The 115,343-nt window shown below is 43.1% G+C and carries 93 protein-coding genes (2 of these 93 running past the window's edge); 39 read left to right on the top strand and 54 right to left on the bottom strand.

Features of this window, described 5'->3' with window-relative positions; genetic code table 11:
* Positions 1 to 750 carry the beginning of an OmpP1/FadL family transporter gene (locus NEE14_RS00915; RefSeq protein ID WP_251968075.1) on the bottom strand. The gene continues 846 nt to the left of window position 1, outside the view, so the window shows 750 of its 1,596 coding nt (coding positions 1-750); it begins with the start codon at positions 748 to 750; the stop codon falls past the left edge of the window.
* Positions 751 to 777: 27 nt separating this feature from the next.
* Positions 778 to 2,118: a hypothetical protein gene (locus NEE14_RS00910; RefSeq protein WP_251968074.1), complete on the bottom strand. Its 1,341-nt coding sequence runs from the start codon at positions 2,116 to 2,118 to the stop codon at positions 778 to 780.
* 393 nt (positions 2,119 to 2,511) lie between these two features.
* Between NEE14_RS00910 and NEE14_RS00905 the strand changes: the two genes are divergently transcribed.
* A complete protein-coding gene (locus NEE14_RS00905) occupies positions 2,512 to 4,167 on the top strand; it encodes an IS1182 family transposase (RefSeq protein WP_338578715.1) in 1,656 nt (551 codons plus the stop codon).
* Positions 4,168 to 4,270: 103 nt separating this feature from the next.
* Here NEE14_RS00905 and NEE14_RS00900 read toward each other — a convergent pair whose 3' ends face one another.
* The 4 genes from NEE14_RS00900 to panC form a co-directional block, all read right to left on the bottom strand.
* Positions 4,271 to 6,319: a M13 family metallopeptidase gene (locus NEE14_RS00900; RefSeq protein ID WP_251968300.1), complete on the bottom strand. Its 2,049-nt coding sequence runs from the start codon at positions 6,317 to 6,319 to the stop codon at positions 4,271 to 4,273.
* A gap of 30 nt (positions 6,320 to 6,349) precedes the next feature.
* Positions 6,350 to 6,859, bottom strand: coding sequence for an NUDIX hydrolase (locus NEE14_RS00895; RefSeq protein WP_251968350.1), 510 nt, complete (start codon positions 6,857 to 6,859; stop codon positions 6,350 to 6,352).
* A 202-nt stretch (positions 6,860 to 7,061) separates the two neighbouring features.
* Positions 7,062 to 7,412: an aspartate 1-decarboxylase gene (gene panD / locus NEE14_RS00890; protein WP_251968301.1), complete on the bottom strand. Its 351-nt coding sequence runs from the start codon at positions 7,410 to 7,412 to the stop codon at positions 7,062 to 7,064.
* 15 nt (positions 7,413 to 7,427) lie between these two features.
* Complete coding sequence (panC, locus tag NEE14_RS00885; RefSeq protein ID WP_251968302.1) at positions 7,428 to 8,267, bottom strand: pantoate--beta-alanine ligase; 840 nt, start codon at positions 8,265 to 8,267, stop codon at positions 7,428 to 7,430.
* A 99-nt stretch (positions 8,268 to 8,366) separates the two neighbouring features.
* On the opposite strand from panC, the gene NEE14_RS00880 reads away from it, so the two are divergent.
* Together NEE14_RS00880 and NEE14_RS00875 are read left to right on the top strand one after the other, a co-directional pair.
* Complete coding sequence (locus NEE14_RS00880; RefSeq protein ID WP_251968303.1) at positions 8,367 to 9,185, top strand: glycogen/starch synthase; 819 nt, start codon at positions 8,367 to 8,369, stop codon at positions 9,183 to 9,185.
* 9 nt (positions 9,186 to 9,194) lie between these two features.
* A complete protein-coding gene (locus NEE14_RS00875) occupies positions 9,195 to 10,577 on the top strand; it encodes a DUF4270 domain-containing protein (protein ID WP_251968304.1) in 1,383 nt (460 codons plus the stop codon).
* A 64-nt stretch (positions 10,578 to 10,641) separates the two neighbouring features.
* On the opposite strand, the gene fmt is transcribed toward NEE14_RS00875, so the two are convergent.
* The 4 genes from fmt to NEE14_RS00855 are packed head-to-tail and all read right to left on the bottom strand — an operon-like array spanning position 10,642 to position 15,386.
* Positions 10,642 to 11,616, bottom strand: a complete 975-nt coding sequence (fmt, locus tag NEE14_RS00870) for a methionyl-tRNA formyltransferase (protein ID WP_251968305.1) — start codon at positions 11,614 to 11,616, stop codon at positions 10,642 to 10,644.
* Between the two features lie 5 nt (positions 11,617 to 11,621).
* Positions 11,622 to 13,412, bottom strand: coding sequence for a chloride channel protein (locus NEE14_RS00865; protein ID WP_251968306.1), 1,791 nt, complete (start codon positions 13,410 to 13,412; stop codon positions 11,622 to 11,624).
* Between the two features lie 4 nt (positions 13,413 to 13,416).
* Complete coding sequence (locus tag NEE14_RS00860; protein ID WP_251968307.1) at positions 13,417 to 14,820, bottom strand: sugar transferase; 1,404 nt, start codon at positions 14,818 to 14,820, stop codon at positions 13,417 to 13,419.
* A gap of 5 nt (positions 14,821 to 14,825) precedes the next feature.
* A complete protein-coding gene (locus NEE14_RS00855) occupies positions 14,826 to 15,386 on the bottom strand; it encodes an L-threonylcarbamoyladenylate synthase (protein WP_251968351.1) in 561 nt (186 codons plus the stop codon).
* Between the two features lie 312 nt (positions 15,387 to 15,698).
* Here NEE14_RS00855 and recJ point away from each other — a divergent pair, with 312 nt between their 5' ends.
* Positions 15,699 to 17,426: a single-stranded-DNA-specific exonuclease RecJ gene (recJ, locus tag NEE14_RS00850; protein ID WP_251968308.1), complete on the top strand. Its 1,728-nt coding sequence runs from the start codon at positions 15,699 to 15,701 to the stop codon at positions 17,424 to 17,426.
* Between the two features lie 20 nt (positions 17,427 to 17,446).
* The gene (locus NEE14_RS00845; protein ID WP_251968309.1) at positions 17,447 to 19,375 is read left to right on the top strand and encodes a RecQ family ATP-dependent DNA helicase; all 1,929 of its coding nucleotides are present in this window, start codon (positions 17,447 to 17,449) and stop codon (positions 19,373 to 19,375) included.
* A gap of 141 nt (positions 19,376 to 19,516) precedes the next feature.
* Here the strand turns inward: NEE14_RS00845 and NEE14_RS00840 are convergent, their stop codons facing one another.
* From NEE14_RS00840 to NEE14_RS00805, 8 genes are all read right to left on the bottom strand, one after another.
* On the bottom strand, positions 19,517 to 20,422 hold the full coding sequence (locus NEE14_RS00840; RefSeq protein WP_251968310.1) for a ThuA domain-containing protein: 906 nt from the start codon (positions 20,420 to 20,422) through the stop codon (positions 19,517 to 19,519).
* 103 nt (positions 20,423 to 20,525) lie between these two features.
* Positions 20,526 to 22,517, bottom strand: coding sequence for a glucosamine-6-phosphate deaminase (locus tag NEE14_RS00835; RefSeq protein WP_251968311.1), 1,992 nt, complete (start codon positions 22,515 to 22,517; stop codon positions 20,526 to 20,528).
* Between the two features lie 107 nt (positions 22,518 to 22,624).
* Positions 22,625 to 23,518, bottom strand: coding sequence for a helix-turn-helix domain-containing protein (locus tag NEE14_RS00830; protein ID WP_251968312.1), 894 nt, complete (start codon positions 23,516 to 23,518; stop codon positions 22,625 to 22,627).
* Between the two features lie 10 nt (positions 23,519 to 23,528).
* Positions 23,529 to 24,503, bottom strand: coding sequence for a calcium/sodium antiporter (locus NEE14_RS00825; protein WP_251968313.1), 975 nt, complete (start codon positions 24,501 to 24,503; stop codon positions 23,529 to 23,531).
* Between the two features lie 28 nt (positions 24,504 to 24,531).
* Positions 24,532 to 26,742, bottom strand: a complete 2,211-nt coding sequence (locus tag NEE14_RS00820; protein WP_251968314.1) for a GH92 family glycosyl hydrolase — start codon at positions 26,740 to 26,742, stop codon at positions 24,532 to 24,534.
* 55 nt (positions 26,743 to 26,797) lie between these two features.
* Positions 26,798 to 27,382 carry an HU family DNA-binding protein gene (locus NEE14_RS00815; RefSeq protein WP_251968315.1) on the bottom strand — a complete coding sequence of 195 codons (585 nt, stop codon included), beginning with the start codon at positions 27,380 to 27,382 and terminating at the stop codon, positions 26,798 to 26,800.
* Between the two features lie 345 nt (positions 27,383 to 27,727).
* Positions 27,728 to 28,552, bottom strand: coding sequence for a twin-arginine translocase subunit TatC (tatC, locus tag NEE14_RS00810; protein ID WP_251968316.1), 825 nt, complete (start codon positions 28,550 to 28,552; stop codon positions 27,728 to 27,730).
* A gap of 5 nt (positions 28,553 to 28,557) precedes the next feature.
* Positions 28,558 to 28,761 (bottom strand): Sec-independent protein translocase subunit TatA/TatB, encoded by a 204-nt coding sequence (locus NEE14_RS00805; protein WP_251968317.1) that lies wholly within the window; start codon positions 28,759 to 28,761, stop codon positions 28,558 to 28,560.
* A 143-nt stretch (positions 28,762 to 28,904) separates the two neighbouring features.
* On the opposite strand from NEE14_RS00805, the gene fabD reads away from it, so the two are divergent.
* The 4 genes from fabD (at position 28,905) to NEE14_RS00785 (ending at position 32,253) form a co-directional block, all read left to right on the top strand.
* Positions 28,905 to 29,786: an ACP S-malonyltransferase gene (fabD, locus tag NEE14_RS00800; protein ID WP_251968318.1), complete on the top strand. Its 882-nt coding sequence runs from the start codon at positions 28,905 to 28,907 to the stop codon at positions 29,784 to 29,786.
* 104 nt (positions 29,787 to 29,890) lie between these two features.
* Positions 29,891 to 30,514: a recombination mediator RecR gene (gene recR / locus NEE14_RS00795; RefSeq protein WP_251968319.1), complete on the top strand. Its 624-nt coding sequence runs from the start codon at positions 29,891 to 29,893 to the stop codon at positions 30,512 to 30,514.
* Positions 30,515 to 30,530: 16 nt separating this feature from the next.
* The gene (locus NEE14_RS00790) at positions 30,531 to 31,703 is read left to right on the top strand and encodes a glycosyltransferase family 2 protein (protein ID WP_251968320.1); all 1,173 of its coding nucleotides are present in this window, start codon (positions 30,531 to 30,533) and stop codon (positions 31,701 to 31,703) included.
* A gap of 7 nt (positions 31,704 to 31,710) precedes the next feature.
* The gene (locus NEE14_RS00785) at positions 31,711 to 32,253 is read left to right on the top strand and encodes a GNAT family N-acetyltransferase (RefSeq protein ID WP_251968321.1); all 543 of its coding nucleotides are present in this window, start codon (positions 31,711 to 31,713) and stop codon (positions 32,251 to 32,253) included.
* Here the strand turns inward: NEE14_RS00785 and NEE14_RS00780 are convergent.
* The 3 genes from NEE14_RS00780 to NEE14_RS00770 form a co-directional block, all read right to left on the bottom strand.
* Positions 32,250 to 32,849: a YqgE/AlgH family protein gene (locus NEE14_RS00780; RefSeq protein WP_251968322.1), complete on the bottom strand. Its 600-nt coding sequence runs from the start codon at positions 32,847 to 32,849 to the stop codon at positions 32,250 to 32,252. The genes NEE14_RS00785 and NEE14_RS00780 overlap by 4 nt on opposite strands.
* A 116-nt stretch (positions 32,850 to 32,965) precedes the next feature.
* Entirely contained in the window at positions 32,966 to 34,186 is a 1,221-nt protein-coding gene (locus tag NEE14_RS00775; RefSeq protein ID WP_251968323.1) for a hypothetical protein, read from the bottom strand.
* Positions 34,187 to 34,319: 133 nt separating this feature from the next.
* Positions 34,320 to 38,816 (bottom strand): translocation/assembly module TamB domain-containing protein, encoded by a 4,497-nt coding sequence (locus NEE14_RS00770; RefSeq protein WP_251968324.1) that lies wholly within the window; start codon positions 38,814 to 38,816, stop codon positions 34,320 to 34,322.
* A gap of 111 nt (positions 38,817 to 38,927) precedes the next feature.
* Here NEE14_RS00770 and tsaD point away from each other — a divergent pair, with 111 nt between their 5' ends.
* Together tsaD and NEE14_RS00760 are read left to right on the top strand one after the other, a co-directional pair.
* Entirely contained in the window at positions 38,928 to 39,947 is a 1,020-nt protein-coding gene (gene tsaD, locus NEE14_RS00765) for a tRNA (adenosine(37)-N6)-threonylcarbamoyltransferase complex transferase subunit TsaD (RefSeq protein WP_251968325.1), read from the top strand.
* Complete coding sequence (locus NEE14_RS00760; protein WP_251968326.1) at positions 39,944 to 40,423, top strand: CinA family protein; 480 nt, start codon at positions 39,944 to 39,946, stop codon at positions 40,421 to 40,423. Before tsaD ends, NEE14_RS00760 begins: the two co-directional genes overlap by 4 nt.
* 111 nt (positions 40,424 to 40,534) lie before the next feature.
* On the opposite strand, the gene NEE14_RS00755 is transcribed toward NEE14_RS00760, so the two are convergent.
* The 3 genes from NEE14_RS00755 to NEE14_RS00745 form a co-directional block, all read right to left on the bottom strand.
* The gene (locus NEE14_RS00755) at positions 40,535 to 41,539 is read right to left on the bottom strand and encodes a M28 family metallopeptidase (RefSeq protein WP_251968327.1); all 1,005 of its coding nucleotides are present in this window, start codon (positions 41,537 to 41,539) and stop codon (positions 40,535 to 40,537) included.
* A gap of 193 nt (positions 41,540 to 41,732) precedes the next feature.
* Positions 41,733 to 41,894 carry a hypothetical protein gene (locus NEE14_RS00750; protein ID WP_251968328.1) on the bottom strand — a complete coding sequence of 54 codons (162 nt, stop codon included), beginning with the start codon at positions 41,892 to 41,894 and terminating at the stop codon, positions 41,733 to 41,735.
* A gap of 298 nt (positions 41,895 to 42,192) precedes the next feature.
* Positions 42,193 to 42,708, bottom strand: coding sequence for a pyridoxamine 5'-phosphate oxidase family protein (locus NEE14_RS00745; protein WP_251968329.1), 516 nt, complete (start codon positions 42,706 to 42,708; stop codon positions 42,193 to 42,195).
* A gap of 201 nt (positions 42,709 to 42,909) precedes the next feature.
* On the opposite strand from NEE14_RS00745, the gene NEE14_RS00740 reads away from it, so the two are divergent.
* A complete protein-coding gene (locus tag NEE14_RS00740) occupies positions 42,910 to 43,893 on the top strand; it encodes an alpha/beta hydrolase (protein ID WP_251968330.1) in 984 nt (327 codons plus the stop codon).
* A 102-nt stretch (positions 43,894 to 43,995) separates the two neighbouring features.
* Positions 43,996 to 46,602, top strand: coding sequence for a xylan 1,4-beta-xylosidase (gene xyl3A / locus NEE14_RS00735; protein WP_251968331.1), 2,607 nt, complete (start codon positions 43,996 to 43,998; stop codon positions 46,600 to 46,602).
* A 97-nt stretch (positions 46,603 to 46,699) separates the two neighbouring features.
* Here xyl3A and nadD read toward each other — a convergent pair whose 3' ends face one another.
* The 5 genes from nadD to NEE14_RS00710 form a co-directional block, all read right to left on the bottom strand.
* On the bottom strand, positions 46,700 to 47,302 hold the full coding sequence (gene nadD / locus NEE14_RS00730) for a nicotinate (nicotinamide) nucleotide adenylyltransferase (RefSeq protein WP_251968332.1): 603 nt from the start codon (positions 47,300 to 47,302) through the stop codon (positions 46,700 to 46,702).
* A 154-nt stretch (positions 47,303 to 47,456) separates the two neighbouring features.
* Entirely contained in the window at positions 47,457 to 48,026 is a 570-nt protein-coding gene (gmk, locus tag NEE14_RS00725; RefSeq protein ID WP_251968333.1) for a guanylate kinase, read from the bottom strand.
* Positions 48,027 to 48,044: 18 nt separating this feature from the next.
* A complete protein-coding gene (locus NEE14_RS00720) occupies positions 48,045 to 48,920 on the bottom strand; it encodes a YicC/YloC family endoribonuclease (protein ID WP_251968334.1) in 876 nt (291 codons plus the stop codon).
* A 74-nt stretch (positions 48,921 to 48,994) separates the two neighbouring features.
* Positions 48,995 to 49,957: a lytic transglycosylase domain-containing protein gene (locus tag NEE14_RS00715; RefSeq protein WP_251968335.1), complete on the bottom strand. Its 963-nt coding sequence runs from the start codon at positions 49,955 to 49,957 to the stop codon at positions 48,995 to 48,997.
* Between the two features lie 22 nt (positions 49,958 to 49,979).
* A complete protein-coding gene (locus NEE14_RS00710) occupies positions 49,980 to 51,317 on the bottom strand; it encodes a gliding motility-associated C-terminal domain-containing protein (RefSeq protein WP_251968336.1) in 1,338 nt (445 codons plus the stop codon).
* Positions 51,318 to 51,558: 241 nt separating this feature from the next.
* On the opposite strand from NEE14_RS00710, the gene NEE14_RS00705 reads away from it, so the two are divergent.
* Together NEE14_RS00705 and NEE14_RS00700 are read left to right on the top strand one after the other, a co-directional pair.
* A complete protein-coding gene (locus NEE14_RS00705; RefSeq protein WP_251968337.1) occupies positions 51,559 to 53,352 on the top strand; it encodes a PBP1 and LysM peptidoglycan-binding domain-containing protein in 1,794 nt (597 codons plus the stop codon).
* 10 nt (positions 53,353 to 53,362) lie between these two features.
* Complete coding sequence (locus NEE14_RS00700) at positions 53,363 to 54,028, top strand: porin family protein (RefSeq protein WP_251968338.1); 666 nt, start codon at positions 53,363 to 53,365, stop codon at positions 54,026 to 54,028.
* A gap of 16 nt (positions 54,029 to 54,044) precedes the next feature.
* Here the strand turns inward: NEE14_RS00700 and trmD are convergent, their stop codons facing one another.
* Entirely contained in the window at positions 54,045 to 54,722 is a 678-nt protein-coding gene (gene trmD, locus NEE14_RS00695; RefSeq protein WP_251968339.1) for a tRNA (guanosine(37)-N1)-methyltransferase TrmD, read from the bottom strand.
* An 850-nt stretch (positions 54,723 to 55,572) separates the two neighbouring features.
* Here trmD and NEE14_RS00690 point away from each other — a divergent pair.
* A complete protein-coding gene (locus NEE14_RS00690) occupies positions 55,573 to 56,109 on the top strand; it encodes a DUF308 domain-containing protein (protein WP_251968340.1) in 537 nt (178 codons plus the stop codon).
* 11 nt (positions 56,110 to 56,120) lie between these two features.
* On the opposite strand, the gene NEE14_RS00685 is transcribed toward NEE14_RS00690, so the two are convergent.
* Positions 56,121 to 57,005 carry a helix-turn-helix domain-containing protein gene (locus NEE14_RS00685; RefSeq protein ID WP_251968341.1) on the bottom strand — a complete coding sequence of 295 codons (885 nt, stop codon included), beginning with the start codon at positions 57,003 to 57,005 and terminating at the stop codon, positions 56,121 to 56,123.
* Positions 57,006 to 57,443: 438 nt separating this feature from the next.
* Here NEE14_RS00685 and NEE14_RS00680 point away from each other — a divergent pair, with 438 nt between their 5' ends.
* The 4 genes from NEE14_RS00680 (at position 57,444) to NEE14_RS00665 (ending at position 60,464) form a co-directional block, all read left to right on the top strand.
* Positions 57,444 to 58,028: a 50S ribosomal protein L25/general stress protein Ctc gene (locus NEE14_RS00680; RefSeq protein ID WP_251968342.1), complete on the top strand. Its 585-nt coding sequence runs from the start codon at positions 57,444 to 57,446 to the stop codon at positions 58,026 to 58,028.
* A 119-nt stretch (positions 58,029 to 58,147) separates the two neighbouring features.
* A complete protein-coding gene (gene pth, locus NEE14_RS00675; RefSeq protein WP_251968343.1) occupies positions 58,148 to 58,711 on the top strand; it encodes an aminoacyl-tRNA hydrolase in 564 nt (187 codons plus the stop codon).
* 6 nt (positions 58,712 to 58,717) lie between these two features.
* Entirely contained in the window at positions 58,718 to 59,155 is a 438-nt protein-coding gene (locus NEE14_RS00670; protein ID WP_022456427.1) for an RNA-binding S4 domain-containing protein, read from the top strand.
* Between the two features lie 49 nt (positions 59,156 to 59,204).
* The gene (locus NEE14_RS00665; RefSeq protein WP_251968344.1) at positions 59,205 to 60,464 is read left to right on the top strand and encodes a DUF3843 family protein; all 1,260 of its coding nucleotides are present in this window, start codon (positions 59,205 to 59,207) and stop codon (positions 60,462 to 60,464) included.
* Between the two features lie 98 nt (positions 60,465 to 60,562).
* Here the strand turns inward: NEE14_RS00665 and NEE14_RS00660 are convergent, their stop codons facing one another.
* Positions 60,563 to 61,885, bottom strand: coding sequence for an MATE family efflux transporter (locus NEE14_RS00660; RefSeq protein WP_251968345.1), 1,323 nt, complete (start codon positions 61,883 to 61,885; stop codon positions 60,563 to 60,565).
* Between the two features lie 118 nt (positions 61,886 to 62,003).
* Between NEE14_RS00660 and NEE14_RS00655 the strand changes: the two genes are divergently transcribed.
* The 3 genes from NEE14_RS00655 (at position 62,004) to NEE14_RS00645 (ending at position 65,583) form a co-directional block, all read left to right on the top strand.
* The gene (locus NEE14_RS00655; RefSeq protein WP_251968346.1) at positions 62,004 to 63,008 is read left to right on the top strand and encodes a gliding motility protein GldB; all 1,005 of its coding nucleotides are present in this window, start codon (positions 62,004 to 62,006) and stop codon (positions 63,006 to 63,008) included.
* 166 nt (positions 63,009 to 63,174) lie between these two features.
* The gene (locus NEE14_RS00650; protein ID WP_251968347.1) at positions 63,175 to 63,669 is read left to right on the top strand and encodes a hypothetical protein; all 495 of its coding nucleotides are present in this window, start codon (positions 63,175 to 63,177) and stop codon (positions 63,667 to 63,669) included.
* A gap of 228 nt (positions 63,670 to 63,897) precedes the next feature.
* Entirely contained in the window at positions 63,898 to 65,583 is a 1,686-nt protein-coding gene (locus NEE14_RS00645) for a sialidase family protein (RefSeq protein WP_251968348.1), read from the top strand.
* Between the two features lie 133 nt (positions 65,584 to 65,716).
* On the opposite strand, the gene NEE14_RS00640 is transcribed toward NEE14_RS00645, so the two are convergent.
* From NEE14_RS00640 to NEE14_RS00615, 6 genes are all read right to left on the bottom strand, one after another.
* Positions 65,717 to 66,727: a DUF4249 domain-containing protein gene (locus NEE14_RS00640; protein ID WP_251968349.1), complete on the bottom strand. Its 1,011-nt coding sequence runs from the start codon at positions 66,725 to 66,727 to the stop codon at positions 65,717 to 65,719.
* 3 nt (positions 66,728 to 66,730) lie between these two features.
* Positions 66,731 to 67,942: a TonB-dependent receptor plug domain-containing protein gene (locus NEE14_RS00635; protein ID WP_251968352.1), complete on the bottom strand. Its 1,212-nt coding sequence runs from the start codon at positions 67,940 to 67,942 to the stop codon at positions 66,731 to 66,733.
* Between the two features lie 44 nt (positions 67,943 to 67,986).
* Complete coding sequence (locus tag NEE14_RS00630) at positions 67,987 to 68,967, bottom strand: IS982-like element IS1187 family transposase (protein WP_032536584.1); 981 nt, start codon at positions 68,965 to 68,967, stop codon at positions 67,987 to 67,989.
* Between the two features lie 10 nt (positions 68,968 to 68,977).
* Positions 68,978 to 70,429 (bottom strand): TonB-dependent receptor, encoded by a 1,452-nt coding sequence (locus tag NEE14_RS00625; protein ID WP_422394663.1) that lies wholly within the window; start codon positions 70,427 to 70,429, stop codon positions 68,978 to 68,980.
* Between the two features lie 3 nt (positions 70,430 to 70,432).
* Positions 70,433 to 71,308, bottom strand: coding sequence for a FecR family protein (locus NEE14_RS00620; protein ID WP_251968719.1), 876 nt, complete (start codon positions 71,306 to 71,308; stop codon positions 70,433 to 70,435).
* Between the two features lie 118 nt (positions 71,309 to 71,426).
* Complete coding sequence (locus NEE14_RS00615; protein WP_251968718.1) at positions 71,427 to 72,719, bottom strand: hemolysin family protein; 1,293 nt, start codon at positions 72,717 to 72,719, stop codon at positions 71,427 to 71,429.
* Between the two features lie 272 nt (positions 72,720 to 72,991).
* Between NEE14_RS00615 and pheS the strand changes: the two genes are divergently transcribed.
* The 3 genes from pheS (at position 72,992) to NEE14_RS00600 (ending at position 75,749) form a co-directional block, all read left to right on the top strand.
* Positions 72,992 to 74,011 (top strand): phenylalanine--tRNA ligase subunit alpha, encoded by a 1,020-nt coding sequence (gene pheS / locus NEE14_RS00610; protein WP_251968717.1) that lies wholly within the window; start codon positions 72,992 to 72,994, stop codon positions 74,009 to 74,011.
* Between the two features lie 215 nt (positions 74,012 to 74,226).
* Positions 74,227 to 74,865, top strand: a complete 639-nt coding sequence (gene nth / locus NEE14_RS00605) for an endonuclease III (RefSeq protein WP_251968716.1) — start codon at positions 74,227 to 74,229, stop codon at positions 74,863 to 74,865.
* Positions 74,862 to 75,749: a hypothetical protein gene (locus NEE14_RS00600; protein ID WP_251968715.1), complete on the top strand. Its 888-nt coding sequence runs from the start codon at positions 74,862 to 74,864 to the stop codon at positions 75,747 to 75,749. Before nth ends, NEE14_RS00600 begins: the two co-directional genes overlap by 4 nt.
* Here the strand turns inward: NEE14_RS00600 and NEE14_RS00595 are convergent.
* From NEE14_RS00595 to NEE14_RS00585, 3 genes are all read right to left on the bottom strand, one after another.
* A complete protein-coding gene (locus NEE14_RS00595; protein WP_251968714.1) occupies positions 75,746 to 76,504 on the bottom strand; it encodes an MBL fold metallo-hydrolase in 759 nt (252 codons plus the stop codon). The genes NEE14_RS00600 and NEE14_RS00595 overlap by 4 nt on opposite strands.
* On the bottom strand, positions 76,504 to 77,514 hold the full coding sequence (gene murB, locus NEE14_RS00590; RefSeq protein ID WP_251968713.1) for a UDP-N-acetylmuramate dehydrogenase: 1,011 nt from the start codon (positions 77,512 to 77,514) through the stop codon (positions 76,504 to 76,506). The genes NEE14_RS00595 and murB overlap by 1 nt, the downstream gene beginning before the upstream one ends.
* 226 nt (positions 77,515 to 77,740) lie before the next feature.
* Positions 77,741 to 78,787, bottom strand: coding sequence for an SPOR domain-containing protein (locus NEE14_RS00585; RefSeq protein WP_251968712.1), 1,047 nt, complete (start codon positions 78,785 to 78,787; stop codon positions 77,741 to 77,743).
* 85 nt (positions 78,788 to 78,872) lie between these two features.
* Here NEE14_RS00585 and cbiB point away from each other — a divergent pair, with 85 nt between their 5' ends.
* The 6 genes from cbiB to cobC are packed head-to-tail and all read left to right on the top strand — an operon-like array spanning position 78,873 to position 83,302.
* A complete protein-coding gene (gene cbiB / locus NEE14_RS00580) occupies positions 78,873 to 79,820 on the top strand; it encodes an adenosylcobinamide-phosphate synthase CbiB (protein WP_251968711.1) in 948 nt (315 codons plus the stop codon).
* Positions 79,821 to 79,835: 15 nt separating this feature from the next.
* Positions 79,836 to 80,441 (top strand): S4 domain-containing protein, encoded by a 606-nt coding sequence (locus NEE14_RS00575; protein WP_251968710.1) that lies wholly within the window; start codon positions 79,836 to 79,838, stop codon positions 80,439 to 80,441.
* The gene (locus tag NEE14_RS00570; protein WP_251968709.1) at positions 80,441 to 80,956 is read left to right on the top strand and encodes a bifunctional adenosylcobinamide kinase/adenosylcobinamide-phosphate guanylyltransferase; all 516 of its coding nucleotides are present in this window, start codon (positions 80,441 to 80,443) and stop codon (positions 80,954 to 80,956) included. The genes NEE14_RS00575 and NEE14_RS00570 overlap by 1 nt, the downstream gene beginning before the upstream one ends.
* Positions 80,957 to 80,962: 6 nt before the next feature.
* Complete coding sequence (gene cobT, locus NEE14_RS00565) at positions 80,963 to 82,000, top strand: nicotinate-nucleotide--dimethylbenzimidazole phosphoribosyltransferase (protein ID WP_251968708.1); 1,038 nt, start codon at positions 80,963 to 80,965, stop codon at positions 81,998 to 82,000.
* Positions 82,001 to 82,002: 2 nt separating this feature from the next.
* Positions 82,003 to 82,752 (top strand): adenosylcobinamide-GDP ribazoletransferase, encoded by a 750-nt coding sequence (locus NEE14_RS00560; protein WP_251968707.1) that lies wholly within the window; start codon positions 82,003 to 82,005, stop codon positions 82,750 to 82,752.
* A 19-nt stretch (positions 82,753 to 82,771) separates the two neighbouring features.
* Positions 82,772 to 83,302: an alpha-ribazole phosphatase family protein gene (gene cobC, locus NEE14_RS00555; RefSeq protein ID WP_251968706.1), complete on the top strand. Its 531-nt coding sequence runs from the start codon at positions 82,772 to 82,774 to the stop codon at positions 83,300 to 83,302.
* Positions 83,303 to 83,632: 330 nt separating this feature from the next.
* Here cobC and NEE14_RS00550 read toward each other — a convergent pair whose 3' ends face one another.
* From NEE14_RS00550 to NEE14_RS00525, 6 genes are all read right to left on the bottom strand, one after another.
* Positions 83,633 to 89,446: a T9SS type A sorting domain-containing protein gene (locus NEE14_RS00550; RefSeq protein ID WP_251968705.1), complete on the bottom strand. Its 5,814-nt coding sequence runs from the start codon at positions 89,444 to 89,446 to the stop codon at positions 83,633 to 83,635.
* A gap of 2 nt (positions 89,447 to 89,448) precedes the next feature.
* Positions 89,449 to 91,023: a fimbrial protein gene (locus NEE14_RS00545; protein WP_251968704.1), complete on the bottom strand. Its 1,575-nt coding sequence runs from the start codon at positions 91,021 to 91,023 to the stop codon at positions 89,449 to 89,451.
* A 177-nt stretch (positions 91,024 to 91,200) separates the two neighbouring features.
* Entirely contained in the window at positions 91,201 to 92,352 is a 1,152-nt protein-coding gene (locus NEE14_RS00540) for a FimB/Mfa2 family fimbrial subunit (RefSeq protein WP_251968720.1), read from the bottom strand.
* Positions 92,353 to 92,474: 122 nt separating this feature from the next.
* Positions 92,475 to 94,511 (bottom strand): fimbria major subunit, encoded by a 2,037-nt coding sequence (locus NEE14_RS00535; protein WP_251968703.1) that lies wholly within the window; start codon positions 94,509 to 94,511, stop codon positions 92,475 to 92,477.
* A 272-nt stretch (positions 94,512 to 94,783) separates the two neighbouring features.
* Positions 94,784 to 95,194, bottom strand: coding sequence for an HU family DNA-binding protein (locus tag NEE14_RS00530; protein WP_251968702.1), 411 nt, complete (start codon positions 95,192 to 95,194; stop codon positions 94,784 to 94,786).
* A 27-nt stretch (positions 95,195 to 95,221) separates the two neighbouring features.
* Positions 95,222 to 96,649 (bottom strand): DUF3868 domain-containing protein, encoded by a 1,428-nt coding sequence (locus NEE14_RS00525; RefSeq protein WP_251968701.1) that lies wholly within the window; start codon positions 96,647 to 96,649, stop codon positions 95,222 to 95,224.
* A gap of 282 nt (positions 96,650 to 96,931) precedes the next feature.
* On the opposite strand from NEE14_RS00525, the gene NEE14_RS00520 reads away from it, so the two are divergent.
* From NEE14_RS00520 to mobV, 5 genes are all read left to right on the top strand, one after another.
* Positions 96,932 to 98,167 (top strand): site-specific integrase, encoded by a 1,236-nt coding sequence (locus tag NEE14_RS00520; protein ID WP_016564205.1) that lies wholly within the window; start codon positions 96,932 to 96,934, stop codon positions 98,165 to 98,167.
* Between the two features lie 18 nt (positions 98,168 to 98,185).
* Positions 98,186 to 98,575 (top strand): hypothetical protein, encoded by a 390-nt coding sequence (locus tag NEE14_RS00515; RefSeq protein ID WP_016564204.1) that lies wholly within the window; start codon positions 98,186 to 98,188, stop codon positions 98,573 to 98,575.
* Positions 98,576 to 98,885: 310 nt separating this feature from the next.
* Positions 98,886 to 100,127, top strand: coding sequence for a primase-helicase family protein (locus NEE14_RS00510; RefSeq protein ID WP_016564203.1), 1,242 nt, complete (start codon positions 98,886 to 98,888; stop codon positions 100,125 to 100,127).
* Positions 100,128 to 100,381: 254 nt separating this feature from the next.
* Entirely contained in the window at positions 100,382 to 101,350 is a 969-nt protein-coding gene (locus tag NEE14_RS00505) for a toprim domain-containing protein (protein ID WP_016564201.1), read from the top strand.
* A 193-nt stretch (positions 101,351 to 101,543) separates the two neighbouring features.
* Positions 101,544 to 102,911: a MobV family relaxase gene (gene mobV / locus NEE14_RS00500; protein WP_251966315.1), complete on the top strand. Its 1,368-nt coding sequence runs from the start codon at positions 101,544 to 101,546 to the stop codon at positions 102,909 to 102,911.
* Positions 102,912 to 103,000: 89 nt separating this feature from the next.
* On the opposite strand, the gene NEE14_RS00495 is transcribed toward mobV, so the two are convergent.
* Positions 103,001 to 104,227 carry an MFS transporter gene (locus NEE14_RS00495; protein WP_016564142.1) on the bottom strand — a complete coding sequence of 409 codons (1,227 nt, stop codon included), beginning with the start codon at positions 104,225 to 104,227 and terminating at the stop codon, positions 103,001 to 103,003.
* 608 nt (positions 104,228 to 104,835) lie between these two features.
* Entirely contained in the window at positions 104,836 to 105,429 is a 594-nt protein-coding gene (locus NEE14_RS00490; protein WP_251966314.1) for a DUF3575 domain-containing protein, read from the bottom strand.
* A 560-nt stretch (positions 105,430 to 105,989) separates the two neighbouring features.
* Here NEE14_RS00490 and NEE14_RS00485 point away from each other — a divergent pair.
* Both NEE14_RS00485 and recQ read left to right on the top strand, forming a co-directional pair.
* Complete coding sequence (locus tag NEE14_RS00485; RefSeq protein WP_251966313.1) at positions 105,990 to 107,627, top strand: ABC-F family ATP-binding cassette domain-containing protein; 1,638 nt, start codon at positions 105,990 to 105,992, stop codon at positions 107,625 to 107,627.
* 49 nt (positions 107,628 to 107,676) lie between these two features.
* Positions 107,677 to 109,521: a DNA helicase RecQ gene (gene recQ / locus NEE14_RS00480; RefSeq protein ID WP_251966312.1), complete on the top strand. Its 1,845-nt coding sequence runs from the start codon at positions 107,677 to 107,679 to the stop codon at positions 109,519 to 109,521.
* A gap of 66 nt (positions 109,522 to 109,587) precedes the next feature.
* Here the strand turns inward: recQ and NEE14_RS00475 are convergent, their stop codons facing one another.
* The 5 genes from NEE14_RS00475 to NEE14_RS00455 all read right to left on the bottom strand — a co-directional run.
* Positions 109,588 to 110,481, bottom strand: coding sequence for an Abi family protein (locus tag NEE14_RS00475; protein ID WP_251966311.1), 894 nt, complete (start codon positions 110,479 to 110,481; stop codon positions 109,588 to 109,590).
* Between the two features lie 259 nt (positions 110,482 to 110,740).
* A complete protein-coding gene (locus NEE14_RS00470) occupies positions 110,741 to 111,619 on the bottom strand; it encodes a carbon-nitrogen hydrolase (protein WP_251966310.1) in 879 nt (292 codons plus the stop codon).
* An 8-nt stretch (positions 111,620 to 111,627) separates the two neighbouring features.
* Positions 111,628 to 112,659: an agmatine deiminase family protein gene (locus NEE14_RS00465; protein WP_251966309.1), complete on the bottom strand. Its 1,032-nt coding sequence runs from the start codon at positions 112,657 to 112,659 to the stop codon at positions 111,628 to 111,630.
* Positions 112,660 to 112,741: 82 nt separating this feature from the next.
* A complete protein-coding gene (locus NEE14_RS00460; protein ID WP_251966308.1) occupies positions 112,742 to 115,159 on the bottom strand; it encodes a TonB-dependent receptor domain-containing protein in 2,418 nt (805 codons plus the stop codon).
* A gap of 37 nt (positions 115,160 to 115,196) precedes the next feature.
* Positions 115,197 to 115,343, bottom strand: the 3' portion of a protein-coding gene (locus tag NEE14_RS00455) for a M48 family metallopeptidase (RefSeq protein ID WP_251966307.1). The gene runs 828 nt beyond the window's last position; 147 of the gene's 975 nt are visible here — the last part of the coding sequence; the start codon falls outside the window, past its right edge; its stop codon occupies positions 115,197 to 115,199.

Genomic DNA, 115,343 nt, shown 5'->3' with positions numbered 1-115,343 from the left:
CAGCAAGAAGTCTGATATATTCGTTCCAAAAGCCAAAGCGTACTGATCAACAGCTCCTGACTCCTGTACATGCATTTCTGTATTTGAACGTGTATAAGGAATACCAGCTGTACTACGTAAAGATGATTCGTACTGTTTTCCATTATAATTTAAGAAACCAGCATCATTTGATAAGACAGACAACCAGTCGCCTACTGATTCATAAGGATCATACGTAATATTGCCATTCCCATCTTTACGAAAATCAATATCATTGGGAGTCAATCTTCCTTTATTGGCACGAGCAGCCACATAATCTGCCAAAGAAGCACCCATATCACCACTTCCGCGCAAGGAATAATTCCGAGTATAATTTTTCAACCTATTATATGAAAAGCCCACATTCCAACTTAATAATCCAGAATCATTTCCTGTTGGGAAATAGCCTACATAAGCAATATTATCAAAATTAAATTTGGTTTTATCAGCAGTCGTACTATTTCCCAGCCAGTTTGTCTTTGCTGAAGCCATAGTCACATCGGCCGTTACAACTACTTCCGAACTACGATAAACAGCTAAACCTGCCGGATTACTATTCAAAACAGATATATCACCGCCCAAAGCGCCAAAAGCACCGCCCATACTCATACTACGGGCTGTACCATTCAAATCACCATTCGGTACATACTTGTAAGCATCTGTAAGACCTTGAGAAAAAGCAGCACCAGTACTTAGTACCAGTGCTGATGCTATTGTCAATACTTTTTTCATTACTCCTAAATCAAAATCAACCTTAAATTATCTACCTCTTCCACTTGAACGGCCACCACCGCTAAAACCGCCTCCACTTGAACGACCTCCGCCCATGCTGCCGCTGCTAAATGAGCCACTTGAACGGCCACTTCCATAGTTGGACGGCGCGCTGAAACTTCTCGTTGTACGATTTGACTGCGAATTTATCTGGCTGTTGAAAGTACCACTACTACGGCCTGTAGAATAACTACTGCGACCCGTAGAATAGCTGCTGCGACCAGAAGATGCCGCCGAATTACTGCTTATGCGTGTACGAGCTGAAGATGAAGTAATTCCACTACTGCGACCACTTCCTCGCGTGATTGAAGAAGATCCAATTGTACTTGAAGAAGATCCACGACCAACGCTCGAACGACCACTTGAACGGCCGCTGGCTGCATAACTCTTCAATGAAGTTGAATTCCCTGAAGAATAACGGCCGGAACTACGACCAGAAGATGAGGAAGTCACATATCCCGCATTACGGCCAGAAGAATAACGGCCAGAACTTCTCAGACTATTACTACTGCTTGCCGTATAACCACTCGAACGACCATTTCGGCCATAAGAAGAACGACCATTATCATATCTGTGATAATATGTCGGAGCATAAGCGAAATAATGATGATAAGGATAATATCCTCCATAATATCCGTAATAGCCCCATCCCCATGACGGACCCCACCATGGATCATACCAAGGACTATAGTAACCGGCATACCAGCCGCCCCAGCCCCAATAATACGGACGATACCACCAGGATGAATAATAACCCCAAGGATTGTAGAACCAAGGATCATACCAACCCCATGAATACCAAGGTGAACCAAAGTTGAAATTTACAGAAACATTGGTTGTCCCATTCGCATAATCCGTGTCATAATCATAAGCATAATAACCGTCTTCCAAGTATAAATCTACCTGATCCGCTCCCACAATCGAAATCTTACTCGGAGAGTGATAACGGATAATACGCTCACTGTATTCCAAATCTGAACGACGTTCTGGTTCTACTGTCACTTGCGTTTTCTCGGGTTCCTGCGCAGTATCTTCCTCTACAGCATATGTATCTTCATCATATCCTGAATAACGACGATTGTACTCATCAACATCTCGTTCTTCAGCAGTATCAGAACGAGTATAGCTACTTGGCAAAACCGTCTCTGTCGGCTCAGCATCCAGATCATCGCTCTTCACTTCTTCTTCCTTTATGTTTTTTTCTTCCGAAGCCTTTTCTTTCGAATGGCTCGAAGAATAATAAACATCATCGAAGAATTGCTCCTGCCCTGTTGCATTTAATGCCAACAGAAGCATCACCATCAAGGATGTTAATTTTTTAGGTTTCATATTTTTCTCCTCCTAATTTATTGCCTGTTACTCTTTTGACTCAACCTATCTTGTTTCGTTTAATCAAACAAAGTCTTTTTGAGCTTATTATATATTTGCAAGCTTCGTTTGCGAAACAGACCTTTTATTCTAGTTACAAATATAACTATTTGTCTATTAGGTCATATCAAAACTCACAACTTTAACATTCATTTTAGACCATTTCTATCTCTCTCATAAGAATAGATGCAACAACATGATTTTTTGCTGCAAAGAGTAGATATTTTCGTCAACAAAAAAGAAGGTGTGTCAAAAAGCACACCTTCTTTTTTAGCACAAAGCCCCGACTTTCACAAGCTGGGGCTTTGTTATTACCTAAAGATTTTGTATCTTTAAGCATAAAGATTTACACATATGACAAAGATACATTTTCGTCCATACACTCCCAACCAAACGGTACTTTTTCCGCAAAGAATCGATGAAGATATTGCAGAAAACGATCCTGTACGCATGGTTGACGCTTTGGTTGAAAGCCTGAATCTTGAAGGTTTCAGGAAGTTATACAAAGAATACGGCCGTAGTCCTTACCATCCCAAGATGATGCTAAAGGTTATCTTGTATGCCTATATGAACAATATATACTCCTGCCGGAAAATAGAAAAGCATCTTCGTCGTGATATCCATTACATATGGTTAGCCGGTTATGAGAAACCGGACTTCATTACTATCAACCGTTTCCGTAACCGGGTGAAGAAGGAAATTAACGAAGTGTTTACCCAAACCGTACTTCTGCTTTCATCCAAAGGTTTCATCAGTCTGAATGTGGAATATATTGACGGAACAAAGATTGAGTCCAAGGCCAACAAATATACTTTTGTATGGCGGAAGAGCGTTGAGCGAAACCGTGAACGACTGATGAAGAAAATCAGTGTTTTGTTAAGCCAAATAGATGACGTCATCGCTCAGGAAAAAGCTTCGGAAAACAACGAGGAAATTGAGTTTTCCCCTTCCATGCTGACAGAAATGGCAGGAGAATTACGCAATGCCCTTGAACAGGCTTCAGAACCATCCACGAAAGAGCAGAAATCTGCACTGAGAAAGAAACGCAGGCAGCTGAAAGAACTGGAAGCACATAGAGATAAGCTTCAGGAATACAATAACCATCTGGACAATCTTCAGGACCGCAACTCTTATTCCAAGACAGACAAAGAGGCCACCTTTATGAGAATGAAGGAGGATGCCATGCGCAACGGTCAGACAAAACCCGGATATAATCTTCAGATTGCTACGGAAAATCAATTCATTATCGATTATTCTCTTTTCCCGAATCCGACTGACACCTTGACGATGATTCCCTTCCTGAAGTCCTTTGCCGACAGATACGGCCAGTTGGCTCATACGGTGGTTGCTGATTCCGGTTACGGATCAGAAGAGAATTACCACTTTATGTCGGAAAACGGGATGGAAGCATACGTCAAATACAATTATTTCCACATGGAGCAGCGGCCAAGATTTAAACCGAATCCTTTTAAAGCCGAAAACTTTTTCTACAATGAAGAACAGGATTACTGTGTCTGTCCAATGGGACAAAAGATGCAGAGGGCAGGCACCAGGCATACGAAAACCGAATCCGGATATGTAGTCGAATATGCCAGGTATAGGGCTGTCAGATGCGAAGGATGTCCGTTAAGATGTCTGTGTTTTAAAGCTAAAGGAAACAGGACGATAGAACTGAATCACCGACTCTGGATATACAAACAGAAAGCCCGGGAACTTCTCTGTTCCGAAGAAGGGCTGAAACACAGAGGGCAAAGGTGCATAGAACCGGAAGCTGTATTTGGACAGATAAAATTCAACATGAACTACAAGCGCTTCCGTCATTTTGGAAAGGACAAGGTTCTCATGGACTTTTCCTTCCTGGCCATCGCCTTCAATATAAAAAAGATGTGTACCAAGATGAATAAAGAGGGTATAAATTGGCCAATTAAACACCTTTACGGCCTTATTACCGCTCATTTAAGCTATTGGGAACAAAATAATCGAGATTATCTTCAGAATATCGCTGCCTGAAAAAGTTAACTACGCTCTTATCGTTGATAAAGAAAAGAGGGTGAATCGCGTATTACGACACACCCTCTTTCATATTTTCTAATTACTTATTGACAGACAAAGATTACCAGATATTAACCCGGTCTGCAGGCTGCATATACATAGCATCACCCTCTTTGATTCCAAAAGCCTCATAGAATGCGTCTATATTCTTCAAGGCTGCATTCACACGCCATTTACCTAATGAATGCGGATCCATCTTCGTCAGACGAACAATTTCTTCATCCCGGATATTCTGTGCCCATAAAGTTGCGTAACCTAAATAGAAACGCTGTTCGCCCGTAAAGCCATCGATCACAGCAGGAGTCTGTCCTTGAAGGCTGTTCAGATAAGCCTGATGAGAAATCAGCAAACCGCCCTGGTCAGCAATGTTTTCTCCTAACGTATAACTACCATTAGCATGCATCGTATCCAATACAAGAATATTGTCATATTGAGCGACCAGCTTATTAGCCCGTTCTGTAAATCGAGTAGCGTCGTCGGCTGTCCACCAGTCTGTCAGATTACCTTCCTTATCATAATTACGCCCCTGGTCATCAAATCCGTGTGTCATCTCATGTCCAATAACGACTCCAATAGCCCCATAGTTGATAGCATCATCGGCTTCCGGATCGAAGAACGGAGGCTGAAGAATAGCAGCCGGGAAACAGATTTCGTTAGTAGTCGGATTGTAGTATGCGTTGATAGTCTGCGGAGTCATATACCAGCGAGACTTATCTACCGGTTTGCCGGCATCAGCCAACATATAATCCATTTCAAAGATAGAAGAACGTCTAACATTTGCCCAATAAGAGTCCTGCTTAATTTCTAAAGCGGAATAATCTCTCCATTTGTCAGGATAACCAATCTTCACTGTAAAAGCAGCCAGTTTTTCCTGAGCTTTCAGCTTTGTCGAATCACCCATCCACTCCAAGTTATTAATCCGTTCACCTAAAGCCTTCTGAAGATTACCCACTAATGTCAGCATCTTTTCTTTCGAGCTGGCAGGGAAATATTTAGCCACATACATCTGACCAACAGCTTCTCCCAATACGCCATTTACAGTCGACAAAGCACGTTTCCAACGTTGTTCCAACTCCTGCTTTCCTGACATTGTTTTTCCATAGAAATCAAAGTTGGCATTTACAAAATTGTCACTCAAATAAGGAGCAGCAGCTCTCAATAAATTAAATGCCAAATAGCACTTCTGATCGTCTAAAGAAACTGTTTTTAAGAAATCGCCCAGTTTCTTATAATAAGCAAACTGCTTAGCATCCAATTCAGGTATGCTATCCAAGCCCATTGCTGAGAAATAAGCATTCCAGTCAAGTGCATCATTTGATTTAATAAAATCTGCACACGACATTTTATTGTAATTCTTTTGTGAATCGCGCATCTCTTCACGTGAGAATGAAATCTTAGCAATTCCATTTTCAACATTCATGACAGCAGTTACAGCTGCATCAGCTTGTTCTGGAGAATGGCCGGCCAATACAAACAAACGAGAAATATAAGCTTTGTAAGCCTCCCGGATCTTGCTGAAAGTCTCATCATTCTGCAGATAATAATCACGATCACCCATTCCTAATCCAGCCTGATACAACTGGACAATATTCATAGAACTGTTCTTTTCGTCAGCTCCAACATAAAGAGCAAAATAAGGAGTGATGCCTTCTTTATGCAAATATGCTACCATTTTCGACAATTCAGCCTTGGTACCCAGGTCACGAATAGCTGCCAGTTCTTCTTTTACGGGTTCGAAGCCGTCTTCATTCGTCTTCACACTATCCAAAGCCAGTTCATACAGCATACCAATTTTCTGGGCGACGCTGCCTTCTTCCTGCGGAGCAGCCTTCAGTTCTTCTACCAAAGCCCGAAGTTGTTCGCGGTTTGTCTCCATTAACTGTTCAAATACGCCATAACGGGAAAATTCCGGTTTCAAAGGATGTTCTTTCATCCAGCCGCCACAAGCATACTGATAGAAGTCTGCACCCGCCGCTACTGTCGTATCCAAATTTGCCAAATTAACAGACTTACAAGAAGATTGTCCATCTGTCTTTTGGGCGTTGTTGCCACATCCCGCCAGCGCCATAAGTCCTGCTGCCATAAGCGGGAACATAATCTTCACTTTCATCTTACTATATTCTTTTTGTTTAAACGATTATCATTTAAATTGTGCACCTAACATGCAAATCTTTCTGTACTCATTCTCGAAGTTTGGAGTAAAAACTCCTTTTCCAAGCTGAGAAGCTATTTCCGCACGAGACCAGAAACGACCTTCATCGATCTCCTCCGGATCAGGGAAAAACGGACCTTCGTATACAGTCCGGAATGTATTAACTAATTCTTTCTCTATTTTTGATTCAAAGACGTACCGCATCAGAAATTCCGGTTTGAAGTCAGTAATACCTAATTCTTCGCGCACCTCTCTGCGTAAAGCATTTTCAACCGTCTCTCCATAATCCACATGACCTCCCACAGCCGTATCCCATTTTCCGGGCTGAATATCCTTCGTCATCGAACGTTTCTGCAAATACAGATCACCAGCAGCATTGAAAATATGCAAATGAACAACGGGATGCAACCATTTGCATCCACTATGACATTCTCTGCGGGTTGCTTTTCCTATCGTCTCCCCTTCTTCATTCACTAAGGGGAACCATTCTTCCTTCACCATTTTATTCCATCATTGACTAAGCAAAGATCTCTCGAGAATCAAAAATGATTCTCGAGGGTATCATTTTTGAATCCCACGAGAATCGTTTATAAAAATATCCTGATTCTTCTAAAAAAACACCGCCTTTGAATGCAGACACAACTTGTATTGCACAAAACGCGTTTATTTTTCAGAACTCTTCACCACGAAGCAGAATTTGCTAAATCAGACGATTCGTTGCCGTATCCGGGAAAATGACGGCCGGTTTGAATGTCTTTGCTTCCTCAAAATCCATCAATGCGTATGACATAATAATGACAATATCTCCCGGTTGAACCTTGCGGGCAGCAGCCCCATTCAAGCAGATAACCCCCGAACCAGGTTCACCTTTAATGACGTACGTTTCAAAACGTTCTCCATTGTTATTATTAACAATTGAAACCTTCTCGTTTGGAATCAGATTAGCCGCTTCCATCAAAGCGCCGTCAATCGTAATACTTCCAATATAATTTAAGTTGGCCTCAGTAACCGTCACCCGATGAATCTTTGATTTAACAACTTCTATATACATCTCTTACCTCTATGATTAATATTTAATATTGTCAATCAGACGTACTTCGCCACAATAAACGGTTATGCAGCCTACGGGATATGTCGTATCCGACCAGTTCTTGATAGACTGCATCGTATGACCATCTACAATTTCGAAATACTCCACTTTCATTTCCGGAACCTGATTGATCGTATTCACAACAAAATCAATCACCTCCTGAACACTCTTCGCGGGTACAAAGGTAGTGCTTTCTTTTAATGTACGGGCAATTACCGGTGCTTTTTGACGTTGTTCGGGTGTTAAACGAGTATTCCGACTACTCAAAGCCAATCCATCTGCTTCCCGCTGAATCGGGCAATCTACAATATGAACCGGTAAATTTAACTGTCTCACCATTTCCCGAATAACAGCGATCTGCTGAAAATCTTTTTCACCAAAATAAGCGTTATCTGGCTCAACAATATAGAAAAGTTTACTAACGACCTGAGCGACACCATTAAAATGCCCCGGACGCCGAGGACCTTCCATCACGGCTGCAACCGGACCTAAATCAAATACGCGCGTATCAGGCTCTGGATACATTTCTGCTACTGACGGAGCAAAAACATAATCGCAACCAACCGGTTCAAGCAAAGCACAATCAGCCTCCAGCGTACGTGGATAAGTCTCCAAGTCATGCTTATCATTAAACTGAGTCGGATTCACGAAATCACTAACTACGCAAATATCATTTTCGGCCACACAGCGCTTTACCAAACTGATATGCCCGGCATGCAAAGCCCCCATTGTAGGAACCAAGCCGATTTTCTTACCTTTCTCTCGCTCAAGAGCCAAGAAATTCTTTAAATCTTTGATAGAACTTACTATTTTCATCTTATAGATGCTTAAAAACGGTGCAAAGCAACAAAATAATTATCAGAAATAAAAGATTTTTACTATCTTTGTACCGTCTAAATAAAAGAAAAATACAGAATGGATGCAAAAAAAATCTTGTTTATAGCTCAGGAAATCACCCCTTATTTACCGGAATCTGAAATTGCAACAATCTGCCGGAATCTTCCACAAGGAATTCAGGAACGAGGCCGCGAAATCAGAACTTTCATGCCTAAATTTGGTAACATTAACGAACGTCGTAACCAATTACATGAAGTAATCCGCCTCTCGGGAATGAATCTGATTATCGACGATACCGATCATCCGCTGATTATTAAGGTTGCATCTATACAAGCTGCCCGTATGCAGGTATATTTCATTGACAATGACGATTATTTCCAACGTAAATCTACCATTGTTGATGAAAATGGGAATGAATATGAAGACAACGATGAACGCTCCATATTCTATGTACGTGGCGTAATAGAAACTGTAAAAAAACTACGTTGGATTCCGGATGTAATACATTGCCATGGTTGGATGTCGGCTCTTACAGGATTGTACATCAAACGCATGTATGCTGATGATCCGTGCGTACGAAACGCCAAAATTGTTTATTCCGTTTACAATGATGATTTCAAAAAGCCTTTGGCACAAAGTTTGGCTGATAAACTGATTATGGACCAAGCTCAGGAAGCTGACGTCGAGAATTTACGTAAAGATACCAGTTTTGTCGGTCTTTCTAAATTAGCTATCGACTTTGCTGACGGTGTCATTCAAGGAAGTGAGACCATCCATCCGGATATTATGAAATACATCGAGACTAAATCTGACACTCCATTTTTACCGTATCAATCACCTGAAACGTACATGGATGAATTTAATAAATTCTACGATGTCGTTTTGGAATCTAAATAGTTATTTAACATGGATTTAAAAAGACTTATACTTGGGCTCGCTTTCGGTGGTGTGCTGTTTAGCGGGTGTAATGATGAATTGAGCCAGGTTGGACCAAGTATTCAGCCGGAGGGAGACCGTTCTTTTGTTTATGCGGATACATTTCAAGTTGAAGCATCGACTATCAAATTGGATTCGGTATATGCCCGTACTGTAAACGGATTGTTAGGTCAAATATACGATCCTCTGTATGGTAACCTGAAAACAGATTATATCTGTCAGTTTTATTGCCCGGAAGATTATAAATTTGCCCATGAACCTATTGATGGGAAAGTCGATTCGATGGCTTTTTTCATTATGTATAATAATGGAGGATATGTAGGAGATTCATTGGCACCTATGCAGGCTAAAATATATAAAGTAACGAAACCGCTAGACCGTAATTATTACACCAATATGGATCCTGCGGAATATTGTGACTTGCAGACGCTGATAGGAGAGAAAACTTACACAGCATATGATTTAAGTATTTCTGATTCTATTCGAAAAATTACAGACACAAGCGATCCTAATTATTATACGCCCAATGTCCGTATCCGGATTAACACTGACGTCGCCCAGAGTTTTTATGATGAGACAATTAATAATCCGAACTCGTTCCACAATCAGGAAGCCTTTAATAATTTCTTCCCCGGTTTTTATGTAACGACAGGTTTCGGAACAGGCAACATCTTGGAAGTAGCGCAATCATCATTCTTCATATATTACAAATATATGTCAAAAACAAGTGCAGGCAACGATACCATTATCCACACCCGAGAACAATTTAATGTAACGAAAGAGGTGATTCAGATGAATCAAGTAGAAAATGGAAATATCGAACAATTACTGCAGCCGAACGATGAATATGCTTATATAAAAAGTCCAGCAGGCGTATGCACAAAGGTGATTGTTCCGACATCCGTCATTAGCGAAAAGATTGAAGGACGTATTATAAATGGCCTTAATTTTTCAGTAAAAGCAATGCCTCAGGAAGAATGGTTATATGCTTTTGAAGCACCTGATTATGTATTGCTTTTGCCTGAAGATTCTGTACAAAGCTTCTTCTTAAACAATAAGATAGAAGATAGCGTTACTGCCTATCTGGCCTCTTATACATCAAGCTCTAAAACATATTCATTCGGTAATATCTCTAACCTACTGAAAAAGCATGTAGAAAGTAAGCCTAATGAAGACCTTAGGTTATTGATTATTCCTGTGGCTCGTGGAACACAAAATTCAAACAACTATTACGGCGAGTCAAAACCAGTCACTACATCTATTACCAATTACATGAAACCGGCCGGTGTCCGATTAAAAAAGGATAAAGAGTCCATGCAAATGGTTGTACTGACAAGTAAATATAACGACTAAAATAACACAAAAAGAGGAACCTCCAATCGGTTCCTCTTTTTGTATATATGCCCTTTAATTCCCTTTATTCAACGTGACAACCCGCGATCTGCTTAAAACCATTTAAGAAAGCAACGATATCCATCCGCTTCTTTCCTGCTAATTGAACAGATAATAAGCGCAGATAACCTCCATCAACTGCTACATCAACAAAACTTTTTCCGTCCGACTGAATTGTACCGGCTGATAATTGATGTTGAACCAGACGTTTTTCGGTTTGATAAATCTTTAACACCTGTCTTTTTCCATCACTTGTGACTAACTCCGTCCAGGCAGCAGGATAAGGCGATAAGCCTCTCACAAAATCATACAAGTTCTTTAATGGCTTATTCCAATCTATCCGGCAAGTCTCCTTAAAAATTTTAGGAGCTGGAAGAAATTCTGAAACCCCATCATATAAGTCTTTTTGAGGATAAGTAACAACATTACAGTCTATAATCTGATCAACAGATTTCAGAACAGTTTGTGCTCCTAACGCCATCAAGGCATCATGTAAACTTCCTGCATCATCTGTATCTGAGATAGGTAATGCTTCGCGCATGATAATACTACCCGTGTCAATCTCGTGATCCAAGAAAAATGTTGTTACCCCAGTTTGCGTATCACCATTAATAATAGCCCAATTAATAGGAGCAGCACCACGATAACGAGGAAGCAAGGATGCATGAAGATTAAATGTACCCAAACGAGGCATATTCCAAACCACTTCAGGTAACATTCTAAAAGCAACTACAATCTGCAAATCAGCATTCCAGGCCCGAAGAGCCTCGAGAAAAGCTTCATCTTTCAGTTTTTCCGGCTGCAAAACTGGCAAACCGACAGATTCAGCATACTTCTTAACTGCACTCGACTGCAATACGCTTCCATGTCGCCCCATGGGTTTATCTGGCATCGTTATTACACCCACTACCCGATAACCGCCTTCCACAAGAGCCCGCAGACTTTCTACGGCAAAGTCGGGTGTCCCCATATATACAATTTTCAAATCTTCTTTCTTCATATATATTAATCACCTGAAAAATTATCAACCAAAACTTCCCGATAAGAATTAAATATTTTTGATTTTGACATAAATCCCATATACCTGCCCGTTTCGTCGACTACCGGTAAATTCCATGCCTTTGTATCATCAAATATCTGCATAATCTGATCCATCGGCGTATTGACAACAATCTTGGCAGGAGCAGAGACCATAAATTTGGAAACACGGAAACGATTGTACAATTCCGGACGGAACATAATATTCCGTATATTATCCAGCAGAACGATTCCTAACAAAATACCTCGATCATCTACCACCGGGAATGTATTTCGGCTACTACGAGCTATCACTTTCACCATATCGCCCAATGTCATCTCGGGAGAAACAATCTGAAAATCACGCTCAATCACATTATCCGCACTTAATAATGTCAGGACAGCTTTATCTTTATGATGCGTCAATAATTCACCTTTCTGGGCTAAACGCATAGAATAAATACTATGAGGTTCAAACATCAGGATGGTAATATAAGAGCCTATCGAGACAATCATCAACGGAAGAAAAAGATCATATCCTCCGGTCAGTTCTGCTATCAGGAATACTCCAGTTAAAGGAGCATGCATAACGCCTGACATAATTCCAGCCATTCCCAACAAAGCAAAATTCTTTTCAGAGAGATACATGGTAAAAGGGAAATAATTACTTACATGAGCAAAAATAAACCCTGCTATACACCCTAAATACAAACTAGGAGCAAAAATACCACCACAACCGCCACCTCCATTCGTAGCACTCGAGGCAAAAACCTTCGTCAGAAGGATAAGTCCTAAAAATATCACAATGCCAAAATAAGAACCATTCAACGGATAAAACATACTATTATCCATCAATCCGGCAAATTGTCCGTTCAATAACAGTCCAATCGTATCATAGCCTTCACCGTATAACGGAGGAAAGATAAAAATCAACAAACTCAACATAATACCGCCCATCATGAACTTACGTAAATAAGTTGTACCATAACGGCGATACTCACCTTCTATCCAATTCATCACCCGCGTAAAATACAGAGAAACCAAGCCACAGAAAATCCCCAAAAGGATGACATAAGGTATGCGTTCAATAACGAAAACTTCCGTCTGCGAGAACTTAAACATAGCTTCAGTTCCTGTGAAAATATAAGAAACCGTAGCAGCAGTTACAGAGGTAATCAGCAAAGGCAAGACCGAAGTCATAGTCAAATCCAGCATCAATACTTCTATCACAAACACCAGTCCAGCAATTGGAGCCTTAAAAATACCGGCAATCGCACCAGCCGCACCACAACCAACCAGTAACATCAGCGTCTTTTGCTCCATCTTGAACAAACGGCCTAAATTAGAACCAATCGCTGCACCAGTCAAAACAATCGGGGCTTCAGCACCGACAGAACCACCAAAGCCAATAGTTACAGAACTTGCTACAATAGAAGTCCACATGTTGTGAGGCTTGATCCGGCTCTTCCGCTGAGAAATTGCATACAGAATCTTAGTCACACCATGACTGATATCATCTCGTACCACATATTTCACAAACAAACCGGACAACAAGATACCTAGTACCGGATACAGCAAATACAGATAATTGACTTGATCTGCTTCAAAGTTTACAGACAATAAGTGCTGAATAAAATGAATCAGATTCTTCAAGATGATAGCGGAAGCTGCCGTACAGATTCCGACAAGAAAACTGACAATCAATACAAAGTGTTTCTCCTTTATATTATTTGCCCGCCAAACAAGAAACTTATAAAACCATCCCTTTTCTGTTGTCATATCTTTAAATACCCTTTCCTGTCACAACTGTCTTTATGGTATAAACCAAAATAGTTATATCTAAAGCCAGCGACATATTTTCATAATAAATGATATCATACTCTAACCGTTCCAACATCTGGTCAACAGTACTCGCATATCCATACTTTACCATTCCTAAAGAAGTAATTCCCGGTTTCACATTATGTAATAAATAATAATATGGAGCCCTCTGCACAATCTGATCAATAAAATACTTCCGTTCAGGCCTGGGTCCGACCAACGACATATCGCCTTTCAATACATTCCAAAACTGAGGTAATTCATCCAGACGATATTTCCGCATGACAGCACCAAACGGTGTAATCCGAGAATCATTTTCATGAGACAATTCCGGCCCTGCATCTTCAGCTCCGACATACATCGTGCGAAATTTGTAAATCATAAACGGACGGCCATGAAATCCAATTCGCTCCTGCCGATAAATGATAGGTCCGGGCGAATCTTTTCTAACACGCCATGCGATATAAGCAAATAAAGGCGACAAAAGTATCAGGACTAAACAAGAAACAAACCGGTCGGCAAAAGCTTTAATATTCTTTTCTGCTTCCGAAAAATTATTCTCGGTAATCTCAGCCAAAGGTACGGAACTGATTGTCTTCAGCCTCACTTTAGAAAATAATATTGTTTTCTTATCCATCCACACCTTGATCGGCTTCTTATACAGATACAAGGAATAAAGAAACTGAGATAACGCAGCTTCGCCCAAGGCATCTGTCGCGACATTCAGCTCTTCTACAGAATATTGTTTCATCAATACTGGCAGATCGGTGTAACTTCCCAAGATCTTTTCAGAGTTAACCTGATTATCCTCTTCCTTCGAAATACGAACAAAACCCACCACCTTTGTCCCTATTTTCTCTAAATATTGAGATAGAGATAACGCTTTCTCGCCCGTACCCAAAATTAATACGTGAATAGCAAAATCACCTTGCCGAATTCGCCTCAACAAATGTATAGTCAAACGAAGACGAGTCAAGTAAGTTACAATAAAATGCAACCCAAGCAATTCAAAGAAAAAGTAATAATATATCTGATACCGAATGGGGAGTTCATTCAGGATCAAGAACATAAAAATACCAAATACTCCTATTACGGAAGAAATTAATGTTACCCAAAACTCAGAGAGCCGAGACTTAGCCAGCGGTTTATTATAGTAGCCCGAAAAATAATAAATTACCAGCCAGTAAAATGGAATAAAGATTTGTCCGAACCAGACAGATGGGTAGAGTAAAAACTCACCTAGTGTACTTGCATCACGAAAGATAACCTGCTGATAATAGCGCAGCACATTGAAAGCCAGCCAAACCAAGGCCGCTGTCAGAAAGTCTGTAACAATATATCTCCAGGTTTCTCTATTATAGCTCATACAAATTAACGGATAATCTGGAACAAACCACCACTACCTAATTTGATGATACTTGAAGGAGAAGCTTTACTCATATCATCCTGCCGATAATTTACTATATAGTCTACGCCTCGTTTAATTTCATCTGAAATTTCACTGAAGTTGGCGGGTGAAGGTTCACCGCTCACATTTGCAGATGTAGAAACCAATGGTTTACGAAACTGAAAACAAAGCTTGTTTGAAAAAGCTTCTTGTGAAATCCGAATGCCAATACTACCGTCTGCCCCTAATAGATTTGATGCTAAATTTTTCCCTTTTGAATAAATAATCGTCAAAGGTTTGTCAGCTACTTCTATCAGATTCCATGCAATATCAGGAACATCTTCTACATAGGTTTCTAGTTTAACCGGATTGTCCATCAATACCAACATAGCCTTATTATCCGCTCTCTTCTTCAATTCGTAAACTTTCCTTACAGCCTCTTCATTGGTTGCATCACAGCCAATTCCCCAAATTGTGTCGGTAGGATAAAGGATTAATCCACCTTCCTGCATAACCCGGCACGCATTTTTTATATCTTCTTCCATTGAAATCATTGTTCGCTTATTTTTAGTCTGACAAAAATACAAATCATTCTGCGTACTTAGAAAAAATAACAAGAAAAAAACTATTTTCGGAAAAGAACAGCATGAAACCCAATTATAATTTCTAACTTTACGGATTAATTCAGGTGGAAAGCTTGAACTTTCATATTGAGGTCTTGTTTTTAATTAAAGAATAGACTCCATAGGCAGACAGTTATAGCAAGAAAATCTTGTACAATGAAGCACATACATCATGCCTCTCGATCTTATTTCAATATGAAAGATGAGATAGATAAAAAGAAAAAGAATATATAAATGACTAACAAATGGAATTATCAACCTCCAACACAGACAGAAATTCAAGAAAGAGACCATCTGGCTGCCGAACTGGGACTCAGTCCGGTTATCAGTTTACTATTGGTCCGGCGTGGATTAAAAACTGCCAAAGAGGTAAAGAAGTTCTTCAGACCTAGTCTGAATGACTTGGAAGATCCTTTTTTAATGCCTGACATGCAGAAAGCGGTCAGCCGGCTAAATCAGGCATTAGGTGAAAAGGAGAAAATCCTTATCTACGGGGATTATGATGTTGACGGCACAACAGCTGTGTCGTTGGTGTATAAGTATCTGAGAGCTTATACATCGAATTTGTATTACTATATTCCTGACCGGTATGATGAAGGTTCTGGAATATCCATTAAAGGGATAGATTATGCACATAGCATAGGTGTCACCCTGATCATTTCGTTAGATTGCGGTATTAAAGCGATCGACAAGATTGAATATGCAAAAGAGAAAGGCATAGACTTTATCATTTGCGACCACCACATGCCGGATGAGACTCTTCCGGATGCCGTTGCTGTGCTCGATGCCAAACGAGAAGACTCAATTTATCCGTATGAACATCTCTCGGGCTGTGGAGTCGGATTCAAGTTTATGCAGGCTTTTGCCATCAGCAATAAGCGTCCTTTTTCTGAGTTGGAAAAGCTTCTGGAGTTTACAGCAGTCAGTATTGCCTCTGATATCGTCCCTATCACGGGCGAGAACAGAATACTCGCCTATTACGGACTTCGCCAAATCAACAGCAATCCAAGTCTAGGACTAAAGGGAATTATTGACGTATGTGGATTATCCGGTAAGGAAATCACCATCAGTGACATTGTATTCAAGATTGGTCCACGTATCAATGCTTCAGGGCGCATGATGAAAGGGGAAGAAGCCGTTGAATTATTACTGGCCAAAGACAGTGCGGTTGCACGTAAGATGAGCGAGAATATCAATCAATATAATGAAGAACGGCGGGAACTCGATAAAAAGATTACTGATGAAGCTAATGCTATCATCAATGAATTTAACGATATAGACCATCAAAAGGCAGTCATTGTCTACAATCCGAAATGGCATAAAGGTATTATCGGAATTGTAGCTTCCCGACTTACCGAAAAGTACTATCGTCCTGCTGTTGTTCTGACAAAATCGTCTGATCTGATTACAGGATCGGCCCGTTCTGTCACAGGTTTCGATATCTATAAAGCCATTGAAGGATGTCGAGACTTATTAGAAAGCTTTGGTGGCCACACCTATGCCGTGGGTTTCTCTTTGAAAGAAGAGAATCTGGAAGCATTCAAACAGCGTTTCTTCCAGTTAGCTGCGGAACACATCATACCGGAACAAATGATTCCTCAATTGGATATTGATGCGATTCTGGATTTGAAAGAGATTACGCCCAAATTCCTGAGTGATCTGAAAAAGATGAGTCCATTTGGTCCGAACAATCAGAAGCCAATCTTCTGTACATATGGTGTGCAGGACTACGGCACCAGCAAGCTTGTTGGAAGAGATCAGGAACATATTAAATTGGAGATTATCGACAGCAAATCAGCCAGTGTACCCATTCATGGCATTGCTTTCGGCATGAGTCAGTATAATGCACATATAAAGCTGATGAAACCTTTTAATATTTGCTATACCATCGAAGAAAGCATTTACAACGGGAATGCGTCTTTTCAGCTGATGATTAAGGATATACAAACCGAAACAACATAATAAAAGAAGAAATTTAGCGTATGACATCGTTCCATGATGTTCTGAAGAAATACTGGGGATACGATTCTTTCAGACCACTTCAGGAAGACATTATACATTCCGTCTATGAAGGAAACGATACTTTAGGATTGATGCCTACTGGAGGCGGTAAATCAATCACTTTTCAGGTACCGGCCCTGCTCATGGACGGAACGTGTATTGTCATTACTCCATTGATTGCATTAATGAAAGATCAGGTTGACAACCTGAAACGAATCGGTATCAAAGCTACTTCCATTCATTCAGGAATGAGCCGGCAGGAGATTATTACCCAACTCGAGAACTGTATTTTTGGTGAATACAAATTCTTATATATCTCACCTGAGCGACTGGGAAGCGAAATCTTTCTGGCCAAGCTTCAGGCAATGAAGGTAAGTCTGCTCGTAATCGATGAAAGCCATTGTATTTCCCAATGGGGATATGATTTCCGTCCTTCTTATCTGAAAATAGCAGAGATTAGAAAGCTCTTACCCAATATTCCTGTATTAGCCCTCACAGCAACTGCTACACCGGAAGTGGTAGACGATATTCAGAATCGCCTGCTCTTCAGAAAGAAGAACGTATTTTCCAAAAGCTTTGCACGTAAGAACCTCGCTTACATTGTCCGACAAACGGAAGACAAACTGCAAATGCTGGTTCATATTCTCAGTCGGGTACCGGGAACAGCCATTGTTTACGTTCGTAACCGGAAAAAGACAAAAGAAGTAGCAGAGTACTTACGCAAAGAGGGCATTTCTGCCGATTTCTTCCACGCCGGACTCAATCACGACGAAAAAGAGAGAAAACAAAACCAGTGGAAGAATAATGAAATCCGCGTCATTGTCGCTACAAATGCATTTGGAATGGGTATTGATAAGCCTGATGTTCGTGTTGTAGTACATTTAGATATGCCAGGCTCACTCGAAGAATATTATCAGGAAGCCGGACGAGCAGGGCGTGATGAACGCAAAGCCTATGCAGTTGCTCTTTGTTCTCCTACTGATACGGCCCAATTAAAGAAACGTATCAGTGACGAATTTCCACCCAAGGAATTTATCTATCGGGTATACGAAGCTTTGGGAAACTATTTCCAGATAGCTGTAGGTTTTGGATTAGATACAGCCCACGATTTCCTCATCACGGATTTCTGTTCGGCTTTTAAGTTACCTATTATCCAAACTCACAGCGCCATCAAACTGCTGGAACTGGCAGGATACTTGGAATATGTTGAAGAAGTAGACAATGCTTCCCGACTCATCTTTACGGCTACCCGCGAAGAACTGTATAGCTACCTGCGTCAGGATGAACTGACGGATACAGTTATCAAAGTTATTCTTCGCTCCTACACCGGTTTATTCGCTGATTATGTTTATATCAACGAAAGCCTAATTGCTACACGTGCCGGATGTACACCAGACGAAGTATATCATCTGCTGGTAGGTCTTTCCAAATACCGTATTGTGAACTATATCCCACAGAAGAAAACGCCTCTGATTATTTACCGGCAAGTTCGTGAAGAACAAAAGTATCTGTCAATTCCCCGCTCTGCTTACGAAGAAAGAAAGGCACGCAACGAGGCGCGAATCGGGAAAGTATTGGAATATATTCACAACCAGCATATCTGCCGTACACGTATTCTTTTGGGATATTTTGGGGAGAAGCAGGATAAAGATTGCGGAACATGTGACGTCTGTTTGCAACAGCACAGCAGCGGACTGACTCTAGCCGAGTTTCATTCCATCCAAGAAGCCTTGACTGAGCAACTTCGGGAAAAACCTGCATCAGTTACGTCGCTTCTGCAAATATTGACGTTCCCGCAAGAAAAGATTTTACAAGTGATCCGATTTCTGGCAGATAACGATGAACATTTTCATTTGGAAGAAGGATTCCTCTCTATGGTTCATGATGAGTCTAACGAAGTAAAGTCCTAAACTTTCCTTTTTACTGAAGACATCTTTATCAGTTACAGATCACATGTGATTAAAGGTTGAAAATCTATCTTCAAGAAGTAATCACATGTGATCAAGTACAATTCTCGCCGATACTGCAAAAGATACTATAAATCCAACCACTTATTTATAATCCTTCCGATAAGAAACCTTTGTAGCTGTCGGGAAATCAGCAGGAACTTTCTGAGTTACCTTTCCAGTAGCTGCCCATTCTGAACCGCGTAGCAACAAGACCTGAAAACCGGTACACTGCATGGCCGGATTATTTTCCAGAGTTTCACCGGCATGTCCCAACATGATATGGAAAATCCGGGCTTTACCATAATCAACCGTAAAGACAAGGGGTTCTTCACGACCTGAGCCACCTTCATCTTTGATAGCGAAAGCCGTATACATCAGCGTTCCGATATTGGCAGGACCACGCATCCGGTCATAAAGTTCATCCTGAGCATGCATCCATTTGTCCGGCAAACCCTGCATAATCGGATGTCCTTGGCTACGCGCTGTCAATACATATTCACGCTGCGAGCCATGTGAACCGCCCGGACCTGCCGTCATGTCTTTCTTCAACTGATTGTTTTCCCAATAGGCATAAGGTCCAGACTTCTCATCACGACCTTCCCAACCACCTAACGCACAAATTTCATTATACTCTTTCCAGTTGGGGAAAGAATTATTGGCAGCATGGTAAATCACCACGCCCCCACCGTTATTGACATAATCTACAAATGCCTGATTGGTTTTATCGGGCCATGGATCGCCGTTATAATCGAGTACGACCAATTGATAGGCAGAAAAGTCGGGAGCAAAAGCCGACATATCTTCTCCCTTCTGAGGAGAAATAGCAAAATCAACTTGGAATAAGCCGGAATTTTCCAAAATCTTTTGGATAGCTATGTGACTGACTGGCCAGTTGTGGTTATTTTGTCCGGTTACAACCAACGTCTTGATTGGCTTTTGAGCCCAGACAGAAAAGATTCCTAACATAAAGGCTGCCAGGAGAAGCCCTAATTTCTTGATTTGTTTCATGATATTGTGTGAGTTTAAGATGTTGTCTGTTAAGTTAACAAGTTGACGAGTTGACAAGGAGAGCTTGAAACGCACCGCTTGTCAACTCGTTTTCTATGAATGATTACCGCAAAGGAATATACTGAACAAAAGCTTCCATCGCTTCATAAGAAGCCAATCCTAACTGACGGTATAATTCAGCCGTTGCCCGGTTACGGTCTTCTGCCCGCTGCCAGAACAGACGCTCGTCGTCACCCAGATAAGGAGCACTCTCCGCCTGCGACTGGTGCTTTAAGATAGCATTCCGCTTATGGCGCAATTCTTCCGGAGAAATAGGAACAGCCATTTCGATATGGTCCATTTCCCATTCAGCCCAAGCACCACGATACATCCAGATTCGGCAAGCTTTCAGCCAGTCTTCATCCTTAATTTCATCCACGGCAGCCAGGATCGCATCCAGACAAACCTTGTGCGTACCGTGCGGATCGGCCAAATCACCAGCCACAAAGATCTGATCAGGTTTCAATTCTTCCAGCAGATTTTTGATAATATCCTTGTCGGCTTCACTGATCGGGTTCTTCTTTACCAGACCGGTTTCATAGAACGGAAGATCCAGGAAGTGAATGTGGCTGTCATCTTTGATACCGGTGTAACGGCAGGCATGACGTGCTTCTTCCCGACGGATGGTTCCTTTCATGAAAAGGACATCCGGACGTTCTGCTTCGTTATTCTCTACCTTCTCATAACGCAGATAGCGGATAATTTCATCAGCTTTATCCTTAATGACCGTATCCGAAGGCGAATATTTACTGCATACATCGCGCAGATATTCACAATAGCGAACAACTTCTTCATCACCTACCGCAATATTTCCAGAAGTCTGGTAAGCGACATGTACATCATGATGCTGATCACACAAACGGCGGAAAGTTCCACCCATCGAAATCACATCATCATCGGGATGCGGACTGAAGATCAATACCCGTTTCGGATATGGAGTAGCCCGTTCGGGGCGGTCGGTATCATCGGCATTCGGTTTACCACCAGGCCAACCTGTAATTGTATGCTGAATATCATTAAATATCTTAATATTTACATTATAAGCAGAACCATACAGAGCTAACAATTCTCCCAGTCCGTGTTCGCTGTAATCTTTGTTTGTCAGCTTCAGAATAGGTTTCCCTGTCTTCTGACACAACCAGACGATAGCACGGCGAATCAGTTTATTGTCCCACTCGCAACTTGTTACCAGCCATGGATGACTGATACGTGTCAGGCTATAAGCAGCCGACAAATCAACAACTGCTTTTGCATTTTGATGAATCTGCAGATAAGTTGAAGGCGCACCATCACTGATCTTACCTTCAATTGTCTCTTTCATAATCGCCGCTTTTTCATCTCCCCAAGCCATCAGAATAACATTACGGGCTTTCAGCATCGTCGAGATTCCCATCGTAATGATACCAGCCGGTACATTGTCTGTCGAAGAGAAAGTCGCTGCTGCTTCTTTTCGGGAAGCGCCTTCAAGCAGAACCATCCGTGTGCGTGAACTCTGTAAAGTTCCTGCCGTATTGAACATGATATTGCTGTTTGCCCCTATTCCAAGTAACATACAATCGATGCCTCCTACCTGCTGAATCTTCTCTTCATACTGTGTACAGAATTCAAGTATTGCATCTTTCGGCATGCAGCCATCCGGATAATAAATATTCTCCGGTAATATATCAACCTGGTCGAATAATTCAGCTTTCAGTCGGTTCACCACTCCACTTGTTGAAGATGACAGTGGGTAGAATTCGTATTCAACAAAAACGATGACATGACGGAAACTCAATTGTTCTTCCTTATGCATCCGGACTAATTCTTTATAAACGCTCTCCGGAGAACGGCCTCCTGGCAAAGCCAGGACGAATTTCTGACCTGCACTTTCCTTTTTCCGGATCTGAGTGGCAATCTCTTTCGCTATCGCAAACGAACCCTCTTCCATCGATTCGTAAATGGTTGTCGGCACTTTTTCCAAACGGGTCAGTACCGAATGTTCAAACGCATTTTCCGGACGGTAATACCGGGTTGGGATACGCGTCAGCGTAATTTGTGAACTTAAATTTGTTTTCATCATATTATTGTTTAAGACGTATTTTATTTCTCTCTATAAAGGAACAAATAATTTTCGGGATTTGTTGTCTGTTCGTATAAAAAAACGGAATTAAGATAAACGGTCTGTCAGCTCTTCTGATAGGCCAACGGTGTCATTCCGGTCATTCGCTTGAAGAACTTACAGAAAAAAGAGGTATTGGGAAAATTCAGTTCATCAGCTATCTGATAAATCAGCTTATCGCTGTATTTCAACAGAACTTTCGCCTCTATAATAACAGCCTCATTAATCCAATCCATTACTGTCCGGCTACTGGCCTGTCGAATCAGACTATTCAGATACCGAGGAGTAAGACAGAGCTTGTCGGCATAAAATGACACATTCCGTTCCTGATTGGCATACTGGTTGACTAACTGAATAAACTGATTGAATATATATTCCTGCCGAGACTGATGCTTTTCTTCGTAAAGCATCTGCTCTTGCAACAGGCAAGATAAATAATGAAAGAGGGCGAATACCACATGACGAACGGCTTCACGCTGCCAGCCCTTGGTCTGAAGAGTTTGCCAGATAGTCTGAAAAAACTGATCTACGCAAAAGGCTTCTTCTTCTTTCAAAGGCAGAAAAACATTCAACATTCCGTTCAAATACTTTTGTAACAGATCAGACGGTTTGGGTTCACAGATAAAATCATTCTGAAAAATCAGAAAGCGAACTTGCTCTGCCCTAGATATATCTTCAATCTGTGCAATCACGCCTGGTGAAAGGATGACAACCGCCGGAGCTTTCACGTGGAATGTCTGCAGTTTAGCATGTATGATGCCTTCCCCTTTCAAAAGCAAAGCAATCCGTCCTTCCGTCAAACGGTAAGGAACACCGCGAACCATACGAACCAGAATTTCTTCATCGATTGCATTCAATATGCCGAAATCAGGCAACAGAATACGGTTCTTATTCCGCATGTCTATCTGAAACCGGCTAATTTCTTCCAGACCTAACCTGATGGGCTGATTACTTTTCATCGTTCTTTCCTCAGACACTTGCCTGCTGGGATATCAAATATCCTGTATAAGCCACGTAACAAATCACCAGCAAGGCTCCTTCGATACGGGTAATGGTCCGTTTCTTGAAGAACCAGCCAACCAGCCAGAATAACACAGAAGATCCGATCAATACGGCCACATCTACATTATTGATATTTCCCATTGGCAATGGAGAAACCGTTGCACTGCAACCCAACACGAAGAAGATATTGAATAAGTTACTACCAATCACGTTTCCTATGGCAATACCGGAATTCTTCTTCAAGGCTGCCGTAATGGAAGTAGCCAATTCGGGTAAAGAAGTTCCACCAGCCACCAATGTCAGACCTATGATGGACTCACTGACTCCCAACGAACGGGCAATCCCGCTCGCACCTTCTACGAACAATTGTCCGCCTCCGATCAGCCCGGCCAGACCACCCAAGATAAATAATGCGGATTTCCAGCCCGGCATCTCTTTGATTTTCTGTTCTTCACCAGATTCTGTCTCCGATCCGTTATGGGCAATGGCAAAGGTATAACGCATGAAGATCAGGAAAAAGGCCAGCAGAACCAGACCATCGATCCGGCTGATAACATTCACCGTTCCTCCGTCTAATAAAATGTCGTTGGCAAAGAAGGCCAACACAAATGAAGACAAGATAACCAGGGGAATTTCCTTACTCATCGTTCCTTCTCCCACTTTCATCGGCAAGACCAATGCTGTACAACCGATAATCATCAGAATATTGAAGATATTACTCCCGACTACGTTACCGATAGCCATTTCTGCACTGCCTTTGATTGACGACAGCAGGCTGATAACCAATTCGGGTGCCGATGTACCGAAAGCGACAATCGTCAGACCTATCACTAAATCCGAAATCCGGAACTTCTTCGCCACTGCTGCCGAACCGTCGGTCAGCGCATTGGCGCCTACCAAAATAAGCGCCAATCCTCCTATCAAATAGATTAAATCCAACATTATTTTATATTAAACTACACATATAAGCTTATTCATACCAAACCGGTCCCGGCTGGTTACCCATTACAAAATGAATGGTATCACCTTGCATAATCATCTCATGGGTGATATAACTCTTATTGTATGGCTGGCCATTTACGCTTACCGACTGGATATAGATATTCTCATCACTTACATTCTCTGCCTGGACAACAAAAGTCTTTCCATTAGCCAGGTGCATCTTGACTTCCGGGAAAATCGGTGAACCGATTTCATACTGCCCGCTAACCGGATCTACCGGATAGAATCCCATCGCACTGAATACAAACCACGACGACATCTGTCCGCAATCTTCGTTACCACAAATACCATCCGGTGTATTCGTATATAAGGTATGCATTACCTGCGATGCATACTTTTGCGTTTTCCAAGGCTGCTTTACCCGATTAAACAAATAAATCACATGATGGCTCGGTTCGTTACCATGTGCATACTGGCCAATCATTCCCGTATTGAAAATTGGCAACTTGCTCTTATCGGCCGTTTCATAGGTAAACATACTGTCCAGACGTTCGGCAAAACGAGCTTCACCACCTGTCAGTTTAATCAAGCCATCGATATCATGGGCAACCGACCAATAGTATTGCCATCCGTTGCTTTCACAAATATCTTCGATATATGCTTCCGGGTCAAAGTCTGTACTGAAGTTTCCTTTCGAATCGCGCGGCTGCATGAACGATGTTGCCGGATTGAATGTGTGCTTGTAATTCTGCGAACGGCTGTAGAACTCATCGGCGATTTCCTTCTCTCCCATCGCTTCGGCCATCCGGGCTATACAATAATCATCATAAGCATATTCCAACGTCTTCGACACCGACCAGTTTTCCTGATCACTGGGCACGTATCCGTTTTTCTTATAGAAACCTATCGAACGATAATCATCCCGGTTTGCCGTTGCCACACAGGCTTCGAGGGCTTTCACCGGATCAAAATTTCCAACTCCCTTCAGATAAGCATCCACGATTACGGGAACCGCATGATAACCGATCATCATATCGGTCTCCCAGCCATACAGGTTCCACAACGGAAGAGCTCCGCTCTGTTCATAAAAGTTCAGGAAACACTGAATCATATCGCTTACCCGTTCCGGCTGGATATAGGTAAACAACGGATGAGAAGCACGGAAGGTGTCCCATAAAGAGAAAGTTGAATAATTTGTCCAACCTTCGGCTTGATGTACCTGCCCGTCCGGTCCGAAATAAGAACCGTCTACATCCGAATAGATAGTCGGCGCTAACATAGCATGATACATGGCAGTATAAAAAATTGTCTTCTTATCTGCGTCTTCCGATGTTACCTCAATCTTAGCCAGTTCCTTGCTCCATTTGGTTTCTGCCTGCTGATGATAAGAATCAAAATCATCTTTCGGAGCTTCTGCTTCCAGATTTCGGGCAGCGGCTTCCATGCTGGTACCCGATAAGGCCGTCGTCACCAGAATTTCCTCATTTTGCTTGGTCTTAAAATCGAAACGGGCTACAGTTGCCGTGCCGACACGACCTTTATCCTTCGTTATAACCGCTGTCGTATCCAGCTGGAAGGCATCAAACGGACGAGAGAAACGGGTCTGGAAATAGACATGCTGTTTCGGTGACCAGCCCCACGAATAACGATACCCGCGAATAGTACATGAATCGACCACTTCGATATGCGAATCAGCCGTAAAATCCCAGTTCATCGCCTTCTTCAGATTCAGGAAGATGGATGATTCGGCTTCGGGGAACGTATAACGCTGGATACCACAACGCTCAGTTGCCGTCAGTTCTACATTAATATTATAGTCTTTCAATAATACCCGGTAATATCCGGCAGAAGCCGACTCGTCATTATGTGAGAACGAAGAATAAATTCCCAACGGCTCTGCTCCCGTCTTATACGGATTCGTTACGGGCATAAAGGAGATATCATATAAATCGCCCGCTCCTGTTCCCGAAAGGTGTGTATGACTAAATCCGGCGATCGTAGAATCCGGATAGAAATAACCGGAGATACGGTCCCAACCCGGCAGTCCGTTGTCCGGGCTCAGCTGTACCATACCAAACGGCACCTGGGCTCCCGGATAAGTATTTCCGGTAAAGTCTGTACCGATCATCGGATTTACATATCCGATCAGATTATCCTTACCCTCTTTCTGAGGAGAAGGCGTACAAGCCAGTCCCATGCACAAAGGCAAAGCGAACAAGAAAGTGTATTTGTGTTTCATGCTTATGAATGTATTAAATGTTTATTGTTATCATCTATGCAAATGTAAAGAAAAATCAGATGGAATACAACCACATTCCACCAAAACGTTTACGCTGTAACTTACCCTTTTCCAGCATCTGTCGCAAATCGGCCGATGCTTTCGTACGGCCGCATTCATTCAGAGAGGCATATTCCCGACCAGTTATATACGGGTGATCCTGCAGATAAGACAACGTACGTTCTTCCCGCTCGGCATCTGTCAGGACCGAAGGAGTTTCGGCATCGACCCGCCTCAATAGCATATGCTGTAACCGCTCGCGTAATTTACTTGACGAACGGAAATGAACATCCCGAAAATGAATGGATTCTGCCCGCACTTTCTTATCTTCAAGCGGACGATGTGCCAACACCACACTGAATGTTCCTATGCCTTCGAGCTCGACATTACGCCCGTTGCTCAACGAATCGACAATCAAATCCTGTAATACCTGCAGGGCTGCCTTCAGATCAGCCGGCGACAAGGCCGTCCGTTCCCTGACCTGATTGGTCAGCTCGTCTGTCCTGACCGTCTTTTCCGGCACATAGCGTGCATGATACAAGACTTTCCCGTCTGACTTCCGGGCCGATAAATTCTTCACCAACTTGTAATTTGCTGTCATTTTTTCTTTCCTTTCACTTTATTTCCCCATGATATTATTATTCCTTTCCCCAAAGACTAACTGTTCACCGCCTACCTATTACAGAAAAATCAATGAGTAATTAATCTTCCGTCGACCATCGGATATATTTCCTCCGACCGTCGGAAACTATTCCGCCGATCGTCGCACATTATTCCGTCGACCGTCGGAAAGTTTATTTCCTGTATGCAAATATACAATAACTGACGAGAAAATCCATAACAGTCAACACTTTTCTATCAAGCCTATAAACAAAAAAAGACCGCCCCGGCAGATATTCCATCTGCCGAAGCGATCTTTTTATTCAGGTAAATGAACTTTATTGTTTTATTCCGCTTCGAGTTCCGTTTCTGTCTCGTCCTCCTTTGGTGCTTTCTTCACAAAGAACGCACTCAATTCATATAGCCCGTAAAGCGGGAAAAAGACGATACCCAACGTAAACGGATCACTACTTGGTGTAATAAAGGCAGCCGCTACCAGCAAAGCCACAATGGCATGACGACGGTACTTGTGGAAGAATGAGCGATTCAACACACCGATCTGCGACAGAAGCCACGACACGAGCGGCATTTCAAAGACAAGTCCCATCACAAAAATAAGCATCAGGAAATTGTCCATATACGAATCCAACGATACTTGCTCGACGATCGCCGCACTTAACTGATAAGTCGCCAGAAAGCGGAGCGTCATCGGAAACACCAGGAAGTACCCGACAGCACAACCAATGAAGAACATGATCGTGCCGCACAAAAACACCCAGCGGACGTTTTTCTTTTCGTTCTCATACAAAGCCGGACTGATAAACTTCCAGATCTCGTACATCATATACGGGAATGTCAGCAGAAGAGCCAGCCAGAACGAAGTCGTCATGTGAGTAAAAAACTGCGACGCCAACTTGATATTGACAATATTCACATGGAAATCTTCATTGCAGAAATCAGGTAAAACGGAGAGTACCGAACTGATCTTGCACATTTCCCTGTACGTAATAAAATCAGAATAGCAAGGAGCCGTCACCACATGGTCGAACAACCACGGCATTACCGAAAAACCGGCAATGGCAAAGATAAAAAGAGCTACAATGATGCGAAATAAGGTCCAACGAAGTTCTTCCAGGTGATCCCAGAATGACATTTCATCTTGTTGTTCCATCTTTCTTAGTTCTTACCTTTGTTGTCCGTATCGTCTAACTTAATATCGTCTTCTAAGCCTTTAACGCCGTCTTTAAAATTCTTCACTCCTTTACCCAAGCCTTTCATCAGTTCAGGAATTTTCTTACCACCAAACAACAAAAGCACAATCAGGGCGATAATAATGATTTCGCCTGTTCCTAAATTTCCAATAAATAGTAAATTATCCATGATATTATTACATTAAAATAATCTATTAATAAATCTTTAACGGGCACAAAGATACTATTTGAAATGAATTATACCCACATTATTCGAAATTTATTACCTTTGTGCCGTCTTAAAAAACTAAAATTAGAAAATTATTAAGAATCATGAAAGCGTATGTATTTCCCGGTCAGGGCGCGCAGTTTGTAGGTATGGGCAAAGACCTGTACGACAACAATTCTCTTGCAAAAGAGATGTTTGAAAAAGCGAACGATATTTTAGGTTTCCGTATTACAGACCTGATGTTCGCAGGTACAGATGAAGATTTGAAACAAACGAAAGTTACTCAGCCTGCCATCTTCCTTCACTCCGTGATCCTGGCTAAAACATTGGGCGAAGACTTCCAGCCGGATATGACAGCAGGTCATTCATTAGGTGAATTTTCTGCTTTGGTAGCAGCCGGAGCCTTGTCGTTCGAAGACGGTTTGGTTTTGGTTTCAAAACGTGCCATGGCAATGCAGAAAGCTTGTGAAAAGACTCCGTCGACAATGGCAGCCGTATTGGCATTGCCGGATGCAAAGGTGGAAGAAATCTGTGCAGGTATTCATGACGAGGTAGTAGTTTGTGCCAACTATAATTGTCCGGGACAGATCGTTATTTCCGGTACGATTCCAGGTATTGACGAAGCATGCGAAAAGATGCTGGCAGCAGGAGCTAAACGTGCTCTGAAGCTGAAAGTAGGTGGTGCATTCCATTCTCCGCTGATGGAACCGGCCCGTGCCGAACTGGCAGCAGCCATCGAATCAACTTCATTCAAGGCTCCTTCTTGTCCGGTTTACCAGAATGTAAGCACCAAGGGTGAAACTTGTCCGGATACCATCAAGGCAAACTTGATTGCTCAGCTGACAGCTCCGGTTCGCTGGACGCAGTCTGTTCAGAACATGATCGCTGATGGAGCTACACATTTCATCGAATTAGGTCCGGGCAGCGTTCTGCAGGGTCTGATCAAGAAGATCAACAAAGAAGTTACAACGGAAGGCAGACAATAATCTTCCGAATTTCCCTTTCTTTCTCAATCATTACCGGAGGTGCTGATGATTCCGTCATATCCGGTAATGATTGATTTTTCGTATCAATTAGCTGGTTATCTTTCATGAACAACAAATATCCATCCGTCTTACTGGAAAATGCAGTCAACGAACTGGCGTCGTTACCCGGCGTAGGCCGGAAAACGGCACTTCGGCTGGCCTTGCATATCCTGCGCAGAGACTTGCCTTATGCCGAAAGCTTTGCCAAGGCTATTGTAGACCTGCGGAGAGACATCAAGTACTGCCGCGTTTGCCATAATATCTGCGATGAGGATCTTTGTTCGATCTGCGCCAATCCGGCACGCGACCATTCGCTTGTATGCGTTGTCGAAAATATCAAGGAAGTGATGGCCATCGAAAATACCGGACAATTCCGCGGCGTCTATCACGTGTTAGGCGGAATCATTTCACCTATGGACGGAATCGGACCGGGTGATCTGGAAATCGACAGCTTGGTAGAACGTGTCAAAAGTGGAGAGGTGAAGGAAGTTATCCTGGCATTAAGTACGACCATGGAAGGCGATACGACCAATTTCTTTATCTACCGCAAGCTTTCACCGTTTGATGTAAAGATAAGCGTAATCGCACGCGGTGTTTCCATCGGCGATGAAATCGAATACGCCGATGAAGTAACCCTGGGCCGTTCTATCCTGAACCGGACCAGCTTTAATGATGCAATAAAACTTTAATTAATCGGTTTCCCACATGTACGAGACTCAGTTATCTATCGTTATCGTTAATTATAATGTCAAGTATTTTCTGGAGCAATGCCTCTATTCGGTCCGGGCGGCTACGCAAGGCTTGGAAACAGACATTTATGTAGTCGACAACCATTCAACCGATCAGTCTATTGCCTATCTGCGACCATTGTTTCCGGAAGTCACTTTCATCGAAAATCAGGAGAATGTTGGTTTTGCCAAAGCCAACAACCAGGCATTCCGGATCTGCAAAGGAGAATACGTACTGATGCTGAATCCCGATACAGTGATTGGAGAAGAATCACTGCGGAGTCTTTACTTCTTTATGGAAGATCATCCCGAAGCTGGAGCTTTAGGATTAAAGATGCTTAACGGAAATGGCGTATTCCTGGCAGAAAGCAAGCGTTCCTTCCCAACACCTTGGGTTTCATTCTGCAAGTTGTTCGGATTATCAAAACTATTCCCCAACTCACCCAAGTATGCCAGCTATGCTTTGCCGTATCTTTCACCGGATGAACAACACGAAGTGGATGTGCTCTGCGGGGCTTTCATGCTAATGCGTCACGAGGCTCTCGACAAGATCGGATTATTGGACGAAGACTTCTTTATGTACGGTGAAGACATCGATCTATCCTATCGGTTTATCCAGGGAGGTTACAAGAATTACTACATGCCGGAGCGGATGCTGCATTATAAAGGAGAAAGCACACAGAAAATGTCATATCGTTTTCTCCAGCGTTTTTATGGAGCCATGCTGATCTTCTACCGTAAGCATTATTCCCAGTCGTCTCCTTTATTAAGCCTGGCTGTCAGAACGGCCGTTATGCTTCGTGCCGGATTGACAACACTCTGTAATATAGGCAGGAAAAAGTCGGCTACGCCTAAACATCGCCGTGTATTAGTGGTTTGCCGGAAAGAATCTTTGGAAGAAGCAAAGAAAATCATTGCTAAGAAATTTCCGACCTGCGAATATATCAATCTATGGGACTTGAATGAAGAACGGATTACAGCGGCTGTCTGCCGGAAGAATCAGATGAAGCGTTTTACCGACATTGTCTTCGTTTATCCGGACACCCGCTTCGAACAGATGTTTCTGTTGATGGACTTAATGCCCAACAAGCAGATGATCTATCATATCTTCCACAGAGAACACAACTTATTTGTTTCACCTGGAAAATAAGATATATATGACTTTACTACGAGACGACCTAATACAGCTGAGAGCCATTGAACCAGAAGATCTGGATGTTTTATACCGATGGGAAAATAATGCCGACTGGTGGGAAGTTGGCGATACATTAGCTCCTTTTTCGAAATATGTACTACGAGAGTACATTGCTGAATCACATCGCGACATCTATGATCTCAAACAATTGCGATTGATCATCGAACACCGGAAAGACCAGAAAGCAGCCGGTCTGATGGATCTTTTCAATTTTGACCCGCATCATAGCCGGGCAGCCATGGGAATGCTTGTCGATCCGGCATATCAACATCAAGGAATAGGAAGGCGAGCCCTCAAACTGACGCTCGAGTATGGTTTTTCCTTCTTAAAACTTCATCAGCTGTATGTACATATCCCGGCCCAAAATACAGCCAGTCTGCAACTATTCCTCACGAATGGATTTGAGATTCAGGGGACACTGAAAGACTGGCTCCATACAACCGAAGGATATAAAGACGTTCTCGTTCTGCAGCGAATCCGCGCTCAGGAAAAGAAAAGAGATTAATTCAAAAACGGATCTTTTGGAAATTGAATCCACGGGCGATACTGTTCTCCCAAATTCACAACAGAATGCTTCCAGAAAGCCTCACCCGAATCTTCAAACACCCGTTGGTCATCAGCATGACCTACGGCCCAGGAGTTGGCTTTGATTTCATCTTTCAACTGCCCTTTCTCCCAACCCGAATATCCGATGAAGAACTTTACTTTATCATGAATGCTATTTCCCGAAAGCATATAATCCCGTAAAGCGTCGAAATCTCCGTCAAAATACAAATGATCATTGATGGCAAATGAATTGGGAACAACCGTATTGCCCAATGAATGAACGAAGAACAACCGGTTTGATGCCACCGGACCACCTAAATAAATAGGTATTTCCGGTAAATGTTCGAATTCAGAGAACAGCATGTTGATTGTCATGTCTGTCTTTTTATTCAGGATAAACCCCATGGAACCCGTATCACCGGAGTGCTCGACCAATAAGACTACCGAACGCTGGAAATAGGCGTCACGCAAGAAAGGTTCCGAAATCAATAAACGACCAGGCTGAGGAAGTAAATCATTGTGGACTACTTTAAAGATGTTATTATTAGAGATCATCAGCTTCTTAATTAGATGTGTATATAATTTAAGCTCCAAGATAAGGTTTATAAATGACTATAACAAATATATTGGGACTTAATTTCACAAATTCTTAAAAATAAATCTCTATATGTTCACTCTTTTCCAAAATGTCTGATCAGAATGGAAGGATTAACACGCAAGTAAGCACCTATCGAAAAACTATTTGAAAAAGACTTGTGTTCCCAGCCTTCTCCTGAAACAAGTTTCTCAAAAGGTTTGTGAAGATAAATATCGGCATCAGCTCCCAAGATTATTCCATGTCCTAAATTTCGGGCATATTCCAACCCTAAGCAGAACATACCTGTCGAACGGAATTGAGTTCCCGGTTCATCAACCGACAGGCAACTATAAAAAGGATTTCCTTGCAAAGAAACAAATGAGTAATTTCTCCACCAGGCAGCCTTTACGCGAAAGTCCTTCAGATCAGCATAAGCTTTCAGATAATAACCAGTTCCCGACTCTACCGGCCAAAGGTGTCCAGCCTGCTGATATGAAAAGACGAAATCGGCTTCCGCACCCACTCTTCTCAATACAGGCTTTTTCGTGTTCCATACTAAACCTAAACCGGCCGCTCCATTCATCAGTGTCTGCACCGAATTTACATGAATAGTATCAATTTCTCCACCTCGATGCTGTGCCATAACCTGCAACGGCAGATAAGCATGAAAAGGACTTTCTTCACTGTTCCACTTAAATCGGGAAGAGAAACCTACCTGAAATCGTTCCTGATGCGTATCATCCCGAAAAATAAAGCTTTGCCAGTCAACCCACACATCCATATCAAAATGAACAGATGAATATAAAACCTGCAATCCGGCCTCCGGATCAGCCGTCAGATTCAACTCAGAACTATACAGAGGATCTACGAGACGATGGTTGCTTTTCCCATAAATATCACCAAAGACAAGCGACCAATTGCCCAAATCAACTTGTGCTCTCAACCAGGGTAAAGCATGAAATCCTTTCTGATACGTAGGGCTATTCAAGTCTGCGATGCCTTGATATGTTCCATCAGGATAGCGGTCAGCGCCCCAGTAACGTAGTAAATGTGCCCCTAACTCCAGTTTAACATTCGATAAAGGATAGTATACCAGCTTCGGCTGTAACCAAAACCCCGGCAAGGTGTAACCTTTCTGTAACCTTCCGGCGTATTCATTATCCTTGAAAAAGGTAATATTATCCAACTCCACCAGCCATTTACCCTGATCCAACGAATCTATCTTTGTTTCCGAACGATATAATTTCGTATCAAGTTGTGCTACGGCTGAAAATGTGCAACCTATCCAGGTCAGCAAAAGAATCCATTTTCTCATTTTCCTCACTTCTTTTATTAGGTGCAAAAGTAAAAAAAGGACATGACTCCATCAGCAAATAGGATAAACCAAATTACTATCTGCAAGAAATCTTTCTTTTCAACATCAACAATCCGGACAAGAATCTATTTCTTCAGCGGACAGAATCTTTAGGGGCAAGCGGTACAGAAACCGTGTCGGCAGGCATCGGAAGAGGAAACAGGCGACGACGACGCTGGAACAACTCTGAGAAATGTGTAAAATCTTTCTTAAACATGATACCTACACCTTGCGTTGTTAAAGCCTGCTTCAGATACTGATACATGTCGTTGGCATGATTATAAGCCTTCAGGCGAATCTCTCCGCTGCGGGTCAGCTTATATTCAAGGTCAAACTCACCGATAATAGCATTCTTTTGGGTCGGATTGTTCTTATATCCGAAGTTACCGTTAAAAAGCAATCGGTTGTTGAGTAGCTGGCTTGAAAGAAGCATCTCAACTTCTGTGTCAGTAATGCCGTCTTCACTGGCCCGGATATTGGTTCCAATTTGCACTTTATCCGTAATATTATTCAGCAAACTGGAAATCTGAGACGACAAAGCGGAAGAAGCCACAGCGGTAAAATTATTAGAACCTTGCGTTCCTGTATATTCAGGCGTATAAAATTTGTTCAGAACCAGAAGATAGACGATCTGACGAGTCATCATATCATCCGTATCAATCAGACTTTTCATCTGACGTTCCAGTTCCTCGTTCGAGCCAGGTAATTCCAAATCAAACGAGATACTCGGCTGTCGCAACATGCCGCTCAGCTGCAAAACGCAATTAACCGGAACATTCGTCCGCGCACTCTCCAATGCCAGGCTTTGATCCAAATCACTCAAATTGGCCGTTACATTATATATGGCATTGATATCCAAGTTCGCATTAAACGGATCACCATTAAAGCTGATCATACTTCCTTCACGAATCTTAAAGTCCTTATGAATCAACTGCTGCAAACTAAAATTATAATTTCCACTTTCGATACCGAAATTCCCATAAATCCGGACATCTGAACGCGTACCGTATTGAATCTGCATGCTTCCGCTTCCATATCCTTTGATACGGTCACCGGCATTCGGATCAATAATCAGCTCAATATTGGCATCAGGAGTGATATCCAACAGGAAGTTCATCCGTAAGTCAGAGCTTTCGTCGTCTGCAAACAGCTGACCGGCAATTGAATCACGAACTGCTTCTTCTCTGAGCAAAGCCTCTTCCCGCAACTTTTTCTTATCAACGAATGTAATGAAATCATATTCCGAAGCCGTTGAATTACCCATGAAATTCAGATACACATGTGTGTTGGGACGACTTTGCATATTAATATCAAAATTCGTCACCTGCCCGTTACCATTGATTGCAGCCGTACCGGTTCCGTATACCACACCATAAATCAATGGATTCTGCTTTTCAGGGACATCATACATCAACATATTATCGGCTTGGATATTGACATGATAATCAAAATTCTTAAAATGCGCATGATTGACCCGAAGATCGACATGCCCCGTATGATTGAACTTATCGTGAAAAGCCAGATTACGGATCTGTATGCTTGTCGTATCCAAATGAATGGAATCTGAAAACGTATAATACGTATTTAGGAATTCAATACCCATTCCGCCATCAGCTACGTAGGCATCACCGACCACATTCAGTTCCTTAAACGGACCGAAAAGATGGATCTTACCAAAGCCACTTCCTTTTACATTTTGGACAATCTTTTCCATGAAGGGCTGCAAAAAGGCGATATTCATATCATTCGCATCAAAATGCAGCGATAATCCCGGTTCTCGCTCAGGCGTGCGCACCGGATAAATATAACCACTCACGTCACTCCACGTCGAATCATTCTTATAAATGCTTCCTAACATCAGTATTCCACGTTGAGAATCGTCCCACTCGCTGAACAAATTCAGTCGTCCCAGCTTTACGCCATTGAACGAGAAATCCTGAACCTCAAGATCTGTATTCAACATCCTGCTGCCATACAAATCACAGATATTGAATTTCCCGGTAGCCTTTCCCGTAAATTTAACAGATTCAATATTCAGAATATCGAATATATAGCCCAATTCGAAGTTGTTCAGATCCATCTTGAGTGAATCTGTTACTTCTTTAGAGACCATTCCATTCAAATGGACAAATTCCTTTCCTCGCTCAACCACGAAATTATTAACATCAATCTTTCCATTCCTCAGTGTAACAGACGACGGACGTATATACCATACCGTATCATTCACAATGAGAGGAGTCTCATGCAAAGCTATTTCCGTCCGGAGGACAGGCTTAGCCTCCTTATCTTCCGGATCAGGTTCTTCCATAAAGAAACAGGTAGTAGCCGAAACATCCGCTCCAAACCGATGTTCCTTGTTATTATTCCATTTGACATATGTATTCACACAATCCTCTTTAGCATCCAGATGTAAATCAAGATAATTGCGTGTACCTTTTGCATTGTATTGGGTTGCTTTCAAGGAAAGATCCATTTTGTCGGTAGGATTACTACAATGCAGATAGCCTCCTTCAAAGCTTGAATTGCCCAACTGGAACTGAGGCAAATAAGCTTCAAAGCGGAATTTATTGTAGGCATTATTATATGACCCTGCGATCCGAGCCGGCTGCAACATGGTAACCGGAAGCTTTAACGTATGCGAAAGAGCTTCGGTATTCTCTATAGTCAATAGCATGGTAAAATCATTCTCATCCACTTTTTTTGAAAGGGTTCGGGTATTGATCAGCGTCGGAATATAGCCTTTCAAGGTATTCATAAAACTGGGGACAATCGTTCCGAACGAATAAGCCCCGTTCACTTCTCCATTCACGATATCAGAAGAGATTTTCAACTGACGTAATCCATTCTCTGATCCGGCTTTGACCAATAATTTTTTCAAGGCAAAACTATCTGGTTTCGTCTTAAACGACAAGTCATCGACTTCAATCGTTCCGACCACGTTATCGATATTGTTTCCTGTAAAATCGGCATTCAGAGAAAGAGAAATATCCGGTTCCTCATATTTGTCTGACAGATGCAGCTTATCAGGCTTGAAATGGGCTAAATCAACAGCCAAGTTCACTACTGTATTTTCTTTTTTACTCTCCAAGAGCCCATTTACCAGAAGAGAAATATTCGGATCTTCTACTTGCAGACTACCGTCAAAAGCATTACGCCTGAAGCTTCCGGCCAGCCGGATATCCTGATAAGTATAGTTTTTATAGTCTAATCGTTCAACATTTGCCTGAATCTCACCTGCAAAATGTCCGCCCACCGGACGCTTTGTATCAATCCGTATTCCACACTTCGCTTTCCCTAATTGAGACTGTTCTCCCAACAGCTCCTCCAAATTCAATTCATTGGTCTGAACACGTCCTTTCAGAAAAGCGGCTACATTCTTCGCTTTATCATTTCCAAAAATCAAATCGGTCTGTAACGAACCGACAGCCGTTGATAACCTTCCATACGCTACCAGGTTATCAAAGAAACCTGAAATCTCGCCCGTAAAATTAATGGTTCCTAATTTGACAAAAGGAGCAGGCAATACGACTCTGTCTTTACTGAAGTTATTCAGCAAGTCACTGAGCCCTACTGTGGTGATGTACATCTTGCTGACCTGCCCATAAACATAGGCCTCCTGTGGATGAGTAATACCCTTCAAGTCCATCTTCCCAACCAGAAGCATCTTTTTACCATATCTCAACGTCAGATTTTTCAGACTGAAATGATTCACATGTCCAGCAGCTTGTGCATAAATCTCAATAGAATCTGTAAAATTGCGGAAGGCAGGAACAAATGCCGATAAATCCCGCAAACGGACGTGTGAAGGAGCAATCCGCAAAGACAACTTCGCTTTATCCACAAAATTGGAAGCCGTACTGTCAATCTCAGTCAAATCTACTTTAGCTTCTGATATACGCAAATCTGTTTGAGGTAAAGCTATCTTAAAATCTTTAACATAGATACTATCAGAATTTCCAACAACCGACAAGGTCAGTTTGTCTAACGAGAAACCTGAACCTTCCTTTAAAGACAATTTCTTGATTTGGGCATGAATACTATCTTTACGCAAAGCTTTCAAAGAAATCTTGGCGCTTAAATCACGAATATCTATATGTTTGGCATTAAATTTATCCGGAGTCTGAGGGACATCTTCCACATCATAACTGAAATGTCCCTGACGAATCAGAACAGTATTAAACCGCAAATCTATATCCAGTTTTTTCTTGGGCGTTGTATCTTTTGAAGCAAATGCATCAATGACAAACTTCAGATTTAACGGATCAGTAGCCGTTTTCCGACTTAAATGAATATGCGGACCAAACAGACGAACTGTATTAAATGTAAGTTTTCCATCCAACAAAGGTAAAATATCAAAGCCGGCAGCGACATGATTTGCCTTGAACATGACTTTTCCTTGCTGATCTTCCAAATACAGACCTTCTAACACCAGACGGTTAAACCATTCAATATCGACCCGCTCTATCTGCACCGGCACACCCAGCCGACGAGACAATTCCTGCGTTGCCGTCGTTGCAATCTCTTTTTGTACAAACGGAATATTGACCAGCAGGATTGGAACTACATACAGAATCCAAACCAACGAGAGCAAAAATATTACTATGTATTTTAATCCCCTAATAACGCTTCTGATTAATTTTAAGGACAAAAATAAAACAATATCGCGATAGATTTCGTTATTTTGCAAAAAAAACAAGAGAATATGAGTATAACAATTCTTGGTATCGAATCTTCATGTGACGATACTTCTTCTTCTGTCATTCAAGACGGTGTTATGTTGTCTAATGTAATTGCCAGCCAGGCTGTGCATGAAGCATATGGTGGTGTAGTCCCGGAATTAGCCTCTCGTGCCCACCAACAAAATATCATTCCGGTTGTTTCGGAAGCAATCAAAAGAGCAGGTATTGACAAATCTCAAATCGATGCTGTTGCTTTTACCCGCGGTCCCGGCTTAATGGGATCCTTGCTCGTTGGAACTTCTTTTGCCAAAGGTTTCTCGGCAGCTTTGGGAATTCCAATGATTGAAGTTAATCACCTGCAGGCCCATGTTCTGGCTCATTTCATCAAAGAGAGCGCAGATGATAATCATGCCCCTTCATTTCCATTCTTATGCTTACTCGTATCTGGAGGAAACTCTCAGATAATAAAAGTAAATGCATACAATGATATGGAAGTAATTGGTCAGACCATCGACGATGCGGCGGGCGAAGCCTTCGACAAATGCGCCAAGGTAATGGGACTTGGATATCCGGGCGGCCCGGTTGTCAACCGCCTTGCCAACGAAGGAAATCCGAAAGCTTTTACATTCAGTAAGCCCCATATTCCCGGATACAATTATAGTTTCAGCGGGCTTAAAACATCATTCCTCTATACGTTGAGAGATGAACTCCAGAAAGATCCTGATTTCATTGAGAAAAATAAAAAGGATTTATGTGCCTCATTGCAAGCTACGGTTATTGATATTTTAATGCAGAAACTACGGATGGCAGCCAAAGATCTGAACATTAAAGAAGTAGCCGTTGCCGGTGGTGTTTCAGCCAATTCAGGTTTAAGAGACGCATTCCTCGATCATGCCAAACGGTATGGCTGGAAAGTACATATTCCTAAATTCTCTTTTACTACCGATAATGCTGCCATGGTAGCTATTACAGGATATTACAAATACATGGATAAAGATTTTTGTCCGATGGATGCCGCTCCATTTTCAAGAGTACAAATATGATTGTAGAAGAATTAGCCATATTGCTTGAGAAGCATCAACTTACAATGGGAACAGCAGAAAGCTGTACGGGAGGGAAAATTGCCCACATGATTACAAGTCAGGCTGGTAGTTCTGCTTATTTTAAAGGAGGAATCGTTTCCTATTGTAATGAGGTAAAACATCAGGTCTTAGGAGTCTCATCCGACGACCTGGAAAAGTTTGGTGCCGTCAGTAAGCCTGTCGTTGAACAAATGGCTTTAGGCGCTATCCGTGTTCTTAAATGTGATTGTGCCGTAGCCACATCCGGCATAGCAGGGCCTGGAGGAGCTGTTCCCGGAAAGCCTGTTGGGACAGTTTGGATAGCAGCAGCCTATAAAGACAAGGTTGTTGCCGACTGCCATCATTTTCCTTTCTATAGAAGCGGAAACATCGAAGCATCTGCAGAAACGGCTCTTGTCAAGCTGCTTGGCTTATTAGAAGAAAACGGTATCAAATAAAACTACATTCAAACAAGCTCTTATTATCATCATTTTCAAAACTCGTTGGAATTAATTTTGAATCCAACGAGTTTTGAAAACAAATCCAACGAATTTTATTAAAGACTGCTATCAGAACGTCTTTTCATTAGCCATATTCCACATATTCAGGAATGAAGCTTTTGTTATATCCACCAATTTAGACCAATTGATCCGTTCAGCATGATCACTGGGTAAATGATAGTCTGGATGACCGTTAGTATGGTACCAGATAATAGGAATATCCAATTTGGCAAACGAAGTATTATCACTTCCTCCTACCGGACGATCCCACGGACGATAATCAGGTTTAAGCTTCAAATTATATTTTTGTATATCTTCCTTCAACCACTTCCCGAAAGCTGGATGAGATTCCGTATAGAAATAAACCACATTTTCCGGATTTGACTCATCACTATTACGGCCTATCATATCAAAGTTTAAATACCCTTTTACCTTTTTCATCTCCGGAAAACTCTGAACAAAAGCACGGGAGCCCAATAAACCTTTCTCTTCACCATCCCAAAATGCAAAAATCACATTCCGCTCCGGCTGTTCACCCGCTGCTAAAAAGGCACGGGCTATCTGCAAGACGGCAGATACACCAGACGCATTGTCATCTGCTCCATTATAAATCTGGTCTCCATCCAGCATCGGATCCATACCCAAATGATCATAATGAGCTCCAACTATTACATATTCTTCCGGATTCTTTCCCGGAATCATACCTAAAATATTATTCAAGGATAATTTTTGATGTACCTCTTTCTTCAATTGGGCTATCGAATCCGGTTCAACTTGCCATTGCTTCCCCTTTTTCTGCCGTTCGGCATGGTAAACTTCAAATGGATGGTAATACGAATCACCGACAGGTTGGATTCCTAAGGATTTCAAGACAGAGACAATGTATTGCCCGGCAACTCGTCCGCCAGGGAAACCGGCTTCACGTCCTTGCAATTCATCACTCGCTAAAAACTCCACATGAGCTTCGGCTGTTAATTGATTAATTGATTCAACACCTTTTCTCTCGGCATCTTCTGCCCATAAGGAAGATCCTATAAACAAAGAAAGGCAAAGCAAAGTAGTCTTTTGTTTCATATTATTTGTGTAATTGATTAAATTTGAGACAAAGCTACAAAAAAATACCCGAAAAACGTATGGGCATAAAAAAAGGATCTTCCTTCGTGCATCCTACGCACTCGAAAGTTCCCGTCTCCATTATCTCTTACCAACCCTTTCGGTGGCAAGAGATTTCACATCACATCAAACTATACCTATTAAAACCTCATAATTAATTACCTGCAACTGTAGAAAGATTCAACGTATTTTCCAGACGACGAATCTGTGTATTCAACATCTGACACATCAAACCGTTCTTCATTGCCTGATAACGCTTAACCTGGTAACGCAACATTTCTAATGTCTTTGTTACTTGTTCATTTTTTTCATTCATATTCATTTTGGTTTTATGCCTCACGCCTGAGGCTGATTAATAATAAATATACCTAAACTCTCTTGTTGTCTTATTTCGACTGCAAAGATAAATAGTTTTTCTATAACTATGTTCTAAAACATAAAAAAATAATTCTTGTTTCTTATTTTTTAACTATTATTCCTTTTAATAAAAGGTTTATTAAATCATTTACCAGCCAAAACGTCATAAAAATAGATGAATGAAGAACTCATCCTTTATAACAAAAATCTATTTTCAAACACTCCTTTATCATCCAAATAATTTTTCATTCCGTTCATTACTCCATCCTGCCATATTTCATTTCATCTCCATTTTGGTCATACTGTTTGCGTTTACCAGTGGGTGGAGCTGAAAGTGTGATCCGAACTACCGTCGTACGATGCAGACTGCGATGAACAGCATCCTCAAAAGCATCCATATGCTGAGGCAAGAAACGCTGGCTGATGGCACGAAGAGCCTGAACCTTCTCTTCCAAATCTGTTACAACCTCAGCTTTTCCAAAAGCCATAGCGGAACGATATTGAAGGGTAAAAGAACCATCTTTTGGTCCAATCGTAGGCTGGCACTTAGTTACTGCAGAAAGACAAACTTCAGGATGAACGGCAATTGCGTCCAATTTATCTCCCTCAGGCGCACAATGAAAATACCATATATCATCACGGGTACAGGCCAACGAAAGCGGAACGCCATACGCTGTTCCGTCCGGCCGTGTAAAACTCACTGTAATATAGGGGGCTTTACGCATCACTTCCAAAGCCCAATGACTATCCATTTCCCTGCTTTTCTTTCTCATACGAATGTATATTCACGATTATTTATACCTTTTCAACTGCTGCTACATAGCGTAACCGATGTATGAATACACAAATTATCCATACCTAGTTGGCAAAAATACAGGTTATATGAAAATAATAAGCATCGTATAATCATTATTTTAATAATAAAACCGCAATGGCAAATTTATTGTAAATTTGCAACCATAAATCAAATGCTTATGAAAAAAGAATATTTATTTGCCATCCTTTTGGCAGGATTAATGCCCAACAGTTTATTGGCTCAAGCCCAGACACAGACAAAATCAGACAAACAACAGTTAAAAGTTGAAATTACAGATAGCAGAATTGATGTGGTCAGTGGTATCATATATTCACAAATTACTTCCAAATATGGAAACTGCCAACTTCGAATGACCATTCTTATACCAGAGACAAACGAACCAAAACCAGCCATTATTTATTATCCGGGTGGTGGCTTTACATCTGCTAATCACGAAAAATTTATCGAAATGCGTATGGCTCTTGCCAAAGCTGGATTTGTAGTTGCCGCTGCAGAATATAGAACAGTTCCGAATCAGTTTCCGGCTTTAATTAACGATGCCAAATCGGCTGTACGCTATCTGCGTGCACATGCTAGTCAATTCGGAATAGATCCGCGATACATTGGTGTGATTGGAGATTCCGCCGGAGGATATGTGTCTCAAATGATGGGAACAACGAATGGAGAAAAGCGCTTTGATGTAGGCGATTTTACGGAAGTTCCATCGGATGTTCAGGCAGCCGTTACCATTTATGGTATTAGCAACCTGATGAACATTGGTGAAGGTTATTCAGACACCATACAAGCCATCCATGCTTCGCCGGCTGTAACAGAAGCATTACTCGTACATGGACCAGCCTTTGCCGACTATCCCGGAGCCAGTATCCTGAGTGATCCGCAAAAAGCTTTAGATGCCAGCCCGATGGGACATATAAAGGAAAACATGCCTCCTTTCCTGATTATGCATGGATCAGCCGATTTATTGGTTTCCCCTGTTCAAAGCGAACAGCTATATAACGCTTTAGTAGAAAAAGACAACAAAGTAGATTATATTGTTGTAGAGAATGCCGGACACGGTGATCTTTACTGGTATCAGCCGAAACTCATTCAGACCGTTGTCGACTGGTTTAAAAAGAATCTCGGAGAAAATAGTCATTCCTAACTCTGCATCTGATTAGAAACTTGTTCTTTTGTTTTGAAAAAAGGAATAAAAACAGTACGTTTGCAAAAGAACTTGATGTATTTTTTACAAATATCTTATAACATGAAAATAAAACACTTAACCTTTACTGCTCTTGCAGTACTTACAGTAACATCCTGTTCGGAAAAGAAACAGGATTTTCCGTTCAGGAATCCCGATCTTCCCATTGAGGAACGCGTCGATGATTTATTGAGCCGACTGACTCCTGAAGAGAAAGTAGGACAAATGATGAACCAGACTCCTGCTATCGAGCGGTTGGATATTCCTCCATACGACTGGTGGAACGAGGCTTTACACGGTGTGGCACGGGCAGGAAAAGCGACTGTTTTTCCTCAAGCCATTGCTTTGGCTGCTACTTTTAATGATCAGGATGTGTATGAAACCTTCAATATCATTAGTGATGAAGCACGGGCCAAATACCATCAATACCAGAAAGACAAGGAATACGACCGTTATAAAGGACTGACATTCTGGACACCCAATATCAATATTTTCCGTGACCCCCGTTGGGGACGCGGGATGGAAACCTATGGAGAAGATCCATATCTTACTTCACGCATGGGCGTTGCCGTTGTAAAAGGCTTACAAGGCAACGATCCAAAATACTTCAAGACTCACGCTTGTGCCAAGCATTATGCCGTACACAGTGGTCCGGAATGGAACCGACATGAGTATAATGCCGAAGTCACTCCACGGGATCTATGGACAACTTACCTGCCAGCTTTCGAAGCCCTAGTAGAAGAAGCCAATGTACAAGAGGTGATGTGCGCTTACAACCGTTTCGAGGGAAAACCCTGTTGTAGCAGCGATAAACTATTGGTTGATATCCTCCGAAACTCCTGGGGATACGACCGGATAATTCTTTCCGACTGTGGAGCAATTGATGATTTCTGGCAGAAAGACAAGAATACACCACGGCACGAAACACATCCGGATGCTGAAAGCGCTTCAACTGATGCAGTCTTGAGTGGAACGGATTTAGAGTGTGGCGGCAGTTACCATGCGTTATTGAAAGCCATGCAAGATGGAAAAATCAAAGAATCAGACCTGGATGTTTCACTCCGCCGCCTGTTTAAGGCACGTATGGAATTAGGTATGTTTGATCCGGACGACCGTGTTCCATTCTCAAAAATACCTTATAGTGTGGTAGAAAGTCCTGAGCACGTAGCAAAAGCTCTCGACATGGCCCGGCAGAGCATGGTGCTGCTCAAGAATAAAAACCAGATCTTGCCATTGAGCAAACAACTGAAGAAAATCGCCGTCGTAGGTCCGAACGCAGCCGATTCAACAATGCTGTGGGCCAACTATAATGGATTCCCGACTCACACCGTGACCATCTTAGATGGCATCCGTGCTAAAGTACCGAATACAGAGGTTATCTATACATTAGGATGTAATCACACTGATAACTTCCTGATGAAAGATTTAGGTCAATACATAACTTCAGAAAAAGGGAACGGACTTAAATCGGAATTCTTCAACAACACAGAATTCAAAGGTGAACCTGTTTATTCGGGATTGGCAAAGGAGCTGCATTACACGACGGGTGGTAACACTCAGTTCGCACCCAATGTGAATCTGACAGACTTTTCAGCCCGCTTTACTGGAGAATTTACGGCTCCGCAAAGTGGTGACATCGAATTTACTATTTCCGGGAATGATGGTTTCCGCTTATTCATCGGCGATGAAAAAGTTGCTGAAAGCTGGACCAATGAATATGGCAGCACGAAAAATTATATTCTGAAAGCCGAAGAAGGGAAAAAATACCCTATCAAAATCGAATACATGCAGGCAAAAGGCTCGGCTGATTTGAACTTCTCTGTAGCTGTTCGTACTCCAGTTGACTATCAGGCAACTGCTAATGAAGTGAAAGATGCCGATGTCATCATTTTCGTCGGAGGTATTTCTCCCCGCCTCGAAGGAGAAGAAATGCCAGTTGATGCAGAAGGTTTCAAGAAAGGAGACCGACTGAATATAGAAATCCCGAAAGTACAGAAAGAAATGGTCAAAACACTGAAAGCAACCGGAAAACCTGTCATCTACGTGGTTTGTACAGGAAGCGCTTTGGCCTTAAATTGGGAAAACGAAAATCTGGATGCCATCCTAAACGCCTGGTATGGAGGTCAGGAAGCTGGAACAGCCGTTGCTGATATTTTATTCGGTGATTATAATCCGGCCGGACGTCTTCCGGTAACTTTTTACAAGTCCGTTGATCAGTTACCTGATTTTGAAGACTACAACATGAAAGGACGTACCTATCGGTATATGACAGAAACACCTCTTTACCCATTCGGTTACGGATTAAGTTACACCACATTCGCCTATAAGAATGCAAAACTGTCGAGTGACAAGATCAACAAAGAGGAAAACCTGACAGTCACACTTGATATTCAAAATACAGGAAAAACAGATGGCGATGAAGTTGCTCAGCTTTATATCAAGAACCCGAATGACCCGAAAGGACCGCTGAAGAGTTTACAGGGATTCAAACGTACCCATATTGCCGCTGGGGAAACACAAACCATCAGCTTTGAACTGACTCCTAAAGCCTTTTGGTCTTTCAATGATGAAACACAAACCATGGAAGTTCGTCCCGGCAAGTACGAGATTCTTTATGGACCTTCATCAGCTGACAAAGACTTGAAGAGCCTGACATTAACTATTGAATGATGGTTCATTAAGCAATTCGGCAGGGAATACTTAAAAATATTCTCTGCCGAATTAGTTTTTATCAATGTCACAAAAAATATAAACCACTACTTCCTTTTTATTTCATATCTATTCCAAAGGCTGTATCCAACAAATCCCGAACTGGTTCAGGAATAAAAAAGCGAATGTCTTTCTTTTCACGCAAAGCTTGTCGGATAAACGTAGAAGAAACCTCTATTTCAGGAGCATTCACTATATGAACCTGAGGAAATTGAACTCTATCTACTAGACATGGACTTCCTTTTCGAGGATAAACAATCAATTCACAAGCCGCCAGTATTTCCTGATAATTTTTCCATCGATCAAACTTACACCAGTTATCCGCTCCCATAATCAGGGCAAAAGAAGCTGTCGGATATAAATGTTTCAAAGCTTTTAAAGTTGAAATCGTATAAGAAGGCTTAGGCAAATGAAATTCTAAATCACAGACTTTAAACTTCGGATAGCCGGCAATTGCTTTTTCTACCATCTTTAATCGTAAGTCATCGTCTAATAAATCAATCCGCTGTTTAAACGGATTATGAGGAGTTACCATAAACCAGACTTCATCCAGGTCCGTAAATTCACACAGCCAATTCGCTAAAGCCAAATGACCTATATGAACCGGATTAAAAGAACCGGAATAAATGCCTATTTTTTTCTGGGATGATTCTGAATCCATCGTATAATATTCATCACTTGTATGCCTACAACAAGTCCTGTAGCAACCATAACAGTCACATCCTGTTTAACGAAAGCCCAACCCATTACAACCAACGCAGCTATTGCAATTAAGATAAAGCCGTATAGCCACTTCTTTGATAAATTCCGCTCGTTCATTTATCCTCAATAAAATTTTGTATAATACGTAATGCCTCAGCTTTGGCCTTATCCAAATCATCATTAACAACTACCACATCGAATTGCGGTGCAAAACTCAATTCATAGGCAGCCTTTGCTATCCGGCTTTCTATCACTTCCGGAGCATCCGTAGCACGGCCTTCCAAACGACGGCGCAATTCATCAATGCTCGGTGGCTGAATAAACATCGACAAGGCCCGGTCACCATAATACTTCTTTATATTACAGCCACCTACTACATCGACATCAAAAATAACATTGTCACCTTCTGCCAATATCCGTTCAACTTCGCTCTTTAAAGTTCCATAGAATTTATCTTTATAGACTTCTTCATACTCCAGAAAGTCACCGGCGGCTATGCGGGCACGAAATTCTTCTGGAGAAAGAAAAAAATATTCTACCCCATTCTTTTCTGTTCCTCGCGGTGCTCGGCTCGTTGCTGAAATAGAAAAACGTAGCCGCAAGTTCTGCGTCAGTAAATAATTAATAATCGTAGACTTTCCCGATCCGGAAGGAGCCGAGAATATAATCAATTTGCCTGCCATTATGGACTATTTTATTTATTATAAAACGTTCAAAACCTGTTCTTTTATCTGTTCCAGTTCATCTTTCATACGGACAACGATCTTCTGCATATCCGCATGATTACTCTTTGAGCCCAATGTATTGATTTCCCGGCCCATTTCCTGAGCGATAAATCCCAACTTCTTTCCCTGACCATGACCTGTTTCCATCGTTTCCAGGAAATATTTCAAGTGATTATCCAACCGGTTTTTCTCTTCATTGACATCCAGCTTTTCGATATAATAAATCATTTCCTGCTCAAAACGATTCTTATCATAATCGACTGCCAGCTTCTCCAGATTATCCAGGATACGACCTTTTATCTTTTCAATCCGTTCTTTTTCGTATGGCTCCACATCGTTCAGCAAAGCAGCTATATTAGATACTTTTTGAGTAAACAGTTTCTGCAACATGGCACCTTCCTGAATACGGAAATCGCACAAATGCTGTATCGCCTCATCAATAGCCTGCTTAACAACGTTCCATTCATCTTCATCAACTTCCACCGGATCTGTCTTGATTACATCCGGCATTCTTAATACCAGCTGTAATTCGTCCCAACTTGAAGGAGCACTGATACCTAACTTATCTGATAATTCTTTTAGTTGGGCAAAATAAGACATCACTGCCTCTTGATTTATCTGTGAGGAAGCTTCCTTTCCTATGTATTCAATATAGATAGCAAAATCAACTTTTCCACGTTCAAGTGTCTGCAACAACCGACTACGGATCTGCATTTCCTTTTCCTTATAGATAGAAGGGATACGCGTTGACAAATCCAGCTGTTTACTATTAAGCGCCTTAATCTCTACGGTTACTTTTTTGGTAGGCAATTCGGCAGTAACCTTACCGAAACCTGTCATTGATTGTATCATGCTACTTAAAATTTCTACAAAGTTAGCTTTTTCAGCCGACAATTAATAATCTATTGCCTACAAGATTCCTTTTTTTATTCAGCCAGCCAGTTCCGGTTATAGACTTTTTCGTTAGGAGTCTTGTAGTACATATCACTTACCTGAGGAATCAGCAGTTCATACGTTTTTCCTGCTGTTATTAGTTTCCGATCTCTTAGCCACGGGTTAAACCGTTTCAAATCAGCATAAGTCACCCCTTGGGCCTTGGCAAACGAAGCTAAGTCGGGTATATCCGATGAAACCTCCACCGATTTACATTCAATAGGCTTATATAAATCCCGTTCGCGCAAGACAAAGCCATATTTATAAGGATTCTCGAAAATCAATTTGATGGCCAGAATCCGATAAACATAGCGTGTTGTTTCCTCAACCAGCCATAAGTCTAATGAACTTTCCACATCCTGTTTACTCAATTCACCGGAAATACGTCCCATTCCCGCATTATAGGAAGAAGCGACAGCTACCCAGTCACCATATTTGGCATAAGCATCTTTCAAGTATTTACACGCTGCTATCGTCGATTTCTGCACATGACTGCGTTCGTCTACTGTCGGAGTAATTGTCAATCCATAATCCTTGGCTGTTCCTTCCATAAACTGCCACATTCCTACAGCCCGCGCAGGAGATTTAATCCGTGGATCCAGATTACTTTCAATAACAGCCAGATATTTAAAATCATCAGGGACACCATATTCCTTCAATATAGGTTCTATAATTGGGAAATAACGGTTTGCCCGCTTAAAATTCAACATGGTACTTGCATGTAAATAACAGAAGGACGACAACTCCCGGTCTATGCCTTCATGCATATTATAACGGGTCAAATCGATCAACTGACCGCAGAAATGAATTTGATCAGGTATTTCCGGAGTCATAATCATCGACGGGACGACCGGCTTAACCCGTTTAATCAAGGCTGAATCATCCGAACAGACCGATATACATGCAAAGAAAAACAACAGACATACGGCCAATACTGACATTAATTTTGCTTTCATTATCTTCTAACAATAAGAGTTTCTACATTTCCGAACTTCCAGAAGATTCATAACTACGTTCTTTTTTCGGGCGTAAAATATTGATATCTCCTTTTTTCTTGTATTTGATTCCATCCGAACCTTCTGCTTCAATCACATAAAAATATACACCAGGCGTTACATACTTTCCGCCTTGTTTACCATCCCATCCTGCAGCCGGATTCGTCCAATGATAGATCTGTTGTCCCCATCGGTTGAAGATCCAGCAGGAGAACTTAACCAAAGATTTGTATGCCACACGGAATTCATCGTTAACACCAGGCGTTGTTCCCGGGGAAAAAGCATTTGGCACATCCAAAAATGATTCGGCCACTTCGATCTCAAACGGATAAGAATTATAACATTTTCCAGTCCGATCACTCACTTCTACTTCTGCTGTATATTTTCCATATTCTGAAAATGTATATTCTACTTCCGGTTCAGTAAAACGTATCAGGGCATTATCCGCTCCTTCCTCGGTTTTATAGATTTTCCATATATACAAAGAAGCCACCGGATCATTGGCGCAAGCTGTAAAACGGATCGTTACCGGAGCTGACAGCGCTTCAGAGGTAGTAGTCATATTCTCCGCTTCATCCAGGAAAACAGTTGTATCAGCCTCCAACAAGATAGAAGATGCTTCATAATAATCAGTAGTAGCCGATTGCATTTTACCAAAGTGAGAAGCGAACTGATCGCCCGTCAACGTAAAATTGGTATCTGCATAAACCGAATCGACCAATTGCTGAAACGGATTTCCTTCCAGATTCTTTACCTTTTCGATTGAATTGAAAACCTTTGAATCCTCATCCCATTCTAATGTCTCATAAGTCACCTCAAATTTTCTGTTCAGCTGACGGTTGATACCACTTGTCGGATCCGAATATGTCAGATTATCCATCTTGTAATCACCTGTCAAGATAACACCGGAACAAGGATCACTGTTTTCTGAAACGGCCAGATTGCTTATCTCAAAAGGATGCTTGCTATAATCAATAATCCAGACATACGATGACAAAGGTCCTTCTTCCACAAAATAACCATACCCGTCTTCTATATTTGTTATAGTCGAAGTTGATCCCTGCTGTTGGCAGGATATAGGTTCTGCCTCCAGCCGTTTTGTTTTATACCGATACCATTGATGTTCAGTCGAAGTGGATGTATAACTGATCGTAACACCATCCGTCCCATTCACGACATACACTTTCAATTTCAACGCCGTCTCTTCCTTTGCCAACATCGGTTCGCCTTGCCCGCCTTTCACTACATATTCTTCAGCAGACAAAGGCAGGATCATTCCCAACAAAAAGAAAAGCCAGCACCACTTTCTAAGTGTTTTCATTTTCATACGCTTACTAATTGACTCCAAAATTACAATAATTCTTCAAACAACACTTCACACAGCATAATGAAGGGTCGTTTTATCTTTCCCTTTTTACCATTTTTTATAGGATATTTTCTTTCTAACGCAGAAATAGGTCAAATGTTATTTCTACCAACCGCTTATTCCAACATTATCCAGTTCCATTATTAGCTTTTTTTGCAGACTTACACTATCTTTGTCCCGATTAAACAAAGAAGAAATGAATCGATTGAAAACCGTTATACTTTCATGTGTACTCAGTGTTGCCAGTTTAACTGCTTTCGGACAAGATAGCAAAACTTTTCAGCATACCATCGAACAAGGCGAAACTGTTTATGCCATTGCCACCATGTACGGTGTCACCACAGAAGCCATCTATAAACTGAACCCTGGAAGCAAGGAAGGCATTAAAGCCGGTGAAGTTCTGCTGATTCCGCAGAAGAAAGCCAGCACCAAAGGAAATAATGCAGAGACATATACCTTTCATACCATTGAAGCCAAGGAAACACTTTATGCCGTTTCCATGAAATATAAAGTGCCTGCCCAATATATTCTGCAGGCCAATCCGGGTCTTTCTGTAAAAACATTCCAGAAAGGACGAACCATCCGCATACCTTCCAATGAAAGTATTCAGGCCATGGATCAAACTGCCCAAACAGAAAGTAAACCGCAAGCAGAAGAAGCTCCGGTTCAGGAAATTACTTATACTATTCAAAAGAAAGAGACAATGTATAGTTTGTGCCGGAAATTCAAGGTTTCCAGTTACGAACTGATCAAATTGAATCCTCAATTAAAAAGCGGAGTAAAAGCCGGCGTTGAAATTAAAGTGCCGGTTAAAGATGACGCCGTTGCCAGCAAAACGGAGAACAAAGCCTCTACAGAATCGTTCATCCAGTCTGAATCTGAAGTGAACGCATTATTGTCGGCTCCTAAAAGTACACGGGCACTTAATCAGCTTAAAGTAGCCTTATTATTACCTTTCAATCCGAGTAAGAAGACTGCAGCGTCTTCCCGTTTCATTGAATATTATGAAGGAATGTTACTGGCTGTCGACAGTCTGCAGAACCAAGGCTTATCATTGGATTTATCGGTTTATGATACAGGAGAAGGAACAAGCCGCATCCGCGAAATTCTTACGGGCGAAACTCTGCCGAATGCCGATCTAATCATTGGAGCCGTCCAGAATGATCAGATTAAAATGATAGCCGATTTTGCCAAAGAACATCATATCAAATATGTCATTCCTTTTACTTCTAAAAATGACGATGTCCTGTCAAACAACTTCGTGTTTCAAGTAAATACGCCTCATTCCTATTTATATTCCAAAGCGGCAGAACGAGGACGCAAGTTGTTTGCCAACGATCATATCATCTTTGTCAATATCCATGATAAAGAAGAGAAAAAGCCTTTCATTAAGGCCTTACAAGAAGAATTGAAGGACCATCAGGTTCCTTTCAAGGAAATCGAATACAACGGAGAAACTTTTGCCCAGGATCTGGATTCGCTTTACATGGTCGACCAAGTCCGCAATGTCATTATTCCGACATCGTCTTCGCTGGAAGCGCTGCAGAAGATCAAGACACCGTTGCGTATGCTGGCCGAGACTAAAACTGATTATACAATTTCTCTCTTCGGTTATCCGGAATGGCAAACGTACGTACGCGAAGCCCTGGACGATTTCTATGCGCTCGATACCTATATTTATACCAATTTCTATGCTGACAACTTGTCGAAACCCATGCAGGATTTCTACAACAAATTCAAGACCTGGTATAGTAAGGACTTAATCAATACCTATCCGAAATATGGTATCCTCGGATTCGATACAGGTATGTTCTTCTTTGGAGCCATGAAAAAATATGGTGTTAACTTCGAAGAAGAGCTCGACAACATCCATTACCCGAGTATTCAGACGGGTTTTGATTTTCATCGTGTCAATAACTGGGGAGGTTTCATTAATACACAAATCTTTATTGTGCACTATAATAAAGATTTTACCGTAACTCGTGAATAAAATCAGGAAGATGATGAGGTATTTGTTTCTAGCGGCCTCGCTGCTGTTCCTTTCTATCGGAGACGGTCTAGCACAAAATAACACCTTCAAACAAGAATTGTCGGTAGGTGCTTCGTTTGGCATGAACTTTTCATCCATATCCTTTGCTCCGAAAGTCAACCAGAAAATGAAACAAGGTTATCAGGGTGGTGTAACGCTCCGATGGATTACTGAAAATCACCTGGGACTTCAGGCTGAATTGAACTATGCCCAACAAGGATGGGAGGAAGAATTTGAGGAACAACCGGAGTATCAATACAGCCGGACAATTAATTATGTAGAGCTTCCCTTTCTGACTCATATTTATTTTGGCGGGAATCGTTTCAAGTTCTTCTTCAACTTGGGACCTAAAATAGGGTATGCGCTTAGCGAAAGTACGGTAAGTAACTTAAACGGAGCCGAACCAAACCGGAATAATATGCAGCATGATATGCCGATCGAGAAGAAATTTGACTGGGGATTGTGTGGCGGACCCGGACTGGAATTATCAACAGGCATCGGCCATTTCCTGCTGGAAGGCCGATACTATTATGCTTTGGGCGATATCTATGGCAGCCAGAAAAAAGATCCGTTTGCCCGTTCTGCCAGCCAAACTATTGGAGTTAAGTTCACCTATTTGTTTCCTATCTGGCGATAAACGGGCACAAATGCCTTTACTTCTTGAGCAAATCCGGACGAAGACGGGCTGTTCGTTCCTGGGCCTGCTGCAAACGCCATTCTTCTATCTTGCGTTGATGACCTGACAAGAGGATGTCTGGCACTTTCCATCCTTTATATTCTGCGGGGCGCGTATAAACCGGAGGTGCCAGCAAATTATCCTGAAAGGAATCAGACAAAGCACTCTGCTCATCTCCTATCGCACCCGGAATAAGGCGGACCACTGCATCGGTTATAATAGCAGCGGCCAATTCTCCTCCGGTCAGCACATAATCACCTACCGAGATTTCCTTGGTGATCAGATGTTCGCGAATCCGGTAATCGATACCTTTATAATGACCGCACAGAATTATCAGATTATTCAATAACGACATCTGATTTGCCATCGGTTGGTTGAATGTCTCTCCATCCGGCGAAGTATAAATCACTTCATCGTACTCCCGTTCTTCTTTTAATGCTGAAATAGCCCGGTCGATCGGTTCAATCTGCATTACCATTCCTGCTTCTCCTCCAAACGGATAGTCGTCTACCCGACGCCATTTATTAGTCGTATAATCTCTCAGGTTATGTAAATGAATTTCGGCCAGTCCTTTATCCTGAGCTCGTTTCACGATAGAACAATTCACCATTCCTTCTATCATTTCCGGTAATACAGTCAAAATATCTATACGCATATGTGTTCAGTTCCTTATCAATTAATTAATCAGACAACAAAGATACGCTTTTTATCTGAATCCGTAGTAGCCCAAACAGCTCTGTATATTGACATTTCACACCCAATTAAGCTGTTTTTCTTATCATAAATCAAGAAAGAGAACATATTCTTTATTTTTTTGCTATAAAGAGAACAACGTACAAATGAATAAAGTATTTTTGTGTCGTAAAACATAACTATACAGCACAGAGGTGAAAAGATTGTTTAGTTATAAGTCCTGTTTTCAGGATATTGATTCAAACTTTACAGATTTTTCGTAAACCAGAAAAGGAAGAATCAAGGTTGTTTAGGTAATGGTTGGTATAAGATCCAATGAAAGAAAAAAGTTTTACAAGGTTATCTATTAAATTAAAAGAAGGATCTTACCCAACCGCATTATTAACTATTTAAATTTTTAACGACAATGAAAAAGTTTTTAGTTGCCATGTGGCAGAAATGTGCAAAGTATCTGGCTGAAGTAGGCAAGAGTGAAATGCTGAGATGGGAAAACGGATATCTATAATATCCAGATTCCCTTTTTGATTGAAACGTAATTCTGAAAAGACTATATAAAAGAGGACTTCATTTGGAGTCCTTTTTTTATTTCTGCCAGTCAAGCCTCCGTTATCATCAATCAAGAATCAGTTTCGTTCCTTTTATGTATATCCATATTATCTTGACAACGAATCCTAAATCTTTCTACATTTGCAGTCAAAAAGACAACAACGCGGATTTGCTGCTGGTAAATAAAAATCACCTGTCACCTACCAACAAAAGTGAAGTTCACTTGTTATCTTAATAAAAGAGTCTAACGCATAAACGAAATAAAAATGAGAAGAACAAACATTGGCATTCTACGCGGAGTACTGGCCATCATCTTAGGCGTTGTACTCATCATGTGGCCCGAAGCTGCCATTATTTACATGATCATGGTCATCGGAGCCTGCTTTTTATTACCTGGTATTTACTCAATTGTAGGTTACTTTTTGCGGAACAAAGAAAATGAAGTGACATCACCGATGTTTCCGCTCGACGGACTTGGCAGCCTGCTGTTAGGTGCCTGGCTGCTCATCATGCCTCACTTTTTCGTCAACATCCTGATGTATTTGTTGGGAGCTGTCCTGGTTCTGGCCGGCATACAGCAGATAGCCACCTTGATCAGAGCCCGCAAATGGAGCATTGTTCCGTACGGCTTCTACGTTTTACCTTCACTGATCCTACTCGTAGGTATTCTCATCCTTGTCTATCCAATGGATGTGATGGCCAATACGCTGACAGTCTTCGGAGTCGCCACCCTCTTCTATGGCGTCAACGAATTGATAAACTGGTATAAATTCCGCAAAAGAGATTATATCCAGATCGACTGAACCGACTCACATCAGGAATTCTTCCGATATTCCATCGGCGACATTCCCATGTGTTTCTTGAAGAATTTGCCAAAAGTGGATTGATCAGAGAAATGCAAGGCATCAGCCACCTGCTGAACAGTAGCCTGAGGCGCTTTCAACAAGATTTTAGCTTCCTGCATCAAAGCCTCATCAATCCACTTATTGGCCGACTTACCTGTCAGTTCCTTTAAAATGAGCGACAAATACTGTGGAGTAATGTATAATTGGTCCGCATAAAATGAAACGACATGTTGCTCCTTACAATGCATATATAATATACGTAAGAACGATTCAAACAATTCTTCTTTCCGTGTCAACGAAGGAGAAGTATTGTATTCCTTCCGTTCTGAAAAGATATTGCCCATCTCGATAAAAAAGCCCATCAACGTATTCTGAATCAGCAGACGTTGCAGATGATGACTGGTCTGCAAGATCGTCTGTCTCAAACGAAGCATACAATCATCCAGCGCCTTTATTTCCGACGCCTGCAGAAGAGCCGTCGGGTTCTTCCGAATCTGCATATACTGAATCATCGACGAAGAATGATTGGGCATAACCGACTGTTCCAAGAATGCACGCGAGACAGCCAACAGGCGACCTCGGAAATTATCACTGTACTTCATTACTTTCGTGATATGCGTCGGCATAATCGTAACCACTGTATTTACGGAAGCCTGGAAAAGAACATAATCGATGCTCAGGTCGATCGATCCCTCAAGAACCAGTAAAACCTGCAAAGCATTGACACGGACTGAGTCATTCAAAAATACATCTTGACCATTCAGATCGGCCACCAATATATCATCATGATAACAATCATATATATACAAACCGGATTTCAAAGTATCAAAATCAATTAAGGGCAATTCTATCATATATACATCTTTATTTATAGCCAAACAACACTATTTCATACAAACATACACAAAGATTTGGAAAGCGGTATCTCCTTTTAGTTTTTTTATAAGATTTATCGACATCTCTCCTACCGCCAGACATAAGCAACAAAAAATGGTATCGCTCCAAGCCAATTCATCCAAATTCGTTATGCAAACATTTAAAATCAGGCAGAAATTCTTTAGTTCACGGCGTGAACTAAGTAATTCACGGCGTGAACTAAACTTTCTATTACTGGAATTACAAAAATAGAGAACGAGCTTCTACTTTAAAAAAGAATAAAATAAAACTTATATATTTGGCTGAGAAATAAAAAATAGCTACCTTTGCCGCGTTTTCTACCCGTGTGATGGGAAAATTAGAAAGCGAATTAGAATAAACAATCTAATTTTGAGTAACACATTTAATTAATTAAGATGAAAACATTTCAATTAGAAGGTAAGTCAAGAGAGATCGCTGCATGTCCGGCAGATCAGAAGAGAGCTTTGAAAGCTATGCGTAAAAACAATGAAATTCCTGCTGTTCTGTACGGTGGAGAAAAAGTAATTCATTTTTCTGTTACCAACAGCGCCGTTCGTAACTTGGTTTACACTCCAGACATCTACGCTGTTGATTTGACAATCGATGGTGAAAAGAAAACTGTCATCATGAAAGATATCCAGTTCCACCCGGTAACTGATGCCATTCTTCACATCGACTTCTTGGAAGTAAACAATACGAAACCTATCGTTATGGAAGTTCCGGTTGTTTTGGATGGTCACGCTGAAGGTGTTAAAGCCGGTGGTAAGCTTCAGTTACAGATGAGAAAACTGAAAGTAAAGGCTATTTACACAGAAATCCCTGAAAGATTGGTTATCAATGTTGATCACCTGGGCTTAGGTAAGACTATGCAGGTAGGTGAAATCCACTTCGATGGCTTGGAAATCATGAACGCTAAGAACGCTGTTGTCTGCGCTGTTCAGTTGACTCGTGCCGCTCGTGGTGCTCAGGCTAAAGCTTAATGTGTAAGTCTTCTTAAGATAAAGGATATTTTATCATTTATAAGATTTAGTCAGGAAGGGGTTTGTTCGATTTGAATAAACCCCTTTATTTTTCTATTCAACATATCTCGAAACATAACATGAAATATTTAATTACCGGATTAGGAAACATCGGAGCTGAATATTGGGGAACCCGCCATAATGTCGGATTCCGCGTTGTCAATCATTTGGTAGAGCAAGCAGGTGCGACCTTTTCTGACGAACGATATGGTGCCGTAGCCCGTATGCGGATCAAGAACTGCGAGCTGGTTGTTCTGAAGCCTAATACATACATGAATCTGAGTGGTAATGCTGTCCGTTACTGGCTGCAGAAGGAAAATATCCCGGTTGAAAACCTTTTAATTGTTGTAGATGACCTGGCTCTTCCCTTCTGTACGTTACGTCTGAAGCCCAAAGGAAGTGATGCCGGACACAACGGACTGAAGAATATTGCTCAGATGCTGAATACACAGAACTATGCCCGCCTGCGTTTCGGATTGGGAAATGACTTTCCAAGAGGCGGACAAATTGATTTTGTCTTGGGAAAGTTTCCTCAAGAAGAACTGGACCAGATGCCGGCCATCTTAGATCGTGCGACAGAAATCATCAAAAGCTTCTGTCTGGCAGGCATTCAATTAACGATGAACCAATTTAATAATAAATAATAACAGATGAACGAAGTTCGTATCGACAAATGGATGTGGGCAACGCGCATCTTCAAGACCAGAAGCATTGCTGCCGATGCCTGCAAGAAAGGGCGTGTGATGATTGGCGGCGTTAATGTCAAACCATCCAGAATGATTAAGGTGGGCGACATTATTCAGGTCAGGAAGCCGCCCGTTACCTTTTCGTTCAAGGTACTCGACCTGACAGAAAACCGGATGGGAGCCAAACTGGTCCCGCAGTTTATGGAAAACGTAACGACACCCGACCAGTATGAAATCCTCGAGATGAACCGTATCTCAGGCTTTGTCAACCGGGCGAAAGGTTTGGGCCGTCCGACGAAAAAAGACCGCCGCGAACTGGAACAGTTTACGGGTGCCGATTTCTATGAAGGAGGCGACGATTTTGATTTTGACTTTGATTTCGACTCGGATGATGAGGATTGAAACGAAAATCTATTATCTTTGCGCATGCAATTAAAAAGAATTTATACAAATGAAAAACATTAAAATTTTCTCGAAAGACTGGCTTGTCCTGCATCCGTATGTACAAAGCACGCCGGTTGACTCGTATTATACGATTATTGCCAATCGCATCTATGATATATTAGTAGCAACCGAACTGATCAATTCATTTGAAGGAGATGAAGCCAAGCAGATTTCTATCCGCATGGCCGCTTACTTCGAAGATGTCATTTCGCAGACGAATATCTGGAGAACCTTTATCCATGGATTCAAAGAAAGATATGGTCATTACCTGCCTTTCTTTACGACTAGCGACCATTATTATGAAGATGAAGCCAATCTGGAAGACGTCCGTTTTCTGTTATGGCACTTTACCCAGCAATACCACGGATGGAGAAAAGGCACATTCGTCAATCCGGACAATCCAGCCAACCAGGCAGCTGCCAATATGATCTATAAAATCTTCTGCGATGAATGGACTGTTGCTCCGGAAAATACACGCATGCAGGAACTGTTCAGCAATGAAACCCGCTACGACAATCCGGACAATTACAACAACCTGTTGTATTGGTTCCACTATAATTCGTATCTGCTGACGGATACCAACGCAGAATTAACAGAAACGACAAAAGGATACTGGCAGGAACAGGGCATCCAGACGAACGAACGTGATGTCCTGATTATTCATAACCTGTTGGCGCACGTCAGCCGTCTGCCCTTCCTGGCTTATACTTCACCGCAATGGCTCTACAAAATCATTTCTCCCGAACATCCGGATTATGCTATCTTCAAAGAAGAAGCTGAGAAAAGCATGGCCTTTATTGATCCGAAAGAGAAAGAAAGACGGGAAAGTGTACAGGATGATTATAAGAAATTCAAGGAAGTTGTACCGGATGACGTCCTGATCTATATGAAGAGTGAAGCAGAATTATATGACTTCCTGACTGAAAAGATCGGAAAAGTCTTTACAGAAGGCAAACCATCTAATGCGCCGCGTAAATTCGGTGTGTATGCTTCTCCTGAAGACGGCATTCAGGTTCTGACATTAGATATCGACTGCATTAAAGACGAAAAGAATCCGTTCTACAATAAAGAAAGAGCCGAAAAGGCAGCTTTGGGCTTCTTTATCGTTAAACATTGCAGTACAAGCACCCTGATTGAAATGACTAAACGGGGAATGCTGGCCGACGCACAGACGAAGAGTCTGGCTGGTCCTGAGCGAGGAAAAGAAATCATTCAGGACAACTGGAAATTCCTGATCGAATATTTCCACAAAGAGGAAGTTAAGTAATACACTCAAAACAGAAGAAACCCGATACCTGCTCTCTTTTTCATTCAGAAATGCAGCTATCGGGTTTCTTTTTTATACACCGCTCCTATAACCCGTCTTTATATCTTCTTGTTTCTCCAGTTTCCTTTCAGCAAATAGAAATAAGACATCAGGACCATCAGATCATACACATGTTCGGTCGTCCAGCATACAGCCACATCCGCTTTCCGGATAACAACAATTCCAATAATATACAGGATATAGACAAATATACTCATCATTTCCAGACGGAGAGCTACACCGGTGTTTCCGGTTCCCGATACACTCATGAAATACACAAAGGCGGGAACAGCTATCAGATAAGAAGAAAGCATGACCCACAACGAAGGAACCGCACTGGTTACTAAATCCATATTGTCGGTATAAATCCGTAAAACGAAGGTCGGAAACAAGGCCATCAACAAAGCCAATGGCAGGACAAAGGAATAACTCAAACGGATCATCTGCCGGCATAATGGCAGTACCTTTTCAGTCTCTCCGGCACCGATCAGGTTACTGACCAGCGAACTGTTGGTAGAAGCAAAAGCATTGACAAACATAAACAGAAACGCCGATATGCTTCTCACTACATTTGTAATGGCCAAAGGCCTTTCTCCATGGTGCTCCATCGCTACGAAAAAGATAAACCACCCACAAAAGGCAATGCCGTTCTGTATCATGATCCAGACGGAAACCCGCATAATTTGCCGGAAAACCCCAAACTCAAAACGCCATTTGCCAAAGAGTTCGTACTTCTTGTAATCTACATACTTGAATGTATAAACAATGAAGAACAACATGGATACAGCTTCCGAAATAGAAGAGGCAATGGCAGCTCCTTTAATACCCAAAGCCGGTAATCCCAATTTTCCGAATATCAGGATATAATTCAGAATCACATTTGTCCCGACCATCACCAACGAGCTTGCCGTCAATACGCGGGTATGTGTTGTCCCGACATAAAAAGCACGGAACATAACAGACACAAAAGAAAAGAAGAAACCATAGACACGCCAGTCAATATAATCGACCGTAGCCTGATAGACGGCATCCGATTCGATTAATCCGCGTAGCAGTACGGGCGAATAAGCGTGGGAACAGAAAAACAGCAAGGTAGCAAAAGCCAACAGGAACAACGTCCCTTGCCTGAATACATCACCAATCCGATGATAATTACCTTCTCCGTTCCGACGGGCCATCAGGACTTGAGCACCCACGCTAAAACCAAAACCAAGCATATATATGACCAGATAATAAACACCAGCCAAAGCCGAAGCGCCCAATTCCACCTCGCCTACCCGTCCTAAATAAGCCGTATCAGTCAGACCGACCAGATGTTCCATCAACAGACTGATCAGGACTGGAAATGTAATCTTGAGTATTTGTTTGTTCGAATATTGCATAATCTCTCCCGATATCCTATAAATCAGACAACCGATTACAAAATATAATCTTACCTTTGCTTCCACAAAGATACAATAATCCTGCGTGGATTTCCGTTTACAGAAAAAATTACCCGTTATGAGACACATAAAGAAAATGATAGGCAGCCTGCTCTTCTTGGCCATATCCATCAGCAGTTGCAATAGTCAGCCGAGCCAGATTCAGACTCCGACCGATACACTTCCCATACATATCCAGCGTTTTGACAAAGCCTTGCTGCAATTCATCGAAACCCAGGATACAGCTCTGGAACAGGAGTTGTTAAAAGAATATCCGGCAATGCTCGAAATTACCGGGAAAGGCATACTGAACCTGCAGTCGCCTGCAGTACCCGGATTTTTCGATCAACTGGTTACCTACTATTCAGAACCGACACTCAAGAATTTATATGAAGATGCCGTTCATGAGTATCAGGACGTGAGTGATATTGAAAGCCAGTTGGGAAAAGGTTTCGCATTCCTGAAAGCCAATTTCCCGGATATGCAGGTTCCGGCTTGCTACATGCACGTATCCGGATTCAACCAGAATGTGCTGGCAGCAGACAGTCTGCTGTCTCTGTCTATCGACAAATACATGGGAGAAACGTATCCGCTGTATCAGGATTTCTTCTATGACTATCAGCGTATCAAGATGCAACGCCCGCTAGTTGCGGCTGATTATCTGGCAGGCTGGCTGATGAGCGAATATCCGTTTGAAGGAAATGAGAATGTACTGCTCGACCGGATGATTTATGAAGGGATAATCAAATACATCGTCCATCTGGCCTTACCCGAAATCACTCCGGCCCAGCTGATGGGATATAAAGAGAAAGATTATGCCTGGTGCACAGCCAACGAGTTGACGCTTTGGAACACGATTATCCAGCGTAAACATCTTTATACGCCGGACCAGTTAACTACCTCCAAATATCTGGATGACAAACCATGTACGTTCCTCTCGGACGAAACTCCGGGAAATATCGGTACCTGGATTGGCTGGCAAATCGTTTCCAGTTACATGAAGGAGAACAATGTTTCGCTGCAAACACTGATGCAACAACAAAATGCCCAGGAACTTTTATCACAAGCTAAATATAAGCCGTAAAATTCGCTAAAAAGTGTTTTACCAATAAACGCTGTCCGTTTTTCTCCGTCTTAATGAACAGAATGAAAAATAAAGCTTCCCTATTTCTTTTGATCCGGTACCAACAACAGAAATTGAAAGCCAATTTTCATTTGGGAATAAAGTATAAACTTTTAAATTAAGAACGATGATGAAAAATGTAAAAGTATGGCTGGCCGTTTTGGCATTAACAACCATTTGTAGTGGAAATATGTGGTCTCAGAACTGTCCGAAAGCTCCCGGTAAAGAAATGTCTCCTGAGCAACGGATAGAAATGCGCGTCGAACGTATGCAACGACAACTGATGCTGGATGACAAAACGGCGGCTCAGTTTGCACCGGTATATAAGGAATATCTGGAAGCTTTAGAGGCTTGTAAATTTCAGAGACCTGAAACCAGACCGGCAGAAATGAGTGACAAACAAATCGAAGAACAACTGACGGCTCAATTTGACAGACAACAGAAATTGTTGGATACACGAAAGGACTATTATAAGAAGTTCAAGAAGATGCTGACCATGCGACAAGTTCAAATGGTGCTCAAATCAGACAGACCTCATCCCATGATGCCGAAAAACAAGAAAATGAATGGCAAACCTCAAGGTCCTTGTTGCCCTCAGCAAAATGGATGTGTATTTAATTGACCGACATAAAAGATAACAATATCTGAACCTCTATAAAATGCAAAGCCGTCCTATTCTCACGAACGGGACGGACAGCAAACCTAACTTAATTCTAATACCATGAAAAACACTATATACTTAGAACAAGAGCCACAGAAAAAAAGTTTTCGAGAAATCAGATAAATTGGTAAAATTTTATATCTTTACATTTGTTAGTAATTTAAGTAATAACATATACCGCTAAAACACATGAAAAAGAACTTCCTTCTTGCCGGATTAATTGCCATTAGTGCCCCTATGCTGGCTTCAGACACACTGTTTGTTCATGCTCCTCAAATTCCATTGCTGATCAATCAGGCAGATAATGTTTTGTTTGAATTCCGTATGGACGCAGACAAAGGAGACGTATTGAATGAAATATCCATTGAATTTGATCAAGAAACCAACTTGGCCGATATCGAATCTGTCCGTCTTTTCTACAGTGGAACAGAAGGCGTTGCCCGAAAAGGAACTTATTATGCTCCATCGCACAGTTACAGACAGGATTTTCTGCGGGCGTCATTAGCAGAAAAAGGCGTTAAGTTCACTCCTGAAATATCTGATCAGCGGAGTTTACAGCAACTGAAAAGTACGAACCGAGATTACTCTATCCAGCAGGATGAAATAAACCGACCAGCATCATCCATCCAATTATCCAGCCAGCAGCCTTTATTAAAAGGGACAAACTACTTCTGGGTCAGTGTACAGGTCAAGAATTCTGCCTCTTTGGAATCCTTGATATCAGCACGCATCAGTCAGGCACAGATCAACCAGCAGCCGGCTGTTATTTCTGGAGACCAGCAGACTGGCAAACGTAGAAAAGGCGTAGCTGTCCGCCAGGCATGGGACGACGGTGTGGCAGCCTTCCGTATTCCGGGAATCGTTACTACGAACAAAGGGACGTTGATTGGCTGTTATGACGTCAGATACAACAGTTCCGTCGATCTGCAGGAAAAGATTGATATTGGCGTAAGCCGCAGCTTTGATAAAGGCCAGACATGGGAACCCATGCAAATTGCCATGAGCTTTGGTGAAACCGGCGGTCTGCCTCATGCCCAGAATGGTGTGGGCGATCCTTCGATATTAGTGGATGAGACCAACAATACCATCTGGATTGTAGCAGCCTGGTGTCATGGCATGGGAAATCAGCGGGCATGGTTCAACTCGCAACAAGGTATGACCATGGACGAAACTGCCCAGCTCGTACTCTGCAAAAGTGAAGACGACGGGAAAACATGGAGCGAACCGATCAACATTACCGAACAGGTAAAAGATCCTTCCTGGTATTTCTTATTACAAGGGCCAGGGCAAGGCATCACAATGAGCGACGGAACACTCGTATTCCCCATCCAATTCATCGATGCCAACAAAATACCGAATGCGGGAATCATGTATAGTAAAGATCATGGAAAAACATGGCATCTGCATAATGCAGCCCGAAGCAATACGACCGAATCACAGGTTGCAGAAATAGAACCCGGTGCATTGATGTTGAATATGCGCGACAACCGGGGCGGAAGCCGGGCTGTCTCCATTACTAAAGATTTAGGAAAGACCTGGACGGAACATCCATCCAACCGTTCGGCTCTGCAGGAACCGATCTGTATGGCCAGCCTCATCAAGATCCCGGCAGAGAAGAATTGCCTGAAGAAAGATATTCTGTTGTTCTCTAATCCGAACACTACGAAAAACAGAAATCACATTACCATCAAGGCAAGCCTGGACGGCGGACTGACATGGCCCGAAGAGTATCAGATCTTGCTTGATGAAGGAGAAGGCTGGGGTTATACCTGTCTGACGTTGGTGGATGAAGAAACCGTCGGTATTTTCTACGAGTCGAGTGTGGCACACATGACATTCCAAAAAGTCAAGCTGCGCGAACTGATCCGCCCATAAAATAACAAGCTCTTTGGTCTCCGGCAACTGTTCGGTGAATAGAAAGAGAGACCTAAAAATAAAACCAACGAGAATCGTTTTCATTTCTCGTTGGTTTTATTTTTAATCCTCGTTTATTTGGAATCAAAACCTGCTACTTCCGGGGATAACGGTGCATAATCTCCATCTGTACATACTGCTCGGAACTGGCTCCAATAAAGCCTAAACCGTTCTCAACATTCGAAGGAATAATGACAGGCTCCATCAGCATCTCCATATTTTCCAGATGATCTGACTGAAGGAAGGTCAAAGCCCGCAGGTAACGGTATTCCTCTTCAGTAATCTGCAACAGGCGGATTCGGGCATAGCCGCAAATATGCTGATCCCAATCGTACCAATAATCATCTGCGGGCCTGTAACCTGTATAAACATTCAAGGTATAATCCCGATCTTCAAAGTACGTATCTGTAAACACATGATAGATATTCGGAACATCCGTTTGAAAGGGATTGTAATTCTCATCTCCACTCGTCTGATGATGCCCCTGACTCAATACGAATTCTTCCTGATCATAGATAGTCTGTATTTCACTCGGTATCCATCCTTCGGGTGGACGTTCGGCATAATATATACCATTCTGGATAATGAGACGATAATAATTCCGCTCTCCAGGTAAATCCCGTATCCGGATCTTATATTGAATGGCATCAAACTCAGAATTGCCTGTCCATAATTTGGTAACCAATGTATCCACTTGCTCAATCATAGCCGGAACAGGTGGCATGACGACTTCAGCTGAAGCCTGATACTTCCCCTGTTCGGCAGAAACCTCCAAACGAACGACATCTTCAGGCGACAGGACGGTTTTCAGCAGGCAGCTTAACCGTTGCGCTTCTTCGTCCCACTGATGTTGATATCTACCTTCAACCGTTTCCCGACATACACCATTGACATACAATTTCAGTGTCGCCTGCCGGATCGGTTTTATCACTGATTTTCCACTCAGACTTAGAAAGACCCTATTTTCCGTGGCGCCTGCTTCCAATAAAGCATTCATCGTCAGCTGCGGTTCCTGTTCATCCACGTAAAAATCCAATTCATGCTCACAGCCCGATAAGAGGATGCAACATAATCCTATCCAAAATATCAACCGTTCTATTTTCATCTCTCAAAACTTAAAAGTATAGGTAATTGAAGGAATGCAAGGAAGTAAAGTTACTTTCTTCAGGTGATTCTTCACTTCCGTCCAATAATACGGTTTACCACTCGGCAACGTAATCGAATGTTCCAGGACCTCCTTATCCATAAATACCAGATTCGGAGTCATGGCATTATAGGCATTGTAAACAGAAACATTCCAGGTATGCATTCCACGACGTGCTTTCTTGTGGTAATTGACACCTACATTCAGACGATGACTGCTTGGCAGCCGGAAATTGTTCCGCGCCGGGACATAATTCGTTCCTGCCGTTTCGTTGTTATCCGGATAAAGTACATCCATCCGTTGTTCAGCAACGGTGACAGTTCCGCCGGTATTAAACACCCACGACAGTCCGACATCCCACTTCTGATTAAACGTATGGTTGACGCATAGGTTCAGGTTATGTCTCCGATCGTATTTATATGGGAACCGATTCCCGTTATTGATATTCCCATTCTCAAAGATCCGGTCACTTTTTGCCAGCGTATAAGCAATCCATCCGGTTGTCTTTCCTGACGTCTTCTGAGCCAGAAACTCCACTCCCATCGAACGGCCATTTCCCATTTCCACCTTATCTTCCCAGCCAGATGAAGAAGCCAGGAAGGAAGCTCCATCCTGATATTCCAACACATGAAACATATTCTTATAATAGGCCTCCATGGAAAACTCCCAGCCTTTTATTCCTGTATAATATCCACCCAACGCGTATTGATCGGAACGCATCGGACGAATGTTCTTCGTTACCGGTACCCACAGATCCGTCGGTAAAGCAATGGTGGAAGAAGACAACAGATGAACATATTGCGCCATCTGGGTAAACGAAGCTTTGATAGCGACCTCGTCGGTCAGCCCATAGCGGGCCGACAAACGGGGCTGGGCAGAAAAGTAATTCTTCCCCTGTGTATTAAATAATGAAAAGTATATGCCTGCATTTACCCGGAAACGACCCAAGGAAATATCGTCCTCGGCATACAAAGACCATTCATGCCCCAAAATATCTCCATTCGATATGGCAGTATACGTCGTATCCCGCTGAACAGTTTCCTCTTCTTCTTCCTTCACCCGCGAAACCATCACTTCCGGTTGGAAGACATGATACAGATAAGAAGTACCAAATTTCAGATGATGAGCCGGATGCGGTGTATAATCAAAATCGGCCTGAACACTATAATCGTGAATACCGGAATGATAGTCCGAATCATATACATAACCTGTTGGCGGAATTAATTTAGTGCATACTTAATTCTGCCAATGGGCTTGTCGTTAATGAAGTTTACGTATTGCAGAATGGTAAGTGCACTAATTTTGCCAATGATTCTGGCAAACAAACCATTCGTTATTTTCGCGTAGTTCCTGATGACCAAGAACTGGTCTGTAAGTTGTGAGAATATTGTCTCAATCCTCTTTCTTGCCTTTGCAAACGGAATGAATGTCGGTTTCCAATCCTTTTGGTTGAGCCGATACGGACACTCCAGTCTTATGTGTGCGGTTTCGAACAAGTCAAGCTGTACGTCAGCTCCAATATACCCTTTGTCACCATAGATGCTACAGTCGTGATAAGTATGTTTTACATCCTTCATATAATGGAGGTCAGCCACACTTGCCTTTGACAGATCATAGGAATGGATAACTCCACTTAACCCACAGAGAGCGTGTAACTTATAACCAAAATAATACGTGTTCTGCGAAGCACAGAAGCCGAAGTCGGGAGCTTGCGAGAAATTGCCGGCACGCCCCATCTTGCAACGTTTTCCTCTTGCAACCCTACAGACCTCTATCGGCTTGGAGTCAACAAAGAATTGTTCCTCTCCGCCATCCATTTCCATGGCAATCCGCTTGCGCAGTTCCTCACACAGGCCTGACGTTTTCTTCCTGCGGTCATTGAACTGTCTCCTTGATATGAGATTGGGAATGCTGTCCTTGTATTCTTGCAATTTATAGTCGAACAACCACTTCTCACTATCAATGCTCTCGGTCTCTGCCGTCAGGGATAGCGCCACCACTTCCAAATCCGAAAACTTGGGAACAGGACCACGACGTGGAACATTACCCGAATCATTGACGAGATTTTCAGAGAATTGCTTGCATATCTCAAGTATTTTGACGAATTTTGCATAAAGGTTGTACATACGATGGTTTGAACTTAATGTTTTAATCACCACTAAGTTACTAAAAATCAGCGACATGTACAACTTTTTACTCATATTTATCAACTTAAATTAATTCCGCCAACGGGTATACATAAAGTGTTTCTCCTTTATGCACCTTGTCCAAGTTCTGATAGCCAGTCGACATTTTCATATCATAATGATTGTATGCCATCGTTGCCTGGAAGAAAAGCTGATGGTTGAACACATAATTCCAACGGGCAGCTGCAATGGTATTTCCCCAGTTCAGATCCATACCGTCATTATAATAATAACTGGCATAATCATATTCATAAGCTGTATTTCGGGTATAGTCACAATGATCTTTTCCCTTATAGAAACTCAAGAAAAAACGGCTGCGGTCTGAAAACTTATGATTCACCTTTGCATTGATATCGTAGAAGTAATAACCGTATTTCTTGTCTTTATCCAGGAACGGACGTGCCAACCAGTCCAGATAAGTCCGCCGGACCGATACGTTAAATGCCGTACGATCTTTCCAGACAGGTCCTTCCAGATGAATCTTACTGGTCAGTAATCCCAAGCTGGCTGTACCATGATACTGTTTCATGTCGCCATCGTTTGTCCGGATATCTACCACGGAAGACAGGCGACTCCCGAAACGGGCCGGAAAAGCTCCTTTATACAAGGTAACCCGTTTCATGGCCTCCGGTGTGAAAATAGAAAAGACCCCCAGCAGATGGTCAGCATTATAGACCGGAATTCCATCCAGAAGAATCAGATTCTGATCTGGTCCTCCACCTCGGACATACAAACCGCTGAATCCTTCCGTAGCGGCCTGTACACCAGGCAACAGCTGAATGGTCTTCAACAGATCCGCTTCTCCCAACAAAGCCGGCGTATTTCGTATCTGGGTCAGCGGCACATCGTGCGAACTCATACCGGTAGCATAAATACCGGCCTCTTTCCGGTCGGAAAGAACCAATAGTTCTTCCAACCGGTTATTGGCCGTCAACTGCACAGGAATCATCGTATCTTTCTGCAGACAAAACCGGATGGTCTGCACATCATATCCTAAATACGAGAAATTCAACTCCACTTCCCCTTCCGGAACAGTCAACGTATAGAATCCAAATGAATTGGTATAAGTGCCCGTATGACGAATCCCTTCCAAGATATTCGCACCAATTAATGTCTCGGCAGAAGACCGGTCGGTTACATACCCGCAAATGGTATATCGCTTTTCCTTCGGCAACGGACGGCGAAACAACAGAATATGATTTTTCTCCAACCGGAAACCGATCGGTTCCCGCTCAAAAGCCTCTTCCAATATTTCCCCAACCGTCTGTTGTTTCACCGAAAGCGTAATGGGTTGGCGTAACGAAACATCTTCTCCATAAATAAAAGAATACCCTGATTCTTTCTCCACCAGTCGGACAAACTGCTCCAAAGAAGCATTTTCTACCGACACATCTAAACGCAATGCCTCCTGCTGGGCTTTCAGAACTCCTGCAAAGCATATCCAACAGAGCATGATCCACATACTCACCCGTTTCATCTTCTATTCTTGCTTTGCTTGAATGATAATCTGATTACCTGTACGCTCATAAGAGAAAGAGACGGTTTCTTTCAGCAAAGAAAGCATCTCATCCAAGGTTTCTTGAGAAGAAAAACGGGCACGAATCCGATAATCGGCCAATGAATCATCCTGAATGATGATTGGAGTATCAAATGCATGTGAGAGTTTCCGGGCGATTTCCCGCAAAGGTTCGTTATCAAATACAAAATCTCCCTGCCGCCAGGCAATTTCAGGATTGGTCTTTTTTGTCCGGATTGTAGATAAACGCCGGACAGAACGGGAATAAACAGCCGCCTCATTAGGCGACAAACGGGCAACACCACCAGGTGAAGTCACCGCCACAGCACCTTCCAGCAACGTGGTTTTTATTTCCGGATCATCCGGATACGCTTCCAGATTGAAATGAGTTCCCAACACTTTCACTTCCACTTCATCTGCTTGGACAATAAATGGATGACGAACATCTTTATGGACTTCAAAATAGGCTTCACCCGACAACGAGACATTCCGGTTCTTTCCCTTAAAACGTACCGGACAAGTCAGCGTAGAATAGCGATTCAACGTCACTTCCGTACTGTCGGGCAACAGAATTGTTCTCACTTCCGCATAAGCAGCATACGTTTGTTCTTTCGGCGGAATCACATATTCATAAATGCCCCATACTGCTAAACACAAAAGAATAACCGCTGCCCATGAAGCCACCCGGTGATACCAAAGTATTCTTCTTGAACCGCCTTGCAGACGTTTCTGCAGCAAAGGCCAGCTTTTTTCGGCCGTAAATTGTCCATGAGGAGAACGAGTAGAAGTAGCAAGTCTGCTCAATAACTGATTCTTGTCCTGTTGATCCATATCCATCATACACGCTTTATCTTTTATGTATAAAGAGCATACTTCAGAAAATTCTCACTACTCCTATTCGATAAAAAGATGTTAAATGTTAGCTATCCGTCCAGGTTTTGGCAGAATCAGAATCCAATCAATTGGATTCGGGTGCGCTCTCTTCAGGCATCTTGCGAACTAATACCTTATCGATACGGGCACCGTCCATATCAACTATTTCGAACTCAAAGTTCATCCAACGTAATTTTTCTCCTGTCTTGGGCAGACGTTCCAATATTTCCAGAATCAAACCGCTCAACGTATTGTAATCATGCTCGGCATACAGATCTTCCATATCGAAATAAGCTAAGAAATCATAGAAAGAATACTGGCCATCCACCAGCCAGGTTCCGTCGCTCCGCTCAACAATTTCCTGCTCATCATCCATTTCCGGAACTTGCCCAACCAAACCTTCCATGATATCCTTCAAGGTTACAATACCCTGAATACCTCCAAACTCATCCGTTACAATCGCATACTTTACCCGCGCCCGCTTAAACTGCTCCAGCGTTGTATAGACACTTTGGTTCTCGGGAACATACTGAGCCGGACGAACAATGCCTTTCAATGTAAAATCGGGAGAGTCGATATGCAAAAACAAATCCTTCAGATAAACAATACCTAAGAAATCATCAAACTTGCCGGATGCCACCGGATAAATATCAAACAGGTTGGATTCTACTTTTTCCTTAATCTTTTCTGTTGAATCCATCACATCCAGCCAGACCATTTCTCCGCGGTGTGTCATAATAGAATCAACACGTCTGTCGCCCAACGTAAAGACCCGCTCTACGATGTCATGCTCAACTTCCTGCACTTCACCGTCATCATAACCTTCTTTGACAATAGCCTTGATTTCTTCTTCTGTTACTTTCGAATCCTCAGCCGTATCAATGCCCAACATTTTCACGACCAAGGCTGTACTTTTAGACAACAACCACACGAAGGGAGAAGCAATGAGCGATAGCAAATGCATCGGACGGGCAATCAACATGGAAACCCGTTCCGCACAACCCATACCAATTCGCTTGGGAACCAATTCTCCGAAGATAAGCGTCAGATAAGTCACCACTACGACAATTAAAGACTTAGATATTAGCAAAGCATACGGAGCTATATAGGGTACGGCCGAGAAATAAACAGCTAAATCACCGGCCAGAGCTTCACCTGAATACAAACCAGTAAGAATACCTATTAATGTAATGCCAATTTGAATCGTAGAAAGAAAACGATCCGGCTCTTCTGACAGATTTAAAGCGGTACGCGCGCCCCGGTTTCCCTTCTTAGCTTCTGTTTCCAACTTTGTTTTTCGGGCCGAGACCAACGCAATTTCAGACATGGACAAAACGCCATTCAATAAAATAAGAACAAGTATTATAAATATTTCCATTGATTAAAAAAAAGTAATTTCTTCAACTGTAACAACCACCAATACCATTTGGGCAAATTTCCTTCCTATAAGAGCCACTGATTCTTGCACACATTGAATGATAGTTATTTCACGGTGCGAATATACAGAAATAATATTTTAATCCACATAATTCTGACAGATAATAATGTGAAAAAGATAATTTATATAAAAATTTAATTGGCTTTATAATTGCACTATTCAAAATAAAGGCCTACATTTGCACGTCGAATATCAAAAAAGTATAGCGAAGAATGATTGATAAGATAAAATCTCTGCTTCAAGAAGTAGAAAATATAAAGGCAGCAAATGCTGAAGAGCTCGAGGCTTTACGCATCAAATATCTCAGCAAAAAGGGAGAAATCTCGATGCTGATGAACGACTTCAGAAATGTTCCGGCGGAACAGAAGCGCGAGGTGGGCAAATTCCTCAACGAGCTAAAAGAGACTGCCCAAAATAAAATCAACGAATTAAAAGAAAGCTTCGAAAATACGCAGACGATCAATAATGACATTGATCTAACACGTTCGGCTTATCCCTTAGAATTAGGAACACGTCATCCGCTTTCTTTAGTCAAGAAAGAAATTTGTGATATCTTTGGTCGTCTTGGGTTCAGCATTGCTGAAGGACCGGAAATTGAAGACGACTGGCATGTATTCTCTTCCTTAAATTTCGCAGAAGATCATCCGGCACGCGATATGCAGGATACTTTCTTCATCCAGCACAGCCCAGATGTTCTGCTCCGTACACACACTTCTTCTGTACAATCACGGGTTATGGAAAAGCAGGAACCGCCTATCCGGATTATCTGTCCGGGGCGCGTTTACCGAAATGAAGCTATTTCATATCGTGCTCACTGTTTCTTCCATCAGGTAGAAGGTTTGTATGTAGACAAGAATGTTTCGTTTGCCGATCTGAAACAGGCTTTGTTGTTCTTTGCCAAAGAAATGTTCGGTCCGGAAACTAAGATCCGTCTGCGTCCGTCATACTTCCCGTTCACAGAACCTTCTGCAGAAATGGATATTTCATGCGACTTGTGTGGCGGTAAAGGATGTGCATTCTGCAAACATACCGGATGGGTTGAAATCTTAGGATGTGGAATGGTCGATCCGAATGTATTGGAGAACTGCGGCATAGACAGTAAAGTATATACAGGCTATGCGCTTGGAATGGGTATTGAAAGAATTACAAACCTAAAATATAGAGTAAAAGATTTGCGTATGTTCTCAGAGAACGATATTCGTTTCCTGAGAGAATTTGAATCAGCCAATTAAAATTGTAACCTAAAATCAAGAGAGATGTACCAACATCCCCGGACTCTAACCAAGTCCGGGGAAAAACACATTCTTGAGAATAGGGTACAATTTATAAAGGCTTTCGTTGAGTTGGAAAAGCAAAGATGCTTTTCCATTTTTTTTGCCCGAAAGTTTCACTCCGGCAACGAGTATCAGAAAAAAAATGTATATTCGCATATTTGATTTTGACAATTATGCGTAAAGAAGAACGATACAAAGGTGTTTTAGGCTGGTTTCAGGCTAATGTTCCCGTCGCTGAAACCGAACTTCATTATTCTAATCCGTATGAATTGCTCGTTGCTGTCATTTTATCTGCTCAATGTACTGACAAAAGGGTAAATATGATTACACCGGCTTTATTTGAAGCCTTTCCTACTCCAGAAGTGATGGCTGTGTCATCTCCGGAAGTGGTTTATGAATATATCAAAAGTGTTTCTTACCCGAACAACAAGGCCAAACATCTGGTGGGCATGGCTAAAATGCTTGTCGAAGAATTCAAAGGTGTAGTGCCTTCTGACATCAAAGAGTTACAGAAGCTGCCGGGTGTCGGGAGAAAAACGGCCAATGTCATTGCTTCTGTCGTGTACGATAAACCAGCCATGGCCGTTGATACCCATGTTTTCCGGGTCTCCAACCGAATTGGCCTGACGGTAAATAGCAAGACTCCGCTTGAAACCGAAAAGGAACTGACCAAACATATCCCCAAAAGCCTGATACCAATTGCCCATCACTGGCTGATTCTACACGGAAGATATGTCTGTACGGCACGAAATCCGAAATGCGAATCGTGTGGTCTTAAACCCTGGTGTAATTATTTTATTCATCAGAAATGAAATTCAGGTTGCGGGATATCGTCATCTTTTTCCTGATTCTCTCGCTGGCAGGAAGTTTCGTTTACCATCTTTTCAAACACATCCATGAAGAAGATGAACGGACGGAAATCAATATGTATGCGTTATTCCCCGCACCACCCAAAGCATTGGTTCGTGTCCAGCAAACTCATTACTGGAACCGTTCATCAAACGACTGGCAAACGATTCAGCAGCTCTCCGGAAAACAGATTCCGCCTCTTTACCGGCAATTATTTACCATCCATCCGGTAAATAACCTCTGGTTCTGCCTGTATCCGGAAGGGGTAATTTGTCTTTTACCGACCACTTCCGAAGAAGCGAGACAACTACAACAGAAGATGAAACAGCTGCTCAATACATTCCCACCACAGAAAGTTTCACAAGACGGTACGGATGTTTATTATTATGCAGATGCAGAAAATGAATTTGCCGGAGCTTTCTATGCGAACGGATTGTGGGTTTCGAGCTATAACAAAGTTCTGCTCGACCAGACTTTACAACGGATTAACCTGCAAAATCATCCGGCGCAGGAAACAGCTATACCACTGGCTCATGCCACAACCAGTCTGCTGATACCGGCTTCTGAATTGCCGGTCTGTGTTTACGCAGAAGATTCTGTCTGCTGGCAATATACAGACACTTGGATCAGTACAGATATCTACCGTACTTCACAGAAGATGACCTTCATCTTCAACCTGCCGATCTCTTCCTCTCAGCATGATTCGCTCCCGGCAGTCATTACCGATTCCTTACAACAAAGCATTTCCCGCTATCTGCAACTGAGGCCAGACAGTATTCGTTCGACCTATAAAGCAGAAGACGGGAATTTATACATCGCCTTAGATTATCCAACAGGCAAGCCTTAAAATTCGACTTGCAGATTATCGTATGCCAGATGAACATGCGGAGGCAGCATCTTTTCAACCTGCGCATGCAGCCCTATTTTATGCGACTCATGAATCAGATAGGCTTCTTTCGGCTGGATGCGTTCGATATAGGCCAGCGCCTCTTCCAGGCCGGCATGCGTCGGATGCTTACTGTCCAAACGCAGGGCATTGATTACCAACAGATCCAATCCTTCCAACTTGCTGAATTCGGATTCAGGAATCACTTTGAGATCTGTCAGATAAGCCATACGTCCGATCCGATAGCCTACAATCGGCAAGCGGCCATGCATCAGACGGATAGGTATGATTTCTATTCCTGCCGCGGTAAAGGGTTCGAGCGTAATCGCATGCATCTCAATATTCGGGACTCCCGGATATTTATGCTCGGCAAAGACATACGGTATACGTGTCTTTATGGCATAAGCCACATTCTCTTCGGCATAGACATTGACTTCTCCATAGCGGCAGAACGGACGCAAGTCATCCAGTCCGCCCACATGGTCATAATGTTCGTGCGTAATCAAGACAGCATCCAGCCGGTAAATCCGGTTTGTAATGACCTGCCAGCGGAAATCGGGTCCACAATCAATCAGAATCCGCTTTCCCTCCGTTTCAATGACAGCCGAAGAACGCAAGCGCCAGTCCCGCTTATCCTGACTGGTACAGACTTCGCACTGGCATCCTATCTCCGGAACTCCCGTAGAAGTTCCGGTTCCCAGAAAGATTATTTTCATTATGCTACGTATTTAACTTCAGGCATCAGTTCGATTCCAAAACGATCCTTTACGGCTGACCGAATGCTTTCAGCCATCAGGGCGATTTCATCACCGGTTGCATTTCCTAAATTCACGAGAACCAAAGCCTGTTTCTCGTAAACTCCAACTTCGCCATGCTTCTTTCCTTTGAAGCCACACTGTTCTATCAGCCACCCGGCCGGTACTTTTATCTTGCCATCAGGCGCCGGATAAGAAGGAATGTCCGGATATTGCTGACGGAGTTTCTCAAAATGCGCTGTGTCGATCACGGGATTCATGAAGAAACTTCCTGCATTACCCAACACTTCCGGATCCGGTAATTTCGCTTGCCGGATGGCTATAACTGCATCCCGCACGGCCTGCAAGGTTATCTCCTTACCTTTCAGGACATCCTGCAACGCTCCATACTCCAATTTGAAATCTGGCTGTTTACGCAACTTCAGTGTTACGTAAGTCACAAAATGCGGGTCCTGATGCGGATCTTTAAAACGGCTGGTCCGGTACCCATATCCACATTCGTCCGCTTTAAAGACATGCTTTTCGAATGTCAGCTGGTTCCATGCCTCTACCGTTTCGATCGCATCCTTGATTTCCATACCGTATGCTCCGATATTCTGAACGGCCGCCGCTCCCGTTTCGCCGGGTATCAACGAAAGATTCTCGATTCCTCCCCAGCCTTTTGATACGGCATAAGCAACAACCTCGTCCCAAATCTCAGCAGCTCCGACCCGAAGCCAGACAAAAGACTCGTCTTCACGTACCACTTCCATGCCGCGGATAGCCGAATGCAGGATAATTCCATTATAATCGTTGATGAACAACAAGTTGCTACCTTTACCAATATGCAATGAAAGACATTCCTGAAAATACTCGTCATGCAGAACCTTCTGCAGATCATCTTCATTTTCATATTCCAAGAACCAGCGGGTTTTTGCAGGCAGATGGAACGTATTATACTTCTCCAGCGAGAAATTCTGTTCGATTCTCATAGATATTTATTTGTTTTCGGGCAAAGATACTTTAAATGTAGCAAGAATCAAAAACGAAACGCACGAGAACCGCTTCAAAAAGCCGGCGTATTTTGATGAAAAGCTGGCGTATTCTGATGAAAAGCCGGCGCCTTTTTGCAAAAAGATCGGGTCTTTTTTATTTACCGGAAATATCGTCACCCAAAAAGTAAAAAAGCCTGGCTGAAAACCAGGCTTCCTATTTCTTTTATTTACCGACAAACAACCAAGCATCTTTGTAGCGTTTGTCTTTCCGGAGATTTTCCATAAACGATTCAGCCGCTTTCCGCTCGGTGAAACGATCGGCGTAGACTCTGTACTTCTTGCTGTTCAACACCACATCTGAATGGCGGCAAAGCTTCCGGTCGACATCTTTCAAATAGGTATCGGCCTGACTGGCTGTCGGGAAACTGGCTATCACCACATAATAATATTTCTGAGAAACAGATTTGTTTTCTTTTACTTCAGCTTTTGGGGTTTCCTTTACTTTTGGAAGCTCGGCAACTGCTTTCTTTTCTGCCCTCTTCTCTTCTGTCACTACCACCTTCGGTTGTTCAGCTTTCTTCTCTACAACAGCTTCTGTCTGTACCGGAACAGTAGCCGCAGGGGCTTCCTGCGCTTTCCATGTGGAAGACGGGATTATTTCTGTTGGAACGAAACTGGCTGAATAAGCCGCCCGGTTCACATCTTTTACCGGTGTAGAGATCGACAGCAATAAAACAATAACAGCCACCGAAGCCACAACAGCATGTAAGAAGCGGCGGCTGACAGGAATATAATATACTTCCTTGTCTTTCGGCTTAACTTCCGAAGCTGAAGAAGCCGGGAAGCGGATACTCAGTGGTTCGAAAACAAAAGAAGCGAGTCCGAACATCGGCTGGTTCAGCCATTCGGCATCTGCAGCCTCAAATATAAGTTGCTTCTCTTCACCTAAGGAAATCGTACCTAACTCGCCCAGCGAACAAACTCCTTTTTCCTGCAATTCCTGACGAAGAACAGACACATCTTCTGCTACCAGCTGGCGGGCTTGTTTATAATCGACCTGCTCACTCCGCATATACGATTCGACCAGCAAACCGTCATTATGCTGCAAGGTCTCATTAAATACAATTTCCTTATGAGACGGCTCAAACAAATAGGTATCAGCCTGATACCGTACCGGTATTGTCTGTACGACAAAGCCGCCCCATTCCGGAACAATCACGCAATCATGCTCCTGCAAAAGCTTGTCAATATGTTCAACGATTCTAAGCATATCACAAAGATATATATCTTTCGGGATAAAATCAACGCAGTGTTCTTTTTTTAGCTAATTTTGTTGGTCAAAACAAAAATGAAATATGCTTTTTATTGACACGCATTATTTGCTGCATAAAACGACGCCCTTCCTGTTCGGCTGGTTGGGTGACCGTTTGTTGGGCGACCCGCAAGGATGGCCGCATCCTATCGTCTGGTTCGGTAAAGCCATTGCCTGTGGCGAGAAACATCTCAACCAAGGTAAAGACCGGATTCTGAAAGGCGGTCTGATGGCCGTCTCACTGATCCTCGGTATTTACTGTCTGACTTATGGCATTCTCTATTTTGCGGATGTAATTCACCCGGTAATCTCCGGAATTTTAACCGCAGTCGGTGTTTTCTTCTGCCTGGCCGGAAAAACATTAATCACTGAGGTAAAAGCCGTTTTCGAAGCGGTAGACAGAAGCGTTGAAGAAGGCAGAATGCAGGTTGGCCGTATCGTCGGACGGGATACCGCTCACCTTTCTCCGCAGGAAATTCGGGCAGCGGCCCTCGAAACATTGGCTGAGAACCTGAGTGATGGCGTGATTGCTCCGATGTTCTGGTTCCTGATACTGGGATTACCTGGAATGATGGCCTACAAAATGGTGAACACATTGGATTCGATGATCGGATACAAAAATGACAGATACCTGGAATTCGGAAGAATAGCTGCCCGGATAGACGACATAGCCAATTATATTCCGGCCCGACTGACAGCATTTCTCATGTTGCTGGTCGCCGGTCAGTTGAACCAGCGTGATTTTGTATTTAAATATGGTCGTGCACACGCCAGTCCAAACTCCGGTTATCCCGAAGCGGCTTTAGCTGCTATTCTGGACTGTCAGTTCGGTGGTACGCACGACTACTTCGGACAGCCGGTTGTAAAGCCTTATATCGGCACCAACGCCCGCAGCTTTACGACCGATGATATGCGCCAGGCCGTCCGGATAAACAGCCAGGCCGAACTGGTCATGGGTATTTGTGTAAGCTTAATTTCTGCAATCGTATAAAAGGATAAGAAAGTTATGGAAGAAATCAGATTAAATAAATTAATGAGTGATTCCGGCCTATGTTCTCGCCGCGAAGCCGACAAGTTTATTGAGATGGGGCGCGTAACTGTCAATGGCAAGCAGCCTCAGATCGGACAAAAAGTAACGGAAAACGACGAAGTCCTGGTTGACGGCGAACCGATCCGAGTAGGGAAATATACCAGCTCCGGAACGATTCGGGCAGCCACCCGCAAAATAGAAAACTTAGTAATGGGACCGAAAGAGAACCGTCCAAAAGGCAGCCGTTCCGGGAAACCGGTGAACCGTACTTCCGGACCAACAAGCGCAGCAAGTGGAAATGAAGGCAATGGCGGCCGACGCGAACATTATGCGAAATACAACAAATACGCCGCTGCCCGTCACGCCGCCAAAGAGCGGGAAACACAGGGAGGCAAGCCGCAGGTCGATAAAGACAAGGCCCTGCGCGAGGCGTTACAGCCCAAGTTCGGAAAGTCGCTGAGCCGCTCGGCCGTGGCCCAACGGATGGCAGCCTCACCCAAATCAGCCAGCTTGCGAAAGACAAGTCGCAACAATCCGGTCAATAAAGCCAAACGAATCGCCAAAAGAAAAGGAGAAGCCTGATGGAAAAACGAATCATCCTGATCACCGGCGGACAAAGATCCGGAAAAAGTGATTATGCCCAGCAACGTGCCCTGAGCCTGACTCCCCATCCGGTTTATCTGGCAACATCCCGCATCTGGGATGAAGAATTCCGCCAGCGTGTGTTGCGCCACCAGGCAAACAGAGGACCGGAATGGACCAATGTGGAAGAAGAAAAATACCTGAGCCGCCATGCTTTGGAAGGCAGAGTCATCGTGATCGACTGCGTGACTTTATGGTGTACCAATTTCTTCTTCGACAACAACAGCCAGGTCAGCCAGTCGCTGGATGAAATCAAAAAGGAATTCGACGCCTTTACTAATCAGAATGCCTGTTTCCTGTTTGTCACCAACGAATTAGGAATGGGTGGCGTCTCTGTGGATGAAACGCAGCGTAAGTTTACCGACCTGCAAGGCTGGGTAAACCAATACATTGCATCCCAGGCAGATGAAGTTGTATTAATGGTCAGCGGTATTCCCGTTGCAATAAAAAAATAACCTATCATGATAACATTTCAAATTAAACGGCCAGACGAGGCTATCCGACAAGCCTTGGTTGACAGAATCAACAGCCTGGCAAAACCCAAAGGTTCGCTGGGCCGATTAGAATCATTGGCTCTCCAGATCGGAATGATCCAACAAACACTGCATCCGGTACTTTCTCATCCGGTAAACGTAATTTTTGCGGCCGACCACGGCATCGCCGACGAAGGTGTCAGTCAGTCGCCCAAGGAAGTAACCCGGCAAGTCATTTATAACTTCCTGAATGGAGGTTCCGGTGTCTGCTTTTTGGCGCGCCAGCATGGATTCGAGATGAAGATTGTAGATGGTGGTGTCGATTACGACTTCCCTGAAAACCCGCGCATCATTAACCGGAAAATACGGAAAGGAACCCGTAACTTCCTGCATGAAGCTGCCATGACGCAGGAGGAAGTGGAAAAGGCACTCGAAGTAGGAGCCGAAATCGTCACCCTTTGCCACGATGAAGGCTGCAACGTCATCAGTTTCGGCGAGATGGGAATCGGAAACACCTCTGTCTCCAGCATGTGGATGAGTTGCCTGACAGGTATTCCCCTGATAGAATGTGTAGGCGCCGGCAGCGGACTGAACACGGAGGGTGTCCGTCATAAATATAACGTACTGAAAGCGGCCCAGGATAATTATAAAGGCGACGGCAGTACACTCGACATCTTGCGCTACTTTGGTGGCATTGAAATGTTGATGGCTGTCGGCGGAATGCTCCGCGCTGCCGAACTGAAAATGATTATTTTAGTAGACGGCTTCATCATGACCAACTGCGTCCTGGCAGCATCTCGTTTATATCCGGAAATGCTTTCCTACTGCATATTCGGTCATTGCGGTGATGAAAGCGGACATAAAAAGCTATTAGACTACCTGCATGCAGAACCGCTGTTGAACCTCGGACTCCGGTTGGGCGAAGGCTCTGGTTCGGTTTGTGCTTATCCGATTGTCGATTCGGCCGTGCGCATGATCAACGAGATGCACACCTTCGAGGAAGAAGCAATCACGAAATATTTCTGATCATGCTTCACCTATTAGCCGCATTCATATTCTTCACCCGGCTTCCCTTCTGGCGTCTGGCCGAAGTGCCGGGTGAATATTTCAAGCACGTCGTCAGCTGGTGGCCGCTGGTCGGCTGGTTTACGGCAGGTGTAAGTGTTCTGGTACTGTATGCCTCATCCCTTATTCTGCCGGACGCAGTAGCCGTCCTGTTGGCAATCCTGACCCGCCTCCTGATAACCGGCTGTCTGCATGAAGACGGACTGGCCGATTTCTTCGACGGATTTGGCGGAGGAACCAGTCGGGAAAGGATTCTGGCCATCATGAAAGACTCGCATATCGGCAGCTATGGGGTAATCGGGCTGATCGGATACTTTGCCTTGTATTATACGCTGTTGAGCAGTTTGCCTCTGACCGTAGCCGGAGCGGCCATGCTTGCCGGCGATCCGTTCAGCAAAGGCGTTTCGGCCATGATCATCAACCGCCTGCCTTATGCCCGAAAAGAAGAGGAAGCGAAAAACAAGACGGTCTACAGCCGTATGACAGCTACAGAATACCTGATTTGTCTGATTCCGGCCTGTCTGTCACTCTACTGGCTTTCCGGCATTGTTTACGCAGGCGCCGCTCTCTTCCCTATCGTAGTCTGGTATCTGCTCACATCCCTCATGAAACATAAAATTCAAGGCTATACAGGCGACTGCTGTGGAGCTCTTTTCCTGCTCTGCGAACTGAGTTTCATGCTAGGCATCGTGATCATCCATACCTTGTCATAAACGTAAAAGCGCAAGAACCATGATTATCTATTTAATCAGACATACATCCGTGGCAGTACCCAAAGGTACGGCCTACGGATTTACGGATGTTCCCGTCAATCCTTCGTTTGAAGCCGAAGCAGCCTCTACCCTCGAGCAGTTGGCCGGCCTTCATTTCGACCAGGTATTCTGCAGTCCGCTGACCCGCTGTGTGAAGTTGGCCACCTTCTGCGGTTATCCCAACGCGATCCGCGACGAACGGCTGAAAGAATTGAATTTCGGTGACTGGGAGATGAAAACCTGGGATGAGATTTCTGCCGACCCGTATTCTAAAGAATGGTTCGTCGACTGGATCAACACACCCACACTGCATGGTGAATCTCTCCGGCAACAATACGAACGGCTGAAAGCCTTCATCGCTGAAAAGAAAGAATTGGGATATAAACAAATCGCCATTTTTGCCCACGGCGGCATCCTGACCTGCGCCCGTGTCCTTGCTGGAGAATATCCCATCGAAGAGGCATTCAACTCAATCCCGCCTTATGGCAGTGTTATTCGGGTAGAGATATGATTTCGGAGATATGGGACAATCGTCCTTTCCTGACTCCATTCCAAATAAACGTAATCTACGAAGGAATTATATTATAATAAAGAACAAGGAGAAGGGCTTGCGCCCCTCTCCTCTTCTCCTTAAAAAATTTAATCAGGTTTCGTTTCACAACGGAACCAATTCATTCAAAAAACATCTCCTCACAAGGTTGAACTTGCGTGGAGCGCTACCCTTCAATTTCACAACTCAAGAATAGCGAGATTGTATAAAAAAGAAATATTAATTACGCTTCTAAGAGATAAGAACCCATTTACGCCACAACAGGTCTTATCTATTTTTAAGCCTTATATTTTATCGAATCCGAATTTTAACACGGACATTTCCCGATTCATTTTCAGCATAAACAATATAAATCCCTGACGCAAGCGATAATTGGCACGTTGTATTCCGAATATTGTCACGGCTAACTACCATTCGTCCAGACATATCATATACTTGTACCCGTTGTAAAGCTTCCTCCGGAGAGGACATAACCAACAACTGTCCAGCAATAGGCGAATAAACGCAAATATCGCTTTCTACTGAAATCCGGTTTTGAGAGGTCAGCATAAAACGGCCATGACTAGGACCTGTCACCCGGAAGGTATAACTATCGTCATCCAAAGGTGTACTTTGCTTTGTCACCGCATCATACAGGTAAAGCTTATCTGCAAATTGGGAAATACCACGAATGGTCAGCTCTACTTCTTCTCCTTTGTCCGCATAAACGCCCAAAGGCACATTTCTGATCGACTGCATCGTGTTGAATTGCGCCGCCACGTCACCCGCCACGGTATAAACCATCGGTGCGTCCAGTTCCGAGTCGAGCAAGATTACAGCATCCTCCGAAGCCTCATACGCATCATGCCCCTTATCGGATGTCAACAACCGGGCCACGCTTCGTGTCTCGCCCCGCTCTGCCGTCAAGGTCAGGATCGGGTTGGAGGCGGAATAAGACTTTGTATAGACGTTATCTGTCCTAGGCTTTGCCGCCATCATGGCTGTTGTAAATTTAATTGTCTTAGTTGTCGCATTCTCTTTCAGTTCTACAAAGAAAGCGGTCATTGGGGCGACATAGCTTTGAGTACTCTCAGCAGTATGATCATGATAGCCATCCACACCATTACTCCAATCAGAAATATCTGGCGTACCAACTACTATACTTCCTTCATTGCGATCAAGAGTCCAGAACTTCCTATTTAAATTAGTATTATTATCGAAGAACTCTTTCATATCCAAATAGGTCATGTAAGGATTACCGACCAAGAAATGCGTACCGTCGCCATCCACTTCTGTATCAAGGGCGATTACAATATCTTGACCAGTTTTACCTTCTACTTTATCCAACAAATCATAGGCATTATCCCGGCTAATATTTTCTCCATTCGACAAATTACCTGCAGCTTTTGTCTCATAACTATATTGTTTATCCGCTTTAGGAAGACGAACTAATGCTTTATCACTTGTATTAGCTTCAGGCAAATCTTCCACTCTTGCGTAGAAGCCTTTACCCTCGCTATATGGAACCCATACATCGTTGTACTCAATACTCCAATTGGATTTTACCGCCGCTACATTTACGGGAGTACTTGTACCATGCGTATAACCCTCCTTTGTTATATAGGAAATCGCCTTATCCCATGCCTTTTGGTAGAAGGCCGGCTTCCAACGGCTGTTTGTTGTCTCATTTTCATGTTTCCCTTTATACGTAATATCCGTAAAGGCGGCTGTCTCCTGCCGACCGTTATTGGATGGGGCGTACATATCGCCGGCATAGACGTTCTGCAACGGGGCGGACATCCAATAGGGCTTGCCCTCCTCCATCTCGAAGTCTACCCACGCTTTCCCGTACGTCAAGTAATCCTGACGATACATAGATGCCCCCGGCTTGAAGTAGATTTCGCTTACCTTATTAATATAGTAGGGCTCAATTTTTCCTTCAGCATTAACCACCGCCATTTCGTAACGGATAGAGTCTGCCATATCTTTACCATCCGACGTTTGTTCGCTCCAACCTTTTAAGAAACGATTATCGTTCGTATCTCTATTTTCTGATGCACTCTCATCTATTAGAGCCAATTCTTGATTTCCTGATAGGGTAATCTTGGTGAAATAAAGTGGTGAATAAGCATCATCAATATCATCCGATCCATTGGCATCTGTATTTGGACTGTCTGCATAACCGTCAAAATACAATTCACCTTTTGTTGATTGTTTCCATAAATCTTCATTATACCAATCATCGTTCGTGGAGCCTGTCCATGTCAAGTATTGGGGAACAATCTTTACAGGTAACGTTATCAACCCATCACATTCGCTGGACAAACGAGTATCACTATCGTCATATTGTGCAAAAGGTATTAACAGCTCGTATTTTTTTCCTTCTTGTAATTTTCCTTTCGCCTCTTCTTTCAAAGAAATAGTTACAATCGCTTCTTCATCATCTGTTTTGGAAATATCCAGTTTAGCTGTTCCAATCTCCGGATATTCTTCATCTGGATTGTTTAAATACATGGCAACCCCTGATGATACATCCGCTGTTTTTAAATGCTCAGCCGCATCTGCCATTGATTCTTCAAAACCTTTTTGCAACGGAACCTCTAAAGCAATGCTTTCACCCATATTCGGATGACCTAAACGCAAAGAGACTTCGCCTTTAAAAGGATCTAATAGGTAACCCGGATGTAAGATAGGAACATCCTCGCTATATGTTCCTAATCGAACGGCTGTTATATCTGTACAATTAATTTTATCATTCACCACATTATAACCCATGATAAATGGCATGGCCACGATCGAATCATTTTGAATAGGACGAGTAAATTCGGTTGTAGCAATCTGTAATAAATCTTGTTCAAACAAACGTATCAACCCCTCTTTGATAGTTTCATTAACTGTTGATGCATTTCGAACATCATCTATATCAAATTCTTTATCAATATCTTCTTCCTTTCTAAATTCTTCTATTGCATGCTTTAAATCATAATCGCCGAATAGTTCATTTTTCGTCAATTTGTCATAATCAGCCTTTGAGCCTAAAAACCAATCGAAACTATAAGCTACATCACTTAGTTCAGATCCGTCTGTCCCTATCAAATCTGCTTCAATATGACGCAACGTACCCAGGCAAGCCAAAGCATTGGTATTATTTACCGTTTCCACGGTAATACGCACTGCCGGTTCTACCTTAAATGGAGATATCAAGACACAAGGATCTTTCAGGTTAAAAGATGTCGAATGATCTGCATCTCCTTCAGGGACTTCCCAATTTTCTACCGCTTGCGCTCCCTGTAAAACGACATGGTATTCACCGGATGCTACAATCGGATTGCCCTCGCTATCAAGACCAACCTGCTCACCTACATATTTCAAATCCGTATTGTTTACGTCTAAGGCATAAAGGTAAACTCTACCGGGATCATCCGCTTCTATCCACGAACAACGGATACGAGGTATTTGCAAGCGACTATAAAGCTCTTCTATAACTTTAAGATAGGTGTCTTCATATCCCTCATTAGTAACATTCTCTTCTGTAAGACCTTGTAGAGCGATTTCCGTTATATTACCATACGAATCCGAATCGGGTTTATAATCTGATTGATTATTGTTATATAAATTAACCGCTGTATTATAATCCTTAACTGCCCGTAAATTCAATATTTTTTCCCGTCTCAAAGCTTCGTCTTTACTACCTGGATAATTTTTATCCTCATAAACAGTCGAGTTTATAACTCGGAAAGAATACATAGATTGAGGTACCGGTACTCTTAAACTTTTATTCACGCGAACCCAACGATATAGATGTCCTTTCTCAAGTACGATTGGATTCGGATCTTCATCATTACTCAGTTCTCTATCTGTAACATCAATCACATTTTCTGTCGTATTTTCGTCAAATCCTTCTACAAAAGAAAAATAAGTGTTACCGACATGGCTTTCCGCTGACACTTTTGTAGGATCTATCGCTTCTTTTCCATTCAAGCCAAAACGATATTTTACCAAATCAAAACCATTTTCCGGATCATTGCTATACAATTGCGTACTTTCATCCACAATAGACTCGTTCGCAGTCCATCCCATATTTCTTAACATGGTAGTATAATCCAAACTGACGGTCAGTGTAGCGGCATCGCAGGCATCATAACGTTGTACTTTGATGTTCGGCTTCGATTTATACACGCGCACATCGTCTATTGCGTAATCTGCACCATATGTATGAGCGGTATTGTTTTGTACTTCCAAATAATATGCTTCATAAGTCTGTTGTTCTGAAATGGAAAAAGAATAACAAAGTTGTTGCCATTTACCAACATTTTTATTTGCTGACTTACCTTCATATGTAACAGAATAATCCGTTAAAGCATCTCCGGACGTAAAACGATGTAAAACGACCTCTTTGTCACCTGTCTTACCTATAAAATTTATATTGATGTTAGGAGGTAATGGCTTGCCATCATTTGTTTCATTCCAAGTGGTCATATCGTTCACCCATGCTGTAACTGTCAATTCCGTATATTGGCAAATCACATCATCTAACTTCAATTTCACCCAACGTCCCGGCTCATTTGATGCATCTGTATAAAAGAAATAACCACATTCTTTACCACCTGTATTTGCATAAGTACGGTCATAAACCGATTTGGCATAAGGATTATTTCTCAATGAAAAGAACCAAAAATATTCACCACCATTAGATACTCCTGGAACGTTTGCGCTATGATACAATCCATATTGATTCTGCAAAGCAGCATGATTATGCGCCGTATACATCGTTATATTGGGATTTAAGAAAGCATACGTAGTTGATTCTGCACTCATCGGTGTAGAACATAAATTATTAGAACTTGAGAGTTCAGAAGATGGTATTCTAGCATCCATATCAAAATCCGCAGCACCGATAGCCTCATATAAATCCGAATGGGCTGCCGGATTTCTTCGAGGATCTGATGAGTTCTTTACATTCTCTTCCAACATGAATGCTGCATTAGCTTGCGGAATTATTTTGAACGTAGCTAATAACGGACTTTTCTGTCCATCAGAAGTCTCAGCATAAACATTTATAGTCGTATTCGATGAAACTTCACCCAATCCAATTACTTGTTTGTCCGAAGCGAGACTACCGCTTTTTCCTCCGTCATATACATATACATAATGATCTCCCGATAAAATAGTTCCATCCTGTTCATTTGCATACCAACAATAATTAGAAGGAAATGTTTTCATTTGAATGTTAATACCTTTAGCATCAGAAGGGGAGGCTATTTCATAGTGCTCTATACCATTATTCCCAGCATTTTTAATTTTTTCTGCAATTTCACTTGCAGGACGAATCACAAACTTATAGCGTTTAGATAATGTAGGTTCCGTTAATGTAGATCCAGATAAATTCTCGTCAGTATTCATGCTGACATCGCAGATTACAATATCCTCTATATCTTCAGCGTTCCTTGTATATAAGATAGTTGACGCTCCTGTTGCTGTAGAGATATAATATGTTGTAGTTTGATCCGGTCCTAAACCAGCGTTTGTATGATCATTAAAAAAATTTCGATACCAAAATAAAGAAGTTTTTTCTGGAGTTTCATGCAAAGCCGCAGCATGAGGTATTTTAGTATCCACTGTTCCTCCTTCTATAACCGCTTTATTTCTGAGATCTACAATTGTCGATTTAAATTTATTATCAATAGCTATCGGGTCCCCATTTTCATCAGCACGATACCAGCGAACATACCATTTATAATTGGGACTACCACCAGCCCGTCCATCATTGTTTCTCAACTCCGGCACATACAATTCTCTTGACATACCATCCGGAATATAAACTGTATCTACCCGTTCCGGAATATTCGTTTGCCGACTCCCATTTTTATATTGAATCGTATATTCTTGCCCCCACACCCCATTCTCATTCCATCCTGCGGAAAAGAACAGGAGGAGAAGGGTAAGCAGGGACAGGTTGCGGAATGCCGGATGGTTTTTGCTTGTATGGGCGGGAGTTTCATAGGATGAAACCGGAGTTCCGTCCCTATGAAACTGGAGTTTCATCCCTTGAAACTCTTCGTTTAGTCCGGAGATGTTCCGGATTGCTCCGCGACTCTTTTCTTTGATGTCTATTTCGTTTCTCATAATCAATTTCCTCCGTCAGTTGTTCGTTTATAGTTTTGTATGCGGATTGTGTAAGGAATTTCGATTCTTGATTTAGGCTCCGTATCACCATACTCCGCTATCAAAGTCAATTGGATGGTCGCATCTGATTCGTTAGCCAACTCTTGTGTCCATACTTCAAAATAGGCTTTGTTTGTGGCATCGGGAGCATCCGGAGACGGATAAACGGTAAAGTCATAATTTTCATCACGTGGTTCACCTGTTTCCGCGTCAATCAGCAAGCCATCGGTATTATCGACTAAGATAGCGGTACTACGTTCGCTACCTGTTGCTGTCGTATTCGTGTAAAGAATGGTCGGATTGGTAATTCTTGTGTTGATAGATTGTACTTCTATTTCTATTTTTACCGGACCTGCATAATCCGGATCTACCTCGTTGACCGCATCTACCAATATTTGGATGCCATCGCCTTCTCCATAAATAATCTCTTTAGGAAGTCCGCCGATAGGCATACGCATATTCTTGAATCGCATGACCGATTCTATATTGGTAATGGCAACCGGAATCTTCAACCAGTCATTACGCCGCATAAAGCTGAATTCGGTAGGTTTCTCAGACACAGGGCGGTCATTGATTCCAACAGATATACTCAATGTAGCGTCCGTGTTCGATTTTGTACCGGTTTCGAAAGCATAGAAAGTATATGTTTGGCCCTCTACGGTGATATTGTCCCCCACCTCCGGAATTGGAACCTCATGTTTATAGGGACTTATTTGGGTACTTTGTGGCACTAAATCGAATTTCGGTTGTAATAAATCCTGATCAGCAACGGTTATATTGTTCAGGTCTATATTCCCCTCAGAATAGGGCAATAAATGAATCGGCCCCTTTCGGAAGTTACCCATTGCAAGGCTTTTTAGTGTCTTTGTTTCATCGTTCCCAGTCTGGTCAGTTACCGTAATTTCCACCTTCCCAATCATGCGGAAAAGCACAATCCGTGCGATGTTTTCAGTCTGAGCTTTCACCGTGATAGGGGTTTCGTAACTACTCATTGGGATTGCTTTTCCATCTTTAAGCTGAAAGTTCTTCGCATCAATCAATGAAACAGTAGTATTTAATTTCGCTTTGGTGATATTTGCTAAATCATTTCCTTCCAACAAGGATATAATTGATTGTCCATTGGTGAGGTTTTCCAAATTGGCAAAAGCATAACCGGTATAGTATCCTTCCGGCAATTCTACAGTTTCTTTGATTACTTCTTGGGCATTATCTATTTCCGTTCCATTCTGGATAAAGTCATCAGAATTTACAGAAGCTACACAAGCATTTGTAGTAGCATCAAACAATACCACCCAACATTTATCGATCTTACGTTCGTACACATCTGCTTCGTCCTCCCATTCTGGAGCATCGGCTCTCGTTGTCGGCGTATAGCTTGTCGATGTATTCAGTGCGATAGTCAATGTATAAAGTTTTGTTTCATCCACTTCCACCCCACCTCCGTCATCCTCGGAACAGGAGGGGAATAAAGATAGCAAGAGCAGTAGCGAGGTCGCCACTGCTGCTATGTGTTTGTATATGTATTTTGTTCTTTTCATAAGTCTATTTTTTTGAGGAGTTTGATTGGGGGAGTTAGAGGAGTTAAAGAAGTTAGCACTCCGCTTCGCTTCGTTCAGGAGTTAGAGCCGATACCTTTTTGATCGTATTAGCTTTACCCTCCTTTAGCCTCATAACCTTTTAACCTCTTAACCTTTTAACCTCTCTAACAACCAATTTTACAATTCTCCGTTATTCAATCGAATTACCCAGTCTTTTACTTGAATCTTATAGCAGGCATAGCCGACAACCGGATGTGGGGGATCATCGGGTCCAGGTCCTGGAGTAGGTTCGTCCGGCTCATCCGGGTTATCGGGATTGTCCGGCTCATCCGGGTTATCGGGATTGTCCGGCTCGTCTGGTTCATCGGGTTCATCCGGGTCAGGACAATCCGGACAGAGAATCGGGGTCAGGAAGAAGACGATCGAGTACTCGTCCTGGCGGTCCAGGTATTCCTGTGCCGATATGTTGTGTCCCTCCATCTGCGTAAGAAGCAGGTAGTTGGGGAGGTTGATATTCAATACGTCCTCTTCCCAGTCTTTGTGGCGGACGATGAGGCGGTAGTTCGTACCGGCCATCAGTCGCATAGTGTTCATCTCGGCTACGGCGACAATCTGCGACAGGGTGTCGCCTATCGCGATGTCGGGGTCGTCTCCGGCTGAAGCAATATCCACATTTTCCGTATAATAGGGGAGGTAGGTGATTTGCGGGTCATCCAGCAGGGAGTTGTCGTAATCCATATAGCCGTTGTCGGCGGTGATTTCAAATGTGAAATCGTCTACATCCATGCTGTACCCTTCGGTATCTTGCAAGATAAAACGAAGCTTGTTTGTGTTCTTGGCAAGCGAAATTTCTTTATCTTCGTGGGCCGTTCCGGTAATGACCAACGTATCCAGAGCGTGCCAAAGAGGTTCCAGTTCATTAGGTTGCGTCGCATCGGCATTGCGCAGGGTGCGGACGCGGATATCCTGAAGTGTCGAGACGCCGGGAGTCAGCTGAGGCCATTCGTAAGAGCCTTCGTCCAGGCCTGCCCAAGTAAGCGCGTAGTAAGTACCCGGTTCCAGGTCGAGCTTGACATTGTTTTCCTTCAGTTCGTTGCCTTCAATTTGCCGTTGCATAAGGAAGTTACCTTTGTCATCGCAGAGAAACAAAGAAACCTTGCTGACCTCATGCTGGAAGGCATCGGCAAATTTCATATTATAATCGTACACGAAGCGCAAGCGATACTCGCAAAGGGGCAGCGAGTCGTCGTGAATATAATCGCACGCGGCCAGACCCAGCAGGGCCAACGCGCCGATCGATCTGGTGATGTTATTCAAATATCTCTTCATATCTGTATTTATAAACTTGTTTTCTGCCAATGACATATTGGATCTGTTAGTAGTTATCCCCTCACCCCCGTTTGTTGGGCGAGGGGATATTGATTATTGAAACAACTAGATTACTTGCTTACTTAGAGGATGATGCCACTGTTAGAGCGGACTACCCAGTTCTTGACGTAGATCTCGACGTTAAAGTAGTACTTATCCTCCTCGTCATCCTTACTTGGATCCGGCTTTTCAGCTCCAGAAAGCCCAAGGCCACTGATGCCAGTTACGGTCATATCGTAAATGTTGTTACGCACAATGGCGAACTCCATAACAGACATCTTTGTTGGAATATTATTGCTGGCGTGACGAATCCAGTACGGATAGTAGCATACGCCACCCTCATAAGGTAGAACTACCGCATTGATGGTTGCCTTGTTGGCATCAGCAGACAAGTAGGTGTCAATAGCGTCTGCTGCCATAAAAGTCTTGTCCGCATTATAGTCAGTATCATTCGTGTCATATTTGCCATCACCATTCGTGTCATACGTCTTTTTCAAGGAATCAATGTAGTCGAACGGATCCGAGAATTCGGCCAGCAGATGGTTGAAGAAATCAGCCACCTTGATGTTTTCAATGTTCGTATCTGTGAAGTCGGTGTAGCTGTAGATCGTCACGCCAGCTTGACCGTCCAACGGTTCCTGCTGTGTCCAAACGAACTCATTGAAGATAGCCTCATAGTCCTTGTAGACGTTTCCTTCGTAAACATAGAACTTGAAATCAGTCGGAACCACAGTAGAACTACCTATATCGCCATAACCTGTTCCTTCCTCATCGCCATTATAGTCAATATCATCAGCCTCAACTTTTCCGATTGTCGTACCGGAAACAATTGTTTTAGTAACTGCCCACTTCTTAGGGAAGTAAGTTGCCTTAAAGAGTGCCCCGGTAGAATAGCCGTTCTTTTGCATCTTTAAAGAGGTAGTGTTCTCCTGCGTGTATGCCAGATGCAAGGGGAATGTAGCGTCGATGTTTGAAGACAAATCCACCTTATCTTCACCAAAAGATGTCCACATCTCGGTATAGCTTGCCTCATAAAAATCATTGTCATAACTCAATTTTGCGGTTACAGATGGCGAAGTCAAGCTTGCGCCTACCAATGCGTCTCTTTGATCCAAGTTGTCCGAAGCCGGTGTGATTGTCTCTTTAACTCTTGTCCATGGGTCAATCACGTAGTTCAGGGCAATTCCTTCATCGCCAGCAGACTCATTGCCCAATAACAGATCATTAGTTACCTCTGCCGGCAGATCCGAATAACCATCAGTCAACTGTGAAGTCACCCGCTTCAGCAAATAAGTACCGCTGGTCAGCTTGTTGACGATAGCCACCTGATCCAGACGGACCTTGGCTTCTGTTTCTTCTCCTTTGTTAACTGTATAAATAAAGTCGGTGATATCATCAGCCTCATTAATGCGTATCTTGGCGGCCAAACGCTCAACATGAACCGAAGCGGTCGGAGCGTTCGTAGCATTCGTACCCGCTTTTAATGTTACCTTATCAAAGATTGAGACTGAACCACCACTATTATATTTATCATTATGAGTAGACATTACGAAACCATTAGTGGAGTTCCAAGCTTCTTTTTGAAGAAAGTTTGCCAACTCTGATCCTACATAAATATCATCCTCCTTGATACGGTCACACAATACTTCTCTTCCACCAAGGTTGGTCACAGCAATAATACCGTAAGTCTTCCCATCAAAAGAATTCGCCTGTTTTGGATCGGTCACAGTAATAGTTACCGTTGCAGTCGTGCGGCTGTGCCATATTTCACTACTGGTTTCCATCTGAGCTATGCCATCTTTATAACCCGCAGCAACCAATTTACTTGAACCATCAAATGTATTTGGTTCTGTGCCATCAGAATTACTAAAAAGGATCACTGTCACATCGTTCACCTTATATTCGCTTACATCACCAATTTCTCCATTAGGCTCATCCCCTTCTTCACCTCCAGTAGCCTTTGTTGTTGGAGTCGAACTGATTGTCACCTTCATATAGGTAGTCGGTCCATTCAGTTCATTTCCTTCATTGTTGTCCAGCCCGTCTTCCACGTCGTCTGAACACGACACCGCCACGCAAGCGAAGGCAAGTGCCCATAATGTACTTTTAAAATTCATCATAATTACTATTATTAGTTATCTGTATTCATATTTCCTTTTTATCATCCGGGGCTTTTATCCGTCCCCTAGCAGACTCACTCCGGGATCAGCCGGTGACCACCTTCCCCATCAGCAGGTGATGTCGAGCAAGGACAGCGGGTGATCCGGTTCCCCTCCAGCGGCTGTCCTCCTTCGGGATCAGCGCTGATCTCGGAGGAGAACAGTGCTGGTCTTGCCAGAGACCACGGCTGATCTGCCAGCAGGTCAGCCTATGCCCGGCGCACGGACAGCCTTCATCCGCCTGCCTCTTCCGTTTTGATGCGGTCGAAAGTAGCTTTTGAACGGATTTCCTGGATGGATTTTCCCGCCGTATAAACCACCTTCATCGGGCGCATCATTGTCGAAGCGTCATACTCTTCCGGGGTAGTCGCACCCGAACTGCTCAGTGCCACCCGAAACGAACCCAAGTCGCCCAGATTAACGCTTCGCCCTGCCTTCAGGTTGGTCGAAATGATATAAGCCAACCGGTCCAGGCACGCCTTCACATCCGCCCGGGTCAGGGCCGTCTGTTCGGCTACTGCTTCGCACACCTCGTCAAAACTGATATTTCCATTATTCAATAACTGGGGGTAATAGAGCTTGGCATCCTCAAGCGCCCCTTTCGAAAAGTCCTTCCGTGGGACTAATTTGTACCGTATTCCCATAAAGCATTTCGTTTTAAAGTTCGACATCTATTGTTGTCCATCAATCTGACGGATATTTTCTTCGGCCTGAGCTGCCACAGCCGGTTCATGCCGGAGTTTTTCCAAGAGAACTTTTGCCTCGGTCAGCTTCCCTTCCAACATCAGGATCGAAGCCTCGGCCAGTTGCTTTTCGGGGCAGTCGTTTGCCTTGGCCAGATAGCGTTTTGCCTTGTCGAGCTGGCGGGTATTCACCGCACTGATCGCCGCATTCAGGTTAGAAACCGGATCGTTCGGGTACATGCGTACCGCCACTTCAAACACTTCGTTGAACGGTTCGCTGCCTACCTCATACGTTTCCGCCACTAGGAACATCTCGTTCAAACTCAACTTCGAAGGATCAGACTGGATGATCTGTTTCGCCTCGTCCACCGTAAAGTTGCGAATATTATAATTTACCCGATAATCAGAGTGGCGTAAGGCAGGATATACATCACGCAACAAAACCTTATAAGAAGTACCCCCATTCAGCGTTTTCAGTTTCCATTCGCGGGCATCCCAATCCACCGGTTCGTCGGCACGGATGATGGCCAGCAATTCTTCCTTATCCGGCAAGTTGCCTTTTTCTACAGCCGCTTCCAGGCCTTCCCAGTCCTCCGGCTCAAAATCGACCGACAGTTCCACGCCCGAGAGGTCGTAGTGTTCTTTTACATAATCCAATAAAGCCTTGGCACGATTTTCAGCCAAATAAGCGTTTCCCTTATATGTACCTTCGGGAGAAGCATAGCCCTTGATCGACAGACTGGTAATCGTCGCATATGGATCGTTCTTCACCGCCTCGACGGTCTGTTGGATCTTCTTTAATTCGGCAGAGTTGTTACGATAGTCGGGATTGATGGTGATCTGGTTTACCGGAAAATCGAGGTAGGCGCTACCGTCCAGATGACGGGCTTTTACCTCTTCGGGAGCCGGTTTCACATAGACCAGCATCGGGTCGATAACAACCGGTTCGGCAAAATTCAGGGCAAACAATTTATCCCGGTTTTGCGACAAGGCTTTCCAACCGCAGCCGCAGTCGTCCATCACCAACGTCACATCCGCCTTCTCCATCCAGTCGGCATACGGCGTACGGACCAGGCAATCTACCTGTTGTTCTGTATCATTATAGCGTCTAATTTCCACTTCCTTCTTATCAGTCCGTTCCATGCGTTCGTACAGGATGTGGCGCACTTTTCCATTAATGATAATCGGGTCTAACGCCCGGATGCTGTCACCACTCTCTACCAAGGGTGTACAAACCAACGACTGGTTACGCGAGAGTTGCAGCGAACTGATGTCGGCCTTCAGGGTAATCACCAAATCATTTCCTACACGTTCGGCGTTCTTCTCCTTTACTAAAAAAGTACCTTCTTCCGGATTCTGGGCATACAAGAAAGACGTACACCCCAACATATAGATGAATGTATAGAGCTTTTTCATACCTTACACGTTTTTAAAATAAACACCTAACGGAATAGCAAATTTGAGTAAAGCGTAGCGAACAGACTGAAAAAGCGTTCGTTACGCTATATTTTTCTCTTGTTCAAAAGCCAAGAAGAGACAGAATATGGACAAACGCAGCAAAAGTTCAGTTACTTTATCATTACCCGTGCGATGATGCAAATTTCTTGCGAAACCTAAATTTTGCATCGTTTGGCGTTATGTGTCGTATCTGTCGGTAACTCACTATGAATTAATTTTGTAACCAAAAAAAAGTGAGTTATGAGAAGTACATTTAAGGTATTGTTCTACGTGAAGAAAGGCAGTGAGAAACCCAACGGCAACCTGCCTTTGATGTGTCGCATTACGGTGGACGGAGAGATTAAGCAGTTCAGTTGCAAGATGGATGTTCCCTTGCGCCTGTGGGACGTGAAGAACAACCGTGCTTCGGGTAAGAGTGCCGAAGCGCAAAGAATCAACCGTGCCGTTGACAAAATCAGAGTGGAGATAAACCGCCGTTATCAAGAGTTGATGCAGACGGACGGTTATGTCACTGCTGCCAAGTTGAAAGATGCCTATCTCGGCATCGGTATCAAACAGGAAACCTTGCTAAAACTGTTTGAACAACACAACAGCGAATTTGCCAAGAAAGTGGGACACAGCAGGGCAAAAGGAACATTCCGACGTTATGTTACCGTCTGCAAGCACATCCGTGAGTTCCTACCCCATACCTACAAGCGTGAAGATATTCCGTTAAAAGAGTTGAACCTCTCGTTCATCAACGACTTCGAGTATTTCCTGCGTACTGAGAAAAAATGCCGCACCAATACCATTTGGGGCTACATGATTGTGCTGAAACACATTATTTCCATAGCGAGGAATGACGGTCGTCTGCCGTTCAATCCCTTTGCAGGGTACATCAACTCTCCCGAAAGCGTGGACAGAGGGTATATTACGAGAGAGGAGATACACACAATGATGAACACCGATATGCCCGACAAGACACACGAGCTTGTCAGGGATTTATTTCTGTTCTCCACCTTTACAGGTTTGGCATATTCCGATGTCAAGAACCTTACGGAAGACAACCTGCAAACATTCTTTGACGGAAATCTGTGGATTATCACCCGAAGAAAGAAAACTAACACGGAATCCAATATCCGATTGTTGGATGTTCCCCGAAAGATAATAGAGAAGTACAGGGGTATGACAAGAGATAATAAAGTATTCCCCATGCCGAGTAACACGACTTGCAACAAGAAGCTGAAAGCCATTGCCAAGTTGTGCGGTATAAAAGTCCACTTGACCTATCATGTAGCAAGACATTCGGCAGCGACCACTGTGCTGTTATCCAACGGAGTACCCATTGAAACCGTCAGCCGACTTTTGGGACATACCAACATAAAAACGACCCAAATTTACGCAAAAATCACAGCCCAAAAGATTAGTCAGGATATGGAAACATTGTCGCACAAACTGGAGGATATGGAAAAGAACATTTGCAATGCCATTCAGTAACCCTTAAATCAAACGATAATGAAAGAGGAAAGAAACATCATAACAATGAACGAGTTCGGCAATGTAGTTATGCCGAAAGATATACAGGCAACCGCCATGAGTGAGTGGGAGCTTTGCGAGTTGTTCAATGTAACCGCCCCGACTATCAGGGCAGGGATAAAGACACTCTGCAAGAACGGCATTCTGAATGAGTGTGAGATAAGGCATACCATCCGACTGTCCGACAAGTGCAGCATGGAGGTTTACAGCCTTGAAACGATAATCGCCCTTGCGTTCCGTATCGGCACATACAGTGCGAAGCAGGTGCGCAATGCCGTTCTTGAAAGACTGTACTTGCGAAAAGAGAAAACAAGCATCTTCTTTTCGCTGAACACCAACGGCATAGCCAAAGCCGAATACTTCTCGTAGCTGAATTGGTTGCACGACTGACGGAATCCATTCATTCAGTCACGAATAGAGTAATCAAGCCAGCGTGTCAGCATATAATCTGACCGACATATCAACAGGAACTCCAATTTTTTCTCCCGAAAAGCGTAATCCCCACATTCGTTTTTTGGGAGTTTTTTCGTCTGTCCTGCCCGACTTCCGTTCCAAACCATTGAAAGTTTTTTCTTCGGGGGCTATTTGTCACCGTTCTGCCGCGTTTTGCGTAACAACTTATCCGATAAATGCTTATACTTTTGTAGCTGGTATTTTTCAAACTTAAAACCATTTGATTATGTCAGCTAACAAACAACAAGACAGCCACAGACCGCCATCGGATGGTGGCATGGCAAAGGAGGAATTCATCCGAGTGGGGACTACGCTTTACAAGATTGTGGAGCAGCCCAAACTGAACGGAGGGTATGTAAGGAAACGCATAGCATGGAACAACGAAACCCTGCGCCAAGACTACGGCAAGGACTACATCGGCAGCGTTCCCAAGTATGACGGCTTCTGCACCGTACCCGAACACATCGGCTACCATCCCGTGGTCGGCAAGTTCCTTAACCTCTATGAACCGATAGACCACCAACCTAAAGAGGGCGATTTCTCGCATATCCAATCTTTGGTAGGTCACATCTTCGGGGAGCAATACGAGTTGGGCATGGACTACCTACAACTGCTCTACTTGTACCCCATTCAAAAGCTGCCTATCCTGCTGTTGGTATCAGAGGAACGCAACACAGGCAAAAGCACATTTCTGAATTTTCTAAAACTCCTATTTCAGAACAATGTAACCTTTAACACCAACGAGGATTTCCGTAGCCAATTCAATTCCGACTGGGCCGGCAAACTGCTTATCGTGGTGGACGAGGTGCTGCTCAACCGTAGGGAGGACAGCGAGCGGTTGAAGAACCTAAGCACCACACTTTCCTACAAGGTGGAAGCCAAAGGCAAAGACCGTGACGAGATAGCGTTTTTCGCCAAGTTCGTGCTATGCTCCAACAACGAGTACTTGCCTGTAATCATTGATGCAGGGGAAACACGCTATTGGGTACGCAAGATAGACCGCTTGCAGTCTGATGATACCGACTTCCTGCAAAAGCTGAAAGCGGAGATACCCGCCTTTCTTCATTTCCTGCAACACAGAACACTATCCACCGAAAAGGAAAGCCGTATGTGGTTTGCTCCATCGCTGTTGCATACCGAAGCCTTGCAGAAGATAATCCGCAGCAACCGTAACCGACTGGAGATAGAGATGCACGAGCTGATACTTGACATCATGGATAGTGTCGGCACGGACACATTCTCGTTCTGCTACAACGACATTCTTCTGTTGCTGGTACACTCGCAGGTAAAAGTGGAGAAGCACCAAGTCCGAAAGGTGTTGCAGGAGTGTTGGAAACTTACGCCTGCACCCAACGGACTGACCTATACCACCTACCAATTCAACTACAATCGGGAGTGTCGGTATGAGCCTGTAAAACGGGTCGGTCGTTTCTATTCTGTCACGAGGGAACAACTTGAATCCCTGTAATATCATTCTTTTTTTTGTTGAATTGATGAATAAGGATATAACTATGCTGACAATAAACAATATACACTCTCAACAAAATCTCAACAATCGAAAAGAGAAGTTGAGAGAGGAACAGCACCCGATTGTTGATTTCTCTTTTGGCGAGTGGTTTGTTGAGAAGATGTTGAGCAAATATCTTTCTGTAAATAAATGTGTTATATAAGCCATTCAACAAATCAACGTTTTTACAATCATCATCAAATCTATAGAATATCATGAACATACAAGAAGTTAAACAAATCAGAATCGCAGACTATCTGCAAAGTTTGGGTTACACGCCCGTCAAGCAACAGGGCAGCAGCTTTTGGTACAAATCACCGCTGAGAGAGGAAACGGACGCATCTTTCAAGGTAAACACAGAACTCAACAAATGGTACGATTTTGGACTTGGCAAGGGCGGTAACATCATCGCATTGGCAGCGGAACTCTACCATACGGAAGATGTAACCTGCCTGTTGAAGCGCATAGAGGAACGGACACCATACATCCGCCCTGCATCGTTTTCTTTTGGCAAGCAGCAATCCGACAACCGCACTTATCGGGTATTAAGAGTTGGCGAGCTGTCATCACCTGCGCTCATTGCCTATCTGCAAGAAAGGGGGATAGACATTGAACTCGCCAAAAGGGAGTGTAAGGAACTGCGGTTTGAGAATGCCGACAAACCCTATTTCGCCATCGGCTTCCCGAATATGGCAAGAGGGTATGAAGTGCGTAATAGATACTTCAAGGGATGTGTCGCCCCGAAGGACATCACCCATATCCGACAGCAAAAAGAGCCACGAACCGTCTGTTATCTTTTCGAGGGCTTCATGGATTATCTCTCGTTCCTGACCATCCGAGTAAAGAACAATCCGCAACACCCACGATTGAATGCACAGGATTACGTCATTCTCAACTCCGTTTCCAACCTCTCGAAAGCGGAAAGCATATTGGCAACCTATACCCGAATCGGCTGTTTCCTTGACAATGACACAGCAGGACGGAACGCATACGCCAACCTGCAACGGATGTTGGGTGACCGCTTGCAGGATATGTCGGTTCACTATGCAGGGTATAATGACTTGAACGAGTACCTGTGCAAAAAACTCTTGTCCCAATCGACAGAGCCGATAAAGGAGGAGAAGCAAGTACAATCCGCAAGGCGGATGATGCAGCCACCGAAAAAGAAAGGGCTGAAAATATAGAGGGGAACAGGTTCGCTTTCCCAAGGGTATTTAGACAGAAATACCATAGCTTAATAGGGCGTTTTCTTCACGCATTACACGGTAATGCTAAAAACTCCCTATCGAGCCAAAGGGAAATCCCTTTGGAAACCCTGAGAGCCAATGCCACAGGCAGAGAATACACTCATAACAATAACCGTAAAAATCAAACTACATGGGATATTTTTCATTGGACATAAAGAAAGCAAAAGGTTCATCGGACACCGTACAATCCGACCATATAGAGAGAAGAATCATACCTAAAAACGCAGACCCGACAAGAACGCATCTGAACAGGGTACTTATAGAATACCCCGATGGCGTTCATGGCAGGGATGAAGCGATTGCCCACAGGCTGAACACGGCAGGCATCAAGCGGAAGATTACACATGACCAAGTCCGTGTAGTCCGAGTGGTTCTGTCGGGAACACATGAGGACATGATGGACATACAGGAAAACGGAAGACTTGACGAATGGTGCAGCGACAGCATCCAATGGCTGCAAGCCACATTCGGCAGGGAGAACGTGGTTGCCGCCCATCTTCACATGGACGAGAAGACACCGCATATCCATGCAGCCATTGTTCCCATCGTGACAGGTGAAAGGCGCAAAGCCAAGAAAGAGCAGGAAGACGGCAAACGGAAGTATCACAAGAAAGCAAATACCGTCCGTTTGTGTGCCGATGACCTGTTCAACCGTCAGACCTTGATTGCGTACCACGACAATTATGCAAGGGTTATGGCTAAATACGGATTACAGCGAGGTGTGCGAGGTTCCGAAGCACGGCACACCACCACGACACAGTATTATCGGGACATACAGAAAAAGAACGCTGCCCTTGATGCAGAAAACAAGCGGTTACAGGAGCAGAAAACCGAAACCGAACAGGAACTCAGACAAGCCAAGAAAGAGGTACAGACCGAGAAACTGAAAGGTGCAGCCACCACCGCAGCGACCTACATAGCTGAAAGTGTCGGTTCTCTTTTCGGGAGCAACAAGGTCAAGACTTTGGAAAGGGAGAACACCGCCCTGTATCGGGAAGTTGCCACCCATGAGGAAACCATTGAGATACTGCAAAACCGCATACACACGATGCAAACCGAGCACAACCGCCAGTTGTTGGAAATACAGCAGAATCACCGTAAGGAGATGGCGGAAAAAAGTGTCAGACACAAAGATGAAGTATCAGGTTTGAAACGCATTATCGAAAAGCTGTGTGCATGGTTTCCTATGGCAAAGGAAATTATGAGAATAGAGAGCCTGTGCCGCCTTGTCGGGTTCAATGAAAGGCAGACCACGACATTGACTTATGGTAAGCCTTTGATATACGAGGGCAAACTTTATTCGGAGGAACATAATCGGAGTTTTACGACAGAAAGAGCAGGCTTTCAAGTGGTGAAAGACCCTGCGGACAAGTCTAAACTGACACTCGTAATCAACCGCCAGCCCATAGGCGAATGGTTCAGGGAACAGTTCGACAGGCTACGGCAGAGCATACGACAGCCAATTCAACCACAAAGGAAAAGTAGAGGAATTACATAAGTAGTTAAAACAGATTGCAATAAGCCTCCGATAATCGTATTTCCCTATCAGAGGCTTATTGCTGTTTAGATTTAGTTACGTTTCATAAATCATGATTTTTGTTTTTGATTGTCGACCTTTCTAAGTTGTGGAAGACATAAGGCTATTATAGCGAGAAGCAGAATAGCCATACCTGAGAACAAAAACCAACGGTTTACCCCGATTTGGTCTGCAAATGCACCCGACACTACCAACCCAAGCGGCATGGCAAACGACATGATGCTGCCAAGAAGTCCGAAAACACGCCCTAAATACTCGGGTTGTATCTGTTCTTGAAATAGCGCGGTCTGTACTCCATTATAGAATGGGGCAGAAAAGCCCATCAACGTACAACATATCGCAAATATCATAAAACCATTGGTTGGTAGCAAGCCGGAAACAGTCAATGACACTCCCATAAGAAAGATAGAGCCGATGATATTTGCCATGCGCTTTTTGAAACCTCCCCATGCGCCCAATAGAAGTCCGCCCAACAACATACCAACTGCAAAAACAATTTCCACCACGGAAGCATGCAAGGTACTTCCCTCGAAATAATTCATACTCATCAGCGGAAATAGCGCATTGATTGGCATATAAATGAACATATTGATTGCTCCTATCCAAAGCAATGTGAAAAGAGCTTTATTTTGTCGTATTGCGTTATAGCCAATGCGCAGTTCGGTGAAAAAGTTTTCTTGCTGCAGCGCTTCAATCGGTTGTTTTGGGATGTGAACCATTGCAACAGTGATACAGGCAATTATTGCTCCGAATACGTCAAGGGCAACCGCAGAATTCAACCCCCATTTTGCATAGAGAAAAGCGGCAATTGCCGGACTTAGGATGAAACTTGCCGATTGGATGGACTGGGTGTAGCCGGCACATTTGACTAACTGTTCTTCAGGCACTAAAAGAGGTGTTACCGCACTTAACGCAGGGGAATGGAATGCAGTGCCAACGCTTCTAATGAAGAGGATGAGCATTACTATCCATACAGGTAGTTCCGCTGACAGGGAAATTACGGTAAGTACCAGTCCAGCACAAGCTATGATGACATCTGCACCAATCATGACCATTTTCCGGTTCCAGCGGTCAACAAGTACTCCGATTGCAGAACCTAAAACCGCTTGAGGTAGAAACCCAACCAAGGTCGCCATTGACAACACCATCGCAGACCCTGTTGTATTTGTCAGATGCCAGATGATGGCCATTTGAAGAACCCCACTTGTTATCAGGGACACAGCTTGCCCCGCCCATATTGTATAGAAATCTTGTTTCCAATTTCTGATTTTTTCCATTTGAATTTTTCCTTTTATCTTTTGAATGTTTCTTGATTTTATAGCACAAAAAATCTCTCGACAAGCCTGAAATAGCATGCCGGATTACAAAGACAATGACATTCAAATCGAATTAATTAGATTTGAATGTGGAAAAATTACCAAGGTTTATGATATGCAATATTAACGGTGTTTTTACCTGTTAATATTGTACAATTGTTCATAATCATATTGAAAACCACTATATATGTTGCGACTTATCTTAATTGGGATGGTATTATATGCACACCGAATCCGCTGCAAAGTTACAATAAATTATTCGATTTTTGCACTAACTAAAGTAAAGAATTTCAATGCTTCCTGAATTTTGCCTTTCCTTTTTTATCCAAATCTGCAAAAAATAACGGCATAAGCAAATAGGTATATATCGAAAGGCAAAAAATGGCGAATACTGTTTGTATTGGATACTATATCAAAGATTTGTCGTATCTTTGCACCTGAAAGAGTTATTTGATAGTAAAACACCGCAAAACGCTGAAAATCGCACGGTTTCCTAGTCGTTACCATTACTTTTCAGATACTCCGTTAAATGTTTATTCATCAAACGGTTAGACGAAACCGTTCAGAATTTAAAATAAATAAATCGCACTGACAGCTGCCTGCGTAGGGCCTACATAATGTTTCTTGACAGTCTCAATCTTAGTTCCGCAATTTGCACACGGATATTTGTCTGATTCCAGATACAAATAACCGACACCTAAAGTGGCTTCAATATTCCAATGCTTGCCTAAAACCCAGCTGTATCCATAACTGATGCCGGCACCTGTTCCCCAGCCCTGATGGCGTTCATTCTCAGTACCCAACCATTTAATGTCCGATACATTATAGATCAGATACGGCACATGTAATCCCAAGAAATGCCCATGAAATGTCTCACAAAACCAATAGCGCAGTTCGGGATGAACTCTGAAATGTTTAATGGATTTTCCAAAACTGCCATCATCTTTTTTACCTGTAAAAGGATTCAATCCGGCTTCCACATCCAGGCTCCAATGTCTGGCAAGGCGAAATTCCAACCCCAAGTTTGGAGTTGCTGTAGCCCAATACAAAGCATTGGTCTTTAAGCCCACTACAGCTCCCTTCTCTTTCTGAAGGTCTATTTGTGCTGTGGCCAAAAAAGATATAGCACAAAAAAGGCTTCCAAATAGTAATCGTTTTATCATAATCCTCAAATTTATCCTGTTAGCGTTTTTATTTACTTTATCAAATAATATCTTATTTTCTTGGTTCTTTCCGTGGTATAAAATTCATTAGATTGATACTTTTTGATACTTTTATCAACAAATTTTCTTTATACAACCGAAAAATCGGAGTATCGGCTAACCTTTTGACATCTAATCTATAAATAGTCTAACATCTAATTTATAAAGTGTTCATTAGTCACCCATTTACTTCCGAAATTAATATAAGCGTTATTATTTGTCATTTCCGTTACAAACGTATAACTTTTAAATTTAGAAAGCAAATTTAATTATACTTTTTATGTTAAAATCATGAAAGTTCATCCCGTACTAAGCCATAAACCCCATAATATCATAACAAACCATCATTTTATATAAAAATAACAAGGATAAACACCGGGAAAATCTTATATATAATATAAGGTATAGCCACTTTGATTCCTAAAAATGCATCCTTCCGTGCCAACTTTTCCTATTTCGGCCTTAATTGTTAATGACAGAATCCGTATCTTTGCACCTTCATACGATACATCTGATAATTTATGATTTCAATAGACGGACTGACAGTTGAATTTGGGGGAAGTACACTTTTCCAAGATATTTCTTTTGTGATTAATGAAAAAGACCGGATTGCCTTAATGGGGAAAAATGGTGCCGGAAAATCTACTTTACTCAAAATTTTGGCAGGTGTCCGCGAACCTACTCGTGGAAAAGTTTCTGCACCCAAAGACACGGTGATTGCCTATCTGCCCCAGCATCTAATGACGGAAGACGGACGCACCGTCTTTGAAGAGACGGCGCAGGCATTTGCCCACTTGCACGAGATGGAAGCTGAAATCAACGCCATCAACCAGCAACTCGAAACCCGCACTGATTATGAATCGGACGAGTATATGCAGCTCATCGAACGGGTTTCTGCTTTGAGCGAGAAGTTTTATTCGATTGAGGAAATCAATTATGATGCCGATATCGAAAAGACCTTGTTGGGTTTAGGGTTTGAGCGGGAAGACTTTAACCGCCAGACCAGCGAATTCAGCGGCGGATGGCGAATGCGTATCGAACTGGCCAAGCTGTTGCTGCAAAAGCCGGATGTCTTGTTGCTCGACGAGCCGACCAACCATCTTGATATCGAATCGATCCAATGGCTGGAAGACTTCTTGATTGAAAGCGGACAAGCGGTGGTTGTCATTAGTCACGACCGTGCCTTCGTCGATCATATTACGACCCGCACCATCGAAGTGACGATGGGACGTATCTACGATTATAAGGTAAATTATTCTCAATACCTGCAACTCAGGAAAGAACGCCGCGAGCAACAGCAGAAGGCCTACGACGAGCAGCAGAAGTTCATTGCCGAAACGAAAGAATTCATCGAACGGTTTAAAGGGACTTATTCCAAGACCCTGCAAGTACAAAGCCGGGTAAAGATGCTGGAAAAGCTGGAACTATTGGAAGTAGATGAAGAAGATACATCGGCTTTGCGGCTGAAGTTTCCACCTTCACCACGTTCGGGTTCATATCCGGTCATTCTGGAAGATGTCTCGAAAAGCTACGGCGACAAGACCGTATTCCGACATGTCAACCTGACTATCGAACGGGGTGACAAGATTGCTTTTGTAGGACGCAACGGTGAAGGAAAATCAACCTTGGTCAAATGTATCATGAAGGAAATCGAACACGAGGGGAAACTGACGATCGGACACAATGTCATGATCGGTTATTTTGCCCAAAACCAGGCATCGCTGCTTGATGAAAACCTGACAGTATTCCAGACGATTGATGATGTGGCCAAAGGAGATATCCGAAACAAGATCAAAGATTTGTTAGAAGCCTTTATGTTTGGTGGCGAAAACTCGGCAAAGAAGGTGAAAGTCTTGTCGGGTGGCGAACGTACCCGCCTGGCCATGATCAAACTCTTGCTTGAACCGGTGAATTTACTCATCCTCGATGAGCCGACCAACCACTTGGACATGAAGACAAAAGATATCCTGAAACAGGCGCTGCTCGACTTTGACGGAACGCTGATTGTCGTATCGCACGACCGCGACTTCCTAGACGGACTGGTAACGAAAGTCTATGAATTCGGTCATCAGCGTGTAACCGAACATCTCGAAGGTATTTATGAATTCATGCAACGCAAGAAAATGGAGAATCTGCGGGAGCTGGAAAGAAAGAACTGAGCTTTCCGGCTTCACCCTATATTTACGAACCTAAAAAGAAGAAACCTGTATGAAAGAATTACAGCAATTGCTTAAGAAGTTTTTCGGTTATTCCGAATTCCGTCCGTTGCAGGCCGAAATTATACAGCATATTCTGCAGAAGAAAGATGCGTTGGTATTAATGCCTACAGGAGGCGGCAAATCGATTTGCTATCAGTTGCCTGCCATTTATCTGCCAGGCATTACCTTGGTTATCTCTCCGCTGATTGCTCTGATGAAAGACCAGGTAGAAGGACTGATAGCCAACGGTATTCCGGCGGCATCGCTAAACAGCATGATGAGCGACAGCGAACAGCAGCAGGTCAAGCAACTCTGTATTCAGGGAAAGATCAAATTACTATATATCTCGCCCGAACGGGTAAAGGCAGAAGCTGACTGGTTCTTGCCCCGACTGGATATATCGCTGATAGCCATCGACGAAGCTCATTGTGTATCACATTGGGGGCACGACTTCCGACCGGAATATACCCAATTAGCGATTCTGAAGGAACGCTTTTCCAAGGTTCCTGTCGTTGCGCTGACTGCGACAGCCGATAAAGTGACCCGCACGGACATCATCGAACAGCTTCGGTTGGATAATCCCCAAGTCTTTATTTCTTCTTTCGACCGGCCAAATCTGTCGCTTACAGTCCGCCGCGGACTCAACAAGAAAGAGAAGATCAAATCGATCGTCCATTTTATCCGCCAACATCGTGACCAGAGCGGAATCATCTATTGCATGAAACGAAGTGACACAGAAATGCTGGCCGAAGAACTGTCGCTGTTCCAAATCAAGGCAACCGCTTATCATGCAGGATTATCGCCCCAAAAGCGGGAACAGGCACAAGATGACTTTATTCATGACCGGGTAGATGTAGTCTGCGCGACGGTTGCCTTCGGTATGGGTATTGATAAAAGTAATATCCGTTGGGTGATCCATTTCAACATGCCGGGAAGTATTGAGAATTATTACCAGGAAATCGGTCGTGCCGGACGAGACGGAGCCAAGAGTGATACCTTGTTATTCTACTCCATGAGCGATCTGATCGTCCTTCGTCAGTTTGCCGAAGAAAGCGGGCAGGTGGAAATCAATCTGGAGAAACTCAACCGGATGCAGCGGTATTGTGAAACGGATATCTGTCGCCGGCGGATTCTCCTCAGTTACTTTGGTGAAGAAGTAGAGAAAGACTGCGGTAATTGCGATGTATGCAAGAATCCTCCGCTTCGTTTTGACGGAAGTATTCTAGTACAGAAAGCACTCAGTGCCGTAGTCCGCACCCAGCAGCAGATTGGTATTGAAATGTTGATTCATATCCTCCGAGGAGCTGCCCGGGCCGAATTGACAGAGAAAGGTTATCACCTGATCAAGACGTACGGAGCTGGTCGCGATCTGTCGTATGTGGAGTGGAAAGAATATATCTACCAGATGATTCAGCTCGGATTTTTAGAAATCGACTATGCTCATGCCAACCGGCTAAAGGTTACACCACTCGGAACGAAAGTTCTATACGGGAAAACAACGGCCCAATTAACCAAATACATGCCGCCGGAACCAGAGAAAAAGAAGACAAAAGCAAGTACCGGGAAAAAAGGATTTAAGGCACAGCCGATTCGTCCTATCGAGTCTGAATCGGTAGACGAAGTTTTGTGGGATGCCTTAAAGCAGCTCCGGAAACAACTGGCCGATCGAGAATCGCGTCCGGCATACCATATCTTTACAGATGATTCACTTGAAGACATGGTTGCTCAAAAGCCCATTACATTAGGTGATTTCAATCAGATCCGGGGTGTCGGGCAAATCAAGTTAGAGAAGTATGGCCGCGTATTTGTTTCCCTTATCCGTTTTGTTCTAAAGTTACCGAAGTTAGAGGGATAAGACAGATTAAGCTGAATACGATAGCAGCATATGGATCATTGGGTATAAATATTAAAAGACAAATGTTTATACCCATAAAGGTTCTCTTTCCCAACCAAGAGGAAAACCCATAGCGTTCAAATCTATCTGAGGAAATCTAACAAATAAATTATTCAATTTAGCCTTAAAATCATTGTTAGGAGATATTATATTCATAAAATATTTAATCATGCAAATATTAAAATAAATCCTATTCTTAGCAACGGGTATAGTAATCCAAGGGCGTATCATCTTTTTGGCATCAGCCGGAATTATAGAATTAACCTTGTTCCATACACGGGAATGATGACAACAGGCATTTCGAGTAAGTGCAATTGTTGTCATCCATGACTCTAAAGCCTGCGGTTGTAAATAAAATCTTTTAGATATCTGCTTTCTGATGCGTTGATCCATAAGATTCCTATATAACTGAATAGTTATGCCAAATGGAATTATTTCAGATAACATCCAAGCTGGAGCAAAAGGATCCATGTATTTACATCTGAAATGTTTAATAAAATCTTCAGTAGACTTATTATATTCAGCTTCTATAAGTGAATAGGTTTTACTATAAACAACTTGATTCTTAAAATACTTCGAATTTGTCATCCAAAAGATATCACCTGTCATTTGTGCAGTAATATTAGCTACAGCTTCTTTAAAGGCTATTTCTATCTTCTCAATTTCATTAAACAATAGTACTCTCAATTTCTTATCAAAACGATATAAATCTAATATATTATCAAATGAGACTTCGCTTTTGAAAATATGGTTTGTCTTGGGTATTGACAAATATGGATACATATATGCACTCAATCTATAATATCCAATATTGATTATATAAGCTTCGGCACGTTGCTCATTGTCAATTACCAATCCTCGTGATTTAAGACGCCGTACAAGTTCTTCAGGAGAAGAATATCTTTTCGTAAAAATTTCCATAGTATTTTATAATAAAAAGCCTCACCTATTTGAGCATTGCTAAGAGGCTTGGCGAGGACTAACAGTGCAAATTTAATACTTATTTTTTATGTTACAAACTCATTTACAAATAATCTTTCAGGAAAGTAGTCCATATAAATTAAACAAGTTACACCTGACAAGCTTATAAAAACAGCGGAACAAACGATCTACCCTCGTTCATTCCGCCACTATCAGTTTCTTATAATAAGAGAAGAAGATTCTTTCTCTCATAGAGCATTTACTTAACCAAAAAACGCTTTGTCAGTCCGTCGAAAGCATCGATCCGGCGATCCCGGAAGAAAGGCCACCAGCGACGTACATTTTCACTCCGGCTTTTATCGATTTCTACGACACGAACCTCTTCCTGATCATTCGTAAACTCTGCCAATAATTCCCCCTGAGGTCCGGCAACAAAGCTGTTACCCCAGAACTGAATACCATTGGTTTGTCCGGAAGGATCCGCTTCATGTCCCGTCCGGTTCACCGTAATTACCGGAAGTCCGTTCGCTACCGCATGACCGCGCTGCACCGTAATCCAGGCATTCAGCTGTCTCTTCTTTTCTTCGTCCGTATCTGTACTCTCCCAGCCGATCGCTGTCGGATAAATCAGCATTTCGGCACCACGCATGGCCATCAGTCGGGCTGCTTCCGGATACCATTGATCCCAACAAACCAAAACACCCAGCCGGCCGACAGATGTATCTATCGGTTCAAAGCCCAAATCACCCGGCGTAAAATAGAACTTCTCGTAATAAGCCGGATCATCCGGAATGTGCATCTTCCGATATTTACCAGCAATGCTGCCGTCTTTTTCCAGAACAACGGCTGTATTATGATACAAGCCCGGAGCACGACGTTCGAACAACGACAAAACCAACACGATTCCTAATTCTTTTGCCAGTTTCCCGAATGTCTCTGTTGAAGGGCCGGGTATCGGTTCTGCCTGATTAAACAGTTCCGTATTCTCCGTCTGGCAGAAATAAAGTCCGTTGTGCAGTTCCTGCAACACGACTAATTCGGCACCCATGGCAGCTACTTTCCGGATATTATCCTGCAATTTCTGAATATTTGCCGGAATATCCGCCGTATTCTTCTGTTGTACTAATCCTACCTTCATATTCTTCTTTATTCAATAAAGCCTTCCGGATACTGCATGGTTACGCAATGCAAAGATCCGTGCTGCTTAATTAACGACAAACAATTGATTCCGACGATTTCCCGGTCCGGGAATGCTTCCTGCAACGCCTTCCGGGCGATCTCATCTTTCGGTGAATTATAGAAAGGAAGCAATACCGCTCCATTCAGGATCAGGAAGTTGGCATACGTAGCCGGCAGGCGTTCGCCTTCCCAAATCACTTCGTCTGCCATCGGCAAGGCGATCAGTTTGTAAGGTTCACCATTGAGCTGGCGGAATGCCTTGATTTCTTCTTCCATCGCCTGCAATTCATCGTAATGCACATCCGCCGGATCAGTGCATTGTACATAGGCGATCGTATCTTCCCGGCAGAAACGGGCTAATGTATCCACATGGCTGTCGGTATCATCGCCCACCAAGAATCCATTTTCAATCCACAACACACGACTCAATCCAAAGATATCTTTCAGGTGATTCTCTATTTCCTCCCGCTGCATGTATTCATTCCGGTTCAACGACAGCAGGCATTCGGCGGTTGTCATCAAGGTTCCTTGTCCATCCGACTCGATGCTACCGCCTTCCAGTACGAACGGAGCCATATTGGCCGGCTGAATCCGATCGGCAAAGACGCCTTCGTGGAATAAGTTCCGGGTGATCTGGTTATCTTTTCCTGCCGAAAACTTCAATCCCCAGCCATTAAATACGAAATCATAGACCGTTGGTCCGAATGTATCAAATACGGAAATACCACCATGATCTCTTGCCCATGTATCATTCGTAGGCATTTCAACAAAACGAACGCGCGTCTCATCCAGTTCGCCCAGCTGACTGCGCACCTCATCTTCATTCTGACATACAATCAGCAGTTTCTCACGCTTCATGATTTCCCGGGCAATCTCGACGAAACATGCGACTACCTCGTCCAGGATAGGTGCCCAATCTGTATCTTCATGCGGCCAAGTCAGTTGTACCGCACTCTGCGGATACCATTCCGCAGGAAATGTAATACCTGTCGTTTGCATATTTAATCTTCAAATCTGATGTGCAAAGGTAAGCATTTAATCATGAAACCGCTTGCACAACCCTCAATTTATTCTCAAAATGTCAGTGCTTGATGCCTTCAAACATTTCATTCCGGTCATCATTCTCTTGGGTAGCCTTTGCCTTGAAACTGTTAAACGTATAGCTGATCGTGAGCAGTATCTGCGGATATTTGGGCTTGATTTTCGTCAGAGACCTCAAATCGGCCGTCTGGATATCACTCACATAACAAGCCGAACGGAAAATATCCTTGAAGGCCAGGGTTAACGTCAGTTTCCGGTCAAACAACTGATGCCGGACAGCCACATTGGCATACCAATAGGAATCGGTTCTTCCTTGTGTCGTTACGGAAGGGCCAACAAAACTTCCATCCAGTTGCAGTCGTGTATATTTACCTAATGCAAACAGGTTATTCCACAAAATGTCATAATTCGTACTCGATTCGCTCTTTCCGCCTGCCGACAACTCGTTCTTTACCTGATAATGATAGATATTACCATTCACCGTCGTGTTCCACCAGCGGACCGGATGTAATGCTACGCTCAACTCCAGACCGGTTGAATAATCATGCCCCACGTTTGCCATCGAGTCTAAAGTCACACCTGCCATGTAGGGAACACGCAACCGCTCGATCTTATCCTTACGGGAGCGATGGAACAACGTGGCAGAAACCGTATTCTCACCAAAGGCCTTCCGGTAATTCATCTCGAACGAATTAATATACTCCGGACGAATATCCGGATTTCCGATCTCGGCAGTATAAAAATCACGGTATGTGATATAGGGTTCCATATAATACAACTGCGGACGCGTGGTACGACGGGAATAAGAAAACAATAGCCGATGATCATTCGGGAATGTATAACCCAAGTGAACCGATGGGAAAAACTCAAAGCGGTTCTTGGTCCGGTCGGCACCCGGAACAGAACTCCGCAAAACAGTATGCGTATGTTCGCCACGTACTCCGGCCTGCGCCTCCAGCCCTTTCCAGGCTCCCGAAAGAATGGCATAAATAGAATTCACTCCTTCCTGAAAATAGAAGGTATTATAAATATCATCCCGCCAGTAGAAACTTTGCGTTTCCGGATTCCACCATTCCATTTTATAATCCCCATCTTCCAGATAAGAATAATACTGATAGCCGGCTTCCAGCTTTCCGATGTTCTGGAAAGGCAAGGCATAATCCAGGTTCGCCCGCAAGGTTTCGCGGTGTTCTGCCTCGTAAGCCCGGTGACCTTGTTGCCGGTTTCCCTGCAAGTCATTCAGGTCGTTGAAGAAATATTCCAAAGCATTACCGCCATATTTATAATAACCGGAGGCCGACAGCTTATGTCCTTCCTGGTTAAAGCGATGTTCTACCACGAAGCTGCCTAAGCCAATGTTTTCATCATTGTCATAGTCATCAATACTGTTATAATATTCGGTAACGGGCTCCGCATCCTTGATGATACGTGTTTCCTGATACTTCATGTCTCCCCTACGTTTATTACCGCCATAACCTCCTTCCAGGTCCACTTTGATGGAAGTCTTGGGCAGTTCCAGGCTCCAACCGCCTTTCATCGTATAATGATAGGAATCTCCTGTACGAGGTCCGATGGAATGCGAAATCGTCGTCTGATCGCCCACCACGGTTGTCTTTTCCTGATCAAAATCACTCTTCCGCAAACGGTCTGTCCACTGCCCGCCTATATACCAGCGCGAGCGGTCATTCTGTTTCGTCAACAGGAAATCCACATGCCGGGAGAGCCAGGTACTTCCCGACAGATTCACCATGCCGCTCCATCCTTTCTGCGAATGTTTCTTCGTGATGATATTGATAATACCTACATCGCCGTCTGTATCATGTTTGGCAGAAGGCGTTGTAATGATCTCTATATTCTCGATATGTCCGGCAGGTACTTGTTCCAAGGCCTGTGTTCCGGTAAAGACACTGGGCTTTCCATCAATATAAACCAAAAAACCGGAGCTGCCCCGGAAGGTAACTTCGCCTTCAGCGTCCACCCGAATAGACGGGGTGTTCTCCAGAATATCTACAGCCGAACCGCCACTGCCCATCATATTCGATGAGGCTTCTACCACTTTCTTATCCAGCTTATAAACCAGCTGGCGTTTCTCGGCCACGACTTCTACTTCTGCCAGGCCCGTTTCCAAAGGTTCAAGGCGCACATCTCCTAAATCAATCCGAGCTTGCCCCGTAACCGCCAAAGGCTGACTCGCATAGACATCATAACCGACCAGACGAACCATCAGAGTATAACTCTCGTCTGATACGTCTGTAAAACCAAATATTCCCTGCTTGTCAGGAAAAGTCTGCTTAACCGGCTGATTTTCGCCGGTTCTGAACAAAAACACATCCGCAAAGTCAATGACGGCTCCACTTTCCGCATCGACCAGACGACCTTTTACCTGATAATCGGCCTGTCCGGCATACGAAATGGCACACCACAGGCATAAGGTCAACAACATACATAATTTATTCATGGCACTAAACACTAATAATCTTCCTATATCAGCCTACTCAAAACTGCTCGAGTATCTGAATCCGCTTTTCAATGGGCGGATGGGTTGCAAACAGACCGTTCAGACTATCCAGAAAGCCCATCGCCTGTTTGCCCGGATGCTGGATAAACAACTGGGCAACATCGGCCCTATTTACGGCTTCTAT

This window comes from Parabacteroides sp. AD58 (assembly GCF_023744375.2).
GTDB lineage: Bacteria > Bacteroidota > Bacteroidia > Bacteroidales > Tannerellaceae > Parabacteroides > Parabacteroides absconsus.
This window is presented reverse-complemented; position numbering and strand designations above follow the sequence as displayed.

What these genes read in the sequence shown, in the direction of transcription:
- NEE14_RS00530 (WP_251968702.1), bottom strand. Translation starts at nt 95,194, where the DNA reads ATGGGAATACGGTACAAATTAGTCCCACGGAAGGACTTTTCGAAAGGG.
- NEE14_RS00830 (WP_251968312.1), bottom strand. Translation starts at nt 23,518, where the DNA reads ATGAAAAGTAATCAGCCCATCAGGTTAGGTCTGGAAGAAATTAGCCGG.
- NEE14_RS00820 (WP_251968314.1), bottom strand. Translation starts at nt 26,742, where the DNA reads ATGAAACACAAATACACTTTCTTGTTCGCTTTGCCTTTGTGCATGGGA.
- NEE14_RS00465 (WP_251966309.1), bottom strand. Translation starts at nt 112,659, where the DNA reads ATGCAAACGACAGGTATTACATTTCCTGCGGAATGGTATCCGCAGAGT.
- NEE14_RS00545 (WP_251968704.1), bottom strand. Translation starts at nt 91,023, where the DNA reads ATGAAAAGAACAAAATACATATACAAACACATAGCAGCAGTGGCGACC.
- NEE14_RS00815 (WP_251968315.1), bottom strand. Translation starts at nt 27,382, where the DNA reads ATGACAGCAAATTACAAGTTGGTGAAGAATTTATCGGCCCGGAAGTCA.
- NEE14_RS00775 (WP_251968323.1), bottom strand. Translation starts at nt 34,186, where the DNA reads ATGAGAAAATGGATTCTTTTGCTGACCTGGATAGGTTGCACATTTTCA.
- NEE14_RS00660 (WP_251968345.1), bottom strand. Translation starts at nt 61,885, where the DNA reads ATGCAATATTCGAACAAACAAATACTCAAGATTACATTTCCAGTCCTG.
- NEE14_RS00825 (WP_251968313.1), bottom strand. Translation starts at nt 24,503, where the DNA reads ATGTTGGATTTAATCTATTTGATAGGAGGATTGGCGCTTATTTTGGTA.
- NEE14_RS00630 (WP_032536584.1), bottom strand. Translation starts at nt 68,967, where the DNA reads ATGAGTAAAAAGTTGTACATGTCGCTGATTTTTAGTAACTTAGTGGTG.
- NEE14_RS00845 (WP_251968309.1), top strand. Translation starts at nt 17,447, where the DNA reads ATGACATCGTTCCATGATGTTCTGAAGAAATACTGGGGATACGATTCT.
- NEE14_RS00840 (WP_251968310.1), bottom strand. Translation starts at nt 20,422, where the DNA reads ATGAAACAAATCAAGAAATTAGGGCTTCTCCTGGCAGCCTTTATGTTA.
- NEE14_RS00740 (WP_251968330.1), top strand. Translation starts at nt 42,910, where the DNA reads ATGAAAAAAGAATATTTATTTGCCATCCTTTTGGCAGGATTAATGCCC.
- NEE14_RS00540 (WP_251968720.1), bottom strand. Translation starts at nt 92,352, where the DNA reads ATGAAGAGATATTTGAATAACATCACCAGATCGATCGGCGCGTTGGCC.
- pth (WP_251968343.1), top strand. Translation starts at nt 58,148, where the DNA reads ATGAAATATTTAATTACCGGATTAGGAAACATCGGAGCTGAATATTGG.
- NEE14_RS00515 (WP_016564204.1), top strand. Translation starts at nt 98,186, where the DNA reads ATGAAAGAGGAAAGAAACATCATAACAATGAACGAGTTCGGCAATGTA.
- NEE14_RS00690 (WP_251968340.1), top strand. Translation starts at nt 55,573, where the DNA reads ATGAGAAGAACAAACATTGGCATTCTACGCGGAGTACTGGCCATCATC.
- xyl3A (WP_251968331.1), top strand. Translation starts at nt 43,996, where the DNA reads ATGAAAATAAAACACTTAACCTTTACTGCTCTTGCAGTACTTACAGTA.
- NEE14_RS00535 (WP_251968703.1), bottom strand. Translation starts at nt 94,511, where the DNA reads ATGATGAATTTTAAAAGTACATTATGGGCACTTGCCTTCGCTTGCGTG.
- fabD (WP_251968318.1), top strand. Translation starts at nt 28,905, where the DNA reads ATGAAAGCGTATGTATTTCCCGGTCAGGGCGCGCAGTTTGTAGGTATG.
- NEE14_RS00875 (WP_251968304.1), top strand. Translation starts at nt 9,195, where the DNA reads ATGGATTTAAAAAGACTTATACTTGGGCTCGCTTTCGGTGGTGTGCTG.
- fmt (WP_251968305.1), bottom strand. Translation starts at nt 11,616, where the DNA reads ATGAAGAAAGAAGATTTGAAAATTGTATATATGGGGACACCCGACTTT.
- cbiB (WP_251968711.1), top strand. Translation starts at nt 78,873, where the DNA reads ATGCTTTTTATTGACACGCATTATTTGCTGCATAAAACGACGCCCTTC.
- NEE14_RS00905 (WP_338578715.1), top strand. Translation starts at nt 2,512, where the DNA reads ATGACAAAGATACATTTTCGTCCATACACTCCCAACCAAACGGTACTT.
- NEE14_RS00715 (WP_251968335.1), bottom strand. Translation starts at nt 49,957, where the DNA reads ATGAAAGCAAAATTAATGTCAGTATTGGCCGTATGTCTGTTGTTTTTC.
- NEE14_RS00785 (WP_251968321.1), top strand. Translation starts at nt 31,711, where the DNA reads ATGACTTTACTACGAGACGACCTAATACAGCTGAGAGCCATTGAACCA.
- NEE14_RS00650 (WP_251968347.1), top strand. Translation starts at nt 63,175, where the DNA reads ATGATGAAAAATGTAAAAGTATGGCTGGCCGTTTTGGCATTAACAACC.
- NEE14_RS00755 (WP_251968327.1), bottom strand. Translation starts at nt 41,539, where the DNA reads ATGAAACAAAAGACTACTTTGCTTTGCCTTTCTTTGTTTATAGGATCT.
- NEE14_RS00790 (WP_251968320.1), top strand. Translation starts at nt 30,531, where the DNA reads ATGTACGAGACTCAGTTATCTATCGTTATCGTTAATTATAATGTCAAG.
- NEE14_RS00705 (WP_251968337.1), top strand. Translation starts at nt 51,559, where the DNA reads ATGAATCGATTGAAAACCGTTATACTTTCATGTGTACTCAGTGTTGCC.
- NEE14_RS00865 (WP_251968306.1), bottom strand. Translation starts at nt 13,412, where the DNA reads ATGACAACAGAAAAGGGATGGTTTTATAAGTTTCTTGTTTGGCGGGCA.
- NEE14_RS00860 (WP_251968307.1), bottom strand. Translation starts at nt 14,820, where the DNA reads ATGAGCTATAATAGAGAAACCTGGAGATATATTGTTACAGACTTTCTG.
- NEE14_RS00615 (WP_251968718.1), bottom strand. Translation starts at nt 72,719, where the DNA reads ATGGAAATATTTATAATACTTGTTCTTATTTTATTGAATGGCGTTTTG.
- NEE14_RS00700 (WP_251968338.1), top strand. Translation starts at nt 53,363, where the DNA reads ATGATGAGGTATTTGTTTCTAGCGGCCTCGCTGCTGTTCCTTTCTATC.
- murB (WP_251968713.1), bottom strand. Translation starts at nt 77,514, where the DNA reads ATGAGAATCGAACAGAATTTCTCGCTGGAGAAGTATAATACGTTCCAT.
- NEE14_RS00855 (WP_251968351.1), bottom strand. Translation starts at nt 15,386, where the DNA reads ATGGAAGAAGATATAAAAAATGCGTGCCGGGTTATGCAGGAAGGTGGA.
- NEE14_RS00685 (WP_251968341.1), bottom strand. Translation starts at nt 57,005, where the DNA reads ATGATAGAATTGCCCTTAATTGATTTTGATACTTTGAAATCCGGTTTG.
- NEE14_RS00880 (WP_251968303.1), top strand. Translation starts at nt 8,367, where the DNA reads ATGGATGCAAAAAAAATCTTGTTTATAGCTCAGGAAATCACCCCTTAT.
- NEE14_RS00560 (WP_251968707.1), top strand. Translation starts at nt 82,003, where the DNA reads ATGCTTCACCTATTAGCCGCATTCATATTCTTCACCCGGCTTCCCTTC.
- NEE14_RS00470 (WP_251966310.1), bottom strand. Translation starts at nt 111,619, where the DNA reads ATGAAGGTAGGATTAGTACAACAGAAGAATACGGCGGATATTCCGGCA.
- NEE14_RS00550 (WP_251968705.1), bottom strand. Translation starts at nt 89,446, where the DNA reads ATGAGAAACGAAATAGACATCAAAGAAAAGAGTCGCGGAGCAATCCGG.
- NEE14_RS00575 (WP_251968710.1), top strand. Translation starts at nt 79,836, where the DNA reads ATGGAAGAAATCAGATTAAATAAATTAATGAGTGATTCCGGCCTATGT.
- NEE14_RS00900 (WP_251968300.1), bottom strand. Translation starts at nt 6,319, where the DNA reads ATGAAAGTGAAGATTATGTTCCCGCTTATGGCAGCAGGACTTATGGCG.
- NEE14_RS00805 (WP_251968317.1), bottom strand. Translation starts at nt 28,761, where the DNA reads ATGGATAATTTACTATTTATTGGAAATTTAGGAACAGGCGAAATCATT.
- nadD (WP_251968332.1), bottom strand. Translation starts at nt 47,302, where the DNA reads ATGGATTCAGAATCATCCCAGAAAAAAATAGGCATTTATTCCGGTTCT.
- NEE14_RS00760 (WP_251968326.1), top strand. Translation starts at nt 39,944, where the DNA reads ATGATTGTAGAAGAATTAGCCATATTGCTTGAGAAGCATCAACTTACA.
- tsaD (WP_251968325.1), top strand. Translation starts at nt 38,928, where the DNA reads ATGAGTATAACAATTCTTGGTATCGAATCTTCATGTGACGATACTTCT.
- NEE14_RS00460 (WP_251966308.1), bottom strand. Translation starts at nt 115,159, where the DNA reads ATGAATAAATTATGTATGTTGTTGACCTTATGCCTGTGGTGTGCCATT.
- NEE14_RS00505 (WP_016564201.1), top strand. Translation starts at nt 100,382, where the DNA reads ATGAACATACAAGAAGTTAAACAAATCAGAATCGCAGACTATCTGCAA.
- NEE14_RS00490 (WP_251966314.1), bottom strand. Translation starts at nt 105,429, where the DNA reads ATGATAAAACGATTACTATTTGGAAGCCTTTTTTGTGCTATATCTTTT.
- NEE14_RS00710 (WP_251968336.1), bottom strand. Translation starts at nt 51,317, where the DNA reads ATGAAAACACTTAGAAAGTGGTGCTGGCTTTTCTTTTTGTTGGGAATG.
- NEE14_RS00640 (WP_251968349.1), bottom strand. Translation starts at nt 66,727, where the DNA reads ATGAAAATAGAACGGTTGATATTTTGGATAGGATTATGTTGCATCCTC.
- NEE14_RS00485 (WP_251966313.1), top strand. Translation starts at nt 105,990, where the DNA reads ATGATTTCAATAGACGGACTGACAGTTGAATTTGGGGGAAGTACACTT.
- trmD (WP_251968339.1), bottom strand. Translation starts at nt 54,722, where the DNA reads ATGCGTATAGATATTTTGACTGTATTACCGGAAATGATAGAAGGAATG.
- gmk (WP_251968333.1), bottom strand. Translation starts at nt 48,026, where the DNA reads ATGGCAGGCAAATTGATTATATTCTCGGCTCCTTCCGGATCGGGAAAG.
- NEE14_RS00835 (WP_251968311.1), bottom strand. Translation starts at nt 22,517, where the DNA reads ATGAAAACAAATTTAAGTTCACAAATTACGCTGACGCGTATCCCAACC.
- NEE14_RS00780 (WP_251968322.1), bottom strand. Translation starts at nt 32,849, where the DNA reads ATGATCTCTAATAATAACATCTTTAAAGTAGTCCACAATGATTTACTT.
- NEE14_RS00680 (WP_251968342.1), top strand. Translation starts at nt 57,444, where the DNA reads ATGAAAACATTTCAATTAGAAGGTAAGTCAAGAGAGATCGCTGCATGT.
- NEE14_RS00910 (WP_251968074.1), bottom strand. Translation starts at nt 2,118, where the DNA reads ATGAAACCTAAAAAATTAACATCCTTGATGGTGATGCTTCTGTTGGCA.
- NEE14_RS00495 (WP_016564142.1), bottom strand. Translation starts at nt 104,227, where the DNA reads ATGGAAAAAATCAGAAATTGGAAACAAGATTTCTATACAATATGGGCG.
- NEE14_RS00745 (WP_251968329.1), bottom strand. Translation starts at nt 42,708, where the DNA reads ATGAGAAAGAAAAGCAGGGAAATGGATAGTCATTGGGCTTTGGAAGTG.
- NEE14_RS00665 (WP_251968344.1), top strand. Translation starts at nt 59,205, where the DNA reads ATGAAAAACATTAAAATTTTCTCGAAAGACTGGCTTGTCCTGCATCCG.
- NEE14_RS00720 (WP_251968334.1), bottom strand. Translation starts at nt 48,920, where the DNA reads ATGATACAATCAATGACAGGTTTCGGTAAGGTTACTGCCGAATTGCCT.
- NEE14_RS00525 (WP_251968701.1), bottom strand. Translation starts at nt 96,649, where the DNA reads ATGAAAAAGCTCTATACATTCATCTATATGTTGGGGTGTACGTCTTTC.
- NEE14_RS00600 (WP_251968715.1), top strand. Translation starts at nt 74,862, where the DNA reads ATGAAATTCAGGTTGCGGGATATCGTCATCTTTTTCCTGATTCTCTCG.
- recQ (WP_251966312.1), top strand. Translation starts at nt 107,677, where the DNA reads ATGAAAGAATTACAGCAATTGCTTAAGAAGTTTTTCGGTTATTCCGAA.
- NEE14_RS00475 (WP_251966311.1), bottom strand. Translation starts at nt 110,481, where the DNA reads ATGGAAATTTTTACGAAAAGATATTCTTCTCCTGAAGAACTTGTACGG.
- NEE14_RS00670 (WP_022456427.1), top strand. Translation starts at nt 58,718, where the DNA reads ATGAACGAAGTTCGTATCGACAAATGGATGTGGGCAACGCGCATCTTC.
- panC (WP_251968302.1), bottom strand. Translation starts at nt 8,267, where the DNA reads ATGAAAATAGTAAGTTCTATCAAAGATTTAAAGAATTTCTTGGCTCTT.
- NEE14_RS00645 (WP_251968348.1), top strand. Translation starts at nt 63,898, where the DNA reads ATGAAAAAGAACTTCCTTCTTGCCGGATTAATTGCCATTAGTGCCCCT.
- recR (WP_251968319.1), top strand. Translation starts at nt 29,891, where the DNA reads ATGAACAACAAATATCCATCCGTCTTACTGGAAAATGCAGTCAACGAA.
- NEE14_RS00750 (WP_251968328.1), bottom strand. Translation starts at nt 41,894, where the DNA reads ATGAATGAAAAAAATGAACAAGTAACAAAGACATTAGAAATGTTGCGT.
- NEE14_RS00510 (WP_016564203.1), top strand. Translation starts at nt 98,886, where the DNA reads ATGTCAGCTAACAAACAACAAGACAGCCACAGACCGCCATCGGATGGT.
- recJ (WP_251968308.1), top strand. Translation starts at nt 15,699, where the DNA reads ATGACTAACAAATGGAATTATCAACCTCCAACACAGACAGAAATTCAA.
- NEE14_RS00585 (WP_251968712.1), bottom strand. Translation starts at nt 78,787, where the DNA reads ATGCTTAGAATCGTTGAACATATTGACAAGCTTTTGCAGGAGCATGAT.
- cobC (WP_251968706.1), top strand. Translation starts at nt 82,772, where the DNA reads ATGATTATCTATTTAATCAGACATACATCCGTGGCAGTACCCAAAGGT.
- NEE14_RS00625 (WP_422394663.1), bottom strand. Translation starts at nt 70,429, where the DNA reads ATGAAACGGGTGAGTATGTGGATCATGCTCTGTTGGATATGCTTTGCA.
- mobV (WP_251966315.1), top strand. Translation starts at nt 101,544, where the DNA reads ATGGGATATTTTTCATTGGACATAAAGAAAGCAAAAGGTTCATCGGAC.
- tatC (WP_251968316.1), bottom strand. Translation starts at nt 28,552, where the DNA reads ATGGAACAACAAGATGAAATGTCATTCTGGGATCACCTGGAAGAACTT.
- pheS (WP_251968717.1), top strand. Translation starts at nt 72,992, where the DNA reads ATGATTGATAAGATAAAATCTCTGCTTCAAGAAGTAGAAAATATAAAG.
- cobT (WP_251968708.1), top strand. Translation starts at nt 80,963, where the DNA reads ATGATAACATTTCAAATTAAACGGCCAGACGAGGCTATCCGACAAGCC.
- NEE14_RS00595 (WP_251968714.1), bottom strand. Translation starts at nt 76,504, where the DNA reads ATGAAAATAATCTTTCTGGGAACCGGAACTTCTACGGGAGTTCCGGAG.
- NEE14_RS00655 (WP_251968346.1), top strand. Translation starts at nt 62,004, where the DNA reads ATGAGACACATAAAGAAAATGATAGGCAGCCTGCTCTTCTTGGCCATA.
- NEE14_RS00570 (WP_251968709.1), top strand. Translation starts at nt 80,441, where the DNA reads ATGGAAAAACGAATCATCCTGATCACCGGCGGACAAAGATCCGGAAAA.
- NEE14_RS00520 (WP_016564205.1), top strand. Translation starts at nt 96,932, where the DNA reads ATGAGAAGTACATTTAAGGTATTGTTCTACGTGAAGAAAGGCAGTGAG.
- NEE14_RS00620 (WP_251968719.1), bottom strand. Translation starts at nt 71,308, where the DNA reads ATGATGGATATGGATCAACAGGACAAGAATCAGTTATTGAGCAGACTT.
- nth (WP_251968716.1), top strand. Translation starts at nt 74,227, where the DNA reads ATGCGTAAAGAAGAACGATACAAAGGTGTTTTAGGCTGGTTTCAGGCT.
- panD (WP_251968301.1), bottom strand. Translation starts at nt 7,412, where the DNA reads ATGTATATAGAAGTTGTTAAATCAAAGATTCATCGGGTGACGGTTACT.